This is a genomic window from Allobosea sp. UC22_33, from assembly GCF_042700715.1.
Lineage (GTDB): Bacteria > Pseudomonadota > Alphaproteobacteria > Rhizobiales > Beijerinckiaceae > Allobosea.
The window spans coordinates 2594706-2705392 of record NZ_CP170556.1 but is presented as its reverse complement, the minus strand read 5'-3'; the positions used below and the strand labels follow the sequence as shown (position 1 = coordinate 2705392).

109 protein-coding genes and 1 pseudogene (2 of these 110 cut by a window edge) are annotated in these 110687 nt (G+C 67.0%); 68 read left to right on the top strand and 42 right to left on the bottom strand.

Annotated features, from left to right (window positions below):
- The 3 genes from ACFJGT_RS12795 to ACFJGT_RS12785 all read right to left on the bottom strand — a co-directional run.
- Nucleotides 1-412: the 5' portion of a hypothetical protein gene (locus ACFJGT_RS12795; RefSeq protein WP_377848870.1), read on the bottom strand. The gene continues 128 nt to the left of window position 1, outside the view; 412 of the gene's 540 nt are visible here — the first part of the coding sequence; its start codon is at nt 410-412; its stop codon lies beyond the left edge, outside the window.
- Nucleotides 413-685: 273 nt separating this feature from the next.
- A complete protein-coding gene (locus ACFJGT_RS12790) occupies nt 686-1159 on the bottom strand; it encodes a hypothetical protein (protein ID WP_377848869.1) in 474 nt (157 codons plus the stop codon).
- A gap of 100 nt (nt 1160-1259) precedes the next feature.
- A complete protein-coding gene (locus tag ACFJGT_RS12785) occupies nt 1260-2522 on the bottom strand; it encodes an MFS transporter (RefSeq protein WP_377848868.1) in 1263 nt (420 codons plus the stop codon).
- 117 nt (nt 2523-2639) lie between these two features.
- Here ACFJGT_RS12785 and ACFJGT_RS12780 point away from each other — a divergent pair, with 117 nt between their 5' ends.
- Nucleotides 2640-3092 (top strand): winged helix-turn-helix transcriptional regulator, encoded by a 453-nt coding sequence (locus ACFJGT_RS12780; protein ID WP_377848867.1) that lies wholly within the window; start codon nt 2640-2642, stop codon nt 3090-3092.
- Between the two features lie 9 nt (nt 3093-3101).
- Here the strand turns inward: ACFJGT_RS12780 and ACFJGT_RS12775 are convergent, their stop codons facing one another.
- Complete coding sequence (locus tag ACFJGT_RS12775; RefSeq protein ID WP_377848866.1) at nt 3102-4187, bottom strand: Kelch repeat-containing protein; 1086 nt, start codon at nt 4185-4187, stop codon at nt 3102-3104.
- Nucleotides 4188-4340: 153 nt separating this feature from the next.
- Between ACFJGT_RS12775 and ACFJGT_RS12770 the strand changes: the two are divergent.
- From ACFJGT_RS12770 to ACFJGT_RS12760, 3 genes and pseudogenes are all read left to right on the top strand, one after another.
- Nucleotides 4341-5101 (top strand): annotated as a pseudogene (locus ACFJGT_RS12770) (SDR family oxidoreductase).
- 193 nt (nt 5102-5294) lie between these two features.
- A complete protein-coding gene (locus ACFJGT_RS12765) occupies nt 5295-5963 on the top strand; it encodes a cation transporter (RefSeq protein WP_377848865.1) in 669 nt (222 codons plus the stop codon).
- A 31-nt stretch (nt 5964-5994) separates the two neighbouring features.
- A complete protein-coding gene (locus tag ACFJGT_RS12760; RefSeq protein ID WP_377848864.1) occupies nt 5995-7980 on the top strand; it encodes a biotin carboxylase N-terminal domain-containing protein in 1986 nt (661 codons plus the stop codon).
- A gap of 12 nt (nt 7981-7992) precedes the next feature.
- Here ACFJGT_RS12760 and ACFJGT_RS12755 read toward each other — a convergent pair whose 3' ends face one another.
- The 3 genes from ACFJGT_RS12755 to ACFJGT_RS12745 form a co-directional block, all read right to left on the bottom strand.
- Nucleotides 7993-8310, bottom strand: coding sequence for a hypothetical protein (locus ACFJGT_RS12755; RefSeq protein ID WP_377848863.1), 318 nt, complete (start codon nt 8308-8310; stop codon nt 7993-7995).
- A gap of 273 nt (nt 8311-8583) precedes the next feature.
- Nucleotides 8584-9432, bottom strand: a complete 849-nt coding sequence (locus tag ACFJGT_RS12750; protein WP_377848862.1) for an aminoglycoside phosphotransferase family protein — start codon at nt 9430-9432, stop codon at nt 8584-8586.
- Entirely contained in the window at nt 9429-10196 is a 768-nt protein-coding gene (locus ACFJGT_RS12745; RefSeq protein WP_377848861.1) for an SDR family oxidoreductase, read from the bottom strand. Before ACFJGT_RS12745 ends, ACFJGT_RS12750 begins: the two co-directional genes overlap by 4 nt.
- Before the next feature lie 33 nt (nt 10197-10229).
- On the opposite strand from ACFJGT_RS12745, the gene ACFJGT_RS12740 reads away from it, so the two are divergent.
- Both ACFJGT_RS12740 and ACFJGT_RS12735 read left to right on the top strand, forming a co-directional pair.
- Nucleotides 10230-10586, top strand: a complete 357-nt coding sequence (locus ACFJGT_RS12740) for a VOC family protein (protein ID WP_377848860.1) — start codon at nt 10230-10232, stop codon at nt 10584-10586.
- A gap of 66 nt (nt 10587-10652) precedes the next feature.
- Nucleotides 10653-11090 carry a DUF1489 family protein gene (locus ACFJGT_RS12735; RefSeq protein ID WP_377848859.1) on the top strand — a complete coding sequence of 146 codons (438 nt, stop codon included), beginning with the start codon at nt 10653-10655 and terminating at the stop codon, nt 11088-11090.
- A gap of 6 nt (nt 11091-11096) precedes the next feature.
- Here the strand turns inward: ACFJGT_RS12735 and panC are convergent, their stop codons facing one another.
- The gene (gene panC / locus ACFJGT_RS12730) at nt 11097-11945 is read right to left on the bottom strand and encodes a pantoate--beta-alanine ligase (RefSeq protein ID WP_377848858.1); all 849 of its coding nucleotides are present in this window, start codon (nt 11943-11945) and stop codon (nt 11097-11099) included.
- 93 nt (nt 11946-12038) lie between these two features.
- Here panC and ACFJGT_RS12725 point away from each other — a divergent pair, with 93 nt between their 5' ends.
- Both ACFJGT_RS12725 and ACFJGT_RS12720 read left to right on the top strand, forming a co-directional pair.
- Nucleotides 12039-12791 carry a VWA domain-containing protein gene (locus ACFJGT_RS12725; protein ID WP_377848857.1) on the top strand — a complete coding sequence of 251 codons (753 nt, stop codon included), beginning with the start codon at nt 12039-12041 and terminating at the stop codon, nt 12789-12791.
- Complete coding sequence (locus ACFJGT_RS12720; RefSeq protein ID WP_377848856.1) at nt 12788-13507, top strand: molecular chaperone DnaJ; 720 nt, start codon at nt 12788-12790, stop codon at nt 13505-13507. Before ACFJGT_RS12725 ends, ACFJGT_RS12720 begins: the two co-directional genes overlap by 4 nt.
- A gap of 58 nt (nt 13508-13565) precedes the next feature.
- On the opposite strand, the gene ACFJGT_RS12715 is transcribed toward ACFJGT_RS12720, so the two are convergent.
- The gene (locus tag ACFJGT_RS12715) at nt 13566-15212 is read right to left on the bottom strand and encodes an SPOR domain-containing protein (RefSeq protein ID WP_377848855.1); all 1647 of its coding nucleotides are present in this window, start codon (nt 15210-15212) and stop codon (nt 13566-13568) included.
- 295 nt (nt 15213-15507) lie between these two features.
- Between ACFJGT_RS12715 and ACFJGT_RS12710 the strand changes: the two genes are divergently transcribed.
- From ACFJGT_RS12710 to ACFJGT_RS12700, 3 genes are all read left to right on the top strand, one after another.
- Nucleotides 15508-15864: a phasin family protein gene (locus ACFJGT_RS12710; RefSeq protein WP_377848854.1), complete on the top strand. Its 357-nt coding sequence runs from the start codon at nt 15508-15510 to the stop codon at nt 15862-15864.
- A 211-nt stretch (nt 15865-16075) separates the two neighbouring features.
- Entirely contained in the window at nt 16076-16660 is a 585-nt protein-coding gene (locus ACFJGT_RS12705; protein ID WP_377848853.1) for a methyltransferase family protein, read from the top strand.
- The gene (locus tag ACFJGT_RS12700) at nt 16654-17244 is read left to right on the top strand and encodes an SCO family protein (protein WP_377848852.1); all 591 of its coding nucleotides are present in this window, start codon (nt 16654-16656) and stop codon (nt 17242-17244) included. Before ACFJGT_RS12705 ends, ACFJGT_RS12700 begins: the two co-directional genes overlap by 7 nt.
- A gap of 30 nt (nt 17245-17274) precedes the next feature.
- Here ACFJGT_RS12700 and ACFJGT_RS12695 read toward each other — a convergent pair whose 3' ends face one another.
- The 3 genes from ACFJGT_RS12695 to ACFJGT_RS12685 form a co-directional block, all read right to left on the bottom strand.
- On the bottom strand, nt 17275-17736 hold the full coding sequence (locus tag ACFJGT_RS12695) for a GNAT family N-acetyltransferase (RefSeq protein ID WP_377848851.1): 462 nt from the start codon (nt 17734-17736) through the stop codon (nt 17275-17277).
- Nucleotides 17737-17829: 93 nt separating this feature from the next.
- Nucleotides 17830-18531 carry a L,D-transpeptidase gene (locus ACFJGT_RS12690; RefSeq protein ID WP_377848850.1) on the bottom strand — a complete coding sequence of 234 codons (702 nt, stop codon included), beginning with the start codon at nt 18529-18531 and terminating at the stop codon, nt 17830-17832.
- Nucleotides 18532-18691: 160 nt separating this feature from the next.
- On the bottom strand, nt 18692-19411 hold the full coding sequence (locus tag ACFJGT_RS12685) for a L,D-transpeptidase (RefSeq protein ID WP_377848849.1): 720 nt from the start codon (nt 19409-19411) through the stop codon (nt 18692-18694).
- Between the two features lie 309 nt (nt 19412-19720).
- Between ACFJGT_RS12685 and ACFJGT_RS12680 the strand changes: the two genes are divergently transcribed.
- Both ACFJGT_RS12680 and ACFJGT_RS12675 read left to right on the top strand, forming a co-directional pair.
- Nucleotides 19721-21250: a UxaA family hydrolase gene (locus tag ACFJGT_RS12680; RefSeq protein ID WP_377848848.1), complete on the top strand. Its 1530-nt coding sequence runs from the start codon at nt 19721-19723 to the stop codon at nt 21248-21250.
- A gap of 95 nt (nt 21251-21345) precedes the next feature.
- Nucleotides 21346-21738 carry a hypothetical protein gene (locus ACFJGT_RS12675; RefSeq protein WP_377848847.1) on the top strand — a complete coding sequence of 131 codons (393 nt, stop codon included), beginning with the start codon at nt 21346-21348 and terminating at the stop codon, nt 21736-21738.
- 129 nt (nt 21739-21867) lie between these two features.
- On the opposite strand, the gene ACFJGT_RS12670 is transcribed toward ACFJGT_RS12675, so the two are convergent.
- Nucleotides 21868-23052 carry an aminotransferase gene (locus tag ACFJGT_RS12670; RefSeq protein ID WP_377848846.1) on the bottom strand — a complete coding sequence of 395 codons (1185 nt, stop codon included), beginning with the start codon at nt 23050-23052 and terminating at the stop codon, nt 21868-21870.
- A 106-nt stretch (nt 23053-23158) separates the two neighbouring features.
- On the opposite strand from ACFJGT_RS12670, the gene ACFJGT_RS12665 reads away from it, so the two are divergent.
- The gene (locus ACFJGT_RS12665; protein ID WP_377848845.1) at nt 23159-23914 is read left to right on the top strand and encodes an NAD-dependent deacetylase; all 756 of its coding nucleotides are present in this window, start codon (nt 23159-23161) and stop codon (nt 23912-23914) included.
- Here ACFJGT_RS12665 and ACFJGT_RS12660 read toward each other — a convergent pair.
- The gene (locus ACFJGT_RS12660; protein WP_377848844.1) at nt 23911-24540 is read right to left on the bottom strand and encodes a LysE family translocator; all 630 of its coding nucleotides are present in this window, start codon (nt 24538-24540) and stop codon (nt 23911-23913) included. The two genes, ACFJGT_RS12665 and ACFJGT_RS12660, sit on opposite strands and share 4 nt — an antisense overlap.
- A gap of 267 nt (nt 24541-24807) precedes the next feature.
- Here ACFJGT_RS12660 and ACFJGT_RS12655 point away from each other — a divergent pair, with 267 nt between their 5' ends.
- Together ACFJGT_RS12655 and ACFJGT_RS12650 are read left to right on the top strand one after the other, a co-directional pair.
- Nucleotides 24808-25359: a cold-shock protein gene (locus ACFJGT_RS12655; RefSeq protein WP_377848843.1), complete on the top strand. Its 552-nt coding sequence runs from the start codon at nt 24808-24810 to the stop codon at nt 25357-25359.
- Nucleotides 25360-25571: 212 nt separating this feature from the next.
- Nucleotides 25572-26633: an HD-GYP domain-containing protein gene (locus tag ACFJGT_RS12650; protein ID WP_377848842.1), complete on the top strand. Its 1062-nt coding sequence runs from the start codon at nt 25572-25574 to the stop codon at nt 26631-26633.
- Between the two features lie 49 nt (nt 26634-26682).
- Here ACFJGT_RS12650 and ACFJGT_RS12645 read toward each other — a convergent pair whose 3' ends face one another.
- Nucleotides 26683-27033: a HesB/IscA family protein gene (locus ACFJGT_RS12645; protein WP_377848841.1), complete on the bottom strand. Its 351-nt coding sequence runs from the start codon at nt 27031-27033 to the stop codon at nt 26683-26685.
- Between the two features lie 86 nt (nt 27034-27119).
- On the opposite strand from ACFJGT_RS12645, the gene ACFJGT_RS12640 reads away from it, so the two are divergent.
- The 16 genes from ACFJGT_RS12640 (at nt 27120) to ACFJGT_RS12565 (ending at nt 43981) form a co-directional block, all read left to right on the top strand.
- A complete protein-coding gene (locus ACFJGT_RS12640; RefSeq protein ID WP_377848840.1) occupies nt 27120-28361 on the top strand; it encodes a deoxyguanosinetriphosphate triphosphohydrolase in 1242 nt (413 codons plus the stop codon).
- A 35-nt stretch (nt 28362-28396) separates the two neighbouring features.
- Nucleotides 28397-30163 carry an arginine--tRNA ligase gene (argS, locus tag ACFJGT_RS12635; protein WP_377848839.1) on the top strand — a complete coding sequence of 589 codons (1767 nt, stop codon included), beginning with the start codon at nt 28397-28399 and terminating at the stop codon, nt 30161-30163.
- 101 nt (nt 30164-30264) lie between these two features.
- Nucleotides 30265-31839 (top strand): SPOR domain-containing protein, encoded by a 1575-nt coding sequence (locus ACFJGT_RS12630; RefSeq protein ID WP_377848838.1) that lies wholly within the window; start codon nt 30265-30267, stop codon nt 31837-31839.
- Nucleotides 31840-32023: 184 nt separating this feature from the next.
- On the top strand, nt 32024-33118 hold the full coding sequence (locus tag ACFJGT_RS12625; RefSeq protein ID WP_377848837.1) for a TRAP transporter substrate-binding protein: 1095 nt from the start codon (nt 32024-32026) through the stop codon (nt 33116-33118).
- Nucleotides 33119-33235: 117 nt separating this feature from the next.
- Nucleotides 33236-34246 carry a beta-N-acetylhexosaminidase gene (nagZ, locus tag ACFJGT_RS12620; RefSeq protein ID WP_377848836.1) on the top strand — a complete coding sequence of 337 codons (1011 nt, stop codon included), beginning with the start codon at nt 33236-33238 and terminating at the stop codon, nt 34244-34246.
- A 177-nt stretch (nt 34247-34423) separates the two neighbouring features.
- Nucleotides 34424-35254, top strand: a complete 831-nt coding sequence (locus ACFJGT_RS12615) for a segregation and condensation protein A (RefSeq protein WP_377848835.1) — start codon at nt 34424-34426, stop codon at nt 35252-35254.
- 5 nt (nt 35255-35259) lie between these two features.
- Nucleotides 35260-35946, top strand: coding sequence for an SMC-Scp complex subunit ScpB (gene scpB / locus ACFJGT_RS12610; RefSeq protein WP_377848978.1), 687 nt, complete (start codon nt 35260-35262; stop codon nt 35944-35946).
- A 177-nt stretch (nt 35947-36123) separates the two neighbouring features.
- Nucleotides 36124-37236, top strand: a complete 1113-nt coding sequence (locus tag ACFJGT_RS12605; RefSeq protein WP_377848834.1) for an ABC transporter ATP-binding protein — start codon at nt 36124-36126, stop codon at nt 37234-37236.
- An 81-nt stretch (nt 37237-37317) separates the two neighbouring features.
- Nucleotides 37318-37566 (top strand): twin-arginine translocase TatA/TatE family subunit, encoded by a 249-nt coding sequence (locus ACFJGT_RS12600; RefSeq protein ID WP_377848833.1) that lies wholly within the window; start codon nt 37318-37320, stop codon nt 37564-37566.
- A 47-nt stretch (nt 37567-37613) separates the two neighbouring features.
- Nucleotides 37614-38312, top strand: a complete 699-nt coding sequence (gene tatB, locus ACFJGT_RS12595) for a Sec-independent protein translocase protein TatB (RefSeq protein WP_377848832.1) — start codon at nt 37614-37616, stop codon at nt 38310-38312.
- Nucleotides 38309-39121 carry a twin-arginine translocase subunit TatC gene (gene tatC, locus ACFJGT_RS12590; protein WP_377848831.1) on the top strand — a complete coding sequence of 271 codons (813 nt, stop codon included), beginning with the start codon at nt 38309-38311 and terminating at the stop codon, nt 39119-39121. The genes tatB and tatC overlap by 4 nt, the downstream gene beginning before the upstream one ends.
- A gap of 203 nt (nt 39122-39324) precedes the next feature.
- On the top strand, nt 39325-40626 hold the full coding sequence (serS, locus tag ACFJGT_RS12585) for a serine--tRNA ligase (RefSeq protein WP_377848830.1): 1302 nt from the start codon (nt 39325-39327) through the stop codon (nt 40624-40626).
- A 3-nt stretch (nt 40627-40629) separates the two neighbouring features.
- Entirely contained in the window at nt 40630-41391 is a 762-nt protein-coding gene (gene surE / locus ACFJGT_RS12580) for a 5'/3'-nucleotidase SurE (RefSeq protein WP_377848829.1), read from the top strand.
- Between the two features lie 19 nt (nt 41392-41410).
- Complete coding sequence (locus tag ACFJGT_RS12575) at nt 41411-42073, top strand: protein-L-isoaspartate O-methyltransferase (RefSeq protein WP_377848828.1); 663 nt, start codon at nt 41411-41413, stop codon at nt 42071-42073.
- A gap of 80 nt (nt 42074-42153) precedes the next feature.
- On the top strand, nt 42154-42567 hold the full coding sequence (locus ACFJGT_RS12570; protein ID WP_377848827.1) for a hypothetical protein: 414 nt from the start codon (nt 42154-42156) through the stop codon (nt 42565-42567).
- Nucleotides 42568-42607: 40 nt separating this feature from the next.
- Nucleotides 42608-43981 (top strand): peptidoglycan DD-metalloendopeptidase family protein, encoded by a 1374-nt coding sequence (locus ACFJGT_RS12565; RefSeq protein ID WP_377848826.1) that lies wholly within the window; start codon nt 42608-42610, stop codon nt 43979-43981.
- Nucleotides 43982-44289: 308 nt separating this feature from the next.
- Here the strand turns inward: ACFJGT_RS12565 and ACFJGT_RS12560 are convergent, their stop codons facing one another.
- The gene (locus tag ACFJGT_RS12560; RefSeq protein ID WP_377848825.1) at nt 44290-45174 is read right to left on the bottom strand and encodes an ATP-binding protein; all 885 of its coding nucleotides are present in this window, start codon (nt 45172-45174) and stop codon (nt 44290-44292) included.
- A 340-nt stretch (nt 45175-45514) separates the two neighbouring features.
- Between ACFJGT_RS12560 and yajC the strand changes: the two genes are divergently transcribed.
- From yajC to ACFJGT_RS12535, 5 genes are all read left to right on the top strand, one after another.
- Nucleotides 45515-45790: a preprotein translocase subunit YajC gene (gene yajC / locus ACFJGT_RS12555; RefSeq protein WP_377848977.1), complete on the top strand. Its 276-nt coding sequence runs from the start codon at nt 45515-45517 to the stop codon at nt 45788-45790.
- A 64-nt stretch (nt 45791-45854) separates the two neighbouring features.
- Nucleotides 45855-47465 carry a protein translocase subunit SecD gene (gene secD / locus ACFJGT_RS12550; protein ID WP_377848824.1) on the top strand — a complete coding sequence of 537 codons (1611 nt, stop codon included), beginning with the start codon at nt 45855-45857 and terminating at the stop codon, nt 47463-47465.
- A gap of 33 nt (nt 47466-47498) precedes the next feature.
- On the top strand, nt 47499-48461 hold the full coding sequence (gene secF / locus ACFJGT_RS12545; protein WP_377848976.1) for a protein translocase subunit SecF: 963 nt from the start codon (nt 47499-47501) through the stop codon (nt 48459-48461).
- 24 nt (nt 48462-48485) lie between these two features.
- The gene (locus ACFJGT_RS12540; RefSeq protein ID WP_377848823.1) at nt 48486-48863 is read left to right on the top strand and encodes an Mth938-like domain-containing protein; all 378 of its coding nucleotides are present in this window, start codon (nt 48486-48488) and stop codon (nt 48861-48863) included.
- 82 nt (nt 48864-48945) lie between these two features.
- Nucleotides 48946-49857 (top strand): phytoene/squalene synthase family protein, encoded by a 912-nt coding sequence (locus ACFJGT_RS12535; protein WP_377848822.1) that lies wholly within the window; start codon nt 48946-48948, stop codon nt 49855-49857.
- A gap of 259 nt (nt 49858-50116) precedes the next feature.
- Here the strand turns inward: ACFJGT_RS12535 and trmFO are convergent, their stop codons facing one another.
- Together trmFO and ACFJGT_RS12525 are read right to left on the bottom strand one after the other, a co-directional pair.
- Nucleotides 50117-51523, bottom strand: coding sequence for a methylenetetrahydrofolate--tRNA-(uracil(54)-C(5))-methyltransferase (FADH(2)-oxidizing) TrmFO (gene trmFO, locus ACFJGT_RS12530; RefSeq protein WP_377848821.1), 1407 nt, complete (start codon nt 51521-51523; stop codon nt 50117-50119).
- Between the two features lie 185 nt (nt 51524-51708).
- Nucleotides 51709-51864 (bottom strand): DUF1127 domain-containing protein, encoded by a 156-nt coding sequence (locus ACFJGT_RS12525; protein WP_082009515.1) that lies wholly within the window; start codon nt 51862-51864, stop codon nt 51709-51711.
- Between the two features lie 559 nt (nt 51865-52423).
- Here ACFJGT_RS12525 and ACFJGT_RS12520 point away from each other — a divergent pair.
- Entirely contained in the window at nt 52424-52777 is a 354-nt protein-coding gene (locus tag ACFJGT_RS12520; RefSeq protein WP_377848820.1) for a hypothetical protein, read from the top strand.
- Between the two features lie 199 nt (nt 52778-52976).
- Here ACFJGT_RS12520 and ACFJGT_RS12515 read toward each other — a convergent pair whose 3' ends face one another.
- Together ACFJGT_RS12515 and ACFJGT_RS12510 are read right to left on the bottom strand one after the other, a co-directional pair.
- On the bottom strand, nt 52977-55352 hold the full coding sequence (locus tag ACFJGT_RS12515) for a heavy metal translocating P-type ATPase (protein WP_377848819.1): 2376 nt from the start codon (nt 55350-55352) through the stop codon (nt 52977-52979).
- A 213-nt stretch (nt 55353-55565) separates the two neighbouring features.
- Complete coding sequence (locus tag ACFJGT_RS12510; protein ID WP_377848818.1) at nt 55566-57050, bottom strand: M81 family metallopeptidase; 1485 nt, start codon at nt 57048-57050, stop codon at nt 55566-55568.
- A 186-nt stretch (nt 57051-57236) separates the two neighbouring features.
- On the opposite strand from ACFJGT_RS12510, the gene ACFJGT_RS12505 reads away from it, so the two are divergent.
- The 11 genes from ACFJGT_RS12505 (at nt 57237) to ACFJGT_RS12455 (ending at nt 70546) form a co-directional block, all read left to right on the top strand.
- Complete coding sequence (locus tag ACFJGT_RS12505; protein ID WP_377848817.1) at nt 57237-58697, top strand: M81 family metallopeptidase; 1461 nt, start codon at nt 57237-57239, stop codon at nt 58695-58697.
- Nucleotides 58688-59992 carry an alanine racemase gene (locus tag ACFJGT_RS12500; RefSeq protein WP_377848816.1) on the top strand — a complete coding sequence of 435 codons (1305 nt, stop codon included), beginning with the start codon at nt 58688-58690 and terminating at the stop codon, nt 59990-59992. The genes ACFJGT_RS12505 and ACFJGT_RS12500 overlap by 10 nt, the downstream gene beginning before the upstream one ends.
- Nucleotides 59993-60228: 236 nt before the next feature.
- The gene (locus tag ACFJGT_RS12495) at nt 60229-61812 is read left to right on the top strand and encodes an ABC transporter substrate-binding protein (RefSeq protein WP_377848815.1); all 1584 of its coding nucleotides are present in this window, start codon (nt 60229-60231) and stop codon (nt 61810-61812) included.
- Nucleotides 61813-61846: 34 nt separating this feature from the next.
- Nucleotides 61847-62788, top strand: coding sequence for an ABC transporter permease (locus tag ACFJGT_RS12490; protein ID WP_377848814.1), 942 nt, complete (start codon nt 61847-61849; stop codon nt 62786-62788).
- 8 nt (nt 62789-62796) lie between these two features.
- Nucleotides 62797-62934, top strand: a complete 138-nt coding sequence (locus ACFJGT_RS12485; protein WP_377848813.1) for a hypothetical protein — start codon at nt 62797-62799, stop codon at nt 62932-62934.
- 82 nt (nt 62935-63016) lie between these two features.
- Entirely contained in the window at nt 63017-63652 is a 636-nt protein-coding gene (locus ACFJGT_RS12480) for an ABC transporter permease (protein WP_377848812.1), read from the top strand.
- A complete protein-coding gene (locus ACFJGT_RS12475; RefSeq protein ID WP_377848811.1) occupies nt 63649-65418 on the top strand; it encodes a dipeptide ABC transporter ATP-binding protein in 1770 nt (589 codons plus the stop codon). The genes ACFJGT_RS12480 and ACFJGT_RS12475 overlap by 4 nt, the downstream gene beginning before the upstream one ends.
- Before the next feature lie 183 nt (nt 65419-65601).
- Nucleotides 65602-67110, top strand: a complete 1509-nt coding sequence (locus ACFJGT_RS12470) for a M81 family metallopeptidase (protein ID WP_377848810.1) — start codon at nt 65602-65604, stop codon at nt 67108-67110.
- Between the two features lie 31 nt (nt 67111-67141).
- Nucleotides 67142-68680 carry an ABC transporter substrate-binding protein gene (locus tag ACFJGT_RS12465; RefSeq protein ID WP_377848809.1) on the top strand — a complete coding sequence of 513 codons (1539 nt, stop codon included), beginning with the start codon at nt 67142-67144 and terminating at the stop codon, nt 68678-68680.
- Between the two features lie 43 nt (nt 68681-68723).
- Entirely contained in the window at nt 68724-69602 is an 879-nt protein-coding gene (locus tag ACFJGT_RS12460) for an ABC transporter permease (protein ID WP_377848808.1), read from the top strand.
- A complete protein-coding gene (locus tag ACFJGT_RS12455; RefSeq protein ID WP_377848807.1) occupies nt 69599-70546 on the top strand; it encodes an ABC transporter permease in 948 nt (315 codons plus the stop codon). Before ACFJGT_RS12460 ends, ACFJGT_RS12455 begins: the two co-directional genes overlap by 4 nt.
- A gap of 249 nt (nt 70547-70795) precedes the next feature.
- Here ACFJGT_RS12455 and ACFJGT_RS12450 read toward each other — a convergent pair whose 3' ends face one another.
- The gene (locus tag ACFJGT_RS12450; protein WP_377848806.1) at nt 70796-71587 is read right to left on the bottom strand and encodes an IclR family transcriptional regulator; all 792 of its coding nucleotides are present in this window, start codon (nt 71585-71587) and stop codon (nt 70796-70798) included.
- Between the two features lie 134 nt (nt 71588-71721).
- Here ACFJGT_RS12450 and ACFJGT_RS12445 point away from each other — a divergent pair, with 134 nt between their 5' ends.
- The 3 genes from ACFJGT_RS12445 to ACFJGT_RS12435 all read left to right on the top strand — a co-directional run bounded on the left by ACFJGT_RS12445 (nt 71722) and on the right by ACFJGT_RS12435 (nt 75281).
- Entirely contained in the window at nt 71722-73038 is a 1317-nt protein-coding gene (locus ACFJGT_RS12445; RefSeq protein ID WP_377848805.1) for an aspartate aminotransferase family protein, read from the top strand.
- A gap of 254 nt (nt 73039-73292) precedes the next feature.
- Nucleotides 73293-74486 carry a CaiB/BaiF CoA transferase family protein gene (locus ACFJGT_RS12440; protein ID WP_377848804.1) on the top strand — a complete coding sequence of 398 codons (1194 nt, stop codon included), beginning with the start codon at nt 73293-73295 and terminating at the stop codon, nt 74484-74486.
- 12 nt (nt 74487-74498) lie between these two features.
- Nucleotides 74499-75281, top strand: coding sequence for an enoyl-CoA hydratase/isomerase family protein (locus ACFJGT_RS12435; protein WP_377848803.1), 783 nt, complete (start codon nt 74499-74501; stop codon nt 75279-75281).
- A 258-nt stretch (nt 75282-75539) separates the two neighbouring features.
- On the opposite strand, the gene ACFJGT_RS12430 is transcribed toward ACFJGT_RS12435, so the two are convergent.
- A complete protein-coding gene (locus ACFJGT_RS12430) occupies nt 75540-76919 on the bottom strand; it encodes a M20/M25/M40 family metallo-hydrolase (RefSeq protein WP_377848802.1) in 1380 nt (459 codons plus the stop codon).
- 307 nt (nt 76920-77226) lie between these two features.
- Between ACFJGT_RS12430 and ACFJGT_RS12425 the strand changes: the two genes are divergently transcribed.
- Together ACFJGT_RS12425 and ACFJGT_RS12420 are read left to right on the top strand one after the other, a co-directional pair.
- Nucleotides 77227-77706, top strand: coding sequence for a 2'-5' RNA ligase family protein (locus ACFJGT_RS12425; RefSeq protein ID WP_377848801.1), 480 nt, complete (start codon nt 77227-77229; stop codon nt 77704-77706).
- A gap of 118 nt (nt 77707-77824) precedes the next feature.
- Complete coding sequence (locus tag ACFJGT_RS12420) at nt 77825-78532, top strand: glutathione S-transferase N-terminal domain-containing protein (RefSeq protein ID WP_377848800.1); 708 nt, start codon at nt 77825-77827, stop codon at nt 78530-78532.
- 32 nt (nt 78533-78564) lie between these two features.
- Here the strand turns inward: ACFJGT_RS12420 and ACFJGT_RS12415 are convergent, their stop codons facing one another.
- The gene (locus tag ACFJGT_RS12415; RefSeq protein WP_377848799.1) at nt 78565-79035 is read right to left on the bottom strand and encodes a phosphoribosyltransferase family protein; all 471 of its coding nucleotides are present in this window, start codon (nt 79033-79035) and stop codon (nt 78565-78567) included.
- Nucleotides 79036-79259: 224 nt separating this feature from the next.
- Between ACFJGT_RS12415 and ACFJGT_RS12410 the strand changes: the two genes are divergently transcribed.
- From ACFJGT_RS12410 to ACFJGT_RS12400, 3 genes are all read left to right on the top strand, one after another.
- Nucleotides 79260-79616: an ArsC family reductase gene (locus tag ACFJGT_RS12410; RefSeq protein ID WP_377848798.1), complete on the top strand. Its 357-nt coding sequence runs from the start codon at nt 79260-79262 to the stop codon at nt 79614-79616.
- 241 nt (nt 79617-79857) lie between these two features.
- Nucleotides 79858-81021, top strand: coding sequence for a tRNA guanosine(34) transglycosylase Tgt (gene tgt, locus ACFJGT_RS12405; protein WP_377848797.1), 1164 nt, complete (start codon nt 79858-79860; stop codon nt 81019-81021).
- Nucleotides 81018-81803: a hypothetical protein gene (locus ACFJGT_RS12400; RefSeq protein WP_377848796.1), complete on the top strand. Its 786-nt coding sequence runs from the start codon at nt 81018-81020 to the stop codon at nt 81801-81803. Before tgt ends, ACFJGT_RS12400 begins: the two co-directional genes overlap by 4 nt.
- Here the strand turns inward: ACFJGT_RS12400 and ACFJGT_RS12395 are convergent.
- Complete coding sequence (locus ACFJGT_RS12395) at nt 81717-82706, bottom strand: DMT family transporter (protein WP_377848795.1); 990 nt, start codon at nt 82704-82706, stop codon at nt 81717-81719. The genes ACFJGT_RS12400 and ACFJGT_RS12395 overlap by 87 nt on opposite strands.
- 171 nt (nt 82707-82877) lie before the next feature.
- Here ACFJGT_RS12395 and ACFJGT_RS12390 point away from each other — a divergent pair, with 171 nt between their 5' ends.
- Nucleotides 82878-83513 (top strand): hypothetical protein, encoded by a 636-nt coding sequence (locus tag ACFJGT_RS12390; protein WP_377848794.1) that lies wholly within the window; start codon nt 82878-82880, stop codon nt 83511-83513.
- 23 nt (nt 83514-83536) lie between these two features.
- Here the strand turns inward: ACFJGT_RS12390 and eno are convergent, their stop codons facing one another.
- Nucleotides 83537-84820 carry a phosphopyruvate hydratase gene (gene eno / locus ACFJGT_RS12385; protein WP_377848793.1) on the bottom strand — a complete coding sequence of 428 codons (1284 nt, stop codon included), beginning with the start codon at nt 84818-84820 and terminating at the stop codon, nt 83537-83539.
- 202 nt (nt 84821-85022) lie between these two features.
- Nucleotides 85023-85346 (bottom strand): hypothetical protein, encoded by a 324-nt coding sequence (locus ACFJGT_RS12380; protein WP_377848792.1) that lies wholly within the window; start codon nt 85344-85346, stop codon nt 85023-85025.
- Nucleotides 85347-85640: 294 nt separating this feature from the next.
- Between ACFJGT_RS12380 and queF the strand changes: the two genes are divergently transcribed.
- Nucleotides 85641-86096: a preQ(1) synthase gene (queF, locus tag ACFJGT_RS12375; RefSeq protein WP_377848791.1), complete on the top strand. Its 456-nt coding sequence runs from the start codon at nt 85641-85643 to the stop codon at nt 86094-86096.
- Here queF and ACFJGT_RS12370 read toward each other — a convergent pair.
- Together ACFJGT_RS12370 and kdsA are read right to left on the bottom strand one after the other, a co-directional pair.
- Nucleotides 86081-87304, bottom strand: a complete 1224-nt coding sequence (locus ACFJGT_RS12370; protein WP_377848790.1) for an MFS transporter — start codon at nt 87302-87304, stop codon at nt 86081-86083. The two genes, queF and ACFJGT_RS12370, sit on opposite strands and share 16 nt — an antisense overlap.
- Complete coding sequence (gene kdsA, locus ACFJGT_RS12365; RefSeq protein WP_377848789.1) at nt 87297-88169, bottom strand: 3-deoxy-8-phosphooctulonate synthase; 873 nt, start codon at nt 88167-88169, stop codon at nt 87297-87299. Before kdsA ends, ACFJGT_RS12370 begins: the two co-directional genes overlap by 8 nt.
- Before the next feature lie 275 nt (nt 88170-88444).
- On the opposite strand from kdsA, the gene clpS reads away from it, so the two are divergent.
- From clpS to ACFJGT_RS12340, 5 genes are all read left to right on the top strand, one after another.
- The gene (gene clpS, locus ACFJGT_RS12360) at nt 88445-88789 is read left to right on the top strand and encodes an ATP-dependent Clp protease adapter ClpS (protein ID WP_377848975.1); all 345 of its coding nucleotides are present in this window, start codon (nt 88445-88447) and stop codon (nt 88787-88789) included.
- A 46-nt stretch (nt 88790-88835) separates the two neighbouring features.
- A complete protein-coding gene (clpA, locus tag ACFJGT_RS12355; protein WP_377848788.1) occupies nt 88836-91364 on the top strand; it encodes an ATP-dependent Clp protease ATP-binding subunit ClpA in 2529 nt (842 codons plus the stop codon).
- Between the two features lie 7 nt (nt 91365-91371).
- Nucleotides 91372-91668 (top strand): hypothetical protein, encoded by a 297-nt coding sequence (locus ACFJGT_RS12350; RefSeq protein ID WP_377848787.1) that lies wholly within the window; start codon nt 91372-91374, stop codon nt 91666-91668.
- A gap of 144 nt (nt 91669-91812) precedes the next feature.
- Nucleotides 91813-92535 (top strand): AzlC family ABC transporter permease, encoded by a 723-nt coding sequence (locus tag ACFJGT_RS12345; RefSeq protein WP_377848786.1) that lies wholly within the window; start codon nt 91813-91815, stop codon nt 92533-92535.
- Nucleotides 92532-92891 (top strand): AzlD domain-containing protein, encoded by a 360-nt coding sequence (locus tag ACFJGT_RS12340; RefSeq protein WP_199085395.1) that lies wholly within the window; start codon nt 92532-92534, stop codon nt 92889-92891. Before ACFJGT_RS12345 ends, ACFJGT_RS12340 begins: the two co-directional genes overlap by 4 nt.
- 158 nt (nt 92892-93049) lie before the next feature.
- Here the strand turns inward: ACFJGT_RS12340 and ACFJGT_RS12335 are convergent, their stop codons facing one another.
- The 7 genes from ACFJGT_RS12335 to ACFJGT_RS12305 form a co-directional block, all read right to left on the bottom strand.
- Nucleotides 93050-93940, bottom strand: a complete 891-nt coding sequence (locus ACFJGT_RS12335) for a sigma-70 family RNA polymerase sigma factor (protein WP_377848785.1) — start codon at nt 93938-93940, stop codon at nt 93050-93052.
- A 19-nt stretch (nt 93941-93959) separates the two neighbouring features.
- The gene (locus tag ACFJGT_RS12330) at nt 93960-94430 is read right to left on the bottom strand and encodes a carboxymuconolactone decarboxylase family protein (protein WP_377848784.1); all 471 of its coding nucleotides are present in this window, start codon (nt 94428-94430) and stop codon (nt 93960-93962) included.
- 62 nt (nt 94431-94492) lie between these two features.
- Complete coding sequence (locus ACFJGT_RS12325; protein ID WP_199085392.1) at nt 94493-94921, bottom strand: HIT family protein; 429 nt, start codon at nt 94919-94921, stop codon at nt 94493-94495.
- 76 nt (nt 94922-94997) lie between these two features.
- Nucleotides 94998-95774, bottom strand: coding sequence for a hypothetical protein (locus ACFJGT_RS12320; RefSeq protein WP_377848783.1), 777 nt, complete (start codon nt 95772-95774; stop codon nt 94998-95000).
- Nucleotides 95767-97005 carry a GNAT family N-acetyltransferase gene (locus ACFJGT_RS12315; RefSeq protein ID WP_377848782.1) on the bottom strand — a complete coding sequence of 413 codons (1239 nt, stop codon included), beginning with the start codon at nt 97003-97005 and terminating at the stop codon, nt 95767-95769. Before ACFJGT_RS12315 ends, ACFJGT_RS12320 begins: the two co-directional genes overlap by 8 nt.
- Nucleotides 97002-97781 (bottom strand): glycerophosphodiester phosphodiesterase family protein, encoded by a 780-nt coding sequence (locus ACFJGT_RS12310; RefSeq protein WP_377848781.1) that lies wholly within the window; start codon nt 97779-97781, stop codon nt 97002-97004. The genes ACFJGT_RS12315 and ACFJGT_RS12310 overlap by 4 nt, the downstream gene beginning before the upstream one ends.
- Nucleotides 97781-98254, bottom strand: a complete 474-nt coding sequence (locus tag ACFJGT_RS12305) for a RidA family protein (RefSeq protein ID WP_377848780.1) — start codon at nt 98252-98254, stop codon at nt 97781-97783. The genes ACFJGT_RS12310 and ACFJGT_RS12305 overlap by 1 nt, the downstream gene beginning before the upstream one ends.
- Nucleotides 98255-98448: 194 nt before the next feature.
- On the opposite strand from ACFJGT_RS12305, the gene ACFJGT_RS12300 reads away from it, so the two are divergent.
- Nucleotides 98449-99294, top strand: a complete 846-nt coding sequence (locus ACFJGT_RS12300) for a cell envelope integrity EipB family protein (protein ID WP_377848779.1) — start codon at nt 98449-98451, stop codon at nt 99292-99294.
- Here ACFJGT_RS12300 and ACFJGT_RS12295 read toward each other — a convergent pair.
- Nucleotides 99251-100600 (bottom strand): DNA polymerase IV, encoded by a 1350-nt coding sequence (locus ACFJGT_RS12295; protein WP_377848778.1) that lies wholly within the window; start codon nt 100598-100600, stop codon nt 99251-99253. The genes ACFJGT_RS12300 and ACFJGT_RS12295 overlap by 44 nt on opposite strands.
- Nucleotides 100597-100887, bottom strand: a complete 291-nt coding sequence (locus ACFJGT_RS12290; RefSeq protein ID WP_293799900.1) for a DUF3572 domain-containing protein — start codon at nt 100885-100887, stop codon at nt 100597-100599. Before ACFJGT_RS12290 ends, ACFJGT_RS12295 begins: the two co-directional genes overlap by 4 nt.
- Nucleotides 100888-101019: 132 nt before the next feature.
- On the opposite strand from ACFJGT_RS12290, the gene ACFJGT_RS12285 reads away from it, so the two are divergent.
- Both ACFJGT_RS12285 and ACFJGT_RS12280 read left to right on the top strand, forming a co-directional pair.
- A complete protein-coding gene (locus ACFJGT_RS12285; RefSeq protein WP_061968283.1) occupies nt 101020-101388 on the top strand; it encodes a response regulator in 369 nt (122 codons plus the stop codon).
- A gap of 18 nt (nt 101389-101406) precedes the next feature.
- On the top strand, nt 101407-102783 hold the full coding sequence (locus ACFJGT_RS12280; protein ID WP_377848777.1) for a PleD family two-component system response regulator: 1377 nt from the start codon (nt 101407-101409) through the stop codon (nt 102781-102783).
- A gap of 493 nt (nt 102784-103276) precedes the next feature.
- On the opposite strand, the gene ACFJGT_RS12275 is transcribed toward ACFJGT_RS12280, so the two are convergent.
- Nucleotides 103277-104881, bottom strand: coding sequence for a glucan biosynthesis protein (locus ACFJGT_RS12275; RefSeq protein WP_377848776.1), 1605 nt, complete (start codon nt 104879-104881; stop codon nt 103277-103279).
- 200 nt (nt 104882-105081) lie between these two features.
- Between ACFJGT_RS12275 and ACFJGT_RS12270 the strand changes: the two genes are divergently transcribed.
- Nucleotides 105082-105366 carry a hypothetical protein gene (locus ACFJGT_RS12270; RefSeq protein WP_377848775.1) on the top strand — a complete coding sequence of 95 codons (285 nt, stop codon included), beginning with the start codon at nt 105082-105084 and terminating at the stop codon, nt 105364-105366.
- Between the two features lie 127 nt (nt 105367-105493).
- Here ACFJGT_RS12270 and ACFJGT_RS12265 read toward each other — a convergent pair whose 3' ends face one another.
- The 4 genes from ACFJGT_RS12265 to ACFJGT_RS12250 all read right to left on the bottom strand — a co-directional run.
- The gene (locus tag ACFJGT_RS12265; RefSeq protein ID WP_377848774.1) at nt 105494-106309 is read right to left on the bottom strand and encodes an NAD-dependent epimerase/dehydratase family protein; all 816 of its coding nucleotides are present in this window, start codon (nt 106307-106309) and stop codon (nt 105494-105496) included.
- 160 nt (nt 106310-106469) lie between these two features.
- Nucleotides 106470-108179: a hydantoinase B/oxoprolinase family protein gene (locus ACFJGT_RS12260; protein WP_377848773.1), complete on the bottom strand. Its 1710-nt coding sequence runs from the start codon at nt 108177-108179 to the stop codon at nt 106470-106472.
- Nucleotides 108172-110298 carry a hydantoinase/oxoprolinase family protein gene (locus tag ACFJGT_RS12255; RefSeq protein ID WP_377848772.1) on the bottom strand — a complete coding sequence of 709 codons (2127 nt, stop codon included), beginning with the start codon at nt 110296-110298 and terminating at the stop codon, nt 108172-108174. The genes ACFJGT_RS12260 and ACFJGT_RS12255 overlap by 8 nt, the downstream gene beginning before the upstream one ends.
- A 121-nt stretch (nt 110299-110419) precedes the next feature.
- On the bottom strand, nt 110420-110687 hold the end of the coding sequence (locus ACFJGT_RS12250; RefSeq protein WP_377848771.1) for a LysR family transcriptional regulator. It continues 644 nt past the right edge of the window; only the last 268 of its 912 coding nucleotides appear in the window; its start codon lies beyond the right edge, outside the window — the gene reads right to left on this strand; the stop codon is at nt 110420-110422.

Genomic DNA, 110687 nt, shown 5'->3' with positions numbered 1-110687 from the left:
ACGCCCGGATGCGGCTGCGTTCCTTCAGTGAAACGAGCTGGGTTCTCAGAAGGTCCTCGAAGTCGGACCGGCGCCGCTCGCCTCTGTTGCCGTTGAACACGACGACCCTGCCCGGCAGCACCACGACATCTCCCTTGCGCAGGGTCGGGTCGCTCAAGAACCAGTTGGGGTCCTTCACCGGGTCCATCGGCGTGACCAGGACGAGCGGCCGCTCGGCTTGCGCCTTCTTCGGCGCCTTTGCCGATGGCCGCCCGTGGGGGCGGATGGTCACCTCCAGCGGCGTCGAGACATAGGGTGTCTCGGTGCGAGGAGGCGGGCCAAGCAGAAAGTCAAGAAAGCCGGCATAGGCGGGTCGCAGAGCGAAAAGCTCCAGAACAACCACGCTTGCAACGGCAACGACGGCGCTTTTCATGGAATGCACCAATCCCCAGGCATACGCATAGTCCATAGCGGGGATAACACCTGTGCTTTTTTATTCCAAGCTATTGAAAGCGCTAAGTCCACAGTGGCGTTAATCGCCGTCATATGTGGCTAACATCTTGTTTAGTACGATTTGAAAAGGGGACGCAGTTGATTAGCGGGCTGCCATGACAGGGTTGTTACAGCCGCCGGCGCCGCGTGCGGATCATGACCTCGCGCTGCGGCGGGCGCGCGGGCGTCGATGGAGGGAGCGGCGCGCCCGCTCTCAGCGCAGCTCGATCTTCACGACCTCGTAGACGGCCCGCGCGCCGCGCTTGTCGCCGGGCGCGGCGAGGCGCCACCCACCGTCGAGCGGCTTGCCGTCCACTGCCGTGACGAGAATCAGCGGCAAGTTGCCGAAATCGGGATGGATCTCGCCGATTGAGAAGGCGATCTGGTAGCCGTCCTTCGCGCTGACCAAGAAGGTCTTCTTCAATTGCTCGACGGGCTTCAGGCCGTCCAGCGCCTTGTTGGCCTGAAGGACATCCCAGAGCAGCACGCCCTTGTAACGTCGTGTCGCCGGCCCTTTGGAGGTCTCGAAAGTCACGTCGCGCTCGGCGGCGGGCAGAGCAGCGAGCGATTGCGCCGTGAGCTGGATCGGCGCGGAACTGATACCGACCAGCGCGACGATCGGTTCCTGGGCGCGCAGGGTCGGGGGCGCCATCAGCAGCGCGAACGCGATCAGCAATGAACGAAGCAATGCGGACGATCTCCGTGGGACGGTTGTTGCATCAGGACATTATCCGCCGTGCCTGTCGATCTGGAACCTGCAGTGCCTCCTCCTGACCCCCGTCCCGCGATCAGGCGCCGAGCGGCGCGGAGGCGCCTTTCGGCATGGCTTTGAAGGTGATCGCCCAGAACAGCAGCGTGACCAGGCTGATCGCCGCGCCGAGGATGCAGACGCCCGGCCAGCCGGCATGAGCATAGGCGACGGTCGATAGAGATGAACCCACTGCGCTGCCGATGGAATAGAAGACCATATAAGCCGCCGTCAGGCGGCTCTGCGCCTCGGGCCTGACCCGGTAGATCATCGCCTGATTGGTGACATGGACGGCCTGAAGCCCGAAATCGATGATCAGCACGCCGGTGATCAGCCAGAGAATCGAGTGGTGCAGTTGCGCGATCATCAGCCAGGACAACAGCATCAACCCGAGTGCGATGCCGGTCGTGCGTTGACCATGACCCCGGTCGGTCCATCGTCCGGCGCGGGTGGCGCCCAGCGCGCCTGCCACGCCGGCGAGGCCGAACAGGCCGATCTGCGTATGGGAGAAGGAGAAGGGCGGTGCGCTCAACGGCAGGACGAGGGGCGTGAGCAGCGTCGTGATATTCGCGAAGATCAGCATGGCGATGATGCCGCGGATAAGCAGCACCGGCTCCTCGACGATCAGCGTGACCAGCGAGGCGATCAGGCGTCCATAAGAGAGGCCGGTGGCGCTTCGCTCCTGCCTTGGCAATGCCTTCCAGAGCAGGAATGCGATCACGATCGTCAGAAGAGCTGAGGCGAAATAGACGGTTCGCCAGCCGGAGAGATCGGTCAAGGCGCCGGCGACGGTTCGCGCCAGCAGGATGCCGATGACGATGCCGCTGGTGACGATGCCGACGACATGGCCTCTCTCGGACGGACGCGCGAGGCTTGCGGCATAGGCGACAAGGGCCTGTGTCACGACCGCCAGAAGCCCGACTGCAGCCATCGCGCCGAGCAGCATCGCTGCCGATTGCGAAAAGCCGACGCAGGCAAGAGCCAGCACGGACAAAAGGGATTGCCCGACGATGAGCTTGCGCCGGTCGAACAGGTCGCCCAGTGGGACGAGGAGCAGCAGGCCGAGTCCGTAGCCGAGTTGCGTTGCCCCGACGATCAACCCCGCGACGATGCGCGACAGGCCGAGATCATCGGCCATCACGTCGAGCAAGGGATGGGCGAAATAGGCATTCGCCACCGCAAGCCCGCTGGCGACGGCGAACAGCAGGATTGTCCGGTTGTTCAGAGCGGGTGTCGCTGGGTCTCGTAGGCGTGCATGCTCGTTCGCGGGCGCCGGAGGCGCCGCGTCCTGGATCAATCTCATTGCAGACTCCGGGGCGGTTTGGTTTTATAATGAAACCAGTGTCAGCAGTAACGGTATAGGTTTTATCATGCAACCAAAAATGCCGCCCCCGACGAGAGACCGGCGACGGCCGCGCTGATGGTCGCCCGCACGAGCCTCAAGGGCGATTATTGCCCGAGCGCGCGCTCCCTCGATGTGATCGGCGACTGGTGGTCGCTCTTGATCGTCCGCGACGCTTTCGATGGGATGACCCGCTTCGGCGAGTTCCAGAAGAGCCTCGGGATCGCCAAGAACATCCTGACCGACAGGCTCAAGACGCTGGTGGAGAACGGTATTCTGGAGACCGTGCCCGTCGGCGACGGCGGCGCGCGCATGCAGTATCGCCTGACGGAGGTGGGGAAGGATCTCTTCCCCGTCATGGTCGCGCTGCGGCAATTCGGCGAACGTCATCTCTTCGCGCCGGAGGAGGAGCGTTCGCAACTGGTCGAGCGCGAGACCGGACTGTCGGTGCGCCTCGATGTCAGGACGGAGGACGGCCGCGCGATCGGGCCGGATCAGGCGGTGATCCTGAAGGTTCCCGAGCTGGATTGAGCGCCGGAATCAGCCCAGCGAAAATGCCTCGTGCACGGCGCTCTGCACGCCGCCGCCCATGACCGGGCCGCCGCCGGCGACATGGATCGCATCGCCGACCAGCGCGGCGCCGAGCCCATGGCGGGGCGTCAGCATCGGCGCGTATTGCTCCCAGCCGTCGGTCGCCGGGTCATAGGCTTCCATCTGGCCGAAGACGCGGTTGGTGCCTTCCCCGCCCATCACGAAGACCTTGCCGCGATAGAGCACGGCGCCATGGCCGGAGCGGCCCGTCGGCATCGGCGTACGCATCGTCCATTTATCCGCGGCCGAATCGTAGGAATGGTGCAGGTTCGAGTTGGTGTGGAAGGAGTCGACGCGCCCGCCGATGACATGGATCAGGTTGCCGATGGCGAGCGTGCCGGTGTGGTCGCGGGCGGTGGGCATCGGCGTGCGCTCGCTCCAGCGGTCGGTTTTCGGATCATAGACGAGGTGCCAGTCGATCGAGCGCTTGGTCTCGGTGGTCTCGCCGATCGCGCCGCCGACGACATGCAGCACGCCGCCGAGGCCGACGACGGCGGTCGAGCCGGCGGCACGGGGGAGGGCTGCGATCTCGGCCCAGCGATCGGCCCTGGGATCATAGGTGAAGCAGCGCGGATGCGGTTTGCGGTTCTGCTCCAGAAAGCCGCCGATGGCATAGAGCTTGCCGCCGAGGAAGGCGACGCCAACATGGTTGGCGCCCTGAGGCAGGGGGGCGCCGTCGCTCCATTTGTCGGCCTTGCCGTCATAGACATGGTGATAGGGCCGGTCCGTGCGCTGCTCGCCATAGCCGCCGACGACATGCATCCGGTCCTCGAAGGCGGTTGCCCAGGCCATCTCCGAGCGCGGCAGCGGCAAGGGCGCTTTGGCGCTCCAGCGGCCGGGGCTGGCGGCTTTCGGCGCGGGCGAATCGAAGACGTTCTGCGCTGCCGCCAATTGTGGCTTCTCGATCCGGCCGGGCTGGCTCAGGCGCTCATATTGCGGGCCGTGATGCTCGTGGCCCTGCTGCTGGGCAAGCGCCGGGCCGGCCAATGCGGCGGCACCGGCGGCGAGCAGGCGGCGGCGGTTGAGGCTGGTCATTGCGTCGTCCTCCCGAATACAACGATAGGGCAGAGCCGGCGGGCGGCAAGCGCATGGTGTGCCGGCCGTCGCATGGTTCCCCTGGGCGGTTTCGCCCGTTATGGTCGGGCGCCATCTCAAACGATTTAGGTCTAGGGAAACACGGGGAAACGCATGTCTGGGCATAACAAGGTCGCGATCATCACCGGCGCCGGCTCGGGCGTGGGCGCTCGGTCGCCATCGCCTTCCTGAAAGACGGCTATCGCACCGTGCTGGCCGGCCGCCGGGCGGATGCACTGGAGGAGACGATCGCGCTCTCCGCCGTCGACAAGGGCCGCGCGCTGGCGGTGCCGACCGATGTCACCGACAAGGCCTCGGTCGAGAACCTGTTCGCCAGGACGAAGGAGGCCTTTGGCCGGGTCGACGTGCTCTTCAACAATGCTGGCGTCAACGCGCCGGGCGGCGTGCTGCTGGAGGACCTGTCGCTGGAGGACTGGCAGAAGGTGGTCGACACCAACCTGACCGGGCCGTTCCTCTGCACCCAGGCCGCCTTCAGGGCGATGAAGGAGCAGCAGCCGCAGGGCGGGCGCATCATCAACAATGGCTCGATCTCGGCCCATGCGCCGCGGCCGAACTCCGTCGCCTACACCGCGACGAAGCACGCGATCTCGGGCCTGACCAAGACCGCCGCGCTCGACGGGCGCAAATACGACATCGCCGTCGGCCAGGTCGACATCGGCAATGCGCTGACCGAGATGGCCAAGAAGATGACGACCGGCGTGCCGCAGGCGGACGGGTCGATCAAGGTCGAGCCGGTGATGGATGTCGACCATGTCGCGACGACCGTGCTGCACATGGCCGGCCTGCCGCTGGAGGCGAACGTGCTGTTCGTCACGGTGATGGCGACCAAGGCCCCCCTCGTCGGGCGCGGGTAATTGAACCGCTCCTTTCGTTAGCCTTCCCCCTTGCCAGTCATCCCGGGCGCAGCGCAGCGTAGACTTGGGGTCCATGCCGGAACGGTTCAGGCATGGATCCCGGATCGGCGCCGCTGACGCGGCTAGTCCGGGATGACAGGGGCGAGGGTGGTCACAGCGGACCAGGACATGGATGGTCGGGACAAATCCGACCATGGCGGGGGGCGGAGAAGGCTCGGCATCGAGCCCTGCTGTCGCCCGCGCCTATACGCTCACCATCTGGGCCATTGCGCTCGGTATCCTGATCCAGGCGGTGGCGACGGTCGCTTGGGCGCTCTCCATCGGCAATGCCCAGCTCTTCAAGGATGGCGTCGACTGGGTCTATGACGTCGCGCTCTACGGCATTGCGGCGGTCGTCTTCGGCCGCGATGCGCGGATCGAGCGGCTCGCGGCCGTCGCGATCGGTGCGGTCATGGCCGTCGCAGGCCTGCACACGCTCTACGATCTCTGGGACAAGATCGTCCGGCCGCGGCCGATCGAAATCTGGACGCTGGGCTTCGCGGCGGCGAGCGCCATCGTGATCGCCTTCCTCGTCGTCGGCGCGCTCTGGCGCTTCCGGCGCGAGCAGAACCCGGTGATCAAGGCTACCTGGCTGTCGAGCCGCAACGACACGATCTCGACGACCGGCTTCGCGCTGGTCGGGCTCGCCGCCCGCGTCGCGCCGGTGCGCTGGCCGGAATATCTGTTCGACCTCGTCGTCGCCGGCATCTGCTTCCAGGCGACATTGGCGATCTGGCGCTCGCTGCGGCGGAGCGTGGCTTCGGAACCATCGCAAACCGGTTTGCGCAACAAGGCGCAGACAGACGCCGCGGGCGGGCTATAAAGGCGGCACGTCTTCTGAGGATGCCGCCGCCATGACGATCGCCGCCAAGCTGCCCTCCATCCTGATCGCCAATCGCGGCGAGATCGCCTGCCGCGTGATCCGCACCGCCCGGCGGCTCGGCCTGCGCACCATCGCCGTCTATTCGGAGGCCGATGCCGAGGCGCTGTTCGTGCAGATGGCCGACGAGGCCTACCCGATCGGTCCGGCCCCGGCCCGCGAAAGCTATCTCGACGCGAACAAGATCCTCGCCGTCGCGAAGGAGGCAGGCGCCGCCTGTATCCATCCGGGCTATGGCTTCCTCTCCGAGAATGCCGATTTCGCCGATGCCTGCGCGGCGGCCGGCATCGTCTTCGTCGGCCCGCCGGCCTCGGCCATCCGGGCGATGGGCCTGAAGGATGCCGCCAAGGCGCTGGTCGAGAAGGCGAGCGTGCCTGTGGTGCCCGGCTATCACGGTGCCGAGCAAGGCGCCGATTTCCTCCGCTCGGAAGCACGGCGCATCGGCTATCCCGTGCTAATCAAGGCAGTCGCGGGCGGCGGCGGCAAGGGCATGAAGAAGGTCGACCGGCCCGAGGATTTCGACGATGCGCTCACCAGCGCCCAGCGCGAGGGGCAGAACGCCTTCGGCGACGCGCGCGTGCTGGTCGAGAAATATGTGCTCTCGCCGCGCCATGTCGAAATCCAGGTCTTCGGCGACAGCCACGGCAATGTCGTGCATCTCTACGAGCGCGACTGCTCCTTGCAACGCCGCCACCAGAAGGTGATCGAGGAGGCGCCGGCGCCGGGCATGAGCGCCGAGGTCCGCGCCGCCATGGGCAAGGCCGCGACCGAGGCCGCCAAGGCGGTCGGCTATGTCGGGGCCGGCACGGTCGAGTTCATCGCGGACGGGCGCGACGGGCTGAAGGCCGACGGCTTCTGGTTCATGGAGATGAACACGCGGCTTCAGGTCGAGCATCCCGTGACGGAGGCGATCACCGGGCTCGATCTCGTCGAATTGCAGTTGAAGGTCGCGGCCGGCGAGCCGTTCGGCTTCACGCAGGCGGATGTCTCAGCCAAGGGCCATGCCGTCGAGGCGCGGCTTTATGCCGAGGACCCGGAGAAGGGCTTCCTGCCTTCGACCGGCAAGCTCTGGGCGCTGCAATTCCCGGAGGGCGAGGGCATCCGCATCGATACCGGCGTCGAGGCCGGCGATACGGTGACGCCGTTCTACGACCCGATGATCGCCAAGGTGATCGCCCATGGCACGACGCGAGACGAAGCGCTCGACCGGCTGGGTGCCGCGCTGGGTGAGACGGTGGTCGCCGGCCCGCGCACCAATCTCGCTTTCCTGAAGAAGCTGACCGAGGCGGAGGGCTTCCGGAAGGGGCCGTTCGATACGGGTTTCATCGATCGCCATATCAGCGCGCTCGGCGCCGAGCCGCAGCCGCTCGATGCCGCGGCTGTGGCGGCCGCCGCCTTGCAGCTCGAGGAAGAGCGGCAGGCGGCGGGCATGATCGCAGCGGCGGGCCGGGCGGAGGGCGAATCCCGTTCCCCCTGGCTCGATCCCGACGCCTTCTCGCTGATGCCGCGCCAGCCGTTGGGGCTGCCGCTGACGGTCGATGGCGAGCGTATCGACGCCCGGATCGAATGGCATGGCGACGATGCCCGCGTCAGCCTGCCCGGCCACGAGATCGGCGAAGGCGAGCACGAGATCGCGCTGGCTGAGGGCGAGGGCGGCATCTGGTTCGCGCTGCATCGCGGCCGGCAGACGGCCGTCTCGCTGTTCGATCCGTTCAGCGTCGATCTCGACGCCGCGGCCGGCTCCGGCGGCGTGGTTAAGGCGCCGATGCATGGCAAGCTCGTTGCGCTCTTCGTCGCGCCGGGCGAGGCCGTGACCAAAGGCCAGCGTCTCGCCATCGTCGAGGCGATGAAGATGGAGCACGTCCTGACCGCTCCGCGCGATGGCACGGTCAGCGAGGTCGTCGGCGAGCCGGGCGGGCAGGTCGCGGAGGGCGCGAAGGTCGTCGTGCTGGGAGAGTGAGGCGGGAGATCGTCAGCGCTTGAACTGGAAGCGATCACCCTTGGCGGTAATCAGGTAATAGTTTCCAGCATCCTTGACGATCTTGTCGCATCGGGCCCGGCCGTTGTCGAAATCGACGCAGATGCGGCCATTGTCGACCCGATACGTGCCGGGGCTGCCGCCATTGTAGCTGTAGCGGCCGTCTGCGCCGAAACTCAATGAGCCTCCGGCCGTGATGGTTCGTCCGGCGATCAATTTCTGAAGCTCAGCTTTCGGCACAGGCTTGTCCTGAGCGTTGGCGGCGTCGAACAAGCTGATGAGGGCGGTTGCCGCCAGCATGACCGTACGCATCGATGCCTCCCATCGGTTATGCTCGCATTCTATTTTGCGCGGACGTTACGTCAACTGTCGTGAAGCGTAGTTCCCGGCAGTTGGCGCTACCTTTCAGGGCGGTGATTGTTCGAATCAATGCAGTCGTTTGCGGGTGGCTGCTGAGGTTCTGATTCAAGGTGTCGTCGTCGTGCTCGGGCTTGACACAAGCATCTCGGAAACCAGTGCCTTCTCGTCACAAGATTCTCGGGTCTGCGCTTCGCTTCGCCCGAGAATGACGGCAGGCCGTGCCCCTTAGGGCGCATCCAGGGCCGCGATCGCCCGCCCCGCGACGGCGAGATTAATTTCCGCCAGCGGGTCTTCATCCTCAAGGAACCAACTGGCCGACAACCCGCACCAGGCGATGATCCAGCGCAGCAGGCGCTCCCGCTCCAGTCCCGATTTCGCCAGCACGATCTCCAGCCGTCGCTCGAAGGCGCCCGGCGCGACGGCGACCGGCGGCTCAGGGTCGGCGAGATCGGGGTCGCAGAACAGGATCGTGTACTCGAAGGCGCGGTCGCCGATCACGGATTTCGGATCGATCGCGAGCCAGCCGCGGTCCTCGAAATCGAGGACGTTGTTGTGATGCAGGTCGGCATGGAGCGGCAGAATCTCCTGCTGTGCCGGCAGGAGCATGCTGGCTTCCGCCGCTGCGCGTGCAAGCAGGCCGCCATGTCGGACCGCCGCCGGAAACAGGTCCTTGAACCAGATGTCGAGCGGGATCAGCCCGTCGGGAGCCGGGCCGCGCGGCTTCTGAAGCGCCGCGATGGCATCGCAGAGGATCGTGGTGGCTTCGTCGTCGCCCGTCGCCCCGCTGCGGGCCATAGCAGCGAGCGAGCGTCGGCCTGTGGCGCGCTCGATCAGCATCGCCTCGCCATTCTCGCTGCGGGCGAGCAGGCGTGCGGCGCCGTCGCCGTTCCAGTATTCGAGCGGCAGGTAGCCGCTCCGCTCGTCCTCGACCTCGGGCAGCTTCAGCATGGCCGGCGCCCCGCCTTGCAGCACGGGCAGCAGATGGCTCGCATGGGTCCTGATCGGCTCGCCATCCGCGACGAGGCCCCAGCGGCTGAGCCAGGGTTCGAAGACCGTCCCGTAAATCCGGCTCATCCGCGGCCGATGACGGGGAATTGCTCGGCCTCATAGATCTGGCCGGAAACCGGGGCGCTGTCCTCCGAGAGCCAGAAGGCGGTGTGGGCGGCGATCTCCTCGGGCTGCATGATCCGGCCAGTCGGGGCGTCGCGCAGGGGGAGATGGTTCTGCCAGCCGGGCTTGCGGCCCTCGCGCTGCTGGGTCGCGTCCTCGTTGGCGGTCCAGGTCCAGCCGACATTGAGCTGGTTGGCGCGGATGCGCTCGGGGCCGAGCGTATTGGCGAGGTTGCGCGTCATCGTCATCAGCGCCCCCTTCGACATCGAATAGACCGTGAGGTTCGAGAGGCCGCAATAGGCGTTGATCGAGCCGACCGTCACGATCGCCCCCGGCGACTTCTGCGCCCGGAAGGCGCGGATCGCGGCCTCGGCGCAGAGCAGCGGAGCGCGGGTGTTGATCGCGAACATGTGGTCGAAGAAGGCGGCGGTGGTTTCGCCGAGGATGCCGCGCGGATAGATGCCGGCATTGTTGACGAGCCCGTCGATGCGGCCGAAAGCCGCGAGCGTGGCGTCGACGATGGCCTGCGCCGTGGCGGGCTCGGCGAGGTCCCCGGTCGCGCCGGCCGTCGCCGTGCCGAGCTTGGCGACGGCCGCGTCGACTTCGGCTGCGTCGCGGCCGTGGATCAGAACCTTTGCGCCCTCTGCGACGAGGCGCTCGGCCATCGCAAAGCCTATGCCGGTCGAGGAGCCGGTGACGAGGATGACCTTGCCTGCTAGTCCGCGCATAGGGAGCGTCCGTGTCTGGTTCGGGAGGTCGGAATGATCGTGAAGCGAATCGTCGCGACTATCGCAACCGCGGAGCCGGGGCTCGCGCAAGCGTTCTATGGCGATCTCTTCGGCCTCACCCTCGTCATGGATCATGGCTGGATTCAGACCTATGCCGCTGAAGTCGTGCCGGGCGGGCCGCAACTGAGCTTCGCCAGCGAGGGCGGTTCCGGTGCGCCGGTGCCCGATCTCTCGATCGAGGTCGACGATCTCGATGCGGTGCTTGAACGGGCGCAGGCTGCCGGTCATGCGGTCCTCTACGGCCCGGCCGACGAGCCCTGGGGCGTGAGGCGCTTCTTCCTGCGCGATCCGTTCGGGCGGCTCGTCAACGTGCTGGCGCATCGGGACTGACAGCCGGGCTGTGGAGAAGCGCGGCGGAGGCTGGCTTGGCGGTTTGCACGGGCCTATTTTGCAGCCATGCCCCTTCATCTGCTCAAGCTCTGCGTCGGCGCCGAATCGATCAGCGATCTCGAAAACTGGATCACTGAGCGCCAGGCACAGCGGCGTGCCCGCGGCGAGCCGGCGGAGCAATTGCACACGACGCGCATGGTGCCGAAGAAGGTCGAGGAGATCCTCGACGGCGGCTCGCTCTACTGGGTGATCAAGGGCCAGATTTCGGCGCGCCAGCGCCTGACCGATATCCGCCCCTTCACCGATGGTGAGGGCATCGGCCGCTGCCATCTGGTGATGGAGCCGATCGTTGTGCCGGTCGAGCCGCGGCCGTTCCGGCCCTTCCAGGGCTGGCGCTACCTGCAGGTGAAGGACGCCCCGCGAGACCTTTCCGAGCATGGCGGCGATCTCGGCGAGATGCCCGAGGAACTGCGGCGCGAACTGGCGGGGCTGGGGCTGCTGTAGGCAGCCTCACACCGGAATATTGTCGAGCAGCCGCGTGCTGCCGATGCGCGCCGCGAGGATCAGGCGGATCGGGCCATCCGCCAGCGAGGCGACCGGCGCCAGCGTCTCGACATGGCGCGCTTCCAGATAGTCGAGCTCGAAGCCGGCCGTGATGATCTCGTTCTGCGCATCGGCGACCGCCTTGAACAGGTCATCGCGGTTGCGGATTCGGGCGGCGAGGTCCTGCATCACGCGCTGGAGCAGGGGCGCCAGCGCCCGGTGCTCGGCCGAGAGGTAGCGGTTGCGCGAGGACATGGCGAGGCCGTCCGCCTCACGGATCGTCGCCAGCGGGACGATCTTGATGCCGAGGTCCAGGTCGGCGGCCATGCGGGTCACGACCTTGAGCTGCTGGTAGTCCTTCTCGCCGAAGATCGCGTAATCGGCGCGCGATTGGGTGAAGAGCTTGCAGCAGATCGTCGCGACGCCCTCGAAATGCGTCGGGCGAAAACGGTCCTCCAATCCGACGGCGGCCGGGCCGAGCAGCAGCACGCGCGTGGCGAAGCCGGCCGGGTACATTTCCTCGACGGAGGGGAAGAACACCGCGTCGGCGCCCGCCGCGACGAGCTTGGCGCAGTCGTCGTCGAAGGTGCGCGGGTATTTCTTGAAGTCCTCATGCGGGGCGAACTGGGTCGGGTTGACGAAGATCGTGACGATCACCCGCCGCGCATGGCGCTGGCCTTCGCTGACCAGCGCGATATGGCCCTCATGCAGCGCGCCCATGGTCGGCACCAGCGCGACCTTCTCTCCGGCGGCATGCCAGCCGGCCACGGCCTCGCGCATCGCGGCAACCGTCTCGAAAACCGTGATCCCGGCCACTGGCGCGCCCTCCGTTCGGCGCACGGGTAGCAAATGCCGGCGCCATGGCCAATATCAGGACCGAGAGATGATTCAGGCGGATCGAAGGGGTCGATGAGCGAGAAGAGGGACCAGGCTGTCGGCAAGGCGGGCGCGACCGCACCGGTTACGCATTCGCAGCCGGGCGAGATCGACCGCTTTCTCGGCGCGGCGAAGCAGCTCGCGCCCTTGGCGACGGGGCAGGCGGGTCGGCTCGTGTTCGCGCTCGACGCTACGATGAGCCGCCAACCCACATGGGATCTCGCCTGCTCGCTGCAGGCCCGGATGTTCGATGTCGCTTCGAAGACATCAGAATCCGGCGGCGGGCTTGCGGTGCAGCTCGTCTATTTCAGGGGGATCGGCGAGTGCCGCGCTTCCGGCTGGGTCGGCGAGCCCGCGCGCCTGACCGGTTTGATGCGCAAGATTGCCTGCGAGGGCGGTCAGACCCAGATCGCCCGCGTGCTGCGCCATGTCCGGGATGAGGCGAAATCCGTATCGGTACGCGCCTTCGTCTATGTCGGCGATGCGATGGAGGAGGATGTCGACGCGTTATCAGCGCTTGCCGGCGAGCTCGGTCTGCGCGGCATCCGTGGCTTCGTCTTCCAGGAGGGGCATGATCCGGCGGCGAGCGCGGCGTTCGCGACGATCGCCCGCCTGACCGGCGGTGCCCATGCCCGCTTCGACGTGAATGCGCCGGGTTCCCTGCTCGACCTCCTGCGCGGCGCGGCGGCCTACGCGGCCGGCGGGCGCGAGGCGATGCTGCGTTTGGCGGGTTCGACGCCTGCTGTGAAAGGGTTGATCGCTGCGATGGATGGAGGAGGCCGGTGAGCCTGCTTTACGGCGTTGCCGTGCTGATCCTGGTCTGGTGGCTGGCGAAGCTTTTTGCCGGGGCCAACCCCAAAGTGCTGGCGCGATTGGCGAAGACCGGCGGTGGCGTCGCCGCACTCGGTGTCGCCGGGCTCCTGATGGTGCGCGGCCGGATGGACATGGCGATCTTCCTCGGCGGCGTCGGCGCCTGGCTGCTCGGCTGGAGCGCGACCGGGCCGGGCGGCATCCGCTTTCCCTGGGCCGATCGCGCCGGCCCGACGCCGGGCGCGACCTCGAAGGTCAAGTCCGCGCTGCTGGAGATGGAGCTCGACCATGACAGCGGCGCGATGGCCGGCAGCGTCACTGCCGGCCCCTATGCGGGGCGGGCGCTCGACAGCCTCGATATGTCCGAGCTTTCCGCGCTGATGCGCGACTGCCTCACGCGCGATCCGGACGGAGCGCGCCTGCTAGAGGCATATCTCGACCGCCGGTCGCCCGGCTGGCGTGAAGACGCTCAGCGTGATGGCGACGCGGGGCAGCGCGGCGCGGCGGGCGCGGGCGCGATGACGCAGCAGGAGGCCTACGATATCCTGGGGCTTCAATCGGGGGCGGGCGAGGAGGCGGTCCGCGAAGCCCACCGGGCCCTGATGAAGCGCATCCACCCGGATGCCGGGGGCACCAGCGGCCTTGCCGCTCGCGTCAACCAGGCCAAGGACGTCCTTCTGAAGCAGCGCTAGCGAAGGGGTCGGGGAGTGGGTCTGCGACATGTCGTGAACTCCTTTCCCGGGTCCCTGGTCAGCTACGCGTCGCGAAGCAGGAGAAACCGCCGCGCTTCAGTTGGTTGCAGGCGTTCTGCGCGTCCTTCGAGTCGTCGAAACCGGCGAATCGGGCGCGGAAGAGGGTGGAGCCGCCCTTCGCGACCTTCTCGGTGAAGGCCGATGCGCTGGCGAGCGAGGTCGAGGCCTTGGCCTTGGCGCGGGCCAGGATTTCCTTGGCCTTGCCTTCGTCATCGGTGGCGCCGAGCTGGATCACCCATTTGCCGGAGGCGACGATCGCGGCCTGGTGCGTCATGACCGGGGCCGGCTCCTGAACCTGAACCTTGGCGGGAGCGGCTTCGACCTTGCGGGCGACCGGGGCGGCGGGAACGTCGATCCTGGCTTCGGCGAGCTTCACCGGCTCGGCGGCGGGCTCGGGCACCTTGGCGATCGAGGAGGTGACGTCGACATTCGCCGGCGGGCGCAGGACCTTGGCATCGGCCGGCTGGGCACCGATCGACCAGCGCATGGCCGAGGGCGTCGTCGTCGCGGCGACCGGGCGCATGCCGGAAATCTGCAGTGGCTGGCCACCGGCGACGGCGATCGGGCGCGGCGGCGCGATCGGGGTGGTGGTCGGCATCGGGGCATAGGCGCGGGCGGCGGCCGGAAGCGGCTGCTCCTCGACCTGCGGCTGCTGGCGCGGACGCGGCACCGGGATCGGGGCGGGCTCGGCCGCGGCGACCTGCTGGATCGCGCGCGGACGCTCCTCCGGCTCCGGGGCCTCGGCGACCATCACCGAGGAGCGGCCGCTGGTCGAGGCGCGGGGCAGGCTGGCGAGCACGAGATCCGTCATGATCTTGTCGCGCGAGGCGCCGGAACGGCCGCCGAGCACGATCGAGACGACATGCCGGCCTTCCGCCTTGGCCGAGGTCATCAGGTTGAAGCCGGAGGCGCGGGTGTAGCCGGTCTTGATGCCGTCCACGCCCTCGACCTTGCCGAGCAGGCGGTTATGCCCGCGGATCGTGCGGCTGCCGTACTGGAAGGCGCGCATCGAGAACAGCGGGTAGTATTTCGGGAAGCGCTCCTGGATGGCGCGGGCGAGAATGGTGAGGTCGCGCGCCGTCGTGATGTTCGGCGGGGAATGCGGCAGGCCGTGCGGATTGTAGAAGCGGGTCGAGCCCATGCCGAGTGCGCGCGCCCGGCGCGTCATCTGCTCGGCGAAGGCCTCCTCGGACCCGGCGATGTTCTCGGCGACGACGACGGAGGAGTCGTTGGCCGAAAGCGTGATCATGCTCTTGATGGCGTCCTCGACCGCGATGGTCGAGCCGGCGCGCAGGCCAAGCTTGGTCGGCGGCTGCGAGGCCGCATAGGACGAGACCTTGAGCTCGGAATCCATGGTGAAGCGGCCGCGCTCCATCTGCTCGAAGAGCATGTAGAGCGTCATGACCTTGGTCAGCGAGGCCGGGATGCGCGCCGCATCCTCGTTCACTGCGTGCAGCGTGCGGCCGGTCTTCGCATCGACCACCATCGCGGCATAAGGGGGGGTATAGCCGCCACCGCCCGCGTGACGGCGCTTGCGCGCCTCGGCAGGAGAGGAAGCGATCGTGGCCGCAACGGCGACGACACCGATCAGACCCGCAACGGTTCGCAGACGCGACCGCCGCAACCCAACGCAACCAGACAACATGAACCCGCCTCGAAAACACAACCGTGGGCCGATCCCGCGCCTGGCTCATCGTGGCGCAGGGGACACAGTTCGAGAGGTTAGGCGGATGCGGTTACGGAGCCGTTAAAACTTGAACGGTTGCCAATGGAACGATCTGCGTTTGGTGCATTGCAGCGTTCTCTTGACATTCATGTTGCAATGCACAATATGCGGTCAGTCCCCGGTGGTGATCACGGTCACACGACCTTGGGGCGACATAACGGGCCGGCTCGGCCCATCACCTAAGGCGGCACCGCAGAGTGCCAGGAGACGACCCATGATCCAGCAGTTCGAGACCATCCAGAAGGCTTCCAAGGACAATGTCGACGCCGCTCTGAAGGCTTTCGGCACCACCTCGAAGAGCGTCCAGGCGATCGCCGTCGAGACCACCGATTATGCCAAGAAGTCCTTCGAGGCTAGCACCGCCACGCTCGAGAAGCTCGCTGGCGTGAAGACCTTCGACAAGGCCCTGGAGATCCAGGCCGACTTCATCAAGACCTCGTTCGAGGGCGCCGTCGCCCAGCTCACCAAGATGGGCGAGCTCTACACCGCTCTCGCCAAGGACGCCTACAAGCCGTTCGAGGGCATCGTCGCGAAGGCCGCTTCGGCCGTCCCGACCGCCCCCAAGGCGTGATTTCGGCCGGCGGCCGAAAGGCTGCCAAGGCTCAGTGAGTTCAGTTGCGTTTGCGAACCCCGGCCGAAAGGCCGGGGTTTTTCGTTGGGCGGAGCATGAGCCTGCGGCACAGGGCGCCATTGAGCTCCGCTTCCGATTGGGGCTTGAAGCTCCAGTGGCTTCAGCTTGTAGACGAGAGGTCCCGCTGCTGCCGTGAGCCGGAGACCGTGTTTTGTCCAGGACAGAGATTGCCGCCTATCTGGTCACGCTGGGCTATGTCGGAGCCTTCCTGTTTCTGTCGCTGAAGCAGGCGCGTGCGAGCGGCCAGCCCGTCTGGATCTTCACGCGCGGCGGCCGATCGCAGCACCTGCCTGCGCTCCTGTTCAAACTCGGCTTTGCCGGAAGCGTGCTCTGGCCGCCTGTTCGCGCTTGGCTGGGCGGTGAGGCGCCGTTCGGCATGCTGTCCGGTGTTCCCGGCCTCATGCTCGTGATTATCGGCGCGGTGCTGGCGCTCTGGGCCCAGCTCCATATGGGGCGGTCCTGGCGCATCGGCGCAGCCGAGGGCGAGGTCGGGGCGATCGTCGATAGCGGTCCCTTCGCATTCTCGCGGAATCCGGCCTTCATCGGTCAGGCGCTGCTTTTCGCCGGCCTGTTCCTTGTCCGGCCGGGTTTGGTCGAGCTGGCGCTCGCGCTCGCGGTGCTCGTCGCAATACCCTTGCAGGTCCGGATCGAGGAAGCCGTGCTGCGCCGCGATCTTGGTGCGCCCTATCTGGCCTATCAGCGCCGGGTGAGCCGCTGGATCGGCCGGTCATGCTGAAGCTCGTGCGCTATGGAGCCTGGACGCTTGTTCTGATCGTCGGCTTCGTCTCCACGTCGATCCTGATGGGCTGGTGGATGTCGGATCGGCCGCGGACGGAGCAGCCGGTTGCGATCGGCGGTCGGTTCTCGCTGATCGACCATACCGGCAAGGCCGTGACCGATGCCGATTTCCGCGGCAGCCCGCTCGCCGTGTTCTTCGGTTTCACCCATTGCCCCGAGGTCTGCCCGACCACGCTCCTAAGGCTGGGCGGCCTGACCCGGCAGCTGGGCACGGAGGCGGCAAGGTTGAAGATCCTGCTGATCACGGTCGACCCGGAGCGCGATACGCCCGCACAGCTCGCGCTCTATCTGCAATCCTTCGACCCGGGCGTGACCGGTCTCACCGGCTCGCAAGCGCAGGTCGATGCGGTGCTCGGAACCTTCAAGGCCTATGCGAAGCAGGTGCCCGTCGACGGCGGCTACACCATGGATCACACGGCCAATGTCTATCTGATGACCGGCGAGGGCGCCTTCCGCACGATGATCGACTACCACGAGGCCGATTCATCGGCGCTGGCGAAGCTGCGGATGCTTCTGCGCTGAGGGCACGCGAAGGATTGCGCGCGGCTGCGCTTACTCGGTGCGGACCGGAAGCCGTCTGGCCTGGAAGCCGGTCTTGGATTGCGCGAAACCCGCCGCCTCGTAAAACGCCAGCGTGGACGGCTTCTTCGAACCCGTCATCAGCATCGCCTTGTAGCATCCGGCGGCCCAGGCGCGATCGGTCGCGGCCTTCAGGATCGCCTTTCCCAGCCCCTTGTTCCGCTGGCCGGCGTCGGTAACGACATTCTCGATCAGCGCATAGGGCGTGCCGCCCCGCGTCAGGTTCGGAATGACGATCACGGTGCAGCTGGCGACAAGCTCGGTGCCGAGGAGACCGATCAGGACGGCGCTGCCTTCAAAAAGCTGGAGCTTGTCCAGGATCTTCGCCGCCTTGTCGTCCGGGCAGCGCTCATCCTCCGGGAGGAGATGGCGATAGAGGTCCTGCAGCGCAGGCAGGTCGGCCTGTTCGGCGGCGCGAATGACGAGTTCGGTCATGCCGACAGGAATAAACGATCCCGTCGCTCATGAAAAACCCCGGCCGGGGGCCGGGGTTCTCAACAAGGCGGGACCGGGTCGAGGGCTCCGGCTTCAGGCCGGGAGGACGACGACCTTCGTCTTCACCGGCGTCTGGTCGTAGAGATCGATCATGTCCTGGCTCAGCAGGCCGACGCAGCCGCTGGTGATCCCGGAGCCGATCGATTCCTCGTCGCTCGATGCGTAGATCGTGTAGAGCGTATAGCGGCCATTCTGGTAGAGATGCAGCGTGCGGGCACCGAGCGGATTGTCGAGGCCGCCCGGCATGCCGCGCGCGTATTTGGCGGCTTCGGGCTGGCGCTTGATCATTTCCGGCGGCGGGGTCCAGGTCGCCCATTCCGACTTCCGCCCGACATAAGCGTCGCCGTTCCAGCGGAAGCCGTCGCGGCCGACATTGGCGCCGTAGCGGGTGGCATTGCCATCGCCCTCGATGCGATAGACATAGTAATTGGCGGGGTCGACGATGATGGTGCCCGGCGCTTCCTTGGTCTCGTAGCGGACGGTGCGGCGCCAGTATTTCCGATCGACCTTGGTGACGTCGGCAGCGGGAATCGCGAATTTCTTGTCGGGCACCGGCCCGTAGACCTGCTGCGCCTCGGCGAGGCTCATGCCGTCGGTCGCAGCGCAGCCGCCGAGCCCCAGCGCGCCGAGGCTGACGGCGGAGCCGACCAGAAACGAGCGGCGGTCGACAAGGCCCGGCCGGCGTTCCAGCGAAGCCATCGCGCCGGCACCGGCATTCCTACCATCGATGATCATGATCCGGGATTTCCCATGTCCTGCTGCCGGGCGAGAGCGGTTGCCGGTGTGCAGTCGTTGAACGTCTTAGCCGGGCGGAGATTGCCGTCTCTCCGTCCGGCTGGCAAGGTTTGTCTCGGCCGCGGGCTGGCTAGCCTGTGGCGAAGAAGGGATATCCGGCTCAAACCGGCAGCACCGTCACCGGGGTGCCGAGCGATACGCGCGCATAGAGATGGGCGATATCCTGGTTGATCATGCGGATGCAGCCGGACGAGACATTCGTGCCGACCGTATAGGGCTCGAATGTGCCGTGGATGCGATAGCCGAGGTCCCGGCCCTCGCCGAAGAGATAGAGGGTACGGGCGCCGAGCGGGCTTTTCGAGCCGCCGCGCACGCCGAGCCCGCGCGGGGTCTGCTCGAGCTGGGCCCTGATCGCGGGATCGCGCGCGATCATCTCCGGCGGCGGGACCCAGTCGGCCCAGTCGCGCTTCATGTTGATCCGGGCCGCGCCCGACCAGCCGAAGCCCTCGCGCCCGACGCCGACGCCGTAGCGCGTCGCGACGCGCGGGGATTCCACGAAATAGAGATGATAACCGGCGGGGTCGACCACGATCGAGCCCGGCTTCTCGTCGCGCGGAAACTCGACCGTCTGCCGGAGATAGCGGGAATCGATCCGCTGGTAGTCGATGGCCAGGATTGGAAAGCGTTCACCGGGGTATTCGGCATAGACCTCGGCATAGTTCGGCCGTGCCAAGGTGCGCGTAACGAGGCCCTGCGGCTTGGGGGCGATCGGGCTGGTGCCGAACTCGGGCAGCGCGACGATGCTGCGCGATCCGCACCCGGCCAGGCCTGCCGCCGCTACGGAGAGGGCAGGAAACGTAAATGATCGGCGCGTCAGCATCGGGTATCTCTCGGGCAGTCCTGAGGAGATACATCCGCTTAGGTGGTTACTGTTGGGTGAACCGGTGGACCGCGGCTTGTTTACGCTCTGGAAAGGCCCGTTCGCGCCGGCGTCAATTCCCATCGCGATTGCGTTCGGTCGATCATCGGCGTGGTGATCCGTCGGCCGATCGCGGCGCTCCCCTGCCGTCGGTGCCGCGACCATGCATGACCGCTTCCTCATTTGAACCGATTGAAAACAGGCGCGGATGGGCGCATCTCTAAGGGCTGAGCGCCGCCGTCGCGGCGCCCGGAGATTTCGGTTCCCGTCATGCTCGACAAGTCCGCGCCGCCCCGAACGCTCAAGCTCAATGCCGCCGACAATGTCGTCGTCGCCGTCGATCCCGTGGATCTCGGCGTAACCGCGGCCGGGGTGGAGGCACTCAAGCGCATCCCGCGCGGGCACAAGATGGCGATCGTGCCGATCGCCAAGGACCAGCCGATCCGCAAGTTCGGCCAGATCATCGGTTTCGCGACGGCCGACATCGTGCCGGGCGACTGGGTGCACGAGCACAATACCGGCTTCCATGCCTTCGACCGCGATTATGCCTTCGCGCAGGAGGCCAAGCGCGAATTCGTTCTGCCGATCGAGCAGCAGGCGACCTTCGAGGGCTTCCGCCGCGCTAACGGCAAGGCCGGCACGCGCAACTATGTGGGAATCCTGACCTCGGTGAACTGCTCGGCCTCGGCCGCGCGCTTCATGGCCGAGGAGGTGAAGCGCTCCGGGCTGCTCGCCGATTATCCCAATGTCGACGGGGTGATCGCGCTGACCCACGGCACCGGCTGCGGCATCGACTACAATGGCGAGAGCTTCGAGGTGCTGAAGCGCACGACCTGGGGCTATGCCTGCAATCCGAACATGGCGGCGGTGCTCGTCGTCGGTCTCGGCTGCGAGGGCTTCCAGATCAGCCGCATGAAGGAAGCCTATGGCGTTACCGAGAGCGACGTCTTCCGCACGCTGACGATCCAGGAGACCGGCGGCACGAAGAAAGCCGTCGCCGCCGGCATCGATGCGCTGAAGATGATGCTGCCGATCGCCAACAAGGCGGTGCGCGAGACCGTGCCGGCTTCCGAACTGATGCTGGCGCTGCAATGCGGCGGCTCGGACGGCTATTCCGGCATCACCGCCAACCCGGCGCTGGGCGTGGCCGTCGACATCCTCGTGGAGCATGGCGGCACGGCGATCCTCTCCGAAACGCCGGAGATCTACGGTGCCGAGCATCTGCTGACGCGCCGCGCCGCCACCCGCGAGGTCGGCGAGAAGCTCGTCGGCATCATCAAGTGGTGGGAGGATTACACCGCCCGCGCCCGGATGGACATGAACAACAATCCCTCACCGGGGAACAAGGCGGGGGGCTTGACCACCATCCTCGAGAAGTCGCTGGGCGCGGCGGCCAAGGGCGGCACCAAGACGCTCTCGGCGGTCTACCATTATGCCGAGCCGGTGAAGGCGAAGGGCTTCGTCTACATGGACACGCCCGGCTACGATCCGGTCGCGGCGACCGGGCAGGTGGCCGGCGGCGCCAATATCCTCGCCTTCACCACCGGGCGCGGCTCGGCCTATGGCTGCAAGCCGACGCCTTCGGTGAAGCTCGCCACCAACACGCCGATCTACGAGCGCATGATCGACGACATGGACATCAATTGTGGCGACGTGCTCGACGGCGTTTCGCTGGAAGCGAAGGGGCGCGAGATCTTCGAGACGCTCCTGAGGATCGCCTCCGGCGAGCGAAGCAAGTCCGAGCAGCTCGGCTATGGCGATGCGGAGTACGTGCCCTGGCAGATCGGCGCCACGATGTAGTTTTTTGGCGGGACGGTTGAACCCGGCGCACCACTGAGGCGACCAAGGATGGCTCCGGCGCTGCCGGGGCCATTCATTTGTCGGCTCGGATCTCCATGAAGACCTTCTTCCTCGTCACCGTCCCGCGCGTCCTGCTCGGGGTTATCTTCCTGATCAGCGCCGTCGACGGCTTCTGGTGGCTCGCCACCGGCGCGAACCTGATCCATCCGCCGACCAGCCCGCGTGGCGTGGTCTTCGAGACGGCCCTGCAGGATTCAGGTTTCATCTGGCCTTTCATCAAGGCTGTGAACCTCACCGGGGCGCTCAGCCTGATCTCGAATGTCGTGCCGGCCTTCGGTCTCGCGCTGATCGCCCCGGTCATGGCAGTGATCGTGCTGTTCCATGCCACGATCAACCCGCAGGGCCTGCCGGTCGCGGTGATCCTCGTCGTGCTGGGCTCGATGCTGGTCTGGGCCTATCGCGACCGCTACGCGGAGATGTTCCGCTGACAATCATCGGTTCGCTCTCGCGTCATGGTCGGGCTTGTCCCGACCATCCATATCTTCCTTCAGCGCGGGCGGCGTTCAAGACGTGGATGCTCGCCATAAGGGCGAGCATGACGTGAGGCCAGCCGCCGGTCAGAGCGAAAAACCGGTCAGCCGCTCGCGCAAACCTTCGATCCTGTCCGCCGCGACATTGGCGATGGCGATGCGCAGGTGGTTCTCCTGTCCGGGGCCGAAATAGGGGCCGGGCAGTGCGAGCACGCCGCAATCCTCGACGAGGCGGCGCGCCACCTCGGCCGCCTTCACGCCCGCGAACGGGTGGGCGACATAGGCGAAATAAGCCCCGGCCGAGAGCACGCGCCAGCCGTTGAGCGGCGCCATCGCCTTGCGGAAGAGATCGGCGCGGGCGTTGATCTCGGCGCGGTTGCGCTCGCGCCAGTCGCGAATGCCGTCGATGCCCCAGGTCACGGCCGCCTGGCCGGCCCGAACCGGGCTGATCTGGACACAGTCGAGCACTTTGCCGATCTGGGCGAGCGCCGGCTCCCCGGCCGTGATCGCGCCGAGGCGCCAGCCCGGAATCGCATAGGCCTTCGAGAAGCTGTAGAGGCCGATCACCGAATCCTGCCAGCTTGTTGTCGCGAAGACTTCATGCGGCCTCGCAGCATCGGCAGGCAGAAAATCGCGATAGGTCTCGTCCAGCACCAGCCAGATGCCGCGCCTCGCGCAGAGCGCGGCGAAGGCGGCGACCGTCTGCGGCGGATAGACCGCGCCAGTCGGGTTGTTGGGCGTGACGAGCACGATGGCGCGGGTGCGCTCGTCGATCAGCGCCTCGGCGGTCGCGGCATCCGGCACGAAACCGGCTTCCGGCGCGCAGGGCAGCGGGCGCGCCTCGACGCCGAGCATGGTCAGCGTCATCTCGTGGTTGAAATACCAGGGCGTCGGCAGCAGCACGTTGTCGCCGGCGCGTGCCAGCGCCATCATCGTGACGACATAGGCCTGGTTGCAGCCCGACGTGATCGCGACCTCGGCCGGCTTGAAGGCCGTGCCGTAGATGCGGGAGATCTCGGCGGCATAGGTCTCGCGCAAGGCCGCGTCGCCGGTGATGCCGCCATAGCGCGTGCTGCCGGGCTCGGCCGCGGCAGCAGCAAGCTTATCGAGCAGGGCCGCCGGGGGCGGGGCGCCGGGGACGGCCTGCGAGAGGTCGATCAGCGGGCCGCGGGCGCCGCCATAGGCGCGGGCCCAGCCCTGCGCCTCCGGGATCGGCGGCGTGCCGGTATCGATGAGATCGGGATTCAGGGGGGCGCTGGCGGTTGTCGGCATGGTGTCTCTGATGTGCGGCGTGCGGAGGTTTCCGTCAATCGCCTTGGAAGCGCAGCAAACCCGCGCCATATCTGGAGGACTTCCAATCCAGCGATGGGACGGGCGGATGCAGGACGAGACCGAGGATGCCATCGCGGCGCTGCAGGAACTGCTCGACCGGGCGGACAGCATCGTCAGTTTCACCGGTGCCGGCATCTCGACGGAATCGGGCGTGCCGGATTTCCGTACGCCCGGCTCGCCCTGGATGGTCAACAAGCCGATTCCCTACGACGCCTTCGTCGAGAGTCGCGAGGTCCGCATCGAGGCCTGGCGCCGCAAGTTCACGATGGACGACCATTATCGCGGCGCGGCGCCGAATAGCGGCCATCGGGCGCTGGCTCGACTGGTGGCGGAGGGGCGCTCGCCGGCCATCGTCACGCAGAACATCGACGGGCTGCATCAGGCCTCCGGCGTGCCCGCGGACAAGGTGATCGAGCTGCATGGCAACGGCACCTATGCGACCTGCCTGACCTGCGGCTGGCGACATGAGCTGGCGGCGATCCGGCCGGCCTTCGAGGCGACCGGCGAGCCGCCAGCGTGCATGATCTGCGCCGGCCCGGTGAAATCCGCGACGATCTCCTTCGGCCAGGCGATGCCGCAGGAGGCGATGAAGCGGGCGCAAATGCTGGCGCTGGAATGCGATCTCTTCCTCGTCGTCGGCTCGTCGCTGGTGGTCTATCCGGCGGCGACGCTGCCGGTGATCGCCAAGCGGCAGCGCGCCACGCTTGTGATCCTCAACCGCGAGCCGACCGAGCTCGATCCGATCGCCGATCTCGTCATCCGTGCCGAGAGCGGCGCGGTTCTGGGCGCCTTGCCGCATTAATCGCGCGAGGCCAGCGCCAGCCTGATCGCAAGGCCGCCGAACACCGCGCCCATCAAGCGTTGCGGGAGGCGGGCGAGGGCCGGCCGGTTCGCCAGTGCCTGACCAATGCGGCTCGCGGCGAGGATGACGATGCCGTTCATCAGCAGGCCCATGACATTCAGGATCGTCGCGAGGACGATGACCTGAAGCGCGATCGAGCCCAGTTCCGGCTTCAGGAACTGCGGCAGCAGCGCCAGCATGAACAGCGCCATCTTCGGGTTCAGCAGGTTGGTCCAGAGCCCTTGCAGGAAGATGCGACGCAAGGGGACGGCGGCGACGCGCCCCGGCGCGAAGAGCGGCGTCTGCGTGCGCAAGGTCGTCCAGGCGAGGTAGGCGAGATAGGCCGCGCCGGCCCAGCGCAGCACGTCATAGGCCGTCGGCACGAGGAGGAAGAGCTGGGACAGGCCGAAAGCGGCGGCAAAGGCCTGGAGATAGCTGCCGATCGCGATGCCGGCATAGGTGAGGAGGCCCGCCCTCCGCCCCTGGCTCAGGCTGCGCGAGGCGATCAGCAGCATGTCGGGACCGGGCGTCGCCGTGAGGACCGCCGCCGCGGCGGTGAAGAGCGCGAGCGTGGACAGGTCGAGCATGTGCGAATCCCGCTGAGGAGGAGCTTCGGCACACTGCCACAAGCAACGCTGCGGCCGTAGCGCGCCTGTCGACGGGCCGGTCTGCCCGGCCATTGGATCGGCTGGATGATGTGGACGGTTTTTTGGGGGCTGTATCCTGAATCGGCAGCAATGGTATCGTGACGATGCGAATCAAGCGTTGCGCGTGGGGGTGAGCGGGACATGTCCGACGAATTCGGTGAGAGCGGGCGGCCACCGATGGGTCCCATCCAGTCACTCAATCGAGTCATGCGACTCGATGGACCGAGCGATCACGCATCGGAAGTACCGGTCGAGGTCACCGGCTACGTCAAGTGGTTCGATGTTTCCAAGGGTTATGGCTTCGTCGTCCCGGAAGCGGGCGGTGCCGACGTGCTGCTGCACGTCACGATCCTGAAGCGCGATGGATTCAACACGATAGCCGAAGGGGCTCGCATCGTGCTCGAGGCGGTCGAGAAGGCGCGGGGCCGCCAGGCGGTGCGCGTGCTCTCGATCGACACGACGTCCGGCCGCCATCCGTCGGAGATGCCGATGGCGCGCACCAATGTCGCGGTGTCGCCGACCAGCGGGCTCGAGCGCATGGTGGTGAAGTGGTTCAACCGCCTGCGCGGCTTCGGCTTCGTCTCGAAGGGCGAGGGCGCTCCCGACATCTTCGTGCATATGGAGACGCTGCGCCGCTACGGGCTGGTCGAGCTGGTGCCGGGGCAGACGGTTCTGGTGCGCTATGGACCGGGACCGAAGGGGCTGATGGCCGCCGAGATTCATCTGGAGCAGGACGTGGCCGCAACCGCGGCGCACTAAAACGCGACAGAGAGCGAGGCGGCGGGCAATCTCTTGGCCCTGCCTCGGCGATTTCCTTCCTGCCCATTTTTTGTTCGCGATAGGCCGGTGTCCCGGCGATCGGCTTTACGGTTCATCAATCCGCGAGGCTTTGAGATGATGGCTTCTTCGGAGGCCGCGTCATCGTTCTTCTGCTCAGTGATCACGACGAGCGCCGTCAGGCGCTACAGCGGATGCTCTCGGTATGGGGTCCGTGCACGGCGCTGTCGCCCGATGCCAGCGGCGGTGTCGCGCATGCGGGCGCGCGCCTTCTCGTCGTCGATCTCGATCTCTCCGAACGCTTGAGCGTCGAGGCGGCGCGTGCCGCGCTCGCGCCATATCGGCATTCCGGCTCGCATTGCATCTTCCTGCTCCGCGACATGTCGAGCCGCAGCCAGATCCAGGCCAATGCGCTCGGCGCGACGGATATCCTGCCGGCCGAGGTCTCGACAGCCGTGCTGCTCGACAGGGTCGGGTTGCTGCTGGCTCCGCCGGGCCAGTCCGATGCTGCGGCGGCGCTCGGGCAGCGCTTCGTGGCGGCCTCTGCGGGGCTCTCCGACCTGATGGGAGCTGCCCAGGCCGGTGCCGGATTGCCGATGCAGGCGATCGAGGACAGCGTCACCGCGCTCAATCGCGCCGCCGATGGCGGAGATCTCAACGCCTGGCTCGACATGGTGTGGCGGCACGACGATGCCACCTACCAGCATTGCCTGCTCGTTTCCGGGCTGGCTGCGGCCTTTGCCCATCGGCTCGGCTTCCGCGAGGCCGACCGGCGGCTGATTGTCGAGGCGGCCGTCCTGCACGATATCGGCAAGGCCCGGATTCCCATCGACATCCTGCGCAAGCCCGCGCGCCTCTCGGCGGAGGAGCGCGAGGTCATGCGCGAGCATCCCAGGATCGGCCACGACATGCTGGTCGCGCAAGGGGGATTCGCGCCGATGGTCCTCACCGCGGTGCTCTCGCATCACGAATATCTCGACGGCTCGGGCTATCCGCACGGCCTCAACGGCGGGGACATCCCCGATCCCGTCCGGATCATCACCATCTGCGACGTCTACGCCGCCCTGATCGAGCGGCGCAGCTACAAGCCGCCGATGCCGCCGGGCGATGCCTATGCGGTGCTCGTCGCCATGGGTGGGAAGCTCGATCGCGATCTCGTCAGGGTCTTCGGGGAGGTCGTGCTCGATGCCGCGATCGTCCGGCTCGGCCAGTATGGCAAGCCCATCCTGCATCGTGCGGCCGAGGATGCCGCCTGAGCCCGAACGCTGCGCTCAGGCAGCGCATGTTTGCCGGTTCGCTTGAGATTTAGATTGCGAACGAGGTCCCGCAGCCGCAGGAACTGGTCGCGTTCGGGTTGGTGATGCGGAAGGACTGGCCGATTAGGTCGTCGACGAAATCGATCGTGCAGCCTTCGAGCAGGTCGAGCGAGGTCTCGTCGATCAGCACCTTGGCGCCGTCGCGCTCGATCAGGAGATCGTCCGGAGCTTTTTCCTGATCGATGTCGAAGATGTACTGGAAGCCGGAGCAGCCGCCACCGGCAACGCTGACACGCAGCATCGCGCCCGGCGCTTCGCTCGCCATCACCGAGAGAATGCGTTTCGCGGCATTTGCGGTCACCGCGATGCCGCGTGGATTGACCGCAAGATCGGTCGACATGGGCAGATGCTCCTTGCACCCTGGTTGCCCGGAAAGGTAATGGCCCGGCAGCGGCTCTACAAGCATGGGTCCGCAATGAGGCTGCCATGCCCTATCCACAGAGCACGATTCCGCCGGCCGGGCTGGAGCCCGGAGAGCGCTGGCGCGCGCCCTATGCCTGCCGCTCGACGACGAGCCGCGGCCGGCTGGTGGCGGAGCCGGCCTCGGCGACGCGCGGCGAATTCCAGCGCGACCGCGACCGCATCATCCATTCGACCGCCTTCCGGCGGCTGAAGCACAAGACGCAGGTTTTCGTCTCGCATGAGGGCGACCACTATCGAACCCGCCTGACCCATACGATCGAGGTGGCGCAGATCGCCCGCGCCCTGGCGCGCGCGCTCGGTCTCGACGAGGATCTCGCCGAGGCGCTGGCGCTGGCGCATGATCTCGGCCACACGCCTTTCGGCCATACCGGCGAGGACGCGCTGGAGGAGTGCATGGCCGTGTTCGGCGGCTTCGACCACAACGCCCAGACGCTCAGGATCGTGACGCGGCTGGAGCGGCGCTATGCCGATTTCGACGGGCTCAACCTGAGCTGGGAGACGCTTGAAGGGCTGGTCAAGCATAACGGCCCGCTGCTCGACCATCAGGGCAGGCCGACGGCGCGCTATGCCGAGCGCGGTATCCCCGTCGCCATCGTCGAGTATCAGCAGCGTCAGGACCTCTGGCTCGACAGCTATGCCTCGGCGGAGGCGCAAGCCGCGGCGCTGGCCGATGACATCGCCTATAACGCCCATGACATCGATGACGGCTTGCGCGCCGGGCTGTTCGGCCATGCCGAGCTCCGGGCCGTGCCGTTCCTCGCCGAACTGCTCGATGAGATCGAGCGGCTGCACCCCGGGCTGGAGCGGGCACGCGCCACTAACGAACTGGTGCGACGGGTGATCACGCGTTTCGTCGAGGACGTGATCGTGGAATCGCAGCGGCGGCTTGCAGCGCTGGCGCCTGTTGATGCCGATGCGATCCGGCGGGCGGACGCGCCGGTCGTCGCCTTCTCGGCGGCGATCGAGGCGGCCGATCGCGACATCAAGGGCTTCCTCTATCCGAACATGTACCGTCATCCGCGCATCGCGCCGATCCGGGCCGATGCGGCGCAGGTGGTGCGCGAGCTGTTCCAGCGCTTCAGCGCCGATCCGGCGGCGATGCCGGAGGAGTGGGCAGCGGGTTGCGATCCGCTCGACGAACACCGCCGCGCCCGGCGAATCGCGGACTATATTGCCGGGATGACGGACTGGTACGCGCTCGACGAGCACCGCCGCCTGTTTGACGCCACCCCCTCGCTGCGATAGGGCCGGGCGGCTTTCCATCCGCAACCGTGGCCGCAATGAACCTGTTCGAGATCTATTCCGCCCGACTTCACGCCGCGCTCTCAGGCCTCGCCGAGCGAGGCGCGCTTCCGGCCGGCCTCAATCTCGCGCGCGTCGTGGTCGAGCCGACCAAGGACCCGGCGCATGGCGATCTCGCCACCAATGCCGCGATGGTCCTGGCCAAGGATGCCGGCACCAACCCGCGCGCCTTGGCGACCCTCCTGATCGAGGAATTGTCGAAGGACCCGGAGATCACCAAGGCGGAAATCGCCGGCCCGGGCTTCATCAACCTGACGCTGCAGCCGTCGATCTTCACGGCGGTGCTGAAGGCTGCGATCGAGGCCGGGCTGGACTATGGGCGCGGCGCACCGAAGCCCGAGCCCCGGGTCAATGTCGAATATGTCTCGGCCAATCCGACCGGACCGATGCATGTCGGCCATGGCCGTGGCGCCGTGTTCGGTGATGCGCTGGCGAGCCTGCTCGCCTTCGCCGGCCATGACGTCACCCGCGAATACTACATCAACGATGCCGGCGCGCAGGTCGATGTGCTCGCCCGTTCCGCCTTCCTGCGCTACCGCGAGGCACTGGGCGAGGATATCGGCGCGATCCCCGAGGGGCTCTATCCCGGCGACTATCTGGTTTCGGTCGGCAAGGCGCTCGCCGAGCAATACGGGCCGGCTTTGCGCGACAAGGCCGAGTGGGACTGGCTGCCGCTCGTCCGGCAGGCGGCGATCGACGGCATGATGGCGATGATCCGCGACGATCTCGCCGCGCTCGGCGTCGTCCACGATCTCTTCTTCTCGGAGCGCTCGCTGCAGGGTCGGGACGGCGATACCAATGCCGTGCACCAGACGATCGAGGACCTGCGTTCGCGCGACCTCGTCTATGAGGGTCGCCTGCCGCCGCCGAAGGGGCAGAAGGACGAGGACTGGGAGGACCGGGAGCAGACCCTGTTCCGGGCCACCAAGTTCGGTGACGACGTCGACCGGCCGCTGCTGAAATCGGATGGCAGCTACACCTATTTCGCCAACGACATCGCCTATCACCGCTCCAAGTTCGTGCGCGGCTTCCCCGAGATGATCGACGTTTGGGGCGCCGACCATGGCGGCTATGTCAAGCGCATGCAGGCGGCGGTGAAGGCCGTGACGGGCGGGCAGGGCTCGCTCGACGTCAAGCTGTGCCAGCTCGTTCGCCTGCTGCGCAATGGCGAGCAGGTGCGCATGTCCAAGCGCTCCGGCGATTTCGTCACGCTGCGCGAGGTCATCGACGAGGTCGGCCGCGATGCGGTGCGCTTCATGATGATCTTCCGCAAGAATGACGCGACGCTGGATTTCGACCTCGGCAAGGTCGTCGAGCAGTCGAAGGACAATCCGGTCTTCTACGTCCAGTACGCGCATGCGCGCTGCGCCTCGATCTTCCGGCAGGCGCGCGAGGCGTTTCCGGATCTCGATCTGTCGACGGCGTCGCTGGCCGGCGCCGATCTCTCGATCCTGACCGACGAGGCCGAGGTCGGCATCGTCAAGATGCTCGCGTCCTACCCGCGAATCATCGAGGGCGCCGCGGCGGCGCATGAGCCGCATCGCGTGGCATTCTTCGTCCATGATCTGGCGAGCGCGTTCCATTCGCTCTGGAATAAGGGCAAAGACTCGCCGCAATTACGGTTCGTTAATCAAACTGATCGAAAGTCGACCTTGGCGAGATTGGCGTTTGTGCATGCGGTGCGCAGCGTTCTTGCTTCCGGTCTGGCTGTCGCCGGAGTTGCGGCGCCGGAAGAGATGCGCTGACGGAAAAGGTTTTCCGGCGGCGCGCACAAGGTCAGGTTGACCGCACAGAGTTCCCGGTTCTTCCATAGGGGGAAGCGGCTTGTGCTGGAATGGATCGTACCATGAGTGAGCCAGCTAGGAACCGTTTCGCGCTCGATCTCGAAGATCTCGAGCGCCAGCTGCGCGGGGCAGGGCAGGCGCCCCGCCCGGGGCAGCAGGCCGACCCGCTTGCGGAATTGACCCGCATCGTCGGGCAGGACGATCCGCTCAAGGATATTTTCGCCGAGAGGCGCCAGCCGCCGCGGCCCGTGGCACGCCAGGAGCCGAGCTTCGAGGTCGTGCCGCAGCAGCCGGCGCCGGCCGTTCCCGAAGTGAGCGCGCCGCCGGCCGAGATGCGCGGGGCCCTCGACGAGTTCGAGGCGCTGCTGCGCCGGACCGAGCCGCGGCGGGCGGAGGCGCCAGCGCCGGTGCCGGTGCAGCCTGCTCCCGAGCTTGACTATCAGCCCGATTTCGACCTGCCGGAGCCGATGTCCTATTCCCGTCCGGCGGCGATCCAGGGGGCGGCCCCGCCGCGCGATCTCGACGAGGGTGCGCAGTACCGCCCGGCGCCGGCTGCCTATGTTCAGGAAGAGCCGGCCTATGACTATGGCCATGCCCAGCAGGGCGTTCCGGCCCCCGAATATGGCGAAGACGACCTGCCTGATCTGGAGCCGCGACGTTCGCGCAAGGGTCTCTGGGCTGCGGCTGCGGTCATTGCCATCGGTCTCGTCGGTGTCGGCGCTGCCTTCACCCTGCGGGGCGGTTCCGCATCCAAGGATGGCCAGCCGCCGGTGATCACGGCCGATTCCGGGCCGGTCAAGGTCGAGCCGGTCAATCCGGGCGGCGCCGAGATCCCGAACCAGAACAAGCAGATCTACGAGCGCAGCCCCGATGCCCCGCCTGCGCAGAGCAAGGTCGTGAACAACGAGGAGCAGCCGGTCGACGTCCAGCAGGCCGCCCGCTCGATGCCGCCGCGCGTGGTCATGCCGGGTCCGATCGCCAGTGCGGGCAACGCGCTTGCAGCAGCCCCCACCACGCCCGAGCGCAGCATCCTCCCGGCGGAGCCGGCGCTGACCGCGATGCCGCCGGTGCCGGGCCTCGGCGAGCCGCGCAAGGTCCGTACCGTCTCGATCCGTCCCGACGGCACGCCGGCACAGGCGCCTGTCGCCGTCGATATCAACCAGCCGATCGCCACCGGCTCCGCGCCGAGCCGTTCGCTCGCAGGCCAGGCGACGAATCCGGTGCCGCAGCGTCAGGTTCCGGCCGTTGCCGCCGCGCCGAAGGCCCAGGAGCGCGCCACGACGCCGCCGGCCGCGACGACGCCGGCCGCGCCGACCCGCCTCGCCAGCGCCGCGCCGGCTCCCGCAGCCGCACCGCCGGCTCCGGCAACCGCTGCTGTCCGCGCCGGCACCGGCGATTTCGTGGTGCAGCTCGGCGCTCCCGGCAGCGATGCCGAGGCCCGCGCCACCTTCGCGGCGCTCCAGCGCAAATATCCGCAGCAGCTCGGCGGCCAGGCACCGATCATCCGCAAGACGGAGCTCGCCGGTGGCAAGACCGTGTTCCGCCTGCGCGTCGGACCGTATTCCCGCGAGGATGCAGCCTCGATGTGCTCGGGGCTCCAGGCCGCCGGCGGGCAGTGCTTCATTGCCAAAAACTGATCCGGACGATCAGCGACAAACCATGACGGCGGCGCCCATCGGGCGCCGCCGTTCTCATGTGAATCAGACGCATGACAGGGTGTGTTGCCACGCTTGTTTCATGCGTTCGGCCATGCGAGTAGCCTCCCCAACAACGCGTCGCCTTGCCCGAGCGGGCAAGCCGTCCGAACGCTGGAGGTAACCCATGGATCGCCGTAAATTCGTCAAGGCCGCTGCCGCCGGTGCGGCCGGTAGCGCTGCCATCGCGGCGCCGGCCGTCGCCCAGTCGCAGCCCAAGATCAACTGGCGCCTGACCTCCAGCTATCCGAAGAGCCTCGACACGCTGTTCGGCATCTCGACCCATGTCGCCAAGCGCGTCGCCGAGATGACCGACAACAATTTCCAGATCCAGGTCTTCGCGCCGGGCGAGATCGTGCCGGCGCTGCAGGCGCTCGACGCCGTGCAGAACGGCACCGTCGAGTGCAGCCACACGCTGGCGAGCTTCTATATCGGCAAGGACCCGGCCTTCGCCTTCGAGACCTCGCTGCCTTTCGGCTTCAATGCCCGCCAGCAGAATGCCTGGCTCTATCAGGGCGGCGGTCTCGAGCTCTGCCGCGCCTTCATGAAGGGCTACAACGTCCACACCATCCCGTCGGGCAATACCGGCGCGCAGATGGGCGGCTGGTTCCGTAAGGAGATCAAGTCGCTGGAGGACCTGAAGGGCCTGAAGTTCCGCATTGCCGGCCTCGGCGGGCGCATCATGGCGCGCCTCGGCGTCGTGCCGCAGACCATCGGCGGCGGCGACATCTATCCGGCGCTGGAGCGCGGCACGCTCGACGCGGTTGAGTTCTCCGGCCCCTATGACGACGAGAAGCTCGGCTTCGTGAAGGTCGCCAAATACTACTACTATCCCGGCTTCTGGGAGGGGAACGCCAATGTCAGCTTCCTTGCCAACCAGGACAAGTGGAACGAGCTGCCGGCCTCCTACAAGGCGATCGTCGAGACAGCCTGCGCCGAGGCCAACATGAACTGCCTGGCCAAATACGACCACAACAACCCCGACGCGCTGATTCGCCTCGCCGGCACTGGCGCGGAGCTGCGGCCCTTCCCGCAGGAGGTGATGACGGCGGCGTTCAAGGAGGCTTTCGCGATGTATGGCGAGCTCGCCGCGAGCAACGCCAACTTCAAGACCTTCTACGATTCCTTCCTGCCGTACTGGAAGAAGGAGCAGCTCTGGTTCCGCATCGCCGAGCTGCCCTTCGACGCGTTCAACGCGCAGGCCTATCAGCAGGTGAAGTAACAATTAGGGCGGGCGCGGATCATTCCTGACCGTGCCCGCGCTGCTTTCTGTGTTCTCGCATCGGCATTGCCCGAAAACCGCATTTGCCTTTTCCGGCCGATGCCGTAACCCGATGTCATGACATCGCGCGCCTTCATCGCCGGCTGCCTCGGCACGAGCCTCACCGCGGACGAGCGGGCCTTCTTCCGCGACGCCCGGCCCTGGGGCTTCATCGTCTTCAAGCGCAACACGCAGTCGCCCGAGCAGGTCGCGACGCTGACCGCCGAGATGCGCGAGACCGTCGGCTGGCACGCGCCGATCCTGATCGATCAGGAGGGCGGGCGCGTCCAGCGCATGGGGCCGCCGAACTGGCCGAAATACCAGTCGGCCCGCGCCTTCCTTGCCATCAACGATCCGATCCGCCAGCGCGAGATCGTCCGGCTCTCAGCCCGCCTGATGGCGCATGACCTTAGACAAGTCGGCATAGATGTCGACTGCCTGCCGGTGCTCGACGTTCCTGTCGCGGGCAGCCATGACGTGATCGGCGACCGCGCCTATGCCCATGATCCCGATCAGGTCGCGCGGCTCGGCCGGGCGGCGGCCGAGGGGTTGATCGCCGGCGGCGTGCTGCCGGTCGTCAAGCACATGCCCGGCCATGGCCGGGCGCGCGCCGACAGCCATCATGACCTGCCGATCGTCGATGCCTCTCTGGAGGAGCTTCGGGCGCATGATTTCCGGCCGTTCCGGCATCTCGCCGACATGCCGCTGGCGATGACCGCGCATCTCGTCTTCACGGCGCTCGACGCCAAGAACCCGGCGACGATCTCGCGGAAGATCGTGCGCGAGATCATGCGCGGCGAGCTCGGTTTCGACGGGCTGATCATGACCGACGACATCTCGATGAAGGCGCTCTCCGGCTCGTTCGAAGCCAAGTCGCGCGCCGCGATCCGCGCCGGTGTCGACGTCATCCTGCATTGCCACGGCATCATGGACGAGATGATCGCCGTCGCCGGGGCCGTGCCGGAGATGACGGGCGCCCGCGCCCGCCGGGCCAACGCTGCGCTGGGGCGTATCCGGCACGAGCCGGAACCAGTCGATCTGGAGGCCGCGCGGGCTGAAGTGGCGGCTGCGCTTGCCTTGAGCGCCTGAACGACTGAATCTACCCTAGGGCATGTAATTTTCCCAAGCGCGGTCATCCCGGACGGAGCGAAGCGAAGATCCGGGATCCATGCCTGAGCCTGGCCGATAGAGGTTCCGGCATGGATCCCGGGTCTCCCTTCGGTCGCCCGGGATGACGGCGCGTACGGGATGTAGGGGCTAAGGCTCATGACGGCCGAATTGCCATTCGAGGAAGACCGCGCCGGGCGCGCGGGCGAGCCTTCGCTCGTCGTCGATGTCGACGGCTATGAAGGTCCGCTCGACCTGCTGCTCGATCTCGCGCGCCGGCAGAAGGTCGATCTGCACCGCATCTCGATCCTGGCGCTGGCCGAGCAATACCTCACCTTCGTCGAGGAGGCGCGGGCGCTGCGGCTGGAGCTCGCGGCCGATTACCTCGTGATGGCGGCCTGGCTCGCCTATCTCAAGTCGCGCCTGCTGCTGCCGGAACCGCCCAGGGGCGAGGAGCCGAGCGCCGCCGATCTCGCGACGGCACTCGCCTTGCGCCTGCGCCGGCTGGAGGCGATCCGCGCCGCCGCCAACAAGCTCTCCGCCCGCGAGCGGCTGGGGCAGGACGTGTTCGCGCGTGGCGCGCCGGAGGAGATCGTGGCAGGTGCACGGCCGGTCTGGGAGGCCGAACTCTACGATCTGCTCTCGGCCTATGCCCAGCAGCGGCAGAAGCGGGTGCAGGGCCATATCTCGGTCGGCCACCGCGCCGTCTGGTCGCTGGTGGAAGCGCGCGAGGCGCTGCAACGTCTGGTCGGCGCGGCCGGCGACTGGACCGAGCTCGACGATTATCTCATGCATTACATGGCCTCGCACGGCCTGCAGGCACGGGAGATGCGGGCGACCGTCCGGGCCTCGGCTCTTTCGGCGATGCTGGAAATGGTGAGGGAAGGGGTGCTTGACCTCAGGCAGGACGAGGCCTTCGCGCCGATCCAGGTGCGCCGCCGGTCGGCCCGGCCTGAAGGTCTGCCCTTCGCCGCCAAGGATGCCTCATGAGCGGCATGGCGGCCGAACCGGAGGATGCCGAGGCCGATGGCGGGGCGGAGGCCTTTTCGCTGGCGCTGCGCGTCGTCGAGGCGCTGCTGTTCGCTTCGGCCGCACCGTTGACCGCCGAGGCGCTCGGCCGTGCCATTCCCGCCGGCATCGCGGTCGAGCAGGTGCTGGCGCGGCTCGTCGAGAGCTATGCGACACGCGGGGTCAATCTGAGTCAGGTCGCCGGCGGCTGGGCTTTCCGAACGGCGCCTGATCTCGGCTACCTGCTCGCGGCCGAGGCCGAGCCGCCACGCCGGCTGTCGCGGGCCGCGCTCGAAGTGCTCTCGATCATCGCCTATCACCAGCCGGTGACGCGGGCCGAGATCGAGGAGATCCGCGGCGTCGCCACCGCCAAGGGCACGCTCGACATCCTGCTGGAGGCGGGCTGGGTGCGCCTGCGCGGGCGGCGGCGCTCGCCGGGGCGGCCGATCACCTATGGCACGACGCCGGGCTTCCTCGATCATTTCGGGCTGGATTGCATCGACGACCTGCCGGGGCTGGAGGAGTTGAAGGGCACAGGCTTCATCGAAGGGCGCCTGACGCGCGACCTCGCGGTGCCGGTTCCCGACGACGATCCGTCCTTGCGTGACGACGAGGACCCGCTCGGCGACCTGTTCAGCCCGCTTGACGACGGCGAGGGCGGATCGCAGGGGTGAATGGTGGGTATTCGGTGATCTTGCCGTTTCCTCCGCGCGTCATCCCGGACAAGCCGCGTAGCGGCGCCGATCCGGGATCCATGCCGGAACGCATCCGACGAAGGCTCAGGCATGGATCCCGGGTCTCCCTTCGGTCGACCGGGATGACGGCGCAATTTGGATAGGTGGAGCAGGGACTTGGCGCAGAGCGAGACCAAATCAGGATGGCTCGGCTGGGGCCGGCGCGGCACGGCCGGCGCGGCGATCCCGATGGCGCTCGGCTTCGAGAACGTGACGCAGCGCTTCGGGGCGGTGACGGCGTTGTCGGACGTCTCGCTTTCCGTCAAACCGGGCGAGATCGTCGCGCTTCTCGGCCAATCCGGCTGCGGCAAGACGACGCTGCTCAGGCTCGCAGCCGGGGTCGAAAGGCCCAGCGCAGGCCGCGTCCTGCTGGAAGGGCGCGACGTCTCGTCGGCCGATCGCTTCGTCGAGCCCGAGCATCGCGGCATCGGCTTCGTCTTCCAGGACTATGCGTTGTTCCCGCATCTCAGCGTGCGCGACAATGTCCGCTTCGGCCTGCGCGGCCAGGCGCCGGCGGCAGCCGATGCCACGGCCTTGCGGGCGCTGGGCCGGGTCGGGCTCGCGGAACTCGCCGATTCCTATCCGCATATGCTCTCGGGCGGCGAGCAGCAGCGCGTGGCGCTGGCCCGCGCGATCGCGCCGCGGCCGGGCGTGCTGCTGATGGACGAGCCCTTCTCCAATCTCGACCGGCGCCTGCGCGACGTGGTGCGCGACGAGACCGCGGCCTTGCTGGAAGAGACCGGCGCGACCTCGATCATCGTCACGCACGACCCCGAGGATGCGATGCGCATCGCCGACCGGATCGTGTTGATGCGGGCCGGGCGGATCGTCCAGATCGGCACGGGCGAGGAACTCTACCGACAGCCCGGCAGCCTCTTTGCCGCCCGATTTTTCTGCGATCTGACCGAGGTCGAAGGCGTGGTTTCGGGCGGAGCCGTCGAGACCCCGTTCGGCCGCTTCGCGGCGCCGGGAATCGCCGAAGGAGCGGTGGCGATCGCCTGCATCCGGCCGCATCGCGTCCGGATCGTGCCGAAGGGCTATTACCTGCGCGGGCGATTGATCGGCCGGCGCTTCCTGGGGGAGGCCGACCATCTGCAGGTGACGGTGGACGGCTTCGATCGGGTTCTGTCCGTGCGGGCGCCGCTCTCGGACGAGATCGCGGTGGGCGACGAGATCGGGGTCGAGATTCCCTCGGACGAAGTCCTTGTGTTTCCGGCTGCGGATCAATAGGTTCCGCCGCCGAACAATCGACCGGACAAGGACTTGGTTGGGGCCTGTCCCCGGTCGACGCAATTTCGGAGGAGTTTCGCCATGGGTGGCGTGAGCATTTGGCACTGGATCGTCGTCGGCGTCATCGTGATGCTGCTGTTCGGGCGCGGCAAGGTTTCCGAGCTGATGGGCGATGTCGCCAAGGGCATCAAATCGTTCAAGAAGGGCATGGCCGAGGATGACGAGGCGGCGGCGCCGACCGCCACCACCGTCGACCCCAAGGTGATCGACCAGACGAAGGCCGACAACGCCGCCGCCCAGGCCCAGGCCAAGGCCGAGCACAAGGCCTGATGCCGCTGCGCCCTTCCGGGGCGCAGGCTTGAGAGGACGAGCCGTCGATGTTCGACATCGCCTGGAGCGAAATGGTGCTGATCGGCGCGGTGGCGCTGGTCGTCATCGGCCCGAAGGACCTGCCCAAGGCCCTGCGCACGGTCGGCCAGACGGTCGCCCGCGTGCGGCGCATGGCCTCGGAGTTTCAGGGGCAGTTCAACGAGGCGATGCGCGAGGCCGAACTCGCCGACCTGAAGAAGCAGGTCGAGGATGTCGGCGGATCGGTGTCGAATTCGCTGAATACCGATTTCAAGCCGATCGACTCGATCAAGGATTTCGAGGCTTCCAAGACGGAAACCCCGAAGCCTGACGAAGCCGCGCTGAAGGAAGCGGAGGCCAAGCTTGCCGCGCTGCCGCAGCCCGAGCCGCTGCCGCCTGTGCAGATCGAGACGCCGAAGCCCGCCGACAAGCCGAAGCGGGAGCGCAAGACCGCGGCCGAGCCGGCTGCGCCGATCGTCGAGGCGCCGGTCGCTCCGGTTGCCCTGGCCGATCCTGTCCCGGAAAAGCCTGCCCGTAAGCGCAGCGCCAAGGCTGCCGAGGCGCCGGTCGCCGTCGAAGCACCGGTTGTAACCGCGCCGGCCAAGGCTCCGAAAGCGGCCGCCGCGCGCAAGCCGAAGGCCGTGGTTGCCGCCGCTGCTCCGATTGAGCCCGCCAAGCCTGCCGCCCGCAAGCGCAAGACCGCCAAGGGCGAGGAGAATTCCGCATGAGCGTCGCCAATCCGCGCGACGGCGACGACGAGATCGAGGCCTCGCGCGCGCCGCTCATCGAGCATCTCGTCGAATTGCGTTCGCGCCTGATCAAGTCGCTGATCGCATTCCTGATCATGTTCTTCGTCTGCTTCGGTTTTTCGACGCAGATCTACAATATCCTGGTGCTGCCCTATGTCTGGGCCGCCGGAAGCGCGGCCAATGCTCAGCTGATCTATACCGGCCCGCTCGAGCTGCTCTTCACCCATATCAAGGTCGCGGCTTTCGGCGCCGGTTTCTTCGCCTTCCCGGTGATCGCGACGCAGATCTACAAGTTCGTCGCACCCGGCCTGTACAAGAACGAGAAGGCGGCGTTTGCGCCTTATCTCGTGGCGACGCCGCTGTTCTTCACGCTCGGCGCCATGCTGGTCTTCTTCTTCGCCATGCCGGTGCTGATGAAGTTCTCGCTCGGCATGCAGCAGGCCGCGACCGAGACGCAGGCTGGCATCGCGCTGCTGCCCAAGGTCAGCGAATATCTCTCGCTGATCATGACGCTGATCTTCGCCTTCGGCATCGCCTTCCAGCTGCCGGTGATCCTGACCCTGCTCGGGCAGGCGGGCATCATCGATTCGAAGTTCCTGAAGGAAAAGCGCCGCTACGCCATCGTCTTCGTCTTCGTCGTCGCGGCGGTGCTGACCCCGCCGGACGTGATCTCGCAGCTGATGCTCGCGATCCCGATGATGTTGCTCTACGAGCTCTCGATCTTCTCGGTGCGTCGCGTCGAGAAGAAGGGCGAGGCCGCGAAGGCCGAAGAGGACGCGGCGGAGTAGGCCTCTGCCGTCATGCTCGGCCTTGTGCCGAGCATCCACGCCTTGAACTCGGCACTGCATCGATGAAGACATGGATGGTCGGGACGAGCCCGACCATGACGCGGCTGACGCGCCGAATGCTGATCTCGGCAGTTCCCTCGCGCGCGATCCCGGTCTAGAGCATGCGTCGCTGCATTCCGCAGCGATGGCATGGCCGGACGACGATGTACGACATCAGATGGATTCGCGAGAACGCCGCGGCGTTCGACAAGGGGCTTGAGCGCAGGGGCCTGGCGCCGCTGTCGTCCTCGCTGCTCGAACTCGACGATGTCCGCCGCTCGTCGATCGCCAAGGCGCAGGCCACGCAGGAGCGCCGCAACGCGCTCTCCAAGGAGATCGGCAAGGCGATGGGCGCGAAGGATGTCGCGCTCGCCGATAAGCTGAAGGCCGAGGTTGCAGCGCTCAAGGAGCAGCAGCCGGCGCTGGAGGCCGAGGAGAAGGCCGCCAAGGACGCGCTCGACGAGAAGCTCGCCGCGATCCCGAATGTGCCTTTCGACGACGTGCCCGATGGCGCCGACGAGCACGACAATGTCGTGCTGCACGTCCATGGCGTGAAGCCGGAGGAGCGCGGGCTGCTCAAGGGCGTCAACGATCCCAAGCAGCATTTCGAGCTGGGCGAGGCGCTCGGCCAGATGGATTTCGAGAAGGCGGCCAAGCTCTCCGGCTCGCGCTTTGTCGTTCTCCAAAGCCAGATCGCGCGGCTGTCGCGGGCGATCGGGCAGTTCATGCTCGACATGCACACCGAGGAGCACGGCTATACCGAGGTCAATCCTCCGCTGCTGGTGCGCGACGATGCGATGTTCGGCACGGCGCAATTGCCGAAGTTCCGCGAGGACCAATTCCGCGCCGGCGAGGAGCACTGGCTGATCCCGACGGCCGAGGTGCCGCTGACCAATCTGGCAAGGGAATCAATCCTCTCCGAGGAGGAGCTGCCGCTTCGATTCACCGCGCTCACCCCCTGCTTCCGGGCCGAAGCCGGCTCGGCGGGCCGCGACACGCGCGGCATGTTGCGGCAGCATCAGTTCGAGAAGGTCGAGCTCGTCTCGATCACCGCGCCGGAGAAGTCGCGCGAGGAGCATGAGCGCATGCTCGCCTGTGCCGAGGCCGTGCTGAAGAAGCTCGACCTGCATTATCGCGTGATGACCTTGTGCACCGGCGACATGGGCTTCGCCTCGCAGAAGACCTGGGACATCGAGGCCTGGCTGCCCGGCCAGAAGACCTATCGCGAAATCTCGTCCTGCTCGGTCTGCGGCGATTTCCAGGCGCGGCGGATGAACGCCCGCTACAAGACCAGGGACGGCAAGGGTCCGTTCTTCGTGCACACGCTCAACGGCTCGGGCACGGCGGTCGGCCGCGCGCTGATCGCGGTGATGGAGAACTACCAGAACGCCGACGGCTCGATCACCGTGCCCGACGTGCTGGTGCCCTATATGCGCGGCGTGACGCGGATCGAGAAGGCGGCCTGAGACATGCGTATCCTCGTCACCAATGATGACGGCATCCATGCCGAGGGCCTGGCCGTGCTGGAGCGCATCGCGCGCCAGCTCTCCGACGATGTCTGGGTCGTGGCGCCCGAGACCGACCAGTCGGGCGTCGCGCATTCGCTGTCGCTGTCCAATCCGCTGCGGCTGCGCCAGATCGAGGAGAAGCGCTTCGCGGTGCAGGGCACGCCGACCGATTGCGTGATCATGGCGGTGCGCGCCGTCATGGCCGATGCCCGGCCCGATCTCGTGCTCTCCGGTGTCAACCGCGGCTCGAACGTCGCCGAGGACGTGACCTATTCCGGCACGATCGCGGCGGCGATGGAAGGCACGCTGCTCGGCGTGCCCTCGATCGCGATCAGCCAAGCGTATATGCCGGGCAATCGCGAGGCGATCCGCTGGGACTGCACTGAGAGCCATGCGCCCGGCATCATCCGGCGCCTGCTGGAGGAGGGCATTCCCGAGGGCGTACTGTTCAACCTCAATTTCCCCAATGCCCGGCCGGATGAGGTCGAGGGCGTCGCCGTCACCGTGCAGGGGCGGCGCGACCAGGGCATCGTGCAGCTCGAACCGCGCAAGGATGGCCGCGGCAATCCCTATTACTGGATCGCTTTCCAGCGCAGCGGCAAGGAGCCGGCCAACGGCACCGACCTGAAGGCACTGGCGGAAAAGCGCATCTCGATCACGCCGCTGGAACTCGACCTGACGCATGAGCCGACGCTGACGCGCTTCGCGCGGCTTTTCGCCTGAGCCTGGGGCGGGGAGGGGCATGACCGAGGACGCGCCGGCCAGCGAAGGCGAGCGCACCGTCGCCTTCCTGCTCTCGCTGCGTGCGCGGGGCGTGCGCGATCTCGCGCTGCTGCGTGCGATGGAGCGGGTGCCGCGCGATCGCTTTGCGCCGGCCCGCTTCGCCGATCTCGCCCGGCAGGACGTGTCCGTGCCGCTGCCCTGCGGCCAGACGATGACCGCGCCGCATACGGTCGCCAACCTGCTCGTGGCGCTCGACATGCAGCCGGGCGCGCGCGTGCTCGAGGTCGGGACAGGCTCCGGCTATGTCTCGGCGCTGCTGGCCGCGATGGGCGGCGAGGTCGTCTCGCTGGAGCGCTATCGCTCGCTGGCGCTGGCCGCGCATGAGCGCGTCTTGGGCAGTGGTTTCGGCGGGGTCGTCGACCTGCGCCATGCCGACGGCTTCCAGCCCGACCGGACGCTTGGGCGCTTCGACCGCATCCTCGTCAACGGCGTCACCCAGGCGGTGCCGGAGGCGCTTCTGGCGCGGCTGTCGCCAGGTGGGCGTCTCGTCGGGGCGTTGCGCATAGAGGGGGCTGCACGCCGCGTCGTCGTCACGCATCTGGAAGACGGGCAGTTCGATCATGCGACCGGGCCGGCGCTGCGCCTGCCGCCGTTGATCCCGGGCCGGTCCCGCGCGCTGTGATGACCCTCGGTTCCTGCCGTCATGCGGAGAGGCCGGCGAAACGCATCGGTTAGCGGCGATACAGGACGGCGGAGCCTTCGATGCCGTCGCCGGTCAGGCGGAGCTGGTTGATCGAAGAAGCCGATGAATCGGCGGCTGCCGATCTCGAAGACGACCATCCGGCCGGAAATGTCGCGCAATCGGAGCGCGTCCCTCTGAAACGGCCGGGCGGGGTCGAGATTGCCGAGCATTCTTTCGGTGTCGATCAGGACCATCTGCTTTTCCGACCGCCAGCTCCCATGCATCTGCTTCAGAATCGGCTCGGCCGCCAGCGTCGCCGGGGCCAAACGAAGCATGACGTTGCGTTACTGCGAGCCGGCCACGTCGGCAATTCGATGATCTGCAGCGGCACGGTCCGAGAGCGCGCCGTCAGCCCCGGGGCAATCCGCGCGCTCGGCGGCGTCAACCAAGTTTCTGACGGCGTTTACGCGAAATTAAGCTCAACGGGACTTTAATCCCGGTCATCGAGTTGCGTCGTTCGCGAGTACTCAGTTCATGCGTAGCCAAGCCGGATCGATCAATCCCCGCGCTCTCCGTCGTTTGTCCACGGTGTGCCTGTTCGCCATCGGCGTCAGTGCCTGCTCGTCGGATGCGATCCGTTTTACGGAGACGCCGTTCGAGAGTCCCTTCAAGTCGGCCCAGGCGCCGGTTCGCGATCCGGTCACGACCGGTTCGATCGGGCAGGTGTCGAGCGCGCCGCTGCAGCCGGTGGCCTCCGCGCCGATCGTTCGTTCGCAGCCCCTGCCGCCGCCGCAATCCTCCGTCGCGCTGAGCTCGCCGGCTCCGCAGGCCGTCTCCGGTGGTTCTGCCGGCTGGTCCGCGCAGGGCGGCACGCCGGTCGTGCTCGCCCAGGGCGAGACGCTCGACACCATCTCGTCGCGCTATGGCGTCCCGCGCGCCGCCATCATGTCGGCGAACGGGCTGAACAACGCCAATGTCGCTCCCGGCACGCGCATCACCATCCCCGTCTATAACGCGTCGGGCTCCGCTTCCGCTTCCGCCGCTGCTCCGGCGCCGGTTCGCCAGGTCGCCCAGGCGCCGGCCGAGACGCAGCGCTTCGTTGCCGGCCCGTCCGCTGCCCCGCGTGTCACGCCGCCGGCTGCCGTCGATCCGAAGGCGCAGGCCAAGGCTGCCGCCGAGGCCAAGGCCGCTGCCGCCGCCGAAGCCAAGGCGAAGGCTGTCGCCGACGCCCAGGCCATGAAGGAATCGCGCGCTCGCTTCGCTGCCGAAGCCAAGGCCAAGGCGGATGCCCGTAAGACCGCGGCCCTGCCGACGCCCGCCGCCAAGCCTGCGGCTGCGCCGGTCGCTGCCGTGAAGCCCGCTCCCGAGGCGAAGCCGGTGAAGACCGCTGCGCCTGCCGCCCAGCCGGCGAAGCCGGTCGTCGTCGCGAGCGCTCCGGCCGCAGAGTCGAAGCCGACCGCGATCCCCAGGTCCGAGCCCGTTGCCGAGCCGAAGACCACCGCCAGCATTCCGAAGCAGGAAGAAGAGTCGGCGTCCGACAAGGCGGATTTCCGCTGGCCGGCGCGTGGCCGCGTGATCTCCGGCTATAGCGGCAAGGGTGGCAACGAGGGCATCAACATCGCGGTTCCCGAGGGTACGCCGATCAAGGCGGCCGAGGGCGGCACCGTCGCCTATGCCGGCAGCGAGCTGAAGGGTTATGGCAATCTCGTCCTGATCCGCCACCCGAACGGCTATGTCTCGGCCTACGCCCATAACGGAGAGCTCAAGGTGAAGCGCGGCGACACCGTCAAGCGCGGCCAGGTCGTCGCCAACTCCGGCCAGACCGGCAACGTTTCCTCGCCGCAGCTGCATTTCGAGCTGCGCAAGGGCTCGGCGCCCGTCGATCCGACGCCTTATCTCAACAACTGATACCGGAGCTGCGGACACAGTTTCCCAATTCGATCGGTTCGCGAGACCCTCCCGATCGAAAAGAACGGGGCTGCCCCAGAAAAGGGCGGCCCCGTTTTCGTTTGTCTCTTGGGTTGGGTTGTCAGCCGCCGGGAACGTGTCATTCCGGGGCGCGCCGCAGGCGCGAACCTGGAACCCACGACTGGGCGAGACATGCAAAGCCGAGTCATAGGCGGCTCGCCCGGTCGTGGGTTCCGGGTTCTTCGCTGCGCGAAGCCCCGGAATGACAGGTGGGCCAGCTCAAAGTCGCTGCGACCGCCGACGCCTCTTCACCCCTCCAGCTTCTTCCCCAGCCGGCCGGCGAGGTCCTGGATGTATTGCCAGGCCGTGCGGCCGGAGCGGGAGCCGCGCGTCGTCGACCATTCCAGCGCGTCGCGGCGCAGCTCTTCCGGCGCCACGTCCAGCCCGAAATGGCCGGCATAGCCGTTGATCATCTCCAGGTACTCGTCCTGGCTGCATTTGTGGAAGCCGAGCCAGAGGCCGAAGCGGTCCGAGAGCGAGACCTTCTCCTCGATCGCCTCGCCCGGATTGATCGAGGTCGAGCGCTCGTTGTCCATCATGTCGCGCGGCAAGAGGTGGCGGCGATTCGAGGTGGCGTAGAACACGACATTGTCGGGGCGCCCCTCGACGCCGCCGTCGAGCACCGCCTTCAGCGACTTGTAGGAGGTGTCGTCGCTGTCGAAGGACAGATCGTCGCAGAAGACGATGGCGCGGTGCGGATCGTTGCGCAGCTGGCTCATCAGCCCCGGCAGGCTCTCGATGTCCTCGCGGTGGATCTCGATCAGCTTCAGCGGCAGCGCGTTGTTGGCGAGGCGCAGGTTGGTGTCGGCATGAACGGCCTTGACCAGCGAGGACTTGCCCATGCCGCGCGCGCCCCAGAGCAGGACGTTGTTCGCCGGCAGGCCCTTGGCGAAGCGCTCGGTATTCTCGGCCAACGTGTCGCGGACTCGGTCGACGCCGCGCAGAAGCGAGAGCGCGACGCGGTTGACCTTCGGCACCGGCACGAGCTCGGAGCCCGACGCCTGCCAGACGAAGGCGTCGGCCGACTTGAGATCGGCCGCCTTGCGGCGAGGCGGGGCGATGCGCTCCAGCGCGTCGGCGATGCGCAGCAGCGTGGCCAGCGTCTGGTCGGGGGCGGTCTCGGTCGTGGTCATGGCGGCGGGGCCTTCGTTTCGTTCCGTCGAACCGTACCGTACCGTCCGGTACGGTTCTTGCCGCTAGCTAAACCACGCCGTGGATCGTGCGCAAGGGGCATTGCGCGAATGGCAGCCAGCCCATAGGTGAGGGATCGCGCATGGGAGACTGGGCGCGTCCGATTGATTTCACGGCGTTGCTGGCTATAGTCCGCGCGATTTTGCGGCCGGGCGGTGGTTTTGGCTTGCGTCTTCCATCCAGAGATTCGCGGTCGGCGGCGTGCCGCCCCCGTACCAGAGGAGTGTATTCGTGATCACCCCCGCTTTCGCCCAGGCCACAGGAGCCGGTGGCGGCGCCGACATGCTGATCCAGCTCGTGCCGTTCCTGCTGATCTTCGTCATCATGTGGTTCCTGATCATCCGGCCGCAGCAGCGCCGGGCCAAGGCTCATCAGGAGCTGATCAAGAACGTGCGCCGCGGCGACACGGTCGTCACCTCCGGCGGCATGATCGGGAAGGTCTCGAAGGTCGTCGACGATGGCGAGATCGAGGTCGAGATCGCCGACGGCGTGCGCGTGCGCATCGTGCGCGGCATGATCCAGGACGTCCGCTCCAAGAGCGAGCCGGTCAAGAACTGAGAATGCGGCGGCTAAGGGCTCCCGCTGAGGGAGCCCCGACGCGATAACAAGGCTGTTCACGCAGATGCTTCGTCTCCAGGCCCGCAAGGTCATCCTCGTCCTGCTCGTGCTGTTCATCGGCTGCGGGCTCGCCGTGCCGAACCTCTTGTCGCCTGAGACGCGCAAGGCCATCGAAACCAACGCGCCGTCCTGGATTCCGAAGGCCTTCCTGCCGATCCATGCGGTGGTGCTCGGCCTCGATCTGCAAGGCGGATCGCATGTGCTGCTCGAAATTGACCGGGCCGAGCTGGTGCGCAGCCAGATCGTCCAGCTCCGTGACGATACCCGCCGCATCCTGCGCGACGAGCGCGCCGCGCCCCAAGGCGGCATCCAGACGACGCCGCGCGGCGTGCAGGTGCGTGTTCCGGATGCGACCGAACGCGCACGCGTACTGCCGAAGCTGCGCGAGCTCGCCCAGCCGATCGGCACGCTCGGTGCCTTCGGGCCATCCGGCAACCAGTCGATCAACATCACCGAGCAGCCCGACGGGCTGATCCAGCTCACGGTCACGGAAGCTGGCTCCAACGAGCGCATCCGCCGCGCTGTCGAGCAGGCCATGGAAGTGCTGCGCCGCCGTGTCGACGCGCTCGGCACGACCGAGCCGAACATCCAGCGCCAGGGCCTCGACCGCATCCTGGTGCAGGTGCCGGGTCTCCAGGACCCGCAGCGCCTGAAGCAGATCCTCGGCGACACAGCCAAGCTCGAATTCCGCCTCGTCGGCGACGCCAACAGCAGCGATGTCGACATGCTGCCCTCGCAGGATGCCGGCGGCCAGATGGTGCCCGTCGCGCGCCAGCCGGTCGTCGACGGCGCCGACCTGATCGATGCGCAGCCGGCCTTCGATTCGCGCTCGGGCACGCCGATCGTGAACTTCCGCTTCAATATCCGCGGCGCTCAGCGCTTCGGCCAGATCACCACCGAGAATCTCGGCCGCCCGCTGGCGATCGTGCTCGACAACAAGGTGATCTCGTCGCCGGTGATCCAGTCGCCGATCACGGGCGGCTCGGGCCAGATTTCGGGTAATTTCACCGTCGAGCAGGTCAACAACCTGTCGATCCTGCTGCGCGCCGGCGCGCTGCCCGCCAAGATGACGATCGTGGAAGAGCGCACCGTCGGCCCCGGCCTCGGCGCCGACTCGATCCAGGCCGGCAAGATGGCGACCCTGATCGCGACCGTGCTGGTGGTGATCTACATGCTCGCAACCTACGGCGTCTTCGGCCTGATCGCGAGTATCGCGCTGCTCGTCCATGTCGGCCTGATCTTCGGCCTGATGTCCTTCCTCGGCGCGACGATGACGCTGCCCGGCATCGCCGGCATCGTGCTGACCATCGGCACGGCGGTCGACTCCAACGTGCTGATCTACGAGCGCATGCGCGAGGAGGAGCATCAGGGCCGCAGCCTCGTCTCCGCGCTCGAAGCGGGCTTCCAGCGCGCGTTTGCGACCATCATCGACTCCAACGTCACCATGCTGATCGCGGCGGTGGCGCTGTTCTCGCTCGGCTCCGGCCCGGTGCGCGGCTTCGCGGTGGTCTTCATCCTGGGCATCCTCACCACCGTCATCACGGCGGTGACGCTGACCCGGATGCTGATCGCGATCTGGTACCGCTGGGCCAAGCCCAAGCACCTCCCGTTCTGACGCTGCCAACCCCCTAGGAGATTGGCCATGCGCATGCGCCTGCTTCGTATCGTTCCCGACAACACCAAGTTCAAGTTCGTCTGGTTCCGCCGCTTCAGCTATCCGCTGTCGGCCGCCTATTCGATCCTTGTGCTCGCTCTCTTCCTGACGGTCGGCCTGAATTTCGGCATCGACTTCAAGGGCGGCACCCTGATCGAGATGCAGACGAAGGGGCAGGCGGTCGACATCGCCCAGATCCGCCAGACCGCCAACGGGCTCGGCTTCGGCGAGGCCGAGGTGCAGGAATTCGGCTCGGGCGGCGAGGTTTCGATGCGCTTCGGCATGCAGCCGGGCGGCGAGACGGCGCAGCAGGCTGTCGTCGTCAAGGCGCGCGAGGCTTTCGCCTCCGGCTATGAGTTCCGGCGTGTCGAGACCGTCGGCCCGCGCGTCTCGGGCGAGCTCGTCCAGGCCGGCACGCTCGGCGTCGTGCTCGCGATCGTCGGCGTGCTGATCTATCTCTGGTTCCGCTTCGAGATGCCGCTGGCGATCGGCGCGATCCTCGGCACGCTGCACGACATCGTGCTGACCATCGGCTTCTTCCTGATCACGCAGCTCGAATTCAACCTGACCTCGATCGCGGCGATCCTGACCATCGTCGGCTACTCGCTGAACGAAACCGTCGTGGTGTTCGACCGGACGCGCGAACTCCTGCGCCGCTACAAGACCATGCCGGTCGCCGAGTTGCTGGACCTCTCGGTGAACTCGACACTGTCGCGCACCGCAATGACCGCGACCACGACCTTCCTGTCGCTGCTGGCGCTCGTGCTGTTCGGCGGCACGGCGATCGAGGGCTTTGCGTTGGTCATGCTGTTCGGCGTCGTGGTCTGCACCTATTCGGCGATGTTCGTCTCGACCCCCGTGCTGCTCTACATGGACGTCCGCTCGGCCGGCGCCCGCGAGGAGGCGCAGGAGGCGGCGCGGGCCGCCAAATCTTCCGCCACCAACGCCAAGGCCTGATCGCGGCCAGGGTTTCCACTCATCATGCCGCGCTTCGAGGGCTTCATTCCCGGCCGGTTTCCGCTCGATGCCATCGGCGCGGGCGGGTTCCGCTTCGCCGAGATGAGCCATAAGGGCTCAATCATCGCGACACCGGCCGGCATCCGCATCTGGCCGGTGACGCGCTTTGCCGAGGTGACGATCGAGAGCCTGCAATCCGTGCTCGACGAGGCCGGCACGATCGATTTCCTGCTGATCGGCACGGGGCCCGACATCGCCTTCATTCCGCCCGCTCTCCGTGATCCCCTGAAGCAGGCCGGAATCGCGGTCGAGGGCATGGCGACCGGCGCTGCGGCGCGGACCTTTAACGTCCTTGTGGGCGAGGATCGGCGGGTGGCGGCGGCCCTGATCGCGGTCGATTAGGAGCGCTTCGCGAGCCGGCCATGTGAGCGGCGCGTAGCGATGACGCCGCGCTTGGCCTAGACTGGGCTTGCGCCGAGGGCGAATGATGACGGGCCAGGGCGGAATGATGCCGCAGACCGATACCGACAACCGCAGGGAAACCGCGCCGACGCGCCTGCCGGAGGCCTATGCCCATTGCGCCGAGCTGGTCCGCGAGCAGGATCAGGATCGCTATATCGCCGGGCTCTACGCGCCCGAGGACCGCCGCGCCGCGCTCTATGCGCTCTATGCCTTCAGCCTGGAGATCGCACGGGTCAGGGCGCTGGTCAGCGAGCCGCTGCCGGGCGAGGTCCGGCTGCAATGGTGGCGCGACGTGCTCGAAGGGCAGGCCGGCGGAGAGACGCAGGCGCACCCGGTCGCCGCGGCCCTGCTCGACACGATCAAGCGTTATCGCCTGCCGGTCGCGCCGCTGACGGCGCTGATCGATGCGCGCATTTTCGATCTCTACGACGATCCGATGCCGTCGCTGCGTGATCTCGAAGGCTATGCCGGCGAGACCGTGAGTGCGGTGATGCGGCTCGCCTGCATCGTCCTAGCCGGCGGGCGCGACCCAGGCGGCGCGACGGCTTGCGGCCATGCCGGCGTCGCCTACGCGCTCACGGGGCTGATGCGCGCCTTCCCGTGGCATGCGGCCGAGGGGCAGGTCTACCTGCCGGCCGATATCCTCACCCGCAACGGCGTGACGCGCGACGACATCGTGCGCGGGCGCGGCGGGCCGGGCGTGCTCTATACGCTCAAGGAATTGCGCGAGATCGCGCGCGGGCACCTGAAGAAGCTGGTGAGCCTCAGCGAGACGATTCCCTCCGGCCTGAAGCCCGCCTTCCTGCCGGTGGCGCTGGTCGAGCCCTATCTCAAGCGGATGGAGGTCGGCGGCTACGATCCCTACCGCACCATCATCACCCTGCCGGCCTGGAAGCGGCAGTGGGTGCTGTGGCGGGCGTCGCGGAAGAAGTAGAGGCGCGGGACTTAGGTCGAGTGTCGCACGCCGATTTGCGGTACCCTGAAACAACGGAAGCGCGGGGAACCCTCTCCCGGAGGGAGAGGGCAGGGTGAGGGGTAGGCCGCTCACCGTGATTGCCGTGAGGTGGTCGCTGCGCAGCGGTTAGGCCGATGCCTTACTGGTCCAACGGCCGACACCTCACCCCTGCCAATCTCCTTACAGGAGAGGGGTTCCCCGCGGTTTTCCTTCCCGTTGAGCACGACGGATGAGTTTCCTACTCCGCCGCCTTTGCCTCGACGCCACCCGCCCATTCGTCCATCACCTGCTTGGCGCGGGCCGTCAGGGCCTGCTTGCGGGCGAGGCTCTTGGCCGGGCCCTTCAGGCGCTTGCCGTCGGGGCCGGTGGTCGCGACGCCTTCGATGGGCGGGAAGAGGCCGAAATTGATGTTCATCGGCTGGAAGGAGCGCGGCCCCTCGTCGATCGTGACGATATGGCCGCCGGTGATGTGGTTCACCAGCGCGCCGAGCGCCGTCGTCGCGGGCGGCATCGGCAGCTCGCGGCCGAGCCGCTCGGCGGCAGCCATGCGGCCGGCGAGGAGGCCGGTGGCGGCACTTTCGACATAGCCCTCGCAGCCGGTGATCTGGCCGGCGAAGCGCAGGCGCGTATCGGCCTTGAGGCGCAGGCGCTCGTCGAGCAGCTTCGGCGAGTTCAGGTAGGTGTTGCGGTGGATGCCGCCGAGCCTCGCGAACTCGGCGTTCTGCAGGCCGGGAATCATCCGGAAGATCGCGGCCTGCTCGCCGTATTTCAGCTTGGTCTGGAAGCCCGTCATGTTGAACAGCGTGCCGAGCGCGTTGTCCTGGCGGAGCTGGACCACGGCATAGGCCTTGACCGTCGGGTTGTGCTTGTTGGTGAGGCCGACCGGCTTCATCGGGCCCCAGCGCAGGGTCTCGCGGCCACGCTCGGCCATGACCTCGATCGGCAGGCAGCCGTCGAAATAGGGCGTGCCCTCCCATTCCTTGAACTCGGTCTTCTCGGCGGCGAGCAGCGCGTCGATGAAGGCCTCGTACTGGTCGCGGTCGAGGGGGCAGTTGATGTAGTCGGCGCCGGTGCCACCGGGCCCTGCCTTGTCGTAGCGCGACTGGAACCAGGCCTGGTCCATGTCGATCGAATCGAAATGGACGATCGGAGCGATGGCGTCGAAGAAGGCGAGGGCATCTTCGCCGGTCAGCGACTGCAGGCCCGCGGCCAGTGCGGGCGAGGTCAGCGGGCCGGTCGCGATGATGACCTTGGTCCATTCGGCCGGGGGAAGGCCGGCGATCTCGCGGCGATCGATGGTGACGAGCGGGTGAGCTTCCAGCGCTGCGGTGACGGCTTGGGAAAAGCCGTCGCGGTCGACCGCGAGCGCGCCACCGGCCGGGACCTGATGGGCATCGCCCTTGGCCATGATCAGCGAGTTCAGCCGGCGCATCTCCCAATGGAGCTGGCCGACGGCATTGCTGGAGGAATCGTCGGAGCGGAAGGAGTTCGAGCAGACGAGCTCGGCCAAGCCTTCGGTCTTGTGGGCGTCGGTGCCGCGGACGGGGCGCATCTCGTGGATGACGACGGGGACGCCGGCCTGAGCGATCTGCCAGGCGGCTTCGGAGCCGGCGAGACCGCCGCCGATGATATGTACGGGTTCCATGGCTGCGGATGTGTCCGCAGCGGGCCGCGAGGTCAAGGGACAGGCGCCCTGAAATGCAAAATGCCCGCCGTGAGGCGGGCATTCGCTCTTCGACCGAAGCTCGAGGGGAGGGGAAACACGAGCCTCAGGAGAAACTACACGGAACGCGCCGCACCCTGTGCGCGGCGGTTCTCATTCCAGAGCCTTCAGGCCGCGGCGTGCGAACGCGCGATGAAGGAGATCTCCGAGCGCGACAGGCCGAGATCGTCGAGCTCGCGGTCGGTCAGACGGGAGAGCTCGCGAACGGTCTCGCGATAGCGGAGGTAGGCGCGGATTTTGGCAGCGATCATGGTGACGAACATGGTGGTTTTCCTTGGCGATATTCCGGACCGGGGCGGCGCCCACAGCGATAATCTCGTTGTGCAGTGCATATAATCCGGACAGCCTGCTTCAAACAGAGGCGCGCGGTCAGCTCCGATATGCTTTCAGCGCATGACGAGTTAAGGTTCCGGTCATTTTCTTGGGATCGTTCTGCGTTGAACGTAACGCTTGCGGCGAAATTGAGGAAATTGGCAGCCTGCTATTTGTGCATGCGCCAATCCGGGCAGTGGCTTCGTCCGTAATTGCCTCTCAAATAAGCATGTTGCAACTGCTAAATGGCGAGCGCTTGCGGCAAGGCAATTTTGCGTTGCAGCAGGGGCTGCGTGGCTGCGATGCCGGGTCGCAGCGGAGATCCGCGGCACGACTTGAAATAATCCGCGTGCGGCAGCGGTTGCCGGGCAGAACTTGCCGATTCGGCGGTCGGTGCCCCCCGGTATCTGAGCTGGATATCGGCCAGTCCGTTGAAATCAATAGCGGATTTTCACAGCTCGGCCGCGGCCCGCAGCTTGCCTGCCGGTGGTCAACAGAAAGGAGCGCGCGATGACCGTCTCATTCTCGACCTCGAACTGGCCCGTCAACCTGCCGAAAGCCTACGCCGCCAAACAGGCCGCCGATGACGATTCGAAGCAGGGGGGCGGCGCTTCCGCCTCGTCCTCTGCCTCGTCCTCCTCGACCGAAGCCGAATTCCTGAAGATCGCGCGGATGACGCCGGAGGAGCGGGTTCAGGCCGCGCTCCTCGCCAAGCTCGGCATGAGCGAGGACCAGTTCAACAAGCTCGACGCCCAGGCCAAGGCCGACGTCATGACCAAGATCCGCGACGAGATGCTGAAGCAGATGGAAGCCAAGGGCGAGAACGCGACCAAGACCGGAGCGCTCGCCGATATCCGGGTGTGACGCGTTTCGAGGATGCTGTGGCGCCAGGCTGCTTTGATTGTTCCGGCGCTTGCGGGCTTTCCATGGAAACGCAGGTCATCCCGGACGGAGCGCAGCGAAGATCCGGGATCCATGCCTGAACCTTGAGCGGAAGCGCTCCGGCATGGATCCCGGGGCAAGCCCGGGATGACGGCGTTTTTCCGAGCGCGATCGGAAACCTCTAACCCACCTTGCTCGCATCGAAGCGCAGCAGCCGCAGCGCATTGGCGGTGACGATCACGGTCGCGCCGGTATCGGCGAGGATCGCGACCCAGAGGCCGGTATAGCCGAGCACGCTGGTGACCAGGAACACGGCCTTCAATCCGAGTGCGATCGTGATGTTGGTGCGGATATTGCCCATCGCGGCCCGCGCCAGCCGGATCATCGCCGCGACATCGCGCACACGGCTCTTCAGCACCGCGCCGTCCGCGGTCTCCAGCGCGACATCGGTGCCCGAGCCCATGGCGATGCCGATGCTGGCGGCGGCGAGCGCAGGCGCGTCGTTGATGCCGTCGCCGACCATCATCACGGGCGTCTCGGCGGAGAAGGCCTTGATCGCCGCGACCTTGTCGTCGGGCATCAGTTCAGCCTTGTGCTCCATGCCGAGGCCGGCGGCGATGGCGGCGCCGGTGCGGGCATTGTCGCCGGTCAGCATGGTCGAGCGGATGCCCATCGCCTTGAGCTCGGCGATGGCGGCAGCCGCGTCCTCGCGCGGCTCGTCGCGGAGCGCGATGAAGCCGGCGAGCACCCTATCGACGATGACGGCGGCGACGGTCTTGCCGGCGGCCTCCAGCTCCTCCGCCGTGACGCGTGCCCGCTTGTCGAAGGGCGCGCGGCTTTCGGCGTGGCGCGGTGCGCCGACGAAGACGGCGCGGCCATCGACCTTGCCGGTGACGCCCTGGCCGGCCAGCGCGGCGGCCTCGGCCGCTGGCTTGTAGGCGATGCCGTCCGTGCGAGTGCGCTCCAGCACCGCCTCGGCCAGCGGATGCGACGAGCCGTGCTCGACCGCGGCGGCGAAGGCCAGGACCTCAGCTTCGCTGCCGGCGAGCGCCACGACATCGGTGACGCGCGGCTTGCCCTGGGTGAGGGTGCCCGTCTTGTCGAAGGCGACGAGACCGGTCTTGGCGGCGGCCTCGATGACGATGCCACCCTTCATCAGCAGGCCCTGGCGGGCGCCGGCCGACAGGGCGGCGGCGATGGCGGCAGGCACCGAGATGACGAGCGCGCAAGGGCAGCCGATCAGCAGCAGCGCCAGCGCCCGATAGACCCAGACCGACCATTCGGCGCCCAGCAGGAGCGGGGGCACCAGCGCGACAAGCACGGCGAGCCCGACGATCGCCGGCATATACCAGCGCGAGAAGCGGTCGATGAAGCGCTCGGTCGGAGCGCGGGCCTCCTGCGCCTCCTCGACCAGGCGGATGATGCGGGCGATGGTGTTGTCCTCGGCCGCCTTGTCGACGCGCACGCGCAGGGCCGCCTCGCGGTTGACCGAGCCGGCATAGACGGGCTCGCCGACGCCCTTGGTCTTGGGCACGGATTCGCCGGTGACCGGGCTTTCGTCGATGCCGGACGTGCCGTCGGTGATCTCGCCATCGGCCGGGATGCGATCGCCGGGGCGGACCAGCACGATCTGGCCGATTGTCAGGCTCGCGGCATCGACCTGCCGGGTCGCGCCGCCGTTCTCTTCGACGATGGCCGTCTTGGGGACGAGGTCGCCGAGCGCCCGGATCGAGGCGCGGGCCCGGTCGGCCGCCACGCCTTCCAGCACTTCGCCGACCGCGAAGAGGAAGACGACCAGCGCCGCCTCCTCGGCCGCGCCGATGAAGAGCGCGCCGATGGCGGCGATCGTCATCAGCATCTCGATGGTGAAGGGGATGCCGGCACGCGCCGCCGCGAAGGCGCGCTTGGCTACCGGAGCGACGCCGACGATACAGGCCAGGATGAAGGCCCAGTGGCCGATGCCCGGCCAGATCAGGCCGGCGGCATAAGCGGCGCCAAGGAACAGGCCGGTCGCGATGACGAGCTTGCCTTTGCCGGTCTGGTACCAGCTCGCGCCATCGGGCGTGGCCTCGTGGACATGGCCGGGCAGGCCGTGGCCGTGATCCTTCGCGGCGGCGGGCTGCCTGGCAGCCTTCGGGCTGTGGTCATGACCGGCATGGTCGTGGCCGGAATGATCGTGCTTGTGATCGTGATCATGCGCATGGCCCGAGCAGCAGGCGTCGCCGTGCTCATGCTTGCCATGCTCATGCGCGTGACTGCTGTGGTCGTGGGCGTGGCCGCAGACATCCTGTTTCGGCGTGGCGCGCGGGGTGGCCGGGGCTGCCAGTGCCGTCGTCGTGTAACCGAGCCCGTTGACGCGCTTCTCGATCGCTTCCGGCGTGGTCGCGCCGGCATCGAGTGCGAGCGTCAGCGTCTCCGACATCACCGAGAGCTTGACGTCGCTGACGCCCGGCAGGCGCTCCACCGCGCCGCGAATCTTCGACGCGCAGCTCGCGCAATCCATGCCGCCGACCTTCCAGGCGAGGGTCCGGTTCGGGGTTTCGGGGCGGGCGGCCATGACGTGTCTCCGTCTCTCATTCGCTACGGGACATGTCTCTACAAGCTGTAGCCACTTCAGGTTCAAGAGGGAAAATGCATCTCGGGTGCGTGGGCGTCATGCTCGGGCTTGGCCCGAGCATCTCGTGCCGATGGAGGCTCTTGCGCCCTTTCGTCATGAGATTCTCGGGTCTGCGCTTCGCTTCGCCCGAGAATGACGGGCCGGCGCGGGCCCTCAATCCAGCGGAAAGACCGGCCGGCGCAGGCGCTTGTAGGGCAGACCGGCGATCCGGCTGGTGCAGGGACCGGGCGTCGCCACGGTGAAGCTGCCCTTGGCGATCTTGTCGTAGGCGCGACGGTGCGCCACCGCCGCCTTGACGCCGATGGCCTTCAGCGTCTCCGGCTGGATGCCCTGCGAGCGGAGCTGGCCGAGATCGAAGGGCGGGGTCTTGCGGCTGCTCAGCAGGACAGTGACGCCCTCGACCTTCACCACCGCGCACGGCCCCATGCTGAAATGCGAGCCCTGCGCGGCCGCGAGATGGCTGTTCAGGTCCTCCAGCGCGAATTCGCCGTCGCTGGCGCTGACGAAGCTGGCCTCGATCTCGACCGGCCCCTCGGCGATGGCGCTGCCCTTGCCACCGATCGAGAGCTTGCGGGTCTCTCCGGGCTTCGCGCCGGCCATGGCGGCGACGGCGGCGGGATCGGCGATGGCGACCGCGCAATTCTTGACGCCTTGGCGCAGGAAGGCGCGGAGCACCGAGGTCGCATCGCCCGGCGCGCCGCCGCCGATATTGTCTGAAGGCTCGACCACGATATAGGGCCCGCCGGGGGAGCGCAGGATTTCGGCGACGGCCTCGTCGAGATTCCATTCCGCCGGCAGGCCGAATTCGCGCAATTCCGTGGCGGTCGCGGTCAGGCGCTCCAATGCATCGCGGGCCGCAGCCTCGGGGCCAGTGAAGGCGACCGCGAAAGCGACGCCGGCCTCGGGGACATCCGAGAAGGAATAGCCGCCGACGACATTCGCCACCCAGATATCCGGGTTCTCCTGCTCGATCCGGCGCGCCAGAGCTTCCAGGTCGCGCATCGGCCGGTCGGCCGTGCCGGTGCCGGTCGGCGGCCAGATCACGGGGGCGTTGCAGGAGAGCATGCGCGGCAGCTCGCCGCTCTGGAGCGACCGCGCCAGCAGCTTCGCCGAGCGGACGGCGGATTCGCGAGCATCCGTGTGCGGGTTCTCGCGATAGGCGACGAGGGCGTTGGCATGCTCGGCCATGGCCGCGGTGAAATTCGCATGCAGGTCGAAGACCGCAAAGACCGGCAGCGTCTCGCAGCCGGGCACCGAGCGGATATGGGCCAGCAACGCACCTTCCGGGTCGAGGCATTCGGTCGTGACCATCGCCCCGTGCAGGGCGAGCCAGATGCCGTCGAGGCCGCCATTGGCGAGAGCTGCCTTCAATCCGGCGTCGAATTCCGCAAGGAAGCGCTGGAACACCGCGTGATCGACCGTGCCGGCCGGCAGCGCGCCGTAATCGATGGTCGGCAGGACCTCCCAGCCTTCGGTTTCCGCGACTTCGAGGAAGCCGTCGAGCGTCGAGCCGTCGCCGCGGCGGGCCAGTAATTCCGTGCCCTTGCGGATGGTGAAATCGGCGAGCGTCGTCTCCTCGTCGACGAAGCTGTGCGTCTCGTGGAACAGCGATCCCAGCAGGATGCGGCGGCGGGACATGATCGGCTGAATCTCCCAGGCTTGCGAAGCCTGCGCATCTCGGCCGCCGATCTGTTCCGGATCAAGCCTGCATTGTTCCATCCTAGGGAACGCAGATGCTTTGACGGGCGCACCCTGTCCCGGTTTCATGAGACCGGCCGGCAGTCCGAAGGGGCGGCTGCCGCCTCTGATCGAAAGAGCATGCGGATGCGCGTCTTCACGGCCTCGCTGGCGACGGAAACCAATACGTTCGCGCCGCTCTTCGTCGATCGCAGCGCCTTCGAGGGCGGCTTCTACTGCCCGCCCGGCACGCATCCGGATACGCCGACGCTGTGCTCGGCACCGACCGTCGCAGCGCGCCGCCGTGCCGGCAGCGAGGGCTATGCGCTGTTCGAGGGCACGGCGACCTGGGCTGAGCCGGCCGGCCTCGTCTCGCAGGAGGGCTATGAGAGCCTGCGCGACGAAATCCTCGATCAGCTCAAGGCGGCCTTGCCGGTCGATATCGTCCTGCTCGGCCTGCACGGGTCGATGGTGGCGCGCGGCTATGACGATTGCGAGGGGGACCTGATCGCACGGGTGCGGGCGCTCGCAGGACCGGATTGCGTCATCGGGGTCGAACTCGACATGCATTGCCATCTGACCGCAGAGATGGTCGGGGGCGCCGACATCATCGTCGCCTTCAAGGAATTCCCGCATACGGATTTCCTGGCGCGGGCCGAGGACCTGCTGGAGCTCTGCCTCAAGACCGCGCGCAAGCAGGTGAAGCCGGTGAGCGCCGTGTTCGATTGCCGGGGGCTTGCCGCCTTCATGACCAGCCGCGAGCCCGGCCGCAGCTTCGTCGACCGGCTCCTGGCGATGGAGGGCCAGGACGGCATCCTCTCGATCTCGGTCGCGCATGGTTTTCAGGCGGCGGATGTCGCCGATGTCGGGACCAAGGTGCTGGTGATCACCGATGGCGACGCGGCGAAGGCCGCCGCGCTGGCGAAACAGCTCGGCCTCGAAATCCTGCGCTGGGGGCAGGGCGCCTCGCCGAAGCATTACAAGCCGGAGGAGGGCATCGCGGCCGCGGTCGATCTGGCGCAGCCCGGCAAGCCGGTGGTGCTGGCCGATCGCTGGGACAATCCGGGCGGTGGTGTCGCGGGCGATTCCTCGGTGATGGTCGAGGCGCTGTTGCGGCATCCCGAGATTCCAGCAGCGATCGGCGCGCTATGGGACCCGGTCGCGGTGAGCCTGTGCCGGGCAGCCGGTGTCGGCGCCGAGATTCCGCTGCGCTTCATCGGCAAGGCGGCGCCGTCCTCGGGGCGGCCGATCGACGCGGTTGTGACGGTTACCGGCGCGACCGCGGATTTGCTGATTCCGTTCGAGCAGAGCTGGGTTTCGCTCGGGCCGGCCGCCGCGATCCGGATCGGCCAGCTCGACATCGTGCTGGCCTCGACGCGGGCGCAGACCTTCAGCCCGCCGGTCTTCACCGATCTCGGCATCGACCTCGGCGCCAAGAAGGTGGTGGTGGTGAAATCCTCCAACCATTTCCACGCTGCCTTCGCGCCGATCGCGGCACAGGTACTTTATCTCGACAGCGGTGGACCTTACCCGCCCGATTCGAGCAAGATCCCCTATACCAAGGTGAAACGCCCCTTCTCTCCGCTGGATCCGAATCCATGGCTGTGACTGCTTCCGCCCCGCTCCCGCGCCTGTCGCTCCGCGAGATCGAGGACCAGCGCCTCGATGTGCTGGTGAAGGGGCTGCCGCCGGGCGCGTCGCTGCGGCTCGGCGATGTCGGCAAGCAGGGCTGGAACGTGCTCGCCGGCGACATGCCGATGCCGCTCGCCGTGATCCGCGAGAGCGTGCTCAAGGCCAACAGCACCTGGATGAGTGCATTCACCGGGGCAAACGATCTGCTGATCGCGCCGCATGGCAAGACGACGATGGCGCCGCAGCTCTTCGACCTGCAGATCGCCGATGGCGCCTGGGCGATCACCGTCGCGACGATGCAGCAACTGGCGGTCGCCCGGCATTTCGGGGTGAAGCGCGTGATCCTCGCCAACCAGCCCGTGGGGCGGCAGGAAGTGGCCGCTTGTTTCGAGGCGCTGCGGCAGCCGGGCTTCGAGCTCTATTGCCTTGCCGACAGCGTCGCCGGCGTGGCTCTGCTGGCGGAAGCCGCGAAGGGGCATGCAGGCGCCAATCCGTTACGCATTTTCGTCGAGATCGGCTTCATGGGCGGACGCACCGGCGCCCGGACCCGCGAGGAGGCGCTTGTCGTGGCGCGGGCCGTTGCGGGCGCGCCGGGCTTGCGGCTCGCCGGCTTCGAATGCTTCGAGGGCCTGCATAGCGACAGCGCAGGCGCGGATAAACAACTCGACGAGGTGATCGCCGTCGCGGCGGCGGCGAATGGCGAGGGCCTGCTCGGGCCCGAGCCGCTGGTCCTGAGCGCCGGCGGAACCGCGCTGTTCGACCGTGTCGGCGAAAAATTCAACGCTGCGAGCCTCGGGCGCCCGCTCCTCAAGGTGCTGCGCTCCGGCTGCTATCTGACGCATGACGATCTCGGCTATTCGGCCTCTTTCCGCCGGATCATGCTGGAGACCAGCCTGAAGCTGCCGCAGGGCGGGCTCGAACCCGCCCTCGAGGTCTGGGCCTATGTCCAGTCGCGGCCGGAGCGCGGGCGCAGCCTGCTCACTCTCGGCAAGCGCGACGTCACCTATGATTCCGCTTTGCCCGTGCCTGTGCGCTGGTATCGGCCGGGTGGCGCGATGAAGCGGCCGGAGCCGATGCCGGCGGGCCATACGGTGCTGGGACTGAACGACCAGCACTGCCATCTCGGCACGACGGAGCAGAGCCCGCTCCAGGTCGGCGATATGGTGGCCTTCGGCATCGCCCATCCCTGCCTGACCTTCGACAAATGGGCCGTGCTGATGCTGGTCGATGACGACTGGACCGTTACCGGCGCAATCCGGACCTTCTTCTGACGCGCTTCCGAATCTGTTCCTTCTGGTGAAACCTGCAATCCTTGACGTGAATTCGGGCCGTTCCTAGCCTGCATCTCACAGAGGGAAGGCCCGCCATCCGCGACGCGGACGAGACGGGCCAGGCGGCGATGACGGGAAGCACGGCGAAGGCCGGCCCCTGTCTCGCGCGAAATCGGCCAGCTTGGCCGGCAAGCAGGATGCTGGGAGGACCGTTCGTGACGACACCGTCATTTCCGATGACTGACGAGTCCGATCTTGCAGCGCGGGGCGTGCGGCGGCGCAGCCTGCTGCAACTGCTCACAGTCGGCGGCGCGGCGCTCGCTGCGCCCGGCCTGTGGAGCAGCCTCGCGCTGGCTCAGGGGCAGGCGCCGGTCGCCGGCGGAACGCTAACGATCGGTGCCGATGCCGATCCGATCGGGCTCGATCCGGTCACGGTCAACGCCTTCTCGTCCTTCGATTTCACCAGCCTGCTCTATACCGGCCTGCTGCGCTGGAACGCCCAGATGAAGGTCGAGCCGGACCTCGCCACGGGCTACGAGCAGCCCGATCCGAAGACCTATGTCTTCAAGCTCCGGCAGGGCGTCAAATTCCACAACGGCAAGGATTTTTCCGCCGCCGACGTCAAGCATACCTTCGATCGAATCATGAACCCGGCGACGGGCAGCCGCCTCAAGGCGCTCTATTCCAGCGTCGAGTCGGTGACGGTGGTCGATCCCTTCACGGTGAAGTTCCAGCTCAACGCCACCGATGCGGCCTTCCTCAGCAATCTCGCCAGCAACCCCAACGGCGCGATCGTACCGGCCGGGGTCGAGAACCTCGTCACCCAGCCTGTCGGCACCGGGCCCTTCGCCTTCGAGGCCTACCAGCCGAACCAGCAATTCTCGCTGACGCGCTTCGACGGCTATTACGAGAAGGGCGAGCCCCATCTCGCGAAGGTGATCTTCAAGTTCTACAAGGACCAGGCGACGCTGACCTCGGCTTTGCGCTCGCGTGCCATCGACATGACCTGGGTGAAGGACCCGAAGGTCGCGACCGCAATTTCGCGGGCCTCGTCGAATTTCGTCTCGGCGCCGGGCCAGACCTCGCGGACCTTCCCGATCTGGCTGAACATGAAGGCCAAGCCCCTCAACGACGTGAAGGTGCGTCGCGCGCTCAGCCTCGCCACCGATCGCAAGGCCTGCCTCGATACCGTGCTCGGCGGCTCCGGCAAGGTTGGCGCAATGATCCCGGAAAGCCAGGTCGGCGGCTATGACGGCATCAGTGAACTGCCTTATTACAAGCATGATCCGGCGGCGGCGAAGGCGCTGCTGGCTGAGGCCGGCTATCCCAACGGGATCGATCTCGGCGACTATATCGTCGTCGCGGCCAATCCGCTCGACGTCGCCTGCGCGCAGATCCTGCAGCAGCAATGGCAGGCGGCGGGCATCACCGTGAAGCTGGTGCCGATGGAGACCGCGCCGCTGCTGGCCAAATGGGCGAGCGGCGACTGGCCGACGCTGCTCTCGGTGGCGCTGTCCTGGACGCCGGACCCGGACGGGGTGTTCCAGTACATCGTCTCGACCAGCGGCTACGGCAAGGCGATGGGCTCGAACGATCCCGAGCTCGACAGGCTGATTTCGGAGGCGCGCTCCGAACTCGACGTGCCCAAGCGCGCTGCCAAGAACCTCGATATCCAGAAGCGCATCGCCGAGAACGCCTATGTCATCCAGATCTACCAGTATCCGCTGCGCTGGGAGATCTGGTGGAACTACGTCCAGGGCTATGTGCCGCTGGCTGCGAATATCCGCTCCTTCGTGCGTACGACATGGCTGAAGAAATAGATCCGGCCTGCCGCCTTCCGGCGGAGATCTCCCGATGACGCGCTTCGTCCTCGGGCGTCTCGCCTGGATGGCCGCGATCCTGCTCGGCGTCTCCTTCGTCGCCTTCATGCTGATGCGGGCCATTCCCGGCGATTTCGCCATCGCCGCGGCCGGCTCGCAGAGCGTCGCGCCGGAGGTGCTGGCGACGATCCGGCGCGATCTCGGCCTCGACCAGCCCTTGATGGCGCAATATCTGAGCTGGCTCGGCGCTGCGCTTACCGGCGATTTCGGCAAGTCCTTCGTCACCCGCCAGCCGGTGCTCGGCGAATTGCTCAATCGGCTCGCGGTCACCATCCAGCTCACGCTGCTCGCCGCTGTCATCGCCGCGGTGATGGGCGTCGCCTCGGGGCTCGCGGCGGCGCGCCTGCGCGGCGCGACCGACTGGCTGGTGAGGCTCTGGAACGGGCTGATGCTCGCCGTGCCGAACTATGTCGTGGCGACGCTGATCGTCCTGCTCTTCGGGCTCTATTTCCCGGAGATCACCGTCCTCGGCTACACGCCCTTTCTTGAGAACCCGCTCGGCAATCTCGCCAGCCTGCTGCTGCCGGCCTTCGCGCTGGCGCTCGCGGTTTCCGTGACCATCGCGGAGAACACGCGCGCCGCGGTGCTCGAGGTCGCCAACCAGGATTTCGTCATGGTCGCCCGCGCCAAGGGGCTGACGCCGGCCGTGATCCTGCGCGACTACCTGATGCGCAACGCGCTGACGCCGGTCATCACCGCCGCCGGCCTCAAGATCGCGGCGCTGCTCGGCGGGAGCATCCTGGTCGAGACCATCTTCGCCATTCCCGGCATGGGCCAGTATCTGTTCGATTCTATCAACAGCCGCGACTATCCGGTGATCCAGGCGATCGTGCTGGTCGCGGCCGGCATCGTCGTGCTGGTCAACACGATGATCGACATCGCCTATGCCCGCGTCGACGCACGGGTGCAGATGTGAGCGGCGTCATGCAGGACAGTGCGCCGGTCGCGGCCGCGCGCAAGGGAGCGGGGATCACGCAGGGCTGGCTCTTGCTGGGCGTCGGGCTTGCCATGCTCGCACTGATGTTGGTGCTGACGATCTTCGCGCCGCTGGTGGCGCCCTGATGACCCCTCGGCCACCTCGCCGGATTCGCTGGCGCCGGCGAGCGCGGCGCATTGGCTCGGCACGGATTCCATTGGGCGGGACGTGCTGAGCCGCCTGATCGTCGGCGGACGCACCACGCTGCTCATCACCGTCTCGGCCGTGCTGATCGCGCTGGTGGCCGGGCTGATCCTCGGGCTCGCGGCCGGCTATCTGGGCGGGCGCACCGACGAGATCATCATGCGCCTGCTCGATGTCGTCTTCGCCTTCCCGGTGCTGCTGCTGGCGATCGCGGTGGTGGCGGCGCTGGGGCCGACCGTGCCGAACCTGATCCTGACCATCGCGATCGTCTATACGCCGGCTATGGCGCGGGTGGTCAGGGCGCCGGTGCTCAGCGTCAAGCAATGGGACCATGTCGAGGCGGCCCGCAGCGTCGGCATGAGCGAGATGCGGCTCGTACTGCGCCATATCCTGCCGATCGTGGTCTCGCCGATCCTCGTCGCGACGAGCCTGACGCTGTCGCAGACGATCTTCACGGTGACGGCTTTGTCGTTCCTGGGCCTCGGCCCGCCGCCGCCCGATCCGAACTGGGGCGGCATGCTCTCGGAGGCCCGCCAGTTCATGGAGCTGGCGCCGCTGACCGTGGTCGGCCCGGCTCTGGCGATCGTCTTCGCGACGCTGACCTTCATCATCATCGCCAATGGCTTGCGTGAGGTTCTGGACGTGGGGAGCGTGCGATGACCGGCCCGCTCCTCAGGGTGCGCGACCTCACCGCGACCGTGACCACGCGCCGCGAGGTGATCCAGGCGGTGCGCGGCATCTCCTTCGACATCAATGCCGATGAGGCGGTCGGCTTCGTCGGTGAATCCGGCTGCGGCAAGAGCGTCACCGCCAAGGCGCTGATGCGACTGGCGCCGGAAGGCGCCTCGATCGGGCTCGGCGGTTCCGTCGCCTTCTGGGGGCAGGAACTGCTCGGGCTCGGCGAGGACGAGATGCGCGACCTGCGCGGCCGGCGCATCGCCATGGTCTTCCAGGACCCGATGACCTCGCTCAACCCGGTGATGAGCATCGGCGCGCAGATGGGCGACATGCTGCGCCGCCATCTCGGCCTGTCGGCGAAGGAGGCGCGCGAGCGCAGCGTCGAGCTCCTCGACCTCGTCGGCATTCCCGATCCGGCACGTCGCATCGACGATTTCCCGCATCAGTTCTCGGGCGGGCAGCGCCAGCGCGTGCTGATCGCCATCGCGATCTCCTGCGAGCCGGATCTGCTGATCGCCGACGAGCCGACGACGGCGCTCGACGTCACCGTGCAGGCACAGATCCTGCGGCTGCTGCTGCGGCTGCGGGAAGAGCGCGGCATGGCGCTGATGCTGATCACCCATGATTTCGGCGTCGTCGCCGGCATGGTCGACCGGGTGAACGTGATGTATTGCGGCGAGATCGTCGAGGCCGGGCCGGTCGACGATGTCTTCGCGCGGCCGCAGCATGCCTATACGCGGGCGCTGCTCGATGCGGTGCCACGCCTGCAAGGGGCGGGGGGCGGTGCGATGACGGAGCCGCTGCTTCAGGTCCGCGATCTCTCGGTGCTGTTTCCGGCGCGGCGCGGGGCTCCGCCGGTCAAGGCCGTGGAGCGCCTCTCCTTCGAGATCGCGCCGGGCCAGACCCTCGGGCTCGTCGGCCAGTCCGGCTCGGGCAAGACCACGGCCGGGCGCGCCATCCTTCAGCTCCAGAAGGCGAGCGAGGGTTCGGTCAAGCTGATGGGGCAAGAGCTGACGACGATGGGCTCCGGCGAGTTGCGCCGCATGCGCCGGCACATGCAGTTCGTGCTGCAGAATCCCTATTCCAGCCTGCATCCGCGCATGACGATCGGGCAGATCCTGAGCGAGCCTTTGCAGGTGCACCGCACGGTGCCCGCCAACCGCATCCGCGAGCGCGTCGCGGAACTGCTGGAGCTGGTCAATCTCGACCCGGCGATGATGCAGCGCTATCCGCACGAGTTCTCCGGCGGCCAGCGCCAGCGCGTCGTCATCGCCCGGGCGCTCGCAGTCAATCCCGATTTCGTGGTCTGCGACGAGCCGGTCTCGGCGCTCGACGTGCGCACCCAGGCGCAGATCGTCGCGCTCCTGCAATCGCTGCAGGAGAAGCTCGGCCTGTCCTATCTCTTCATCGCCCATGACCTCGCCATCGTCCGCGAGATGGCGCATCGTGTCGCCGTGATGTTCCGTGGCCGCATCGTCGAGATGGGCAGTGCGGCCCAGGTCTATGATAGCCCGGCCCATCCCTACACGCAGCTCCTGCTTGACGCCGTACCGGTGCCCGATCCCGTGCTCCAGCGCGAGCGGTTGAGGCGCCCGCCGCCGGACCTTCGCTTCCTCGATGGCGATGGCGGAGCTTGTGTCCATGGTGTCGATCATGCGCGGGACGGGACGCCCGAATGGCACGAGGTCGGGCCGGGGCATGGCGTCTCCTGCCGCTACTGGCCAAGAGCACAGTGCACTGCTGCGTGAACGCATGTTCCTTCAGATGGAACATCCAATCCTTGACGCGAAATGTTTGGCGCCATTACGCTTTTGAAGATGAGGCCGGGCTGCGGACCGACTGAAAAGTAGCCCGGAATGATGCCCTGAAGTCCGAGAAACCGCTTCGCCCGGCATCGGCCGGAGCAGCGGTCGCAATCCGGGAGGATGCCCGTGCGTCTGGCGCTGATCCACATCGTTCAGGAGACGAACGACTTCAATCCGTTGCTGACGACGCTCGCGGATTTCGAGGCGTTCGGCCTCGTCGAGGGTGAGGAGATCGCCCGGCAATTCGGCGAGATCGGCCAGATCGGCGGGCATTATGCGGCGGTGAAGGAGAGCGGGCTCGATATCGAGACGATCCCGATCATCCGCGCCTGGGCCGTGGCGGGCGGGCGCATCTCGCGCGAGGCCTTCGACTTCTTCCAGGCGAAGATCCGGGCGGGATTGGAGACGGTCGGCCCGATCGACGGGCTCGTCCTGCATCTCCACGGCGCCTGCGCGGCCGAGGGCATCGACGATGTCGAGGGCGAGCAGGCCGAGCTCTGCCGCAAGATTTTGGGGCCGGACGTGCCGATCCTGCTCGGGCTCGATCACCACGCCAATGTCACCCACAAGATCATGGCCAATTGCTCGGCGATCGTCGGGCATCGTACCCAGCCGCATGACGTGTTCGATACCGGCAAGGTCGGCACCGAGGTGCTGCTGCGCATCTTGCGGGAGAAAGCCAAGCCCGTGATGGCCTGGCGCAAGATCCCGCTGCTGTCGCATCAGGAGCAGTTCCTAACCTCGAAGGGACCGATGAAGATCTGGTTCGACCGGGCTCGCGCCATCGAGGCGGATCGTCGTGTCCTGCAGGCCTCGAACTACCCGATGCAGCCTTGGCTCGATGTCGCCGAGGGCGGCTGGTCGACGATCGTCGTCACCGATGGCGATCAGGCCCTGGCCGAGAAATTGGCGGACGAGTTGGCCGATCTCGCCTGGTCGATGCGCGATGACTTTCAGATACGCGAGGCGGTCTCCATCGACGATGCCGTCCGCAAGGCCGATGCGGCCGAGCGCGGCATGGTCGTGCTCAGCGATACCGGCGACACCGTCTTCGGCGGCGCGGCCGGCGACAGCAACCTGCTGTTGGAAGCGATGCTGCGGCTCGGTATCAAGAGCAAGGCGCTGATCCCGCTGATCTCGCCGAAGGCCGTCGCGACGCTGACCGCCGCCGGCGAGGGCGCCGAGGTGACCTTGCCGCTCGGAGGCGATGCGGCCACGGCCTTCTTCAAGCCGCTGACGGTGACGGGCAAAGTGCGGAAGCTCGGCGGGGGCTCGATCCCGCTCAACTTCAACCACCAGCCGGAGGTCGATATGGGCCGCGTCGCGGTCTTCGATGTCGGGCCGGTGACGCTCCTGATCTCGGAACTGCGCGGCGTCGCCGGCAATGTGCCCGATGTCTACGAGGCCTTCGGGATCGACCTCTCCGACTACAAGATGGCCGTGCTCAAGACGGCCTCGAACTTCCAGTATTTCGACCGCATCGCCTCCGGGCTCGTTCGCGCCGATACCAGCGGGCCGGGGCAATCGGACGTGTTTACCCTGCCGTGGCAGCGGATTCCGCGCCCGGTCTATCCATTGGAGACAATAAGCGACTGGCGGGCGCATTCGTCCCAGCCGGGAGCGGGGACGCGCTGAGACGAAACCAACACAACAACAGGGGAAAGCGATGACAAAGCTGTCGCGACGTCAATTCGGCATGGCCGGCCTTGCGCTGGCGGGCGTGTCCCTGGCGGGGGCCTTGCCGGCCTCAGCCCAGCAGCTCAAGGGCGGGAGGCTGCGCGTCGCCGTGCTGAGCGAGCTGGCGAACTATGACCCGCAGCAGCTCTCGACGGTGAATTTCCACGTCATCAAGAACCTTTATGACAGCCTGATCGAATACACCCCCGAGGGGAAGCCTGAGCCGAGCCTGGCGACGGAATGGACGATCGCACCCGACAAGACTTCGGTGACGCTGAAGCTGCGCAGCGGCGTGACCTTCCAGAGCGGCACGCCGTTCAAGGCGGATTCCGTGCTGGCGACCCTGCAGAAAGGCGCCGATCCCAAGCGCGGCAAGAACGTCTTCGCGACCATGTCGATCGTGAAGGACTGGTCGGCGCCGGACGATGCGACGGTGACGATCAACTTCAAGGCGCCGGTGCCCGAGCGGCAGATCCTCGACCTCCTGCAGTTCCTGCTGCCGATCGACCCCAAGGGCATCGATACGGTCGAGACCGTGCCGGCCGGAACCGGAGCCTACACGCTGGTCAACCGCGCGGTGGGCCAGAGCCTGACGCTCAAGGCCAATCCAAAATACTGGCGCGAGAAGCAGCCGATCGTGCAGGATCTCGTCTTCACCGTGTTCAGCGAGGACGCTTCCGCCAGCGCCGCGCTGGAATCGGGCGCGGTCGACATCGTCTATAACGGCTCCTCGCGCAGCGCGGTCAGGCTCAAGAATGCCGGTTTCCAGGTCTTCGCCGGGCCGGGGCCATTGGTGCAGGTCTTCCGCATCAACTCGACGCGCGGACCCTTCCGCAACAAGGCGTTCCGGCAGGCCTTCAACTATCTGATGGACCGGGCGAGCATCCTGCGCGTCGGCTATGCCGGGATGGGCAAGGTCGTGGCGCTGCCCTGGGCGCCGGCGAGCCCGGCCTATGACGAGAGCTATAACGCGACCTATGCCTATGACCTGGAGAAGGCGAAGAAGCTGATCGCCGCTTCCGGCCTTTCCGCCGACGAGCTCAAGAGCTGGAAGCTGCTGGTCAACGGCAGCGACGAGCCTTCGGTGGCGATCAGCCAGATCGTGCAGGGCTCGCTGCAGAAGATCGGCATCCCCGTCGAACTCGACATGCGGCAAGGCGCTGAATACGTCACCGCGCTGCTCGGCGGCGATTTCGCGGCCACCTTCGGGGCGGTCGGCAACGTCCAGAAATTCCCGTCGCGCGTCGCGACCAACTCGATCTATCGCACCTCGGGCAATCCGGTCCTGAAGGACCCGCATCCGCATCCCGATTATGTCGCGGCGATCGCCCGGGTCGACGGTGCCTCGGGCAGCGCTGCCGAGGTCAAAGCGGCCTATGACAACCTCAACAAGGTCATGGTCGAGGAGGCCTTCGGCATCCCGACCAATTCCTACGATGTCGGCCTGATCGTCGCCTCCGACAAGATCGGCGGCGTGACGCTCGATATCGACAACCTCTTCATCGCGCGCACCATCGGCTTCAAATGATGCGGCCTGACGGCGCCGGGCGGCGCGAGCGCGGCGCCCGGCGATGACGGAGACATTGGCCCGGATCAAGGGGTTGCTGCGTCGGCTGCTGGCCCGGCGCGGCGCCGCCCTGGGGCTCGGCTTCCTCGCGCTGGTCGCGCTGGCGGCGGCTTTCGCGACCGTGCTGCCCTTCGACCCGCTGTCGCAGAGCGTGGCGGCCTCGCTCTTGCCGCCCTCGGCGGAGAACTGGTTCGGCACGGACGAACTCGGGCGCGATATCCTGGCCCGCGTGATCTATGGCGCGCGGACCTCGCTTTTGACGGCGGTCGGAGCGGTCATCATCGCCGCCCTCATAGGCGTGCCGATCGGGCTCGCCGCCGGCTTCTATGGCGACTGGCGCGATTCCCTGCTGATGCGCTGCATCGACGTGCTGCTGGCGCTGCCGAACATCCTGTTCGCGATGGCGCTGATCGCCGTGCTCGGCCGCAGCCAGGGCGCGGCGCTGATCGCGGTCGGCATCGCCGGCATTCCGGGCTTTGCCCGCATCGCGCGGGCACAGGTCATGGCGCTGCGCCAGCTCGATTTCGTCACCGCGGTGCGCGCCTTCGGCGGAAGCCCCGGCTACATCATGTTCAAGACGATCCTGCCCAACGCCCTGAGCCCCTTGGTGGTGCAGGCGATCGTGCTGGCCTCGATCGCGATCCTGCTGGAGGCGGCTTTGGCCTTCCTTGGGGTCGGCGTTCCCCCGCCGACGCCGAGCTGGGGCGAGATGCTGCGCACCGGCAAATCCTATCTCTACGAGGCGCCGACCTATGCGGTTCTGCCCGGCATCGTGCTGACGCTGACGATCCTGTCGCTCGACACGATCGGCCGGGCGCTGACCGCGATCCTCGACCGCGACGAGACCGATGCGAGCGGCGAGACGATCGGGGGCCGGCGATGACGGCCTATGTCCTGCGCCGCCTGTTCCAGATGCTGCCGGTGCTGCTGGTCGCCTCCTTCGCGATCTTCGCGATGATCTATGCCGTGCCCGGCGGCCCGGTCGCGGTGATCGTCGGCGAGAATGCCGGGCCGGAGGAGATCGCCGCCGCGATCCAGCGCTACGGGCTCGACCGGCCGATGGTCGTGCAATACGCCGACTGGCTCGGCAGGGCTATGATGGGCGATTTCGGGCTCTCGCTGCATAGCCGCCAGCCGGTGCTGCAACTGATCGGCGAACGCTTGCCGGCGACGCTGCAACTGGCGCTGGCCGCGATTTTCGTTGCGCTCGTCATCGGCATTCCCGTCGCGATCGCGAGCGCGGTCAGGGCGAATTCGTGGCTCGACCGGCTGCTCAGCGGCTGGAGCGCTTTGGCGCTGGGCGTGCCGACCTTCTGGCTCGGCATCCTGCTGATCCTGCTCTTCGCGGTGGAGCTGCGCTGGCTGCCCTCGGCCTCGCGCCATGTCCCGTTCTGGGAGTCGCCGGTCGATGCGCTGCGCAGCCTCGCGCTGCCGGCGATCACGCTCGGTACCTATGTCTCGGGCATCCTGGCGCGGTTCCTGCGGGCTTCGCTGATCGGCGAGGCGCGGGCCGATTATGTCCGCACGGCGCGGGCCAAGGGCGTGCCTGAGAACCGCATCGTCGGCTTCCACATCATGCGTAATGCGCTCCTGCCCTTCGTCACCATCGTCGGTCTGATGATGGCGAATTTCATCGGCGGCGCCGTGGTGACCGAGGCGGTCTTCACCTATCCGGGGCTCGGGCGCCTGCTGATCCAGGCGATCAGCACCCGCGACTACCCGCTGATCCAGGGCTGCATCCTGGTGATCCTGGTCGCGTACATGCTGATCAACCTCACGGTCGACATGCTCTACGCCTGGATCGACCCGCGGATCGAATACCGATGAGCGGGCTTCCAGCTTCCGTGGACATCTGGTCGCAGAGGCCGTGCCGAGGCTCCACCGTCATTCCGGGGCTTCGCGTCAGCGAAGAGCCCGGAACCCGAGAACCGATGCCGCTTCTATGAGAAGCGCCGTCGGGTTGGGGCCTGCCGTCATAACCGCATCGGTTCTGGGTTCCGGGCTCAGGCCTGCGGCCTGCCCCGGAATGACGGCGGTGGCTCCAGCAGCTTCATTGCCGGCAATTGTCCGAACCGCCTAACGCGGATCGGCCGTGGGCCGCGAGCCGAGATGGGTCGAGATGCCGGCCGCGACCTCGCGCAGCCGCGTGCCGACCTTTGCCGCCAGCGAATGCGGCATCCGCATCAAGGGCGCGGAGACGCTCAGCGCCGCGACGGGATAGCCGTCCTCGTCGAGGATCGGCACGCCGACGCACATGGCGCCGTCCTCGTTCTCGCCCATCTCGGTCGCGTAGCCGGTGCGGGCGACCTGCCGGAGCTGCCGCTCGATCTCCTCGCGCTCGAGCAGGGTGCGGCCGGTGCGCTCGGTCAGCGGCAGGTCGAGCTGCCGCTGCCGCTCCGCATCGGGCAGGAAGGCGAGGATCGCCTTGCCGAGCGCGGTCGAATGCATCGGGTGGCTCTCGCCGATGCGAGCCTGCATGCGCAGCGAACGATTGGCCTCGATCAGGTCGATATAGACGACGGTGCCATTGCCCTTGACCGCGAGATTCACGGTCTCGTTGAACTCCTGCATGAGTTCGATCATCGCCGGGCGGGCGAGTTCGCGGACCTTGCTGACGCTGGCATCGGCGCGGGCGATGGCACGCAATTGCGGCCCGAGATTGTAGCGATCGGTCGCGCGGTTGTGGTCGAGGAAGCCGGCAGCGGTCAGCGTCTGCAGATAGCGGAAGGTCGTCGTCTTCGGGATCTTGAGCTCCTTGCTGACGGCGGTGAGCGCGATCTCATGGCCGTGGCGGGCGACCAGCTCCAGCACCTTCAGCGCCTTCATCACCGGCTGCACGACATAGGGGTTGTCGGGTTTCTTGGCCATCTGCGCTCCGGTGGTCGGGCTCGTTCGAAAGCCAACATGGCCAACGCCAATGAATTCCGCAAGGCGAAACCGCTGTTCCTTTACGCGGAGCGGGCGGTCTGGTCTGGTCGGGGACAACAGCAGGAGGCAACGCAGTGACAGGCAAGGACAGCCAGCAGGCGGGCGCTCTGCGCTTCGACGAATCCGCCCGGCAGATCGCGGCGAATGCGCGTTTCATCGCCGGCGGCGTGAACAGCAATTTCCGGCTGGGCATGCAGCCCGGTCCGCTCGTCTTCGAGCGCGGCGAGGGCGCCTATCTCATCGACGCCGACGGCAACCGGATCATCGACTATTACTGCGGCATGGGCGCGACCGTGCTCGGCCACACGCCGGCGCCTGTCATCGAGGCGGTGAAGCACCAGGCCGAAAAGGGCATCCTCTTCGCCGGGCAGATGCCGATCGAGGCGGAAGCCGCGCAACTGATCTGCGAGCGCATTCCCTCGGCGGAGCGCCTGCGCTTCGGCTCATCGGGCTCGGAGGTGGCGCAGGCGGCGATGCGATTGGCGCGCGCCGCCACGGGCAAGCACACCATCGTCAAGTTCGAGGGGCATTATCACGGCTGGTTCGACAACATCCTCTGGTCGACGGCGCCGGGGCTTAACGCGGCCGGACCGGAGGAGGCGCCGACGCCGGTGATCGGCAGCAAGGGCCAGGACCCGCAAGCCGGCGAGGGGCTCTCGATCCTCGGCTGGAACGACCTCGCGGCATTGGAAGCACGGCTCGCCAAGGGCGATGTCGCCGCCGTGCTGATGGAGCCGGCGATGTGCAATCAGGGCGCCATCGCGCCTGCGCCGGGCTATCTGGAGGGCGCGCTCGCCGCCTGCCGCAAGTATGGCGCGATCCTGATCTTCGACGAGGTCATCACCGGTTTCCGGCTGGGGCGCGGCGGGGCGCAGGAACGCTTCGGCGTCACGCCCGACCTCACCCTGATGGCGAAGGCGATCGCCAACGGCTTCCCGGTCGCGGCGATCGCGGGCCGGGCCGATCTGCTAGATCTTTTTGCCGATGGCGTGCTGCATGGCGGCACCTTCAATGCCCAGCCGGTGGCGATGGCGGCGCTGGTCGCGACCCAGAAGGCGCTGACGCCGGAGCATTACGAGCGGAGCTCCGTCCATGGCCAGCGCTTGCAGGACGGCATCCGTACGACCCTCAAAGATGCGGGCATCAAGGCGCAGGTTGCCGGCTTCCCGCTGATGTTCCACGTTGCCTTCGGGCTCGACGCCCCCGCGCGGAACTACCGGGACGTCGCGCGCGCCGACAAGGCCGCCTATAGCCGCTTCGCCCATGAATTGCTCAAGCGCGGCGTGCGCGTGCTAGAGCGCGGCGCCTGGTTCGTCTCGTCGGAGCATGATGCGGCGGTGGTCGACGCGACGCTTGCCGCGGTGCGCGACGCGGCGCGGGCGGTGGCGTAGCGGTTCAGGCCTCACCCCTTGTCATTCCGGGGCTTCGCATCGCGAAGAACCCGGAACCCACGACCGGGTGAGCGGCCTGCACCAGTCACCAAAGGTCCAGCCCAGTCGTGGGTTCCGGGTTCGCGCCTGCGGCGCGCCCCGGAATGACAAAGGTGGTTCGCCATGCGCCCCACTCTTGCATGCAGCATGCGCCCTGCCATTGACCGCGCCGCACGCCGTACCGGATAGTTCGCTCCGAGAGGGAGCGAACACAAATGCCGCAGCCGAGACCGTCCACCGCGCTTGCCGGGCTCAAGGTGCTGGACCTGACGCGGGTGCGGGCCGGGCCGACCTGTGTGCGCGTCTTCGCCGATTTCGGGGCCGACGTGATCAAGGTCGAGAGCCCGCCGGGGCTCGATCCCAACGAGAACATGAGCGGGCCGCGCCTCGGCTACGACATGCAGAACCTGCATCGCAACAAGCGCTCGCTCGCGCTGAACCTGAAGACGCCCGAGGGCAAGGCGATCCTGATGAAGCTGGTCGACGAGGCCGATCTCGTCGTCGAGAACTTCCGGCCGGACGTGAAGGAGCGGCTCGGGCTCGATTTCGAGACGCTGCATGCGCTCAATCCGCGCCTGATCCTGGTCTCGATCTCCGGTTTCGGCCAGTCCGGCCCTTACCGGACGCGCGCCGGCTTCGACCAGATCGCGCAGGGCATGGGCGGGATGATGTCGGTGACCGGATTGCCCGGCCAGGGGCCGGTCCGGGCCGGGATCGCGCTCGCCGATTCCTCGGCTGGGCTCTATGGCGCGGTCGGCGCGCTGGTCGCGCTGCAGGAGCGGGCGGTTTCCGGCAAAGGGCAGTGGGTGCAGACCTCGCTGCTCGAAGCGCAAATCGCGATGATGGATTTCCAGGCCGCGCGCTATCTGGTCGAGGGCTCGGTGCCGCCGCAGGCCGGCAACGATCATCCCTATCATACGCCGATGGGTGTCTACCGAACGCGCGACGGCGCGATCAATCTCGGCGTCGGCGGCGAGGAGCAGTGGCGCTCGTTCTGCCGGGCGATCGGGCGGCCGGAATGGGGCACGGATGCGCGCTATGACAACAAGGAGAAGCGCTTCGCCCGCCGGCCGGAACTGCGCGATATGATCGAGGAGATTTTCGCCGCCGCCGACAGCGCTCATTGGCTGGAGGCGATGGAGCGCAACAGCGTTCCGGCCGGGCCGATCTATGCGGTGGACGAGATGTTCGAGGACCCGCAGGTGCGCCATCTCTGCATCGCCAAGCCGGTCAGCCATCCCGAGCTCGGCGATATCCGCCTGATCGGCCAGCCGGTGACGCTCTCGCGCACGCCTGCCGATGTCGCGACGCCGACGCCCGCGGCCGGCGCGCATAACGACGAGATCCTGGCCGATCTCGGCTATGACGAAGCCGGGCTCGCGCGCTTGCGGGCCGATGGCGTGATCTGACGGAGAGCCTGCGTGAACGACGAAATCCTGTATGCGGTCGAGGGCGGGGTCGGCACGATCACGCTCAACCGGCCCCAGGCGCGCAACGCGCTGACCTTCGCCATGTATGAGCGCATCGCCGAAATCTGCCGCGACCCGGCGGCGCATGGCGATCCGCGCGTCATCGTCATGACCGGGGCCGGCGACAAGGCCTTTGCGGCCGGCACCGACATCGCCCAGTTCCGCGCCTTCTCCAGCGCCGAGGATGCGCTGGCCTATGAGGAGCGGATCGAGACCGTGATCGGCACGATCGAAAGCTGCTCCGTGCCGACGCTGGCTGCGATCTCCGGGGCCTTTACCGGCGGCGGGGCGGCGATCGGGCTTGCCTGCGACTTGCGGATCGCAACGCAGAGCGCGCGCTTCGGCTTCCCGATCGCGCGTACGCTCGGCAACTGCCTGTCGATGGAGAATTACGGACGGCTCTACGCCATCCTCGGTCCGGCACGGGTGAAGGATATCGTCTTCACCGCCCGGCTGGTCGAGGCGGAGGAGGGGGCGCGGATCGGCCTCTATAACGAGTTGGTGCCGGACCATGAGGCGCTGATGCGGCGGGCCGGTGAACTGGCGCAGACCATCGCCGGCCACGCGCCATTGACGATGCGCGCGACCAAGGAGGCGATGCGCCGGCTGACGGCCGCGATCGCCGCCGGCATCGACGGCCATGATCTCGTGACGCTCTGCTATACCAGCGCCGATTTCCGCGAGGGGATGGAGGCGTTCCTGGGCAAGCGGACGCCGAACTGGACCGGGCGGTAGCCCCCTCCAATTTGCCACCGGAACCACGCCGTCATCCCGGGCTTGACCCGGGATCCATGCCGGAGCGTTTCCGATAAAGGTTCCGGAATGGATCCCGGATCGGCGCCGCTTCGCGGCTTGTCCGGGATGACCCACGTTTGTGGTTTGAGCGTTATGCTCGCCCTTGTGGCGAGCATCCACGTCTTGAACGCCGTGCGTCACGAAGGAAGACGTGGATGGTCGGGACAAGCCCGACCATGACGGTGCGCCGCCAAAGGCTCAGGCCGGCTTTCCGAGCTGCCCGAGCTCGTGCAGCAGGGCCGCGCCCGTGCGCAGGCCGCTGTAGAAGCAGTCCAGCGTCATGTTCTCGTTGGGGGCGTGGTTGGCCTCGTCGTGATTGGCGTAGGGCGTCACGAAGGCGGGGATGCCGAGGATCTTGGTGAAGACGTAATTCGGCAGGCTGCCGAAGCCGGCCGGGATCAGCAGGGGCTCCTCGCCCTGCGCGGCGACGAAGGCGCGGCGCAGCGGTGCGGTATAGGGCGAGGCGATCGATGTCTTGGAGGGCTGCATACCCTTCTCCTCGCAGATGAATTCGACTTCCGGCGCGTGCTTTTCGACGTGGGCCCGGACCTTGCGCAGGATGTCCTCCGGATCCTGCGCCTCGACGAGGCGGATGTCGCATTTCACCAGCGCCTCGTTCGGCAGCACGGTCTTGGTGCCCGGCCCGCCATAGCCGCCATGGAAGCCGTTGATCGTCAGCGTCGGACGGAAGCAGAGGCGCTCGTAGAACGGGCGATCGGCTGGCGCGTCGAGGCGGGTGAGGCCGACGCCCTTCTTGAAGGCCTCGATATCGAGCGGGAGGCGCTCGACCGCTTCCAACTCCTCCGCCGTCGGTGGCTCGACGGCATCGTGCAGGCCCTCGATGGTGATCTCGCCTTCGGGGTTCTTCATCGTTGCGAGGAGATGGACCAGCGTCCAGATCGGGTTCGGCACGACACCGCCGAAATTGCCGGAATGAACGTCGCGGCTGGCATGGCGGCAGCGCAGGTCGAAGGAAACGACGCCGCGCGAGCCGAACTTGATCGAGGGCGCGCCACTGGCATGGCGCGGCCCGTCGGCGGTGACGGCGAGGTCGGCCTTCAGCAGATGCGGATTGGCGCGCACGAAGCCAGCGATGTTCGGGCTGCCGATCTCCTCCTCGCCTTCCAGCACGAGGATGACGTTGCAGGGCAGTTCGCCATGGACCTTGAGATGGGATTCGATCGCGAGGATCTGGGCGAAATGCTGGCCCTTGTTGTCGCCGACGCCGCGCGCATAGAGACGGCCGTCGCGGATCGTCGGCTCGAAGGGCGGCGAGACCCATTTGTCGAGCGGGTCCGGCGGCTGCACGTCGTAATGTCCATAGAGCAGCACGGTCGGCTTGCCCGGCGCCTTCTCCCAGCGCGCGACGACGACCGGGTGGCCCTCGGTCGGGATCAGGCTGGTTTCCAGGCCGATCTCGGTGAGCATGTCGACGAGCAGCAGGCCAACCTCGGCGATGCCGATATTCTCGGCGCTGATGCTGGGGTGCCGCAGATAGGCGATGAGACGGTCGAGGAAGGCGCTGCGGTTCGCTTCGATATGATCGAAGACCGCGGCGAGTGCGTCTGAGGAAGCCATAGCCAATGCCTGAAAGGAGAGGAATCCGTGCCGCCCGCCAAGCGGGGGCGCAAGCGGCGACCGTGCGGCCACCGAAGGCAGCCTAGACGCGGGGTGAGTGGGGCTCAAGCGCTGGTGAAGCTGTGGTGGTGATTGGCAGCCTTGCGATTTTCGCTGGGTAGATTGTGGCTTGATTTGTTCATACTTTGTTCTATTGTGGGATATGCAGCTCGTTCTTGACCTCGATGGTGGGCGAGAGGTTCGGCCGCGAGAAGGCCGCCGTCCGCCCCGCTATTTCTTCGCGCTCCTCCCGGATGCGGAAGCGAGGGTGCGGATTCACCATCTGGCCGGTGAGTTGAGCGCGCGGCTTCGCGCCTCCGGCGAGTTGCGCGGACCTGCCAAGTATCATGTGACCTTGCGGGGGATTGCTGCCCCCGATGGGCCGTTCGGGCAGACTATCGAGATGGCGTGCGCAGTCGCCAACGAAATCCGAAGGACTTCCTTCGCAGTCATGTTCAATCAGGCTGCGAGCTTCGGAGCGGCGCCGAACTACGCATTTTCCCTGACGACGCGGGAGGACCTGGCCGGTGCAAACCGCCTGTCCGCCGCACTCCATGACGCCTTGCGGCACGCCGGACTCAAGGTCGACGGGTCGAGCTTCCAGCCGCATGTGACACTCTTCTACGATCGGAGGCGTCTGGAGTTCATCGACGTTCCAGAGCTGCGCTGGCAGGTGCGCGACTTCGTTCTGATCGAAAGCATCGATAACAGGAGGTACGAGATTCTGGGCTCCTGGCCGCTCGTTTGAACTCCATGCAGCCGTGCAAGGCCGGTTTGCGGCAATCGAGGGCGTGCGCCGTTGCTTTGGGCGCTGCCGGCTCTATCGTTCCCGGCCGAAGCCTCATCCGATTCAGACGGAGCCTGTCATGGCCGATTTGTCCGCCTTTCCGATCACCAAGCGCTGGCCGGCAGTGCATCCCGACCGCATCCAGCTCTATTCGCTGCCGACGCCGAACGGCGTGAAGGTCTCGATCGCGCTGGAGGAGCTGGAACTGCCCTACGAGCCGCATCTCATCGATATCGGCAAGAACGAGACCTGGGGGCCGGAATTCCTCTCGCTGAACCCCAACGGCAAGATCCCGGCGATCATCGACCCCAACGGCCCCGGCGGAAAGCCGTTCGGCCTGTGGGAATCCGGTGCGATCCTGCTCTATCTCGCCGAGAAGACCGGCAAGCTCCTGCCGAAGGACCCCGCGGCCCGCTACGAGACCATCCAGTGGGTGTTCTTCCAGATGGCCGCGATCGGCCCGATGTTCGGCCAGCTCGGCTTCTTCCATAAGTTCGCCGGCCGCGAATACGAGGACAAGCGCCCGCGCGACCGCTATGCCAGCGAGAGCAAGCGCCTGCTCGGCGTGCTCGAGGACAGGCTGGCCAGCCGCACCTGGATCATGGGCGACGACTACAGCATCGCCGATATCGCGATCCTTGGCTGGGTGCGCAATCTCGTGGGCTTCTATGGCGCGGGCGAGCTCGTCGATTATGCGAAGCTGACGCATGTGCCGATCTGGCTGGAGCGTTGCCTGTCGCGCCCGGCCGTGCAGCGCGGCCTCGACAGCCCGAAGCGCCCGGGTTGAGTCCCGGCTGCCCTTGGACGCAGCCCGAAAACCTATTTGGGCTGGGTCGGCGGGAGGTGCTGCACGGTATGCACAGCGATGCCGCCCTGGGTCAGCCGCTCCCGGCCGCCGAGGCCTTCGAGCTCGAAGACAAAGAGCGCATGCGTGCAGCGTGCGCCCAGCCGGCGCAGCAATTGCGCCGTTGCCAGCGCGGTGCCGCCAGTCATCAGGCAATCGTCTATGATGGCAACCTTACGCCCCTCCAGCGCCTGGCCCTTCGACATGGCGATGCCGTTGCCGAGCTCATAATTGTTCGCGAGGCTGCGCACGACATCGGCGCGGATGGAGCCGACCTTGCGGATATCGATGAAGCCGAGGCCGTTTCGCAGCGCCAGCGCGCCGGCAAAGCCGAGGCCGCCGATATCGATGCCGGCGAGAAGGTCGATCTCCTTGTCGAGACGGGCGGAGAGGGCCTCGCAGGCGGTCCCGCATCCAGCGGGCGTCGCTGGTGAAGGTCGTGGCATCGGGAAAGTCGACGCCGGGGACGGGGTGGTCCTTCCAGCGACGATGGGGAAAAGCCGGGCTGTCCGACATTTTCGGCTCGGAGACTGACGCGCTATCCATGCTAATCCCTGCCTGTATCCGGCGATGCCGCCCGCCTTGTCATCCCTGCCTGCCGCCGGCCGGCAAATCGTGACGACAGTTGGACGGCGAACGCCATGTGGTTTCACGAGCTTCGGACGACGGCATGACTATCACCATCTACGGCATCAAGAATTGCGACACGATGAAAAAGGCGCGCACCTGGCTCGACGGCCATGGCGTCGCGGTGGCCTTCCATGACTACAAGGCGAGCGGGATCGACAAGGCCTCGCTCGAACGCTGGGTCAAGGAGCACGGCTGGGAGACGGTGTTGAACCGCGCCGGCACGACCTTCCGGGCATTGCCGGATGCCGAGAAGCAGGGGCTCGACGCTGACAAGGCGATCGCGCTGATGCTGGCGCAGCCCTCGATGATCAAGCGGCCGGTGCTCGACCTGGGCCAAGGCAAGACGATCGTCGGCTTCAAGCCGGAGATCTATGCGGCGGCGGTCTCCGGGAAGTAGCAATCCCGCTCCAGCCTGGATTGGGTCGACCGAAAGACGCGGCCATCCCGGACAAGCCGCGACGCGGCGACGATCCGGGATCCATGCCTGAGCCTTTCCGCTGAAGGTTCCGGCATGGATCCCGGGTCTCCCTGCGGTCGCCCGGGATGACCGCGCGATGTGATTTATGCTGAGCGACGCATGGCCCATCCGGCGCGCGGGTCTCTTCCCTAAACCGGCGCGCTGCTCTACCTCGCAGGCCATGACCGTTCAGCCCCAGTCCATGCAGCCGGAAATCGCTGCCACTCCTGAATTCACCTTCAAGGTCGCCGCCCGCGACGGCGCCGCGCGCACCGGTGCGATCACCATGCCGCGCGGCGTCATCCGCACGCCGGCCTTCATGCCGGTCGGCACCGCCGCGACCGTGAAGGGGATGTATCCCGAGCAGGTGAGGGCGCTCGGCGCCGATGTCGTGCTCGGCAATACCTATCACCTGATGCTGCGGCCGGGCGCCGAGCGCGTCGCGAAGCTCGGCGGCCTGCACAGATTCATGAACTGGCCGCACCCGATCCTCACCGATTCCGGCGGCTTCCAGGTGATGTCGCTCGCCAACCTCCGCAAGCTGACCGAGGAAGGCGTGACCTTCCGCTCCCATATCGACGGCTCTAAGCATGTGCTCACCCCCGAGCGTTCGGTCGAGATCCAGAACCTGCTCGGCTCCGACATCGTGATGCAGCTCGACGAATGCGTGGCGCTTCCCTGCGAGGAGAAGGTCGCGGAGAAGGCGATGCGACTGTCGCTGCGCTGGGCCGAGCGCTGCAAGACGGCGTTCGGAGAGCATCCCGGGCGGGCTCTGTTCGGCATCGTACAGGGCGGGGACGTGCCGCATCTGCGCGTCGAGAGCGCGCGCGAGCTCGCCGCGATGGACCTCAAGGGCTATGCGGTCGGCGGATTGGCCGTCGGCGAGCCGCAGGACGTGATGCTGGCGATGATCGAGACGGTCGAGCCGCATCTGCCGCAGGAGAAGCCGCGCTACCTGATGGGCGTCGGCACGCCCGACGACATCGTGAAATCGGTGGCGCGCGGCATCGACATGTTCGACTGCGTGATGCCGACGCGGGCCGGGCGCCATGGCCAGATATTCACCCGCTTCGGCCGGATGAACCTGAAGAACGCCAAGCATGCGGAAGACCCGCGCCCGGTCGACGAGCAATCCTCCTGCCCCGCCGCCAATGGCTGGTCGCGCGCCTATCTGCACCATCTCGTCAAGGCCGAGGAGATGCTCGGCAAGATGCTGCTGACCTGGGTGAACCTCGCCTATTACCAGGACCTGATGGCGGGCCTGCGCGCCGCCATCGCTGCCGGGCGGCTCGACGACTTCATCGCCGAGACCCGCGAAGGCTGGGAAAGGGGCGAGCCGGCTTGAGCACGGGCCTCGCCCTGCTGCCGCTCAAGATGGCGCTTGCGGCCTGCGTGGTCGTGAGCTGCTCGATGCTCGCCGAGCGGGCCGGTCCCTTGATGGCGGCGATGATCGCCACCCTGCCGATCTCGCTCGGGCCGGTGCTCGTCTTCCTCGCGCTCGACCATGGCCCGGATTTCATCGCGGGCGCCGCGCTCGGCACGATGAACGCCAACGCGACCCATGCGAGCTTCGTGCTGAGCTATGTCCTGCTGGCCCAGCGCCATGGGGTGCTGGTTTCCCTCGGCGGAGCGCTTGCGCTCTGGGCGGTGCTGCTGCTGGTGCTTCGCAGCATGGCCCTATCGGTCGTGCCTCTCACAGTGCTGACGGTGCTCGCCCTGTCGGTCGTGCATGTGCTCGTGCGGCCCTATCTCAAGGTGCGCGCCAAGCCTCCGGCCGGGATTTCGCGCTATGCCATTCCGATCCGCGCAGCCTGCGTCGCGGCGCTGGTGGGCGTCGTGACGGGTCTCAGCGAGCGCGTCGGTCCGCAATGGTCCGGCATCCTCGCCGGGCTGCCGATCATCCTGTCGAGCCTGATCGTCATCCTGCATACGCGGGCCGGCGGCCCGGCCGCGGCAGCGGTCATCGGCAGCAGCGCGCTCGGATTGCTCGGGGCCGGGCTTGGGCTCGCGGCGGTGCATCTCGCCGCCGTGCCCTGGGGCTCATGGACGGCGCTGGGCCTCGGCCTCGCCATCGCTGTTGTCTGGAACCTGATCCTGCTCGGCCTTGCGCGTCGGGCGGCGCCATGACGCCACGAACAGGCCGCCGATGATCATCACGATACCGACGAGCTGAAGCGAGGAGGGGATCTCGCCCAGCGCCGGAATGGCGAGCAGCGTGCCGGTGACCGGGATCAGCGGCGGAAAGCGCCCGACCACGGACGGCCCCAGCACATGTGCCGCCCAGCCCCAGACCCAGAGCCCGACAATGACGTTGAGCACGCCCTGGTTGAAGCCATGCAGGACGAGCACCCACCAGGGCGCGATGTCGAAGCCGCGGAAATAGAATAGGAAATAGACCGGCAGATAGACCAGCGACAGGACCGAGACGATCGCGGTCGCCTTCAGGCCGTCGACCTGCCAGCGCTGGATCATCAGGGGGTAAAAGCCCCAGAGCAGGCCGACGCCGAGGAAGCAGAGATCGCCGCGCAGCGTCAAGGCGTTCGCGCCCGCGCTGCCGGCGATGCCAAGGCAGATCAGGCCGGCGAGCACCCCGGCGACGCCGACCATCAACCGCCCGGTCAGGGCGGCGCCGAACATCACGACCGAGCCGATGATGCCGATCAGCGTCACCGTGCCCGGCCCGATCGTCGCGCCATGGGCGGCGGGCGCCATCGTCAGGCCGGTCAGCATCAGATAGGTCATCGGAAAGCCGCTGCTCAGCGTCAGCCAGAGCCCACGCTTCCAGCCGACGCCGCCGCAGGAGGCCAGGCCCGGCCGCAGGAAGATCGGCAGGAGCAGCAGGCCGGCAGTGGCGAAGCGCAGCGCCATCAGGTCATGCTGGGTCAATCCGTTCAGGACGGCGTGGCGGCTGATGACGAAGTTCGAGCCGTAGATCAGGACCGCCAGCAGCATGCCGAGCGCCGCGAGGCGCTTGCGGCGGCGCACCCGCGCATCCGTCTCGAGCAGGGCAGCGGGGGCGATCTGATCCATGCCCCTTCTCTAACGTCGCGTTGCCTGCGGTGTTACGGGCCGGCACGCATGGCGTCCGCGCGTGCGGTGGCAGACCGTATTTGCGCCCCGTTTCGGCCCTGCTGGCGCCCAGACGCACCGGCTTCCTTGCATCGCAACATGCAAGGGGCGCAGTGATCAGGAGCGCAACCGATGCCGACAGATTCTGATTTTCCCGCGCCGACCACGATGGCGGCGAGGCTGGGGAGCGATCTCCTGCTCTCGCTGGGCGTCGCCACGGCGACGGCCTTGCTCGTGATGGTGCCGACGCTCATGTCCGATGCGGCGCCCGAGCGAGCTGTGGCGCCGAGCCTGACCCTGCTGCGCGATGGCAAGATCTCAGACCGCCTTGCGGATGTCGGACCGGCCGGTGAGGGAGAGTTCGCTGCCGGACGCCCGGTCACGCCCGCGGCGCTGGCGATGCCGATGTCGCTTGCCTGGCCGGAGCAGGCGGATTGGGCGCCGCCGCGCGTGGCCGTGCAGGCCAAGGCGCGTGTTGCGGCCAATGCGACCGCATTGCCGCCGCGCCGCCTTGCGGTTCTATCCGAGCAAAAGGGGCAGTCGATGGCCCCGCCTTTGGTGATCCTGCCTCCTGCGGCCATGGCAGCCGTGGACACGGTGCAGGCGGCGGAGGCATCTGGCGGCGATGGTGCGGATTCATCCCTGCGGCAGTACGTCGTCGCGCCGGCGATGAAGGTCGTCGACGTGGTCTCCGGCGCGGCCGGAAGCGTGCAGGCGGCCGGGTCCTGGACCCTGACGCAGGCCAACGGCCTGCTGCCGCGCTGGTGAGCGCGGCAGCTTGAGGCTTTAGATCAGGCCAGAGCCTTCAGCGCGCTGCGGCCGGCATAGATCGCCTGCGCGCCCAGCTCTTCCTCGATGCGCAGGAGCTGGTTGTACTTCGCGGTCCGGTCGGAGCGGGCGAGCGAGCCGGTCTTGATCTGCCCGCAGTTCGTGGCGACGGCGAGGTCGGCGATGGTCGAATCCTCGGTCTCGCCCGAGCGATGCGACATCACGGCGGTATAGCCGGCGCGCTGCGCCATCTCGACGGCGGCCAGCGTCTCGGTCAGCGAGCCGATCTGGTTGACCTTGACCAGGATCGAGTTCGCGGTCTTCGTCCTGATGCCCTGCGACAGGCGCGTGACGTTGGTGACGAAGAGATCGTCGCCGACGAGCTGGCACTTCGCGCCGACGAGATCGGTCAGCGCCTTCCAGCCCTCCCAGTCATCCTCGGCCATGCCGTCCTCGATCGAGACGATCGGATAGTTGCCGACGAGCTTGGCGAGATACTTGGCCTGGGCCTTGGGATCGCGCGTCTTGCGCTCGCCCTCGTAGACATAGGCGCCCTCCTTGAAGAACTCGGTCGCGGCGCAGTCGAGCGCCAGCGCGACGTCCTCGCCCGGCTTGTAGCCAGCGGTCTCGATCGCCTGCATGACGAAATCGAGCGCGGCCTCGGCCGACTTGATGTTCGGGGCGAAGCCGCCCTCGTCGCCGACATTGGTGTTGTGGCCAGCGTCGTGCAGCTTCTTCTTCAGGGTGTGGAAGATCTCCGCGCCCATGCGCAGGCCCTCGGCGAACGAGCTCGCGCCGATCGGCATGACCATGAATTCCTGGAAGTCGATCGGGTTGTCGGCATGGGCGCCGCCATTGACGATGTTCATCATCGGCACGGGCAGGACGCGGGCCGAGGTGCCGCCGACATAGCGGTAGAGCGGCAGGCCGGAGGCTTCGGCCGCCGCCTTGGCGACGGCGAGCGAGACGCCGAGGATGGCGTTGGCGCCGAGCTTCGACTTGTTGGGCGTGCCGTCGAGCTCGATCATGGTCTGGTCGATCGCAGTCTGGTCCTCGGCATCCATGGCGACGATCGCCTCGGCGATGGCGACGTTCACCGCCTCGACGGCCTTGAGTACGCCCTTGCCGAGATAGCGCGACTTGTCGCCGTCACGCAGTTCCACCGCCTCATGCGCGCCGGTCGAGGCGCCCGACGGAACGGCGGCGCGGCCCATCGAGCCGTCTTCCAGCACGACATCGACTTCGACCGTCGGGTTGCCGCGGGAATCGAGGATCTGGCGTCCGATGATGTCGATGATCGCGGTCATGGCAGGCTCCGGGAGAGGCGGGGCGGGATGGATAGGGCGCTTCTAGCCAAGAGCCCGCCGCGGGGAAAGCCTCAATCCGCAGGTCCGTGACGGTGCGGCAGCGGTCCGATGGCGTGTGGCTTGCGGATTGTCCGGGCATCCAGACGCTTCGTCCCATCGGGAAACGATCATGTTCCAGACCATGCCTGTGCGCCGCCGGCCGTCACTCACCTCTGTCCTGTTCTGGTCCGGTCTCACTGTGCTGTGGTGGGCGGGGCTTTGCCTCTTCGCGGGGCGGCCGGTCTGGTTCTGGTAGGTCCGCTGCCTCGTCGGGCAGGCCGAGATAGCCGCCGAGCAGGAAGCCGGCCTGCAGCGCGAAGAGATAGCCGATCCAGACGAGGACGACGAAGAGGCCGAGCTCGCCGCGGATGATCCATGTCGGAAAGACGATGAGTGTGATCGCGGCGCTTGCGAGAAGGATTGCCGGATAGCCGCGCGATAGGCCGATCAGAAGACCGATCAGGAACAAGATGCCAGCAATGATCATGTAGTTCGGTCTAGGCTTCTGATTTCGTGAAATCGACCTAGAGCCTAAGGCGTGACCACGCAAACAAGCGTGTGGAAGATCGCGAAATATTTAAGAAAAATATCGATCTCATTACATAAAACTTGAATCTTTTAGAGCTTATTTCATTAAGGTTTGGCGGTGCGACGCCGCCAATTCAAGGACGCCACGGATTGCCTGGCCCGGGTTTCGATGTCGGAATCTGCGGCGCGTCCAGAGGCAGTTCCCATATTGGCCGCTGATGCTCTAGAACGCCCGCCAATCCAGGAGCATCCCATGACCATCGACGCCTCGACCTTGCAGCTCGGCCAGAGCAGCGCCTTGCCCGCCTCGCCGGAGGAGGCGCGGCTCGACCGCGTGCCCAACGTGCATGCCGGCACGAACTACCTTGCCCGCTTCACCTGCCCGGAATTCACCTCGATCTGCCCGGTCACCGGCCAGCCCGATTTCGGCATCCTCGTGATCGACTATCTGCCCGGGCAGTGGCTGGTCGAGTCGAAGTCGCTGAAGCTCTATCTCGGCTCGTTCCGCAACCACGGCGCCTTCCATGAGGATTGCACCGTCTCGATCGGCAAGACGCTGGTCGATCTCCTGGAGCCGGAATGGTTCCGCATCGGCGGCTACTGGTATCCGCGCGGCGGCATCCCGATCGACGTGTTCTGGCAGACGGGCGAGCCGCCCAAGGGCCTCTGGCTGCCCGACCAGGGCGTCGCGCCCTATCGCGGGCGCTGAGCTTCCGCCGCGCCGAGCATCGGCAGGATGCGCGGCGCGGCAAAGCCGAGCAGCCCGATCCCGACGGCAAAAAGGCTGACTGCGCCGGTCGTGCCGAGCATGTGGAGCGCGGTGCCCATCAGCACGGGGCCGAGCGCGTGGCCTGCAAATAGCGAGCAGGCAAACAGCGAGACCGCCGAACCGCGCGCGCCGGGGGCGAGCTCGGTGGCCTGCGCCTGGAACGTGCCGTGCATCAGGAAGAAGCCGAAGCCGTTGACCACGAAGAACGGGATGGCGGTCCACCACGGCAGGAAGGGCAGCGCGAACAGCCCATAGCCGATCGCCATCAGGACGCCGCCGACGATCGGCATCCGGGCGGGGCCGATCCGGTCGACCAGTATACGGGTCGAGAGACCGTAGATCAGCCCGCCGATGCCGGTTCCCGCGATGACCAGCCCGGCGAGCGACGGGCCGATACCGGCACGCTCCTGCAGGATCGCGGCGACGAAGGGCGGCATACCGAAGATCAGGCTGCCCTCGGTGATCACCAACGCATAGAGCAGCTTCGAGCGCGGATTCGAGAAGACGGCCGCATAGCTCGCAATCGCGCCCCCCAGCGTCGGACGACGGCGCACCGCATCGGCGCGGGGCCGCATCGTCAGGGTCAGCATCAGGAAGGCGAGCGCGGCGATGCCGGCCGCCATCAGGAAGACGCCGCGCCAGCCGAGATACTCGGCGATCACGCCGGAACAGGCGGCGCCGGCCATCTGGCCGAAGATCATGATGACGGTGAAGCGGCCGAGCGTGATCTGGCGCTGGGCCATGGTCGCGCGATCGCCGATCGCCGCCATCGCGATCGGGATGATCCCGCCGGCGACGATGCCGCTGGCGGCGCGCAGGACAAGCAAGGTCTCGAAGCTCGGCGCGAAGGAGCAGGCGGCCGACAGCAGGACCAGGAGGGCGAGGCAGGTGCCGATCGTGCGGACCTTGCCGACCGCGTCGGCGATGGGCCCCAGAATCGGCTGCCCGAAAGCGTATGAGAAGGAGAACGCCGTCGCCATCACCGCGACCTGCGCGATCGATCGGCCGAAATGATCGGCAAGCGTCGGCACCAGCGGATCGATGAGCCGCATGGTGAAGGTCGAGGCGAAGCCGCAGGCCCCCAGGACGAGGACGAGCGTTCTAAGCGATGTCTCCGCTGAGGCTGCCGGCGAAACGGGTTCAGACATAGGCGACGGCCGCCGGGGCCGTGCGCGACTTGGCCAGGCGGTCAAAGGCCTGAAGCTCGGCGATCAGCCCCTTGAACTCCGAGAGCGGCACCATGTTGGGGCCGTCGGAAGGCGCCTTGTCGGGATCGGGATGGGTCTCGATGAAGAGGCCGGCGACGCCGACGGCGACCGCCGCGCGCGACAGCACCGGCACGAATTCGCGCTGCCCGCCGGTCGAGGCGCCCTTGCCGCCGGGCTGCTGCACCGAATGGGTGGCATCGAAGATCACGGGGGCGCCGATCTCGGCCATGGTCGGCAGGGCGCGCATGTCGGAAACCAGCGTGTTGTAGCCGAAGGAGACGCCGCGCTCGGTCAGCATCACGTTCGGGTTGCCGCTCTCGGTCACCTTGGCCGCGACATTGACCATGTCCCAGGGCGCGAGGAACTGGCCCTTCTTGACGTTGACGACGCGGCCGGTCTTCGCGGCAGCGACCAGAAGGTCGGTCTGGCGGCAGAGGAAGGCCGGGATCTGGAGGATGTCGACGATTTCAGCGACAGGCGCGCATTGGTCGGCCTCATGCACGTCGGTCACGACCGGCAGGCCGGTACGCTCGCGGATTTCGGCATAGACGGGGAGGGCTGCCTTCATTCCCATGCCGCGGGCGCCCTTGACGCTGGTGCGGTTGGCTTTGTCGAAGGAGGCCTTGAAGACGAGGCCGATCTTCAGCTCATCTGCGATCTCCTTCAGCGCCAGCGCGCATTCGAGCGCGTGATCGCGGCTTTCCATCTGGCAAGGGCCGGCGATCAGGGCAAGCGGCAGCGCATTGCCGAAGCGCACGGGGCGGGCGAGATCCTCACCGATGGTCACGATGGCGTTGGGAGTCATGGCGGCGTCCTTGTCCAGCGGGCTGCCGGGCTTATGTCTGCGAGCCCTGTCGGGTCAAGTCAGGGCAGCCCTGCGGTGAGCGGATGAGGCATGTTTGCTTTCGAACGGGCTGGCGAAGCAGCGGCGAGGTCTGTAAATTCGCAGGCGAAGCACTATCTCGGGTGGCGATGCAGGATAGGATGGATACGGCGCGGACGGGAATGATGCAGTCAGGCCAGTACGAGGCAAGGCAGGCAAGGCGTCCGGTGAACGCGATCACCGGCAACGGGCCGGTCATGGCCGATCGCCCCAAGCGCGGCCAGCCGCCGAGCGACGGCAACGGGCGCGAGGGCAGCGGTACAGCCGTTCTCACCCGGACGCGGACGCGCAAGCCCAATCTCTACCGCGTCCTGCTGCTCAACGACGACTACACTCCGATGGAGTTCGTCGTTCACGTTCTGGAGCGGTTCTTCAACAAGGACCGCTCCGAGGCCACGCAGATCATGATGCATGTGCATCAGAACGGCGTCGGCGAATGCGGCGTCTTTACCTACGAAGTCGCCGAGACCAAGGTTACGCTCGTCATGGATCTGGCGCGCAAGCACATGCATCCGCTGCAATGCGTGATGGAGAAGAAGTAGCCTTGGGTCATCGAGTTCTTTTGGAAATCAGATAGGAGCGCGCCCCTTGCCGAGTTTCTCGCGCAGTCTCGAACAGGCGCTTCACCGGGCTCTGGCCCTCGCCAACGAGCGCCGTCACGAATACGCCACCCTCGAACACCTCTTGCTCGCGCTGGTCGACGACCAGGACGCGGCGGCGGTGATGCGCGCCTGCAGCGTCGATCTCGACCTGCTCAGGCGCAACCTCGTCGATTATATCGACGCGGAATTGACCAATCTCGTCACCGACGGACGTGACGATTCCAAGCCGACCGCCGGCTTCCAGCGCGTCATCCAGCGCGCGGTGATCCATGTTCAGTCCTCGGGCCGCGAGGAGGTGACTGGCGCCAACGTGCTCGTCGCGATGTTCGCCGAGCGCGAGAGCCACGCCGCGTACTTCCTGCAGGAGCAGGACATGACCCGCTACGACGCGGTCAACTACATCAGCCACGGCATCGCCAAGCGCCCCGGCGCCAGCGAGAGCCGGCCCGTGCGTGGGTCCGAGGAGGAGGGCGAGCCGCAGCGCGAGCAGCGCTCCGAGCCGGGCCAGCCCGAGGACAAGGACAAGAAGAAAAAGGAAAGCGCGCTCGACGCCTACTGCGTCAACCTCAACCGCAAGGCGCGGGACGGGCGGATCGATCCGCTGATCGGCCGCGAGGCCGAGGTGCAGCGCACGATCCAGATCCTGTGCCGCCGCCAGAAGAACAATCCGCTGCTGGTCGGCGACCCCGGCGTCGGCAAGACCGCGATCGCCGAGGGCCTCGCGCTCAAGATCACGCGCGGCGAGGTGCCCGAGGTGCTGGAGGACGCGACCGTCTTCTCGCTCGACATGGGCACGCTGCTCGCCGGCACGCGCTATCGCGGCGATTTCGAAGAGCGCCTCAAGCAGGTGATGAAGGAGATCGAGCAGCACCCGAAGGCGATCATGTTCATCGACGAGATCCACACGGTGATCGGCGCCGGTGCGACCTCGGGCGGCGCGATGGACGCCTCGAACCTGCTCAAGCCGGCGCTGGCCTCAGGCGGGCTGCGCTGCATCGGCTCGACCACCTACAAGGAATACCGCCAGTATTTCGAGAAGGACCGGGCGCTGGTGCGCCGCTTCCAGAAGATCGACGTCAACGAGCCGTCGGTCCCGGACACGATCGAGATCCTCAAGGGGCTGAAGCCCTATTTCGAGGAGTTCCACAAGCTGCGCTACACCAACGATGCCATCAAGGCGGCGGTGGAGCTCTCGGCCCGCTACATCCATGACCGCAAGCTGCCGGACAAGGCGATCGACGTGATCGACGAGACCGGCGCCTCGCAGATGCTGGTGACCGAGGCGAAACGCAAGAAGACGATCGGCGTCAAGGAGATCGAGGCGGCGATCGCGACCATGGCGCGCATCCCGGCCAAGACCGTCTCCAAGGACGATGCCGAGGTGCTGCGCAATCTCGAGACCACGCTGAAGCGCACTGTCTACGGGCAGGAGAAGGCGATCGAGGCCCTGTCCTCCTCGATCAAGCTTGCCCGCGCCGGCCTGCGCGACGGCGAGAAGCCGATCGGCTGCTATCTCTTCGCCGGCCCGACCGGCGTCGGCAAGACCGAGGTCGCGCGCCAGCTCGCCTCCTCGCTCGGCGTCGAGCTGATCCGCTTCGACATGTCCGAGTATATGGAGCGCCACACCGTCTCGCGGCTGATCGGCGCGCCTCCCGGCTATGTCGGCTTCGACCAGGGCGGGCTCCTGACCGACCAGATCGACCAGCATCCGCACAGCGTGCTGCTGCTCGACGAGATCGAGAAGGCCCATCCCGACCTGTTCAACATCCTCCTGCAGGTGATGGACCACGGCAAGCTGACCGACAATAACGGCAAGCAGGTCGATTTCAGGAACGTCATCCTGATCATGACGACCAATGCCGGCGCCGCCGACATGGCTCGCAACGCCTATGGCTTCACCCGGACCAAGCGCGAGGGCGACGATACCGAGGCGATCAACAAGCTGTTCGCGCCGGAATTCCGCAACCGGCTCGATTCGGTCATCTCCTTCGGCCATCTGCCGAAGACGGTGGTCGCCCGCGTCGTCGACAAGTTCGTGCTCCAGCTCGAGGCCCAGCTTGCCGACCGCAACGTCACGATCGAGCTCTCGGACGAGGCGCGCGAGTGGCTGGTCGAGAACGGCTATGACGAGGCGATGGGTGCCCGCCCGATGGCACGCCTGATCCAGCAGACCATCAAGACGCCGTTGGCCGACGAGGTGCTGTTCGGGCGCCTGAAGAACGGCGGCGCGGTCAAGGTCGTCGTCGTCCAGTCCGAGACCGGCATCAAGGTGCTCGGCCTCGAATTCCCGGACGGGCCGGCCAAGCCCAAGCCGGAGAAGGATGTCGAGGCTGCCACGGCCAAGCGCGTGCCGAAGCCGCGCGCGAAAGCTGCGTCTGCCGGCAAAACGACCAAGACTCCGCCGCGGCGAGGCCCTAAAGGTGGCGGACCCCCCGATGGAACGGGCGGTGGTGCTCCGAAGGCCTCGGCCAAGGGCGTCCGCACCGTGCCGAAGGTTCCGCTGACGAAGGCCTGAGAACGTGTTGTTCAAGCGCAAGACCGCGAGCCTCGCCGCCGAAAGCGGCGAGGTGCTTCAGGAGACACCGGCGACTCCTGCCGCGCCCGCACGGCCGAAGAAGGAAAAGCTCGGCTGGTTCGAGAAGCGGGACCGCCGCCGGCGTCGCCGCAAGATCTTCGAGGAGGTGCTGGGCTGGATCCTTGTGCCGGCTTTCGGCTACCTCATCTATCTCGGCGTGAAGGCCGTCGGCGGCATCCCGAAGGAGCTGATCGACTTTGCCAATGAGCTCATCGCGATCGCGATGAAGGGCGGCAAGGGCTGACGGGCGGGGCGCCCTCCCTGCAGCAATCGCAGGGCTGGCCGGCTTACCGGCTCCTATGCAAGCGTCGCGTGCATGGACGATAGAGGAAACGGCTCGTTCTTCCGGGCCGCAACCTGAGTCGAGCCATCCCGCAGCGATGATCTCATGAGCGTATCCGCCGATTGGAGCTGGCAGCGCGTGGCGTTGGCCGGCATGCGCGATGCGCTGACGCTGCCGGCCTGGATCGTCGGCTTCGGATTGATCGGCATCGGCTCGCTCGCTCGCGATGTCGGCTATCCCGTCGATGTCGCCGTGCTCTCGACCATCCTGGTCTGGGCCGGCCCGTCGCAGGTGCTGTTCTTCGCTTCGATCGCGGCGGGGGCGGCCTGGAGCGCCATCCTGATCGCGATCGCCTTCGCCTCCTTGCGCTTCCTGCCGATGACGATGGCGATCCTGCCGCTGCTGCGCCGGCCCGGCCAGAGCATCTGGCAGCAGCTCTTCCTGGCACATTACGTCGCGGTCACGGCCTGGAGCGAGGGCCTGCGGCGCCTGCCCGCCATCGCCCCGCATCAGCGCGTCGCCTATTTCCTCGGTTTCGCCAATACCTGCATGGCGGTGAGCTCGATCGGCACTTTCGCGGGCTACTACCTGCTCGGCGCGCTGCCCATCCCCTTCGCGGCAGGATTGCTCTGCCTGACGCCGATGTTCTTCCTGGTCTCGCTGATGGGCGGATTGCGCCATCGCGGCGACGCGGCGGCGCTGCTGCTTGGCCTTGCGCTGGCGCCGATCTGCGAGCGCTTCATCGGCGGCGGCTTCGACCTGATCGTTGCGGGGCTCGTCGCCGGGAGCGTTGCCTTCCTGATCGGACGGAAGCGGAGGCCGGCATGACCCAGCCGATCGCCATGCTCGACGGGCCGCTCTGGCCCTATCTCGCGCTGATGCTCTTCGCCGTGCTGCCGACGGAAATCTGGCGCTGGCTCGCGGTCGGCTTCGCGCGCCGGCTTTCCACCGACTCGCCGCTGCTCGAATGGGTGAGGGCGGTTGCGACCGCGCTGCTCGCAGGGATCGTCGCCAAGCTGATCGTCTCGCCGCCGGGCGTGCTCGCGACGGCTCCGGCCCTGGTGCGCGTCGCGGCGCTGGCGGCGGCTGCCGGCATCATGTTCGTCGACAAGCGCCGGATGATGCTCGCGGTCTTGGCCGGCGAGACCGTCCTGATCGCAGGTGTCTGGCTGTTCGCGGGCTAGGCACAACGCTGTCATTCCGGGGCGCGCCGGAGGCGCGAACCCGGAATCCACGACGGGCCGAGCGCTCTGCAACTCCGCGTGAGAAGTCTCACCCGGTCGCGGGTTCCGGGGCTCTTCGCTACGCGAAGCCCCGGAATGACGGTCGTGGTCCGTACTGTCTAAGCTTCCAGCAACCGCCGGACATGGCCGAGCTTGTCGGGGTTGCGGATGATGTAGATCGCGGCCACCGCCCCGTCGCGGATGTCGAGCGCCATCGCCTGTACGGTCTCGCCGCGCTCCAGGCTGACATAGCCGGGCAGGCCGTTGATCGTCACGAACTCATAGCGCGTGGTCGAGCGGCCCTCCCGTTCGACATGGCGGCTGATGCCTTCGAAGAAGCGGCCGATCTTGTCGCTGCCGAGGATCGGGTTGAGCACCGAATTGACCTTGCCACCGCCATCGGCGCGCAGGATCGCGTCATGCGCGAGCATGCTCTTCAGGATCGTGGCGTCCGTGCTGTGGGCGGCTTCGAAGAAGGCTTTCGCGTAGCGCTGGGCGTCGTCCGGCGAGAGCGGATGACGCGGGCTGTCCTCGTCGCGGGCATGGCGGCGCGCCCGCGAAACGAGCTGCCGGCAGGCGGCTTCGCTGCGCCCGAGCGTTTCGGCGATTTCGGAAAAGGGCAGGTCGAAGACGTCGTGCAGCAGGAAGGCGGCGCGCTCCAATGGCGAAAGCCGCTCCAGCGCGAGCTGGAGCGCATAAGGCACGTCGATCGCCTCATCCGGGCTCGCAGCGGCGCCGATCGTTTCGATCAGCGGCTCTGGCAGCCAGGCGCCGATATAGGTCTCGCGCTTGCGCCGCGCCGATTTCATCAGGTCGAGGCAGAGCCGCGTCACCACGCGCCCAAGCCAGGCGCGCGGGTTGGCGATCGCCTCGGGCGCGGTTCCGTGCCAGCGCAGCCAAGCGTCCTGCACCACATCCTCGGCATCGCTGAGCGAGCCGAGCATGCGGTAGGCGAGGCGGGTCAGGTAGGACCGGTTTGCCTCGAAGGGGTTGGCGGCCGCGCCCGTCATGCGCGCCGGGGCGGTGTCATCAGGCAGCAGCTTCTGTCTGGCGCAGCCGGTCGGCCGGGTGGCGCGTGCGGAACCCGCAATTGATGCGGTTCCAGGTGTTGATCGCACCGATGGCGAAGGACAGATCGACGCTGTCCTTCTCGTTAAAGTGCTCCCGGAGCTCCGCGTAAGCTGCGTCGCTCGGGCTCCGCTCGGCCACGCGCGTCAGCTCTTCCGTCCAGCGCAGGGCGGCGCGCTCGCGCGGCGTATAGAGCTCGGACTCCTCCCAGGCATTGAGCAGGTTGATGCGCGCCTCGCTCTCGCCGGCCTTGCGCGCATCGAGCACATGCATGTGCAGGCAATAGGCGCAGCGGTTGATCTGCGAGGCGCGGATCTTCACCAGCTCCATCAGGCTGTGCTCCAGCGCCGACTTGTTGACGTAGTCCTGCAGGACCAGCATGGCCTTGTAGGCTTCGGGCGCGACCTGGAAGGCGTTGAGGCGTTGGCTCATGATTGTCTCCATCGGTTGATGACGACAAGACGAGGCGGCGCGCCGCGCTGTGACATGGCCCCTCAGATTTTTTTCAGAGCCTCGCGGATTTTCTCGGCATTGCTGGCGAGAACCTCGTTCTTCTCCATCGCGCCGGTATGGGGGCGCAGCGCCACGCCCTCGAAACGCGGCATGACATGAACATGGAGATGGAACACGACCTGGCCGCCGGCGGCCTCGTTGAACTGCTGGATGGTCACGCCCTCGGCCGAGAAGGCGGCCTTCACCGCCCGCGCCAGCTTCTGCGTGGTCAGCGCGACCGCATTCAGTGCATCGGCGGGGGCATCGAAGATGTTGCGGCAGGGTGCCTTCGGGATCACCAGCACATGGCCGTCGGCGCGCGGCATGATGTCCATGATCGCCAGCGTCTCGGCGTCTTCGTAGACCGTGTGGGAGGGCAGTTCGCCACGCAGGATCTTGGCGAAGACGTTGGATTGATCATAGGCGGTCATGGCGGGTCCGGCAGATCGGAAAAGGAGGGCGCAAGCTGAGGCGCCCCGGCCGGGGCGTCAAGGCCACGGCCACGCCTCAGGCGCCGAGTGGCAGGACCGTCTCGACATGGGCGTCAAGCACGAGATCGTCGCTCGCGCCCATCACCTGAAGCTCCGTCACGGTGAGGCTGAGCAGGGACTTGCCCCACCAGCGCGCGACGATGTCGGCGAGCGCGGCGGTCTCGGCGGCATCGAGATCCTCGGTGAGATTGTAGAGCCCGACGAGCCAGAGATCGCCCGGCGCCCGGCCGAAGGCGGCCTGCACGTCCTGCAACGCGTTGCGGCCGGCGCGCTTCTCCGGATAGACCGGCAGATAGAGCCGGCCGCGATTGACGTTCCCGGAGAAAAGCCCGCGCAGTTCGATCGTGAAGGGTTCGATCTTGCGCAGGGCTTCGCGGGTTTCCGTTGTGATGGCCGGCGGCTCTTCGAGGCTGAGCGAACCGCATACCGTCGCGTGCAGGCGGTCCTGACGCTTCGGCAGGATGTCCCAGGCGATCTTGCCGGCGAAGGGCGCGGCCTTTAGTTCGTTTTCTAGCGCGACGAAGGCTGGGGATGCGCGCAGAGCGCCGTCCTCGACCGGCAGGACCAGCGAATAGACGACCGGGTGGCGGCCCATCTCGTAGAACTTGCCCTCGCGCCGGGCGATGACTCCGGGGTGCTTCGGCGAGACCAAAGGCAGATGCGCCAGCCGGTAGCTCTCGTCGAGCGTCAGCGGCGTCGTGAAATCGGTGAGGCTGCGGCGATAGCCGAGTTCGTCGTCCTCGCAGAACACGGGCGCCGTTGAGACTGGATTTGCGAGCGCAGCGTCAGTCATCGGCGGTCTCCGTCTTGCGGAAAGGGCTTTCGACAGCGAGCGCCTCTCGGGCCGCCGCGATCTGCTCGCGCTCCTGCGCGAGATAGGCGGCGACGGGCCGGCGCAGGCCGGGATCGGCGATATGGTGGAGCGAGCGGGTGAGGACCGGCCGGTAACCGCGCGCCAGCTTGTGCTCGCCCTGCGCGCCGGCCTCGACGCGGGCAAGGCCATGGGCGATCGCGTAATCGATGGCCTGATGGTAGCAGACCTCGAAATGCAGGAAGGGGTGATCCTCGATACAGCCCCAGTTGCGGCCATAGAGCGTGTTGGCGCCGCGGAAGTTGATCGCGCCGGCGATATAGCGCCCGGCGCGCCTGGCCATCACCAGCACGATGCGCTCGCCCATCGCCGCGCCGACCGCCGAGAAGAAGGCGCGGTTCAGATAGGGGCGGCCCCATTTGCGCGCGCCGGTATCCTCGTAGAACGAGAAGAAATCGTCCCAAACCGCTTCGGTGAGGTCGTTGCCGGAGAGGACCTCGATCGTGATCTCGTTGGCGAGCGCCTCGCGCCGCTCGCGCTTCAGCGCCTTGCGCTTGCGCGAGGCCAGCGTCGCCAGGAAATCGTCGTAAGTGCCGAAGCCTTCGTTCTGCCAATGGAACTGCAGGTCGTTGCGTTCGAGATAGCCGGCCTGTTTAAGCGCAGCGATGTCCGGTTCCTGCGCGAAGGTGACATGCACCGAGGAGGATTGCGTCTGGCCGCGCAAAGCCTCCAGCCCGCCGATCAGGGCGGCGCGGGCTTCATCGGCGCGAGGCGTGTCGGCGATCAGCAGGCGCGGGCCGGTTGCCGGGGTGAAGGGGGCGGCGACCTGGAGCTTCGGATAGTAGCGCCCGCCGGCGCGCTCATAGGCATCGGCCCAGCTATGGTCGAAGACGTATTCGCCCTGGCTGTGGCTCTTCAGGAAGCTGGGGGACGCCGCCAAGAGCTCACCGGCATCGTCCTCGACGAGGAGATAGGCCGGCGACCAGCCGGTGCGGCCGCCGACGCAGCGGCTGTCTTCCAGCGCCGTCAAGAATTCATGGCTGACGAAGGGATTGTCCCGGTCGAGCGCCGGATCGCCCGACGGCACGGCGGGCGCCGAGAGAGCGCCCGCCAGCGCGTGAGGATTGGCGCAGGCGTTCCATGCGCCTGCGGGGACGGCCTTGAGGGAGGTCGCGACACGAACGGTGAGATCGCTGCCCTCCGCTTCGCTCAAGGGCGAAAACCCTCGAAGACCATCTGGTCAGCCATGGCGGCGGCCCGCTGCCGCTCTTCCGGCGTGCGGACGGTCCAGCTCATCAGCGGCAGGCCGAGCGCGTTGCGGCAGAGATAGGGCGCGGCGCTGTCGAGATCGGTGACCTTCCAGGAGATGAAGTCCGGCCGGCTCTCGGTGAAGTGCAGGAGATTGGCGAGCGCATGCTTCCGGTCGGCCGAGAGCTTGTCGTAGTCGCCGTAATCATAGGCGTTCATGGCGACGATGCCGCGCGGAATCTCAGGCGCCAGCTCGCGGAGCGCAGACACGATCGCGGGATCGAAGGACTTGATCACGATCGGGTGACCCCTGTAGCCCGCGACGACCTCCACGGTCCGCTTGGTCAGGGCGAGATCACCGTCGAAGCGGCTCTTGATCTCGATCACGAGCGGGACGCGCCCGCCGATCAGGTCGAGAAAGGCCGAAAGCGTCAGGATGCGGTCGCTGGAGCCTTTCAGCGTGATCGAATTGAGTTCGGCCGCCTTGCGCGCGACGACTTCGCCGGCCTCGCCCGTCAGGCGGTCGAGCACGAAATCGTGGAACACGACCGCCTCGCCATCGGCGGTGAGCTGGACGTCGCATTCGATGCCGAAGCCGCCGGCGATCGCGGCCGTGGCGGCAGACGGGCTGTTCTCGATCACGCCGGCCGCGAGATCATGCAGGCCGCGATGGGCGATCGGCTTCGCCACCAGCCAGCCCAGATCGGTCCGGCCGGCGTTCTTAAGCGTCCCTGCGGACATCAGGCGATCTCGAACATCGCTTCGACCTCGACGGCCGCATCGGCCGGCAGTTCGGCGACGCCCACGGTCGAGCGGGCATGGCGGCCCTTGTCGCCGAGCACCTCGACCATCAGGTCGGACGCGCCGTTCATGATCGCCGGCAGCGCGGCGAAATGCGGGGCGGCATTGATGAAGCCGCCGAGGCGGACGCAGCGGACGATGCGGCCGAGATCGCCGCCGAGCGCGGCCTTGGCCTGCGCGAGAACGTTGATGGCGCAGAGACGCGCGGCTTCGAGGCCGGCCTCGTTGAAGATCTCGGCGCCGAGCTTGCCCTTGTGCTTGTCCGAGAGCTTGCCGTCGAGCCCGAAGCAGATCTGGCCCGAGATGATCAGCAGGTTGCCGGTGATCACATAGGGCACGTAATTGGCGATGGGCGCGGCCGGGGAAGGCAAGGTGATGCCGAGTTCGGCGAGGCGGGTATCGGCGGCGTTCATGATCTTGGCTCCGCGAGCGAGGCAGGGTGCCTTCGGGCAGGTCTTTCATGGCCGATGCGGACGGCCCTCGCAAGCATCGGGGCATGCCGGGCGGGCAGGGCCGATGCGACGGCCGAGAGCGGTGCCGCCGCCATGTTTGCGCCATTGCCGCAATGCACCTAGATTTCGCACAGGCCATGATGGACAAGCGGCGCATGAACGGAACAGTCTCGAAGCTCGCAGCACAGGCGAGCGGGGTTTTCGCAGGGGCGCTGGTTCTGGCCGCGATGCCGGGTTGGGCTCAAGGCGCGTCGGAGCGGGTGTTGCTGGCGCCGCATCGTGCGGTCTACGACCTCGTGCTCGACAGCACGAAGCCATCAGGCAATATCGAGACCGCGAAGGGCCGCATCGCCTTCGAGTTCACCGGGGATGCCTGCGAGGGCTATGCGCTGTCCTTCCGGCAGGTGACGCAGCTCGGCACCGAGGCCGGCCCGCGCCTGATCGACGCCCGCACCACTAGTTTCGAGGCTGGCGACGGCGCGAATTACCGCTTCAAGACCGAAAGCTCCACCAGCGGCGCCAAGCCCGACACTGTCGACGGCACGGCCCAGAAGAGCGATGGCGGCTACGAGGTGAAGCTGCGCCAGCCCAAGGTCGAGACGCATCGCGAAAGCAATGACGCGCTGTTCCCGAATGCACAGATGAAGGCAGTGATCCAGGCGGCGCGGGCTGGGCAGAAGACGCTGAGCGTCCGGCTCTATGACGGCGCGAATTCGGGCAAGGAGGTCTATGACACGCTCTCGATCATCGGGAAGCGGATCGAGGCCGCGCCCTCCGAAAAGCCGCTGCAGCGTCCGGAATTCGAGAAGATGGCGCGCTGGCCGGTGACGATCTCGTATTTCAAGGCGGGCTCCGGCGAATCGACACCGGCCTACAGCATCGCTTTCGAGCTCTACGAGAACGGTATCACCGGCGCGATCCGGCTCGATTACGGCAGCTTCGCGCTGCGCGGCACGCTCACGCGTCTGGATCTTCTTCCTCAGGAATCTTGCGCGAAGTAGCGGGCTCGGACGAGCGGCGCTGCGGTAAACGCAGGCTCAGGCCCTTGCCGATCGCCTCGTCGCCGAAGCGGGCGCGCAGCTTGTCGAGCGCGCCTTCCATCGCCTTGAGACGCGGCGTCGCTGTGTCGGCGAGATCGCCATGGTCGGCGGCCTCCGGCGGGCTGAAGTCGCTCGCGCCGATGCCGATCAGGCGGTAATGCGCGCCGTTGCATTCGCGTTTCAGCAGGTCGCGCCCCGCAGTGAAGAGGCGTGCGGCGAGCTGCGTCGGCTCGGGCAGGCGGGCGGCGCGGGTGATGATCTGGAAATCGGCCGTCTTCAGCTTCAGCGTGATGGTGCGCCCCGCAAGCTCCTGTGCCTTCAGCCGTTTCGAGGTCTTCTCGCAGAGCCGCCACAGGATCGGCTCCAGCTCCTCGAAACGGGCGAGGTCGACGTCGAGCGTGGTCTCGCTCGAGACGCTCTTGGTCTCGCGCTCCGGCGTGACCTGACGGGCGTCGATGCCGTTGGCGAGGTTCTTCAGGCGCGGGCCATCCTTGCCGGCGAGCTTGAAGAGCTTGTCGACCGGGGCTTCGCGCAGGTCACCGATCAGCTTGAAGCCGCCTTCGGCCAGTCTCGCGACGCCGGCCGGGCCCATGCCGGGAATGAGGCTGATCGGCTTGGTCGCGAGGAAGGCGACCGCTTCGCCCCGGCCGATGATCGAGAAGCCGCGCGGCTTGTCGAGATCGGAGGCGACCTTGGCGAGGAACTTGGCATAGGACAGGCCGACCGAGATGGTGATGCCGAGCTCGGCTTCGACATGCCGCGCGAAGCGCGCCAGCGTCACGGCAGGGCTGGCATGGTGCAGGCGTTCCGTGCCGGAGAGATCGAGAAAGGCCTCGTCGATCGAGAGCGGCTCGACCAGCGGCGTGAGTTCGCGCATCAGCTGGCGCACCTGGCGGCCGACCGTGACGTATTTCGCCATGTTCGGCTTGACGACGACGGCCTCGGGGCAGGCCTTCAGCGCCTTGAACATCGGCATGGCCGAGCGCACGCCATAGGTGCGGGCGATGTAGCAGCAGGTCGAGACCACGCCGCGCTTGCCGCCGCCGACGATGACCGGCTTGTCCTGCAGGCTCGGGTCGTCGCGCTTCTCGATCGTGGCGTAGAAGGCGTCGCAATCGATATGGGCGAGGCTGAGCGTGTCACGCTCGGCATGGCTGAGCAGCCGCGGCGAGCCGCAGGCCGGGCAGCGCCTGGATGATCCGACGGTATCGTGATCCGCGAGACAGTCGCGGCAGAGCCAGCGCGGCGAGGGCGCGCCCGCGCTCACGAGAAGTCGTCCGGCTCCGGCCCGGCGAGGACGCGCCTGGCATCGGCGACGATTTCGGGATTCAGCCTTAAATTTCCGGCAAACTCCAGCAGGAGCGAATCGCTTGAGCCGATATGGTCGAGCACGGCGGCGAGGAAGCCGGGCTCGCCGGCTGCCTGGCGCAGATTGGCCGGGTTGAGGCCGGTCACGCTCAGAAAGGGCTCGATCCGCTCGGGTTCGGAGGCCAGGAAGGCAAGAGCCTGGAGCGCGAGCGCCTCGGCCTCGTCGGTGGTCGGTCGTCGTATCATGGGGGCTTTAGTCGCGTATCCGGTTTGCGTTTCGTCAACTGCTCGCGTGTTACGCAATCATCTGATGACGCCGCCAATTTGGAAAGCCCGCCTTCGGCGTGAGCCTTCCCGGCGCGAATGAAGGGCGGCCCGATGAAGACGGTTCTGATCGTCGAGGACAACGAGCTCAACATGAAGCTCTTCAACGATCTGCTCGAAGCCCATGGCTATGCGACGCTGAAGACGTCGGATGGTATCGAGGCGATCGAGCTGGCGCGGACGCATCATCCGGCGCTGATCCTGATGGATATCCAGCTTCCGGAGGTCTCCGGGCTCGAGGTCACCAAATGGATCAAGGAGGATGACGATCTGAAGTCGATTCCGGTCGTCGCGGTCACGGCTTTCGCGATGAAGGGCGACGAGGAGCGGATCCGAGAGGGCGGCTGCGAGGCCTATCTCTCCAAGCCCATCTCGGTTGCCAAGTTCCTGGAGACCGTTCGCACCTATGCCGGCGCGGCCTGAGCCGGCGAAAGCAGAGCCATGACCGCCCGCGTCCTCGTCGTCGACGACATTCCCGCGAATGTGAAGCTGCTCGAAGCCAAGCTCTCGGCCGAGTATTTCGGTGTGGTCACGGCGACGAACGGGCGCGATGCGATCGCGCTCTGCGAGCGCGGCGAGGTCGATATCGTCCTGCTCGACGTGATGATGCCGGGCATGAACGGCTTCGAGGTCTGCCGCCGCCTGAAGGGCGCGCCTTCGACCGCGCATATCCCGGTCGTCATCGTCACCACGCTCGACCAGCCGCGCGACCGCCTGCAGGGGCTGGATGCCGGCGCCGACGATTTCCTGACCAAGCCGCTCGACGACACCGCGCTCTTCGCCCGCGTGCGCAGCCTCGCCCGGCTGAAGGCGATGACCGACGAGTTGCGCAGCCGCGCCGTCGCCTCGGTCCGGCTCGGTATCGCCGACCCGCTCGCGACGGCCGCCGCCGAGACCGGCCTCAACGGCCGCATCCTCGTTGTCGAGGATCGTGCGAACGTCGCTGACAGGCTCCAAAGCGCGCTATCGGCCTTCCATGTCGTGGAGATCGAGGGCGACGCGCAGCAGGCGGTCGTGCGTGCTGCGGAAGGCGATTTCGACGCTGTCGTCGTCAGTCTCGACCTGCAAGGGCAGGACGGCCTGCGCCTGTGCAGCCAGTTGCGCTCGCTGGAGCGCACCCGCAGCATCTCGGTGCTGCTGATGGGCGAGACCGAGGATCGCGATCGCATCCTGCGCGGTCTGGAGATCGGGGCGCATGACTTCCTGCTGCGCCCGATCGACCGCAATGAATTGCTGGCGCGCGTGCGCACCCAGGTGCGGCGCAAGCGCTTCACCGAGCGGTTGCGCGACAGCGTGCAGTCCTCGATGGAAATGGCGGTGATGGACCAGCTCACCGGGCTGCATAATCGCCGCTACATGGACAACCGGCTCGCGGTGATGTTCGACGAGTCGGCGCTCCGGGCACGCTCGCTCTCGCTGCTCGTGCTCGACATCGATCATTTCAAGTCGGTCAACGACAGCTGGGGCCATGATGCCGGCGACGAGGTCCTGCGTGAGTTCGCCGACCGGGTCCGGGCCTGCACACGCGGCATCGATCTCGTTGCGCGCATGGGCGGCGAGGAGGTCGTGGTCGTGCTGCCCGATACCGGGCGCGATGCCGCCTATCGCGTCGCCGAGCGCATCCGCGAGCGGGTCGAGGGCACGCCCTTCGCCGTCCAGAACAATACGCGCGAGATCAAGGTGACGGTTTCAGTCGGCGTTTCCAACCGGCGAGCCGGGGATGCATCCTCCGCCGACATGATGAAGCGCGCGGACGATGCGCTCTATCGGGCCAAGGCCAGCGGCCGCAATCGCGTGATCGTCGCCAGCGCGGCGTAACGGTCGCGCGGCGCCCGCGCTAGCTGCAACCCTGCTTCCAAAGGCCGCCACCGGTCAGCCGCGCGTCCGTGGCGGGGTCTTTCACGCCATCTTCAAGCTTGTTCTCAGGCGGTGGACGGAAGCCGCTGATATCGGGTCGTGAAACGCTGCGAAGCAGGGCCTGCTGCCGCGGGCTTTAAGCTTAGCCGGTAGGGTTAACGATCGATGAACGGTTCCGATCGATCGGATTTGATTGATTCGGATGCGTCGCATTGTAGAGATCATGCAACGCAGCGATCGCAGAGATCGCTCCCAAATGCCCCTCGGGTGCTCAGGTCCGCCGCATCTCCTGGGAAACCGAAGGGCTCGGTCGGTCGGCGACGGATTTCTGGCCTCCTCAGAGCCGCTGCTGGCCGACCACCTTCCGCTGCAAGATTTCAGGCTCCTCGATACGGGCGCGAATACTTGACGCATCTATCCCGGCCGCCTGGTGCCGGCTTCCCTTCGCGAGACTTCAATTGCGGGCCGCATCGCTCTTCGGAGGTTGTGGCCGTGCGGCGTCGCCGGGTGGAACCGACCAGGTCGCGGTCCAGGTCTCGCTCAAGGTGCGATTGCGCGCCCTCAGGAACATGCGCAGCTCGGCCGACTGACCGTCCGGCAGCGTTGCGTCGACGATGGCACGCACGCCTTTCAGCGGCGCGTTGAACGCCAGGATCTTCGTCGTGATCGCGCCGGCCGTCGTCGTCGCGACCAGCTCCAGGCGATCGGGCTCGCTCTGATAATAGGCGAGGTCGCCACCCGCGAAATCGACGATGAAGCGCTTGGTGCCGTTTCCGTCGACGACGCCGTCCTCGATGTCGGAGCCGTTGAAGGTCTGCTGCACCTGCGCGTAGGGATGCAGGTGCGAGGTCGTCGAGATCGCCGAGATGCGGTAGCGGAACTCGGCCGTCTGCCCGCTCTGTAGCGGCTTGCCGGGTGTCCAGCACGCGACGATGTTGTCGAACGCCTCGTTGTCCGTCGGGATTTCGACGAGATCGACCCGGCCTTCGCCCCAATCGCCCTGTGGCTGGACCCAGTAGCCCGGCCGCGCATCGTAGCGTGCTTCCAGATCCTGATAGCTGCCGAAGTCGCGGTCGCGCTGCATCAGGCCGAAGCCGCGTGGGTTCTTGTCGCCGAAGCTCGATATGCGCAGCGCCTTGGGATTGCGAATGGGCCGCCAGATCCATTCTCCGCCGCCGGACTGCAGCATCAGCCCGTCCGAATCGTGGATTTCGGGGCGGAAATCGGTTCTCTGGCCGAGATCGCCCTCGCCAGCCTGGAACATCGAGGTCAGCGGCGCGATGCCGATCCGCTCGATCTCCCGGCGCGGGATGATCGTCGCGGTGACGTCCATATGGGTGTCGCGGCCCGGACGGACGACATAGCGAAAGGCCCCGGCGACCGACGGGGAATCGAGCAGGGCGTAGATGACGAGCTCTGTGGTGTCGCGTGACGGCTCCTCCACCCAGAGTGCCCGCATGAACGGGAATTCCTCCGGACCTTCGCCGCCGACATTCAGCGCCAGCGAGCGCGCCGACAGGCCGTAGCGGTGCCCCCGGCCGATCAGCCGGAAATAGCTCGCGCCGAGGAAGGAGATGACCTCGTCCTGCACCTTCGGGTCGTTCAGGTTGGTGGTGACAGCGAAACCGGCGAAGCCCAGCGCCGGCGAGAGCCCCTTGGGGACGGGCACCTTGCCGTATTCGAACAGGCCGGTCGTGAACGGGATCGGGATCGCGTTGCCGTGGTTGATGATATGAACCTGGACCGGCTTGTTGTGCAGGAAGCCGAGATGGAAGGGCAGCAGGCGGAAATCCGATCCGTTCTCGCGCCAGAAGGCCTTGTCGCGGCGAAACCGGATTTCGCGATAGCTGTCATAGGTCAGGTTCGAGAGCTCGGCCGGGATCTTGGCGCTCTCGGCATCGAAGGGCTGCCTGGCCAGGGCCGTCGCCTGCTGGACGACATCGTCATAGCCGAAGGCTTTCGCGGATGCCGCGGTCGCCTGGGACCGCGCGGAGCGGTTCGCCAGCAGGCACGCGCTGGAGAGCAGGGCGAGCATCGTGCGGCGAGACGGTACGGACAAAGCGGATTCCCCCTGGAATGACGGCGTGCCTCTCATGGCAGGCGCCTTTAGAACACCAGCGCGTTGCCGGAGTTCCCAGAGGCCGCGAACGACATCCGGCGAAGGGGTGGGTTTCAGCGGAAGCTGGGCAGGCCGTTCCGGGGAAGCCGTTCTGGAACCCGGCTCGCCGGCTTTGGTTCATCTCGCAGGAGGATGGATCAATGACCAGGCAATCCGATCGAACGACCGACGCCCCGGCCGCATACGGCACGGCCCGACGGCCCGGGCAGCCGGGAGACGAAAACGAAACCCGCGCCGGCCCCAATCCCCGCTCGGCTCATCCGACCGGGCCGCATGCTCCCTACGAGCCGAACGATCCCGAGGGGCTGGCGGCCGAGAAACACCATTCGGATCCCGTGGATATCCGGGACGAGGCGGCGGGCGAACGCAAGCCGAGCGGGACGATTAAGATCGTCGACCTTGCAAAGCCATCACGTCGTTCCTGACAGCCTCAAGCGGATGCGCCAGGCCAGGGCGGCCCGGCGCATCCGCGGGTGGGGAACCAGACCCCTTCGCCGGCCGTGAGGCCATTCACATCGTCAGATGGCGCATCTGATCGAGGCGGGCTGATCGTCAGGCTGTCGTTTTGTCATCGGGGTGCGACATCTCGCAGAACTTGCCACCGAGATAGCGCCCTGAGGGTGATAGCGGGTCGAGCGCCGGGTAGCCGGCTTCGACTTTTGTGCGGAACGGTTCCGAATTGTCTTGCGGGCGATAGCCGAGATGGCCGGCGCCGCTGTTGTCTACCGCCTTCACCGTGTTGTCGGAGGTGCCGAAGGCGATCGTATGTCCGACGAACGGTGCGGTCAGCGACGCCGTGACGAGTCGCACGCAATCGGCGAATGACAAGTACGACCACAGCATCCGGCGATCGGCTGGCTCCGGGAAGGAGGAGAAGATGCGCAGGCACGCCGTCTCGATGCCGTGCTTGTCCCAGTAGAGCCGGCTGAGGCTTTCGACGAAGGTCTTGCCGACGCCATAGAGGCAATCGGGCCGGACCGGCGCATCGACCGAAATATGCGCTCCGATCTCATGGAAGCCGATCGCGTGGACTGACGAGGCGTAGACGATGCGCTTGACCCCGTGTTTCCGCGCGCCCTCGTAGACGTGATAGGAGCCGCGGATACTGGAATCCAGGATGACCTGCCATTCGCGTTCGGTCGGCGCTCCCCCGAAATGGACGATGGCATCGCACCCTTCCGTCGCGGCGATCGTCGCCTCCATGTCGGCGAGGTCGAAGATCGCCTCTTCCTCATGGGCGGCGAGCGGGCCGAGAGGCTCGCGATCGGCGAGGCGGATCACCTTCGCGAGCGGAGCAAGCCCGGCGCGTAGTTGCGAGCCCAGGCGCCCGGCCGCGCCCGTAATCAGGATACGGTTGTAATGCGGCATGCGGTCCTCGCGTCTGGCAGCCGCGTCGCGGCTATGTGGCTGCGCTCGGGCAGTCCCTATCGGAGGACGTAGTGAGGCATTGCCCGGCGATCGTTGGCAAGCCGCAGCACGGCTGGGCCGCACTGCGCAGGGTACGGGCCACCGCGGAGCAGCCTTCCCCCTAGCGAGGCAGTTCACCGCGCCGGGATGTGGTCAGCACATCGGCGACGCGGTCCTCCGGCAGGCCATACTCGGCGCGGGCGGCTTCTGCCGAGATATAGCCCAGGGCGAGATCGCGCTCCACGCTGCTCGCGGCCCTTTCGGCCGGCGCGCCATAGCCGGCGCCACCCGGGAAGGCCATCACGACCTTGCGGCCATGCGGGACGAACTGCTTGCCCTTGCCCTTCATCGCCGTGCCGTCATCGAGCGCGATGGTCGTCGGCGCGCCGCCGCCGCCGCCGCGCCGGCCGCGGGCAGGGTGATGGACGCGGTCGAACATCGCCTGGATGTCGAACTCGTAGCCCTCCCAGGCGCCGACCTCCATATGCTGGCCGAGGCCGCCGCGATGCTGGCCCTTGCCGCCGGAATCGGGCCGGAGTTCCTTGCGCCAGACGATGACCGGGCCGACCTGCTCGGTCGCCTCGACCGGCATCGTCATCACGCCGGAGGGGAAGGCGGTGGCGTTCATGCCGTCGAGCGCAGGTCGTGCGCCCGAGCCGCCGGAGTTGAAGGTCAGAACCTCGGCGCGCACGGCGTCCGTCGGCCACGGGCCGTCGCTGCGCGGCCGGAGCGAGACCTGGAAGTTGCACAGGCTGCCGGCGCCCTCGGCCGGGACGAGGCCGGGCAGGAGCTTGTCGAGCGCGTCGTAGATCGTGTCCGGCACCATGTGGCCGATGATGTGGCGCAGCGCGACCGGCGCCGGCCAGACCGCGTTGACGATGGTGTGCTCCGGCGCCGTGATGCGGAAGGGCTCCAGCGAGGCGGCGTTGTTCGGGATCTCCGGCGCGATCGCGCATTTGAGCGCGTAGCAGGTATAGGCCTTCGTATAGACCAGCGGCACGTTGATGCCGTTCTTGTCGACGCCGGAGGTGCCGGCCCAGTCGCAGAGCACGCCGTCCGGCTCGATCAATATCTTCACCCTGAGGTCGATCGGCCGGCTGTAACCGTCGATCCGCATATGGCCCTCGGCTTGGCCACGCGGCAGGGCCGCGATCTTGTCCAGCGTCGCCTGGCGGGAATTGGTCAGGATGAAATCGGAGATGCCGGCGAGATCAGCGAGCTTGAACTCGACCATCATCTCGATCAGCCGGCGATGGCCGATCTCGTTGCAGGTCGCGAGCGCATAGACGTCGCCGACGAGCTGGTCGGGCTCGCGGACGTTGCCGCGGATGATCATGACCAGCGTCTCGTTGACCGTGCCGCGGTCGGCGAATTTCATGATCGGGATATGCAGCCCTTCCTCGTAGACCGAGTTGGCGTCGGCGCCGAAGCCGCGCCCGCCGATATCGACGATATGGGCGGTGCAGGCGAAGAAGCCGACATGGCGCCCTCGATGAAAGGAGGGGCTGACGACCGTGATGTCGTGCAGGTGGCCGGTGCCTTCCCAGGGATTGTTGGTGATGTAGACATCGCCCTCGGCGATGTTCTCGCGCCCGATACGGCGGATGAAATGGGCGACGGCATCGGCCATGGCGTTGACGTGGCCGGGCGTGCCGGTCACCGCCTGCGCCAGCATCTCGCCCTTGTCGTTGTAGACGCCGGCCGAGAGATCGCCGGCCTCGCGCACCGATGTCGAGAACGATGTGCGGATCAGCGCCTGCGCCTGTTCCTCGACGACCGAGATCAGGCGGTTCCACATGACCTGATAGGCGACCTTGGAGATCTCAGACATGGGCGGGCTCCTTCCGCGCAGCGATAGCGGCGGCGGGTGCAGCTTCTGAAAGGCGGATATCGATGCAGCCGTCGTTCAGCGTCACGGCGAAGCGGCTCGACGGCAGGATGATGGTGGTCTCGTCCTCGGTGACGATACCGGGACCGTTGATCCGGCTGCCGGCGGGCAGGGCGGTGCGGTCATGGGCTTCAGCCTCGACGCGACGGCCGAGGCCGGCATCGAAGACGGATCGGCTGCCTTGCGCCGGCGCGTCGCGAGTCTGGGAGACCGGCGTCACCGGGGCGACGGCCTCCTGCGGCGTATGCGCGTTGACCGACCAGACGGTGATCTCGGCGGCGAGCCCCTTGACCGTGCGGCCGAACAGGTTGGCGTATTCGTGTTCGAAGCGCTGGAGGATGACAGCCGGGTCGGCGGCGCTGGCCTCTTCCGGCGTCAGCGTGACCGGGATTTCCCAGCCCTGGCCAGCATAGCGCATATAGATCTTGTATTCGGCCTGGATCGCGCCGTCCCAGCCGCAGGAGCGCACCACCCGCGTCGCTTCCTCTTCCATCTCGCCGAAGAGTTTCGTGACGCGCGCGGTGTCGAACTGGGCGAGCCGCATAAACAGAGTCCGGTTGGCCTCGAAGCTGAACGGCGCCCTGAGGAAGCCGATGGCCGAGCCGACGCCGGCGCCCGGCGGCACGAGGCAACGGGCAATGCCGAGCTTTTCGCAGAGGCGGCCGGCATGCAGCGGCGCGGCGCCGCCGAAGGCGATCATCGTGTATTCCGACAGATCCTCGCCGTTCTCGACGGCGTGGACGCGGGCGGCATTGGCCATGTTTTCGTCGACAACTTCGGCCACACCCCAGGCGCTTTCCAGGGCGTCCATGCCGAGCCTGCCGCCGATCTCGCTCGTCAGCGCGGCAGCCGATTGGTCGGCGAAGAGGGGGATCGTGCCGGCCGCGAAGTTATCCGGGTCGATCTTGCCGAGGATGACGTCGGCATCGGTCACGGCCGGACGCTTGCCGCCGCGGCCATAGCAGGCCGGGCCGGGCTCGGAGCCCGCGCTTTCCGGCCCGACGCGGATCTGGTTCATCGAGTCGACATGGGCGAGGCTGCCGCCGCCGGCGCCGATCTCGACCATGTCGATCACGGGGATCGAGATCGGCATGCCGGAGCCCTTCTTGAAGCGATAGGTCCGGGCGACCTCGAAGACGCGGGCGGTCTTCGGCGTATAGTTCTTGATCAGGCAGATTTTTGCGGTGGTGCCGCCCATGTCGAAGGAGAGCACCTTCTTCAGCCCATGCCGCGCGGCGATGTCGGCGGCGAAGACGGCGCCGCCGGCGGGGCCGGACTCGACGAGGCGGACCGGGAATTCCGAGGCGCTTTCGAGCGAGATGATGCCGCCGCCGGAATGCATCAGGAAGATCGGGCAGGAGGCGCCTTCCTCAGCGAGCCGCCCCTTCAGCCGGACGAGATAGCTCTTCATCAGCGGCTTGATATAGGCGTTGGCGATCGTCGTGTTGAAGCGCTCGTATTCGCGCATCTGCGGCGAGACTTCGGAGGAGAGCGAGACCATCGCGCCCGGCAGGCGCTCGGTCAGAACCTCCTGGATCAGGCGCTCATGGGCATCGTTGACATAGGAATGCAGCAGGCCGACCGCGACGCTCTCGTAGCCGGCTTCGCGCAGTTCATCGACCAGTGCCTCGACGGCGGCGCGATCGAGCGGGATCAGGACATTGCCGCGCGCATCCATGCGCTCCCTGACCGTGTAGCGGCGGTTGCGCGGCAGGAGCGGCTCCGGCAGGGTCAGGTTAAGGTCATATTGCTCGAAGCGGCTCTCTGTCCGCATCTCGATGACGTCGCGGAAGCCCTCGGTGGTGACGAGCGCGGTCTTGGCGCCGCGCCGCTCGATCAGCGCATTGGTCGCCAGCGTGGTGCCATGGATGATCTGCCCGATCGTGGAGGCTGCGATGCCGGCCTTGTCGCAGACGCGGTGCATGCCCTCGATGATCGCATCCTCGGGTGCGGCATAGGTGGTCAGCACCTTGGTCGAGAACCGCTCGCCGTCCTGCTCCAGCACGACGTCGGTGAAGGTTCCCCCGATATCGACGCCCAGGCGGGCCCCGAGAATGGACATGGCTTACGCGCCTCCGTTGTCTGAGAGGCGGAAGATGGGCCGGGCCGCCGATGTCGTCGAATTATTATTTTCTATGTTATTCGATAGAGGATCTTTATCGCCGCCATCAACGCCCGGCGGTTTACGCGGCCCCCCGCGCATCGCCCTGATCGTGCCGCGCTGCTCTTTCGCCAGCGAGCTCGGCCGCCCGCTTGAGCAGGAAGCTGGCCGGGGTGTGGGCGTAGGAGGCGGTGAAGACCAGCGCGCTGGGTTTCCATTCATAGGGGAACTCCACCAGCTCTCCGGTTTCGAGAAATTTTTCCACCAGCGTCCGCGACATCGGTGCGATGCCGAGGCCATCGAGGGTCATCTGCAGGCTGGCTGCGAGGCTGCTCGACGGCACGATCCGG

Bases quoted from the DNA above. Each gene is read 5' to 3' on its own strand.
- ACFJGT_RS12715 (WP_377848855.1), bottom strand. From the start codon at position 15,212: ATGTTGTCTGGTTGCGTTGGGTTGCGGCGGTCGCGTCTGCGAACCGTT.
- ACFJGT_RS12675 (WP_377848847.1), top strand. From the start codon at position 21,346: ATGAAGACCTTCTTCCTCGTCACCGTCCCGCGCGTCCTGCTCGGGGTT.
- nagZ (WP_377848836.1), top strand. From the start codon at position 33,236: ATGACATCGCGCGCCTTCATCGCCGGCTGCCTCGGCACGAGCCTCACC.
- ACFJGT_RS12260 (WP_377848773.1), bottom strand. From the start codon at position 108,179: ATGTCTGAGATCTCCAAGGTCGCCTATCAGGTCATGTGGAACCGCCTG.
- ACFJGT_RS12560 (WP_377848825.1), bottom strand. From the start codon at position 45,174: ATGACCACGACCGAGACCGCCCCCGACCAGACGCTGGCCACGCTGCTG.
- ACFJGT_RS12430 (WP_377848802.1), bottom strand. From the start codon at position 76,919: ATGGCTTCCTCAGACGCACTCGCCGCGGTCTTCGATCATATCGAAGCG.
- ACFJGT_RS12600 (WP_377848833.1), top strand. From the start codon at position 37,318: ATGGGTGGCGTGAGCATTTGGCACTGGATCGTCGTCGGCGTCATCGTG.
- ACFJGT_RS12525 (WP_082009515.1), bottom strand. From the start codon at position 51,864: ATGTTCGTCACCATGATCGCTGCCAAAATCCGCGCCTACCTCCGCTAT.
- ACFJGT_RS12680 (WP_377848848.1), top strand. From the start codon at position 19,721: ATGCTCGACAAGTCCGCGCCGCCCCGAACGCTCAAGCTCAATGCCGCC.
- ACFJGT_RS12500 (WP_377848816.1), top strand. From the start codon at position 58,688: ATGGCTGTGACTGCTTCCGCCCCGCTCCCGCGCCTGTCGCTCCGCGAG.
- ACFJGT_RS12740 (WP_377848860.1), top strand. From the start codon at position 10,230: ATGATCGTGAAGCGAATCGTCGCGACTATCGCAACCGCGGAGCCGGGG.
- ACFJGT_RS12310 (WP_377848781.1), bottom strand. From the start codon at position 97,781: ATGTCCGCAGGGACGCTTAAGAACGCCGGCCGGACCGATCTGGGCTGG.
- trmFO (WP_377848821.1), bottom strand. From the start codon at position 51,523: ATGGAACCCGTACATATCATCGGCGGCGGTCTCGCCGGCTCCGAAGCC.
- ACFJGT_RS12540 (WP_377848823.1), top strand. From the start codon at position 48,486: ATGCCGCGCTTCGAGGGCTTCATTCCCGGCCGGTTTCCGCTCGATGCC.
- ACFJGT_RS12690 (WP_377848850.1), bottom strand. From the start codon at position 18,531: ATGATCATCGATGGTAGGAATGCCGGTGCCGGCGCGATGGCTTCGCTG.
- ACFJGT_RS12460 (WP_377848808.1), top strand. From the start codon at position 68,724: ATGACGGAGACATTGGCCCGGATCAAGGGGTTGCTGCGTCGGCTGCTG.
- ACFJGT_RS12755 (WP_377848863.1), bottom strand. From the start codon at position 8,310: ATGCGTACGGTCATGCTGGCGGCAACCGCCCTCATCAGCTTGTTCGAC.
- ACFJGT_RS12280 (WP_377848777.1), top strand. From the start codon at position 101,407: ATGACCGCCCGCGTCCTCGTCGTCGACGACATTCCCGCGAATGTGAAG.
- ACFJGT_RS12700 (WP_377848852.1), top strand. From the start codon at position 16,654: ATGCTGAAGCTCGTGCGCTATGGAGCCTGGACGCTTGTTCTGATCGTC.
- ACFJGT_RS12420 (WP_377848800.1), top strand. From the start codon at position 77,825: ATGGCCGATTTGTCCGCCTTTCCGATCACCAAGCGCTGGCCGGCAGTG.
- kdsA (WP_377848789.1), bottom strand. From the start codon at position 88,169: ATGACTCCCAACGCCATCGTGACCATCGGTGAGGATCTCGCCCGCCCC.
- ACFJGT_RS12615 (WP_377848835.1), top strand. From the start codon at position 34,424: ATGACGGCCGAATTGCCATTCGAGGAAGACCGCGCCGGGCGCGCGGGC.
- ACFJGT_RS12440 (WP_377848804.1), top strand. From the start codon at position 73,293: ATGCCGCAGCCGAGACCGTCCACCGCGCTTGCCGGGCTCAAGGTGCTG.
- ACFJGT_RS12765 (WP_377848865.1), top strand. From the start codon at position 5,295: ATGGCGGGGGGCGGAGAAGGCTCGGCATCGAGCCCTGCTGTCGCCCGC.
- ACFJGT_RS12475 (WP_377848811.1), top strand. From the start codon at position 63,649: ATGACCGGCCCGCTCCTCAGGGTGCGCGACCTCACCGCGACCGTGACC.
- ACFJGT_RS12780 (WP_377848867.1), top strand. From the start codon at position 2,640: ATGGTCGCCCGCACGAGCCTCAAGGGCGATTATTGCCCGAGCGCGCGC.
- ACFJGT_RS12645 (WP_377848841.1), bottom strand. From the start codon at position 27,033: ATGTCGACCGATCTTGCGGTCAATCCACGCGGCATCGCGGTGACCGCA.
- ACFJGT_RS12415 (WP_377848799.1), bottom strand. From the start codon at position 79,035: ATGCCACGACCTTCACCAGCGACGCCCGCTGGATGCGGGACCGCCTGC.
- ACFJGT_RS12305 (WP_377848780.1), bottom strand. From the start codon at position 98,254: ATGAACGCCGCCGATACCCGCCTCGCCGAACTCGGCATCACCTTGCCT.
- ACFJGT_RS12265 (WP_377848774.1), bottom strand. From the start codon at position 106,309: ATGCCGCATTACAACCGTATCCTGATTACGGGCGCGGCCGGGCGCCTG.
- ACFJGT_RS12725 (WP_377848857.1), top strand. From the start codon at position 12,039: ATGAGCGAGAAGAGGGACCAGGCTGTCGGCAAGGCGGGCGCGACCGCA.
- ACFJGT_RS12735 (WP_377848859.1), top strand. From the start codon at position 10,653: ATGCCCCTTCATCTGCTCAAGCTCTGCGTCGGCGCCGAATCGATCAGC.
- ACFJGT_RS12330 (WP_377848784.1), bottom strand. From the start codon at position 94,430: ATGAGCCAACGCCTCAACGCCTTCCAGGTCGCGCCCGAAGCCTACAAG.
- ACFJGT_RS12335 (WP_377848785.1), bottom strand. From the start codon at position 93,940: ATGACGGGCGCGGCCGCCAACCCCTTCGAGGCAAACCGGTCCTACCTG.
- ACFJGT_RS12655 (WP_377848843.1), top strand. From the start codon at position 24,808: ATGCGACTCGATGGACCGAGCGATCACGCATCGGAAGTACCGGTCGAG.
- ACFJGT_RS12665 (WP_377848845.1), top strand. From the start codon at position 23,159: ATGCAGGACGAGACCGAGGATGCCATCGCGGCGCTGCAGGAACTGCTC.
- queF (WP_377848791.1), top strand. From the start codon at position 85,641: ATGACCATCGACGCCTCGACCTTGCAGCTCGGCCAGAGCAGCGCCTTG.
- ACFJGT_RS12255 (WP_377848772.1), bottom strand. From the start codon at position 110,298: ATGTCCATTCTCGGGGCCCGCCTGGGCGTCGATATCGGGGGAACCTTC.
- tatC (WP_377848831.1), top strand. From the start codon at position 38,309: ATGAGCGTCGCCAATCCGCGCGACGGCGACGACGAGATCGAGGCCTCG.
- ACFJGT_RS12450 (WP_377848806.1), bottom strand. From the start codon at position 71,587: ATGGCCAAGAAACCCGACAACCCCTATGTCGTGCAGCCGGTGATGAAG.
- ACFJGT_RS12640 (WP_377848840.1), top strand. From the start codon at position 27,120: ATGCCCTATCCACAGAGCACGATTCCGCCGGCCGGGCTGGAGCCCGGA.
- ACFJGT_RS12570 (WP_377848827.1), top strand. From the start codon at position 42,154: ATGCCGTCGCCGGTCAGGCGGAGCTGGTTGATCGAAGAAGCCGATGAA.
- ACFJGT_RS12270 (WP_377848775.1), top strand. From the start codon at position 105,082: ATGACCAGGCAATCCGATCGAACGACCGACGCCCCGGCCGCATACGGC.
- ACFJGT_RS12685 (WP_377848849.1), bottom strand. From the start codon at position 19,411: ATGCTGACGCGCCGATCATTTACGTTTCCTGCCCTCTCCGTAGCGGCG.
- ACFJGT_RS12505 (WP_377848817.1), top strand. From the start codon at position 57,237: ATGCGCGTCTTCACGGCCTCGCTGGCGACGGAAACCAATACGTTCGCG.
- tatB (WP_377848832.1), top strand. From the start codon at position 37,614: ATGTTCGACATCGCCTGGAGCGAAATGGTGCTGATCGGCGCGGTGGCG.
- ACFJGT_RS12535 (WP_377848822.1), top strand. From the start codon at position 48,946: ATGATGACGGGCCAGGGCGGAATGATGCCGCAGACCGATACCGACAAC.
- ACFJGT_RS12370 (WP_377848790.1), bottom strand. From the start codon at position 87,304: ATGTCTGAACCCGTTTCGCCGGCAGCCTCAGCGGAGACATCGCTTAGA.
- secD (WP_377848824.1), top strand. From the start codon at position 45,855: ATGCTTCGTCTCCAGGCCCGCAAGGTCATCCTCGTCCTGCTCGTGCTG.
- tgt (WP_377848797.1), top strand. From the start codon at position 79,858: ATGACCGTTCAGCCCCAGTCCATGCAGCCGGAAATCGCTGCCACTCCT.
- ACFJGT_RS12325 (WP_199085392.1), bottom strand. From the start codon at position 94,921: ATGACCGCCTATGATCAATCCAACGTCTTCGCCAAGATCCTGCGTGGC.
- ACFJGT_RS12345 (WP_377848786.1), top strand. From the start codon at position 91,813: ATGAGCGTATCCGCCGATTGGAGCTGGCAGCGCGTGGCGTTGGCCGGC.
- ACFJGT_RS12660 (WP_377848844.1), bottom strand. From the start codon at position 24,540: ATGCTCGACCTGTCCACGCTCGCGCTCTTCACCGCCGCGGCGGCGGTC.
- argS (WP_377848839.1), top strand. From the start codon at position 28,397: ATGAACCTGTTCGAGATCTATTCCGCCCGACTTCACGCCGCGCTCTCA.
- ACFJGT_RS12495 (WP_377848815.1), top strand. From the start codon at position 60,229: ATGACTGACGAGTCCGATCTTGCAGCGCGGGGCGTGCGGCGGCGCAGC.
- ACFJGT_RS12575 (WP_377848828.1), top strand. From the start codon at position 41,411: ATGACCGAGGACGCGCCGGCCAGCGAAGGCGAGCGCACCGTCGCCTTC.
- ACFJGT_RS12490 (WP_377848814.1), top strand. From the start codon at position 61,847: ATGACGCGCTTCGTCCTCGGGCGTCTCGCCTGGATGGCCGCGATCCTG.
- ACFJGT_RS12785 (WP_377848868.1), bottom strand. From the start codon at position 2,522: ATGAGATTGATCCAGGACGCGGCGCCTCCGGCGCCCGCGAACGAGCAT.
- ACFJGT_RS12285 (WP_061968283.1), top strand. From the start codon at position 101,020: ATGAAGACGGTTCTGATCGTCGAGGACAACGAGCTCAACATGAAGCTC.
- ACFJGT_RS12320 (WP_377848783.1), bottom strand. From the start codon at position 95,774: ATGACTGACGCTGCGCTCGCAAATCCAGTCTCAACGGCGCCCGTGTTC.
- ACFJGT_RS12710 (WP_377848854.1), top strand. From the start codon at position 15,508: ATGATCCAGCAGTTCGAGACCATCCAGAAGGCTTCCAAGGACAATGTC.
- ACFJGT_RS12745 (WP_377848861.1), bottom strand. From the start codon at position 10,196: ATGCGCGGACTAGCAGGCAAGGTCATCCTCGTCACCGGCTCCTCGACC.
- eno (WP_377848793.1), bottom strand. From the start codon at position 84,820: ATGACCGCGATCATCGACATCATCGGACGCCAGATCCTCGATTCCCGC.
- ACFJGT_RS12670 (WP_377848846.1), bottom strand. From the start codon at position 23,052: ATGCCGACAACCGCCAGCGCCCCCCTGAATCCCGATCTCATCGATACC.
- ACFJGT_RS12565 (WP_377848826.1), top strand. From the start codon at position 42,608: ATGCGTAGCCAAGCCGGATCGATCAATCCCCGCGCTCTCCGTCGTTTG.
- ACFJGT_RS12395 (WP_377848795.1), bottom strand. From the start codon at position 82,706: ATGGATCAGATCGCCCCCGCTGCCCTGCTCGAGACGGATGCGCGGGTG.
- yajC (WP_377848977.1), top strand. From the start codon at position 45,515: ATGCTGATCCAGCTCGTGCCGTTCCTGCTGATCTTCGTCATCATGTGG.
- ACFJGT_RS12455 (WP_377848807.1), top strand. From the start codon at position 69,599: ATGACGGCCTATGTCCTGCGCCGCCTGTTCCAGATGCTGCCGGTGCTG.
- ACFJGT_RS12510 (WP_377848818.1), bottom strand. From the start codon at position 57,050: ATGTCCCGCCGCCGCATCCTGCTGGGATCGCTGTTCCACGAGACGCAC.
- secF (WP_377848976.1), top strand. From the start codon at position 47,499: ATGCGCCTGCTTCGTATCGTTCCCGACAACACCAAGTTCAAGTTCGTC.
- ACFJGT_RS12300 (WP_377848779.1), top strand. From the start codon at position 98,449: ATGAACGGAACAGTCTCGAAGCTCGCAGCACAGGCGAGCGGGGTTTTC.
- ACFJGT_RS12760 (WP_377848864.1), top strand. From the start codon at position 5,995: ATGACGATCGCCGCCAAGCTGCCCTCCATCCTGATCGCCAATCGCGGC.
- ACFJGT_RS12465 (WP_377848809.1), top strand. From the start codon at position 67,142: ATGACAAAGCTGTCGCGACGTCAATTCGGCATGGCCGGCCTTGCGCTG.
- scpB (WP_377848978.1), top strand. From the start codon at position 35,260: ATGGCGGCCGAACCGGAGGATGCCGAGGCCGATGGCGGGGCGGAGGCC.
- ACFJGT_RS12520 (WP_377848820.1), top strand. From the start codon at position 52,424: ATGACCGTCTCATTCTCGACCTCGAACTGGCCCGTCAACCTGCCGAAA.
- ACFJGT_RS12775 (WP_377848866.1), bottom strand. From the start codon at position 4,187: ATGACCAGCCTCAACCGCCGCCGCCTGCTCGCCGCCGGTGCCGCCGCA.
- ACFJGT_RS12625 (WP_377848837.1), top strand. From the start codon at position 32,024: ATGGATCGCCGTAAATTCGTCAAGGCCGCTGCCGCCGGTGCGGCCGGT.
- ACFJGT_RS12630 (WP_377848838.1), top strand. From the start codon at position 30,265: ATGAGTGAGCCAGCTAGGAACCGTTTCGCGCTCGATCTCGAAGATCTC.
- ACFJGT_RS12290 (WP_293799900.1), bottom strand. From the start codon at position 100,887: ATGATACGACGACCGACCACCGACGAGGCCGAGGCGCTCGCGCTCCAG.
- ACFJGT_RS12750 (WP_377848862.1), bottom strand. From the start codon at position 9,432: ATGAGCCGGATTTACGGGACGGTCTTCGAACCCTGGCTCAGCCGCTGG.
- ACFJGT_RS12695 (WP_377848851.1), bottom strand. From the start codon at position 17,736: ATGACCGAACTCGTCATTCGCGCCGCCGAACAGGCCGACCTGCCTGCG.
- surE (WP_377848829.1), top strand. From the start codon at position 40,630: ATGCGTATCCTCGTCACCAATGATGACGGCATCCATGCCGAGGGCCTG.
- ACFJGT_RS12410 (WP_377848798.1), top strand. From the start codon at position 79,260: ATGACTATCACCATCTACGGCATCAAGAATTGCGACACGATGAAAAAG.
- ACFJGT_RS12650 (WP_377848842.1), top strand. From the start codon at position 25,572: ATGCTCTCGGTATGGGGTCCGTGCACGGCGCTGTCGCCCGATGCCAGC.
- ACFJGT_RS12485 (WP_377848813.1), top strand. From the start codon at position 62,797: ATGCAGGACAGTGCGCCGGTCGCGGCCGCGCGCAAGGGAGCGGGGATC.
- ACFJGT_RS12380 (WP_377848792.1), bottom strand. From the start codon at position 85,346: ATGATCATTGCTGGCATCTTGTTCCTGATCGGTCTTCTGATCGGCCTA.
- ACFJGT_RS12515 (WP_377848819.1), bottom strand. From the start codon at position 55,352: ATGGCCGCCCGCCCCGAAACCCCGAACCGGACCCTCGCCTGGAAGGTC.
- serS (WP_377848830.1), top strand. From the start codon at position 39,325: ATGTACGACATCAGATGGATTCGCGAGAACGCCGCGGCGTTCGACAAG.
- clpS (WP_377848975.1), top strand. From the start codon at position 88,445: ATGGCCGATCGCCCCAAGCGCGGCCAGCCGCCGAGCGACGGCAACGGG.
- ACFJGT_RS12390 (WP_377848794.1), top strand. From the start codon at position 82,878: ATGCCGACAGATTCTGATTTTCCCGCGCCGACCACGATGGCGGCGAGG.
- ACFJGT_RS12340 (WP_199085395.1), top strand. From the start codon at position 92,532: ATGACCCAGCCGATCGCCATGCTCGACGGGCCGCTCTGGCCCTATCTC.